Annotated in this window: 114 protein-coding genes and 1 pseudogene; 59 read left to right on the forward strand and 56 right to left on the reverse strand. The window is 68.2% G+C overall.

From position 1 onward, the window contains the following. Nucleotides 1-37 precede the first annotated feature (37 nt). Together QM772_RS10085 and QM772_RS10090 are read left to right on the forward strand one after the other, a co-directional pair. Nucleotides 38-271 (forward strand): AbrB/MazE/SpoVT family DNA-binding domain-containing protein, encoded by a 234-nt coding sequence (locus tag QM772_RS10085; RefSeq protein ID WP_415136026.1) that lies wholly within the window; start codon nucleotides 38-40, stop codon nucleotides 269-271. Next, nucleotides 252-644 carry a type II toxin-antitoxin system VapC family toxin gene (locus tag QM772_RS10090; protein WP_415136028.1) on the forward strand — a complete coding sequence of 131 codons (393 nt, stop codon included), beginning with the start codon at nucleotides 252-254 and terminating at the stop codon, nucleotides 642-644. The genes QM772_RS10085 and QM772_RS10090 overlap by 20 nt, the downstream gene beginning before the upstream one ends. Before the next feature lie 77 nt (nucleotides 645-721). Here QM772_RS10090 and QM772_RS10095 read toward each other — a convergent pair whose 3' ends face one another. Together QM772_RS10095 and QM772_RS10100 are read right to left on the reverse strand one after the other, a co-directional pair. Then, the gene (locus tag QM772_RS10095) at nucleotides 722-1,108 is read right to left on the reverse strand and encodes a type II toxin-antitoxin system VapC family toxin (protein ID WP_415136030.1); all 387 of its coding nucleotides are present in this window, start codon (nucleotides 1,106-1,108) and stop codon (nucleotides 722-724) included. Then, the gene (locus tag QM772_RS10100; RefSeq protein WP_415136032.1) at nucleotides 1,105-1,359 is read right to left on the reverse strand and encodes a type II toxin-antitoxin system Phd/YefM family antitoxin; all 255 of its coding nucleotides are present in this window, start codon (nucleotides 1,357-1,359) and stop codon (nucleotides 1,105-1,107) included. Before QM772_RS10100 ends, QM772_RS10095 begins: the two co-directional genes overlap by 4 nt. 267 nt (nucleotides 1,360-1,626) lie before the next feature. Between QM772_RS10100 and QM772_RS10105 the strand changes: the two genes are divergently transcribed. From QM772_RS10105 to QM772_RS10115, 3 genes are read left to right on the forward strand one after another with little or no spacing between them, the layout of a single operon-like run. Next, entirely contained in the window at nucleotides 1,627-1,896 is a 270-nt protein-coding gene (locus QM772_RS10105; RefSeq protein WP_415136034.1) for a type II toxin-antitoxin system prevent-host-death family antitoxin, read from the forward strand. After that, nucleotides 1,896-2,087, forward strand: coding sequence for a type II toxin-antitoxin system RelE/ParE family toxin (locus QM772_RS10110; protein ID WP_415136036.1), 192 nt, complete (start codon nucleotides 1,896-1,898; stop codon nucleotides 2,085-2,087). Before QM772_RS10105 ends, QM772_RS10110 begins: the two co-directional genes overlap by 1 nt. Beyond that, nucleotides 2,084-2,224, forward strand: coding sequence for a type II toxin-antitoxin system RelE/ParE family toxin (locus tag QM772_RS10115; RefSeq protein ID WP_415136038.1), 141 nt, complete (start codon nucleotides 2,084-2,086; stop codon nucleotides 2,222-2,224). Before QM772_RS10110 ends, QM772_RS10115 begins: the two co-directional genes overlap by 4 nt. 128 nt (nucleotides 2,225-2,352) lie before the next feature. Here QM772_RS10115 and QM772_RS10120 read toward each other — a convergent pair whose 3' ends face one another. Together QM772_RS10120 and QM772_RS10125 are read right to left on the reverse strand one after the other, a co-directional pair. After that, nucleotides 2,353-3,051 carry a hypothetical protein gene (locus QM772_RS10120; protein WP_415136040.1) on the reverse strand — a complete coding sequence of 233 codons (699 nt, stop codon included), beginning with the start codon at nucleotides 3,049-3,051 and terminating at the stop codon, nucleotides 2,353-2,355. A gap of 262 nt (nucleotides 3,052-3,313) precedes the next feature. Beyond that, nucleotides 3,314-3,748: a pilin gene (locus QM772_RS10125; RefSeq protein ID WP_415136042.1), complete on the reverse strand. Its 435-nt coding sequence runs from the start codon at nucleotides 3,746-3,748 to the stop codon at nucleotides 3,314-3,316. 534 nt (nucleotides 3,749-4,282) lie between these two features. Here QM772_RS10125 and QM772_RS10130 point away from each other — a divergent pair. Continuing rightward, nucleotides 4,283-4,759, forward strand: a complete 477-nt coding sequence (locus QM772_RS10130) for a nucleotidyltransferase family protein (RefSeq protein ID WP_415136044.1) — start codon at nucleotides 4,283-4,285, stop codon at nucleotides 4,757-4,759. Between the two features lie 51 nt (nucleotides 4,760-4,810). Here QM772_RS10130 and QM772_RS10135 read toward each other — a convergent pair whose 3' ends face one another. The 3 genes from QM772_RS10135 to QM772_RS10145 are packed head-to-tail and all read right to left on the reverse strand — an operon-like array spanning nucleotide 4,811 to nucleotide 5,276. Then, nucleotides 4,811-4,903: a hypothetical protein gene (locus QM772_RS10135; RefSeq protein WP_415136046.1), complete on the reverse strand. Its 93-nt coding sequence runs from the start codon at nucleotides 4,901-4,903 to the stop codon at nucleotides 4,811-4,813. Beyond that, nucleotides 4,861-5,085, reverse strand: a complete 225-nt coding sequence (locus QM772_RS10140) for a type II toxin-antitoxin system RelE/ParE family toxin (protein ID WP_415136048.1) — start codon at nucleotides 5,083-5,085, stop codon at nucleotides 4,861-4,863. The genes QM772_RS10135 and QM772_RS10140 overlap by 43 nt, the downstream gene beginning before the upstream one ends. Then, nucleotides 5,085-5,276 carry a stability determinant gene (locus QM772_RS10145; RefSeq protein WP_415136050.1) on the reverse strand — a complete coding sequence of 64 codons (192 nt, stop codon included), beginning with the start codon at nucleotides 5,274-5,276 and terminating at the stop codon, nucleotides 5,085-5,087. The genes QM772_RS10140 and QM772_RS10145 overlap by 1 nt, the downstream gene beginning before the upstream one ends. 93 nt (nucleotides 5,277-5,369) lie before the next feature. Here QM772_RS10145 and QM772_RS10150 point away from each other — a divergent pair, with 93 nt between their 5' ends. Together QM772_RS10150 and QM772_RS10155 are read left to right on the forward strand one after the other, a co-directional pair. Next, on the forward strand, nucleotides 5,370-5,516 hold the full coding sequence (locus QM772_RS10150; protein WP_415139665.1) for a DUF1778 domain-containing protein: 147 nt from the start codon (nucleotides 5,370-5,372) through the stop codon (nucleotides 5,514-5,516). Next, the gene (locus QM772_RS10155; protein WP_415139546.1) at nucleotides 5,498-5,662 is read left to right on the forward strand and encodes a DUF1778 domain-containing protein; all 165 of its coding nucleotides are present in this window, start codon (nucleotides 5,498-5,500) and stop codon (nucleotides 5,660-5,662) included. Before QM772_RS10150 ends, QM772_RS10155 begins: the two co-directional genes overlap by 19 nt. Before the next feature lie 374 nt (nucleotides 5,663-6,036). Here QM772_RS10155 and QM772_RS10160 read toward each other — a convergent pair whose 3' ends face one another. The 7 genes from QM772_RS10160 to sucC form a co-directional block, all read right to left on the reverse strand. Beyond that, the gene (locus tag QM772_RS10160; protein WP_415136052.1) at nucleotides 6,037-6,843 is read right to left on the reverse strand and encodes an MBL fold metallo-hydrolase; all 807 of its coding nucleotides are present in this window, start codon (nucleotides 6,841-6,843) and stop codon (nucleotides 6,037-6,039) included. 27 nt (nucleotides 6,844-6,870) lie between these two features. Continuing rightward, on the reverse strand, nucleotides 6,871-9,102 hold the full coding sequence (locus QM772_RS10165; RefSeq protein WP_415136054.1) for a CHASE2 domain-containing protein: 2,232 nt from the start codon (nucleotides 9,100-9,102) through the stop codon (nucleotides 6,871-6,873). A 27-nt stretch (nucleotides 9,103-9,129) separates the two neighbouring features. After that, complete coding sequence (locus QM772_RS10170; protein ID WP_415136056.1) at nucleotides 9,130-9,768, reverse strand: FHA domain-containing protein; 639 nt, start codon at nucleotides 9,766-9,768, stop codon at nucleotides 9,130-9,132. A gap of 92 nt (nucleotides 9,769-9,860) precedes the next feature. Next, a complete protein-coding gene (locus QM772_RS10175) occupies nucleotides 9,861-10,646 on the reverse strand; it encodes a Stp1/IreP family PP2C-type Ser/Thr phosphatase (RefSeq protein ID WP_415136058.1) in 786 nt (261 codons plus the stop codon). A gap of 69 nt (nucleotides 10,647-10,715) precedes the next feature. Next, nucleotides 10,716-11,423, reverse strand: coding sequence for a TerC family protein (locus QM772_RS10180; protein WP_415136060.1), 708 nt, complete (start codon nucleotides 11,421-11,423; stop codon nucleotides 10,716-10,718). Between the two features lie 73 nt (nucleotides 11,424-11,496). Next, the gene (sucD, locus tag QM772_RS10185; protein WP_415136062.1) at nucleotides 11,497-12,390 is read right to left on the reverse strand and encodes a succinate--CoA ligase subunit alpha; all 894 of its coding nucleotides are present in this window, start codon (nucleotides 12,388-12,390) and stop codon (nucleotides 11,497-11,499) included. A 10-nt stretch (nucleotides 12,391-12,400) separates the two neighbouring features. After that, the gene (sucC, locus tag QM772_RS10190) at nucleotides 12,401-13,561 is read right to left on the reverse strand and encodes an ADP-forming succinate--CoA ligase subunit beta (protein WP_415136064.1); all 1,161 of its coding nucleotides are present in this window, start codon (nucleotides 13,559-13,561) and stop codon (nucleotides 12,401-12,403) included. A 142-nt stretch (nucleotides 13,562-13,703) separates the two neighbouring features. Here sucC and argC point away from each other — a divergent pair, with 142 nt between their 5' ends. Beyond that, the gene (gene argC, locus QM772_RS10195) at nucleotides 13,704-14,615 is read left to right on the forward strand and encodes an N-acetyl-gamma-glutamyl-phosphate reductase (protein WP_415136066.1); all 912 of its coding nucleotides are present in this window, start codon (nucleotides 13,704-13,706) and stop codon (nucleotides 14,613-14,615) included. Between the two features lie 33 nt (nucleotides 14,616-14,648). Here the strand turns inward: argC and QM772_RS10200 are convergent, their stop codons facing one another. The 3 genes from QM772_RS10200 to recA all read right to left on the reverse strand — a co-directional run bounded on the left by QM772_RS10200 (nucleotide 14,649) and on the right by recA (nucleotide 16,992). Then, nucleotides 14,649-15,224, reverse strand: a complete 576-nt coding sequence (locus tag QM772_RS10200; RefSeq protein WP_415136068.1) for a hypothetical protein — start codon at nucleotides 15,222-15,224, stop codon at nucleotides 14,649-14,651. Nucleotides 15,225-15,396: 172 nt separating this feature from the next. After that, the gene (gene recX, locus QM772_RS10205; RefSeq protein WP_415136070.1) at nucleotides 15,397-15,870 is read right to left on the reverse strand and encodes a recombination regulator RecX; all 474 of its coding nucleotides are present in this window, start codon (nucleotides 15,868-15,870) and stop codon (nucleotides 15,397-15,399) included. 75 nt (nucleotides 15,871-15,945) lie between these two features. Next, nucleotides 15,946-16,992 (reverse strand): recombinase RecA, encoded by a 1,047-nt coding sequence (gene recA / locus QM772_RS10210; protein WP_415136072.1) that lies wholly within the window; start codon nucleotides 16,990-16,992, stop codon nucleotides 15,946-15,948. A gap of 131 nt (nucleotides 16,993-17,123) precedes the next feature. Here recA and QM772_RS10215 point away from each other — a divergent pair, with 131 nt between their 5' ends. The 3 genes from QM772_RS10215 (at nucleotide 17,124) to QM772_RS10225 (ending at nucleotide 19,835) form a co-directional block, all read left to right on the forward strand. After that, nucleotides 17,124-17,603: a MarR family winged helix-turn-helix transcriptional regulator gene (locus tag QM772_RS10215; RefSeq protein WP_415136074.1), complete on the forward strand. Its 480-nt coding sequence runs from the start codon at nucleotides 17,124-17,126 to the stop codon at nucleotides 17,601-17,603. Between the two features lie 57 nt (nucleotides 17,604-17,660). Further along, nucleotides 17,661-18,329, forward strand: coding sequence for a response regulator (locus QM772_RS10220; protein WP_415136076.1), 669 nt, complete (start codon nucleotides 17,661-17,663; stop codon nucleotides 18,327-18,329). A gap of 63 nt (nucleotides 18,330-18,392) precedes the next feature. Further along, nucleotides 18,393-19,835, forward strand: a complete 1,443-nt coding sequence (locus QM772_RS10225; protein ID WP_415136078.1) for a sensor histidine kinase N-terminal domain-containing protein — start codon at nucleotides 18,393-18,395, stop codon at nucleotides 19,833-19,835. Between the two features lie 186 nt (nucleotides 19,836-20,021). Here QM772_RS10225 and QM772_RS10230 read toward each other — a convergent pair whose 3' ends face one another. The 4 genes from QM772_RS10230 to QM772_RS10245 are packed head-to-tail and all read right to left on the reverse strand — an operon-like array spanning nucleotide 20,022 to nucleotide 22,777. Next, nucleotides 20,022-20,681, reverse strand: a complete 660-nt coding sequence (locus QM772_RS10230; protein WP_415136080.1) for a glutathione S-transferase family protein — start codon at nucleotides 20,679-20,681, stop codon at nucleotides 20,022-20,024. A 40-nt stretch (nucleotides 20,682-20,721) separates the two neighbouring features. After that, nucleotides 20,722-21,444, reverse strand: a complete 723-nt coding sequence (locus tag QM772_RS10235) for an SPOR domain-containing protein (protein ID WP_415136082.1) — start codon at nucleotides 21,442-21,444, stop codon at nucleotides 20,722-20,724. Next, nucleotides 21,441-22,235: a biotin--[acetyl-CoA-carboxylase] ligase gene (locus tag QM772_RS10240; protein WP_415136084.1), complete on the reverse strand. Its 795-nt coding sequence runs from the start codon at nucleotides 22,233-22,235 to the stop codon at nucleotides 21,441-21,443. The genes QM772_RS10235 and QM772_RS10240 overlap by 4 nt, the downstream gene beginning before the upstream one ends. Then, nucleotides 22,232-22,777, reverse strand: coding sequence for an SET domain-containing protein (locus tag QM772_RS10245; RefSeq protein ID WP_415136086.1), 546 nt, complete (start codon nucleotides 22,775-22,777; stop codon nucleotides 22,232-22,234). Before QM772_RS10245 ends, QM772_RS10240 begins: the two co-directional genes overlap by 4 nt. Before the next feature lie 81 nt (nucleotides 22,778-22,858). On the opposite strand from QM772_RS10245, the gene QM772_RS10250 reads away from it, so the two are divergent. The 10 genes from QM772_RS10250 (at nucleotide 22,859) to QM772_RS10295 (ending at nucleotide 33,331) form a co-directional block, all read left to right on the forward strand. Beyond that, the gene (locus QM772_RS10250) at nucleotides 22,859-25,807 is read left to right on the forward strand and encodes a DNA topoisomerase III (protein WP_415136088.1); all 2,949 of its coding nucleotides are present in this window, start codon (nucleotides 22,859-22,861) and stop codon (nucleotides 25,805-25,807) included. 43 nt (nucleotides 25,808-25,850) lie between these two features. Next, nucleotides 25,851-26,444, forward strand: a complete 594-nt coding sequence (locus tag QM772_RS10255) for a BglII/BstYI family type II restriction endonuclease (protein WP_415136090.1) — start codon at nucleotides 25,851-25,853, stop codon at nucleotides 26,442-26,444. Beyond that, a complete protein-coding gene (locus QM772_RS10260; RefSeq protein ID WP_415136092.1) occupies nucleotides 26,441-27,112 on the forward strand; it encodes an MT-A70 family methyltransferase in 672 nt (223 codons plus the stop codon). The genes QM772_RS10255 and QM772_RS10260 overlap by 4 nt, the downstream gene beginning before the upstream one ends. 19 nt (nucleotides 27,113-27,131) lie before the next feature. Continuing rightward, on the forward strand, nucleotides 27,132-28,112 hold the full coding sequence (rssA, locus tag QM772_RS10265; protein ID WP_415136094.1) for a patatin-like phospholipase RssA: 981 nt from the start codon (nucleotides 27,132-27,134) through the stop codon (nucleotides 28,110-28,112). Next, a complete protein-coding gene (locus QM772_RS10270) occupies nucleotides 28,109-28,576 on the forward strand; it encodes an FKBP-type peptidyl-prolyl cis-trans isomerase (RefSeq protein ID WP_415136096.1) in 468 nt (155 codons plus the stop codon). The genes rssA and QM772_RS10270 overlap by 4 nt, the downstream gene beginning before the upstream one ends. A gap of 56 nt (nucleotides 28,577-28,632) precedes the next feature. After that, complete coding sequence (locus QM772_RS10275) at nucleotides 28,633-29,874, forward strand: MFS transporter (protein ID WP_415136098.1); 1,242 nt, start codon at nucleotides 28,633-28,635, stop codon at nucleotides 29,872-29,874. Between the two features lie 155 nt (nucleotides 29,875-30,029). Next, the gene (locus QM772_RS10280) at nucleotides 30,030-30,191 is read left to right on the forward strand and encodes a hypothetical protein (protein WP_415136100.1); all 162 of its coding nucleotides are present in this window, start codon (nucleotides 30,030-30,032) and stop codon (nucleotides 30,189-30,191) included. Between the two features lie 72 nt (nucleotides 30,192-30,263). After that, nucleotides 30,264-30,569, forward strand: coding sequence for a putative signal transducing protein (locus QM772_RS10285; RefSeq protein ID WP_415136102.1), 306 nt, complete (start codon nucleotides 30,264-30,266; stop codon nucleotides 30,567-30,569). Between the two features lie 60 nt (nucleotides 30,570-30,629). Next, nucleotides 30,630-31,121: a nickel-responsive transcriptional regulator NikR gene (gene nikR / locus QM772_RS10290; RefSeq protein ID WP_415136104.1), complete on the forward strand. Its 492-nt coding sequence runs from the start codon at nucleotides 30,630-30,632 to the stop codon at nucleotides 31,119-31,121. A gap of 146 nt (nucleotides 31,122-31,267) precedes the next feature. Next, nucleotides 31,268-33,331, forward strand: coding sequence for a TonB-dependent receptor (locus tag QM772_RS10295; protein ID WP_415139548.1), 2,064 nt, complete (start codon nucleotides 31,268-31,270; stop codon nucleotides 33,329-33,331). A 13-nt stretch (nucleotides 33,332-33,344) separates the two neighbouring features. On the opposite strand, the gene QM772_RS10300 is transcribed toward QM772_RS10295, so the two are convergent. Next, on the reverse strand, nucleotides 33,345-33,905 hold the full coding sequence (locus tag QM772_RS10300) for a YaeQ family protein (protein WP_415136106.1): 561 nt from the start codon (nucleotides 33,903-33,905) through the stop codon (nucleotides 33,345-33,347). An 80-nt stretch (nucleotides 33,906-33,985) separates the two neighbouring features. After that, nucleotides 33,986-35,392 carry an adenylosuccinate lyase gene (gene purB, locus QM772_RS10305; protein ID WP_415136108.1) on the reverse strand — a complete coding sequence of 469 codons (1,407 nt, stop codon included), beginning with the start codon at nucleotides 35,390-35,392 and terminating at the stop codon, nucleotides 33,986-33,988. 113 nt (nucleotides 35,393-35,505) lie between these two features. Here purB and QM772_RS10310 point away from each other — a divergent pair, with 113 nt between their 5' ends. Further along, entirely contained in the window at nucleotides 35,506-36,126 is a 621-nt protein-coding gene (locus tag QM772_RS10310; protein WP_415139550.1) for a glutathione S-transferase family protein, read from the forward strand. Nucleotides 36,127-36,570: 444 nt separating this feature from the next. Here the strand turns inward: QM772_RS10310 and QM772_RS10315 are convergent, their stop codons facing one another. From QM772_RS10315 to QM772_RS10340, 6 genes are all read right to left on the reverse strand, one after another. Then, nucleotides 36,571-38,199, reverse strand: a complete 1,629-nt coding sequence (locus tag QM772_RS10315) for an FAD-dependent oxidoreductase (RefSeq protein ID WP_415136110.1) — start codon at nucleotides 38,197-38,199, stop codon at nucleotides 36,571-36,573. A gap of 161 nt (nucleotides 38,200-38,360) precedes the next feature. Continuing rightward, complete coding sequence (locus QM772_RS10320; RefSeq protein ID WP_415136112.1) at nucleotides 38,361-39,929, reverse strand: polyamine aminopropyltransferase; 1,569 nt, start codon at nucleotides 39,927-39,929, stop codon at nucleotides 38,361-38,363. A gap of 9 nt (nucleotides 39,930-39,938) precedes the next feature. Continuing rightward, nucleotides 39,939-40,829 (reverse strand): EamA family transporter RarD, encoded by an 891-nt coding sequence (rarD, locus tag QM772_RS10325; RefSeq protein WP_415136114.1) that lies wholly within the window; start codon nucleotides 40,827-40,829, stop codon nucleotides 39,939-39,941. Next, entirely contained in the window at nucleotides 40,826-41,047 is a 222-nt protein-coding gene (locus tag QM772_RS10330) for a DUF350 domain-containing protein (protein WP_415136116.1), read from the reverse strand. The genes rarD and QM772_RS10330 overlap by 4 nt, the downstream gene beginning before the upstream one ends. A gap of 12 nt (nucleotides 41,048-41,059) precedes the next feature. Beyond that, nucleotides 41,060-42,532 carry a DUF4178 domain-containing protein gene (locus tag QM772_RS10335; protein WP_415136118.1) on the reverse strand — a complete coding sequence of 491 codons (1,473 nt, stop codon included), beginning with the start codon at nucleotides 42,530-42,532 and terminating at the stop codon, nucleotides 41,060-41,062. A 69-nt stretch (nucleotides 42,533-42,601) separates the two neighbouring features. After that, nucleotides 42,602-43,642: an SPFH domain-containing protein gene (locus QM772_RS10340; protein WP_415136120.1), complete on the reverse strand. Its 1,041-nt coding sequence runs from the start codon at nucleotides 43,640-43,642 to the stop codon at nucleotides 42,602-42,604. A 128-nt stretch (nucleotides 43,643-43,770) separates the two neighbouring features. Between QM772_RS10340 and QM772_RS10345 the strand changes: the two genes are divergently transcribed. The 3 genes from QM772_RS10345 (at nucleotide 43,771) to QM772_RS10355 (ending at nucleotide 47,173) form a co-directional block, all read left to right on the forward strand. After that, the gene (locus QM772_RS10345) at nucleotides 43,771-46,101 is read left to right on the forward strand and encodes an NADP-dependent malic enzyme (RefSeq protein ID WP_415136122.1); all 2,331 of its coding nucleotides are present in this window, start codon (nucleotides 43,771-43,773) and stop codon (nucleotides 46,099-46,101) included. 158 nt (nucleotides 46,102-46,259) lie between these two features. Beyond that, nucleotides 46,260-46,667 carry a ribonuclease domain-containing protein gene (locus QM772_RS10350; RefSeq protein ID WP_415136124.1) on the forward strand — a complete coding sequence of 136 codons (408 nt, stop codon included), beginning with the start codon at nucleotides 46,260-46,262 and terminating at the stop codon, nucleotides 46,665-46,667. A gap of 80 nt (nucleotides 46,668-46,747) precedes the next feature. Continuing rightward, a complete protein-coding gene (locus tag QM772_RS10355; RefSeq protein WP_415136126.1) occupies nucleotides 46,748-47,173 on the forward strand; it encodes a barstar family protein in 426 nt (141 codons plus the stop codon). A gap of 247 nt (nucleotides 47,174-47,420) precedes the next feature. Here QM772_RS10355 and QM772_RS10360 read toward each other — a convergent pair whose 3' ends face one another. Next, a complete protein-coding gene (locus QM772_RS10360) occupies nucleotides 47,421-47,861 on the reverse strand; it encodes a hypothetical protein (protein ID WP_415136128.1) in 441 nt (146 codons plus the stop codon). A 149-nt stretch (nucleotides 47,862-48,010) separates the two neighbouring features. Here QM772_RS10360 and QM772_RS10365 point away from each other — a divergent pair, with 149 nt between their 5' ends. After that, nucleotides 48,011-49,522, forward strand: a complete 1,512-nt coding sequence (locus QM772_RS10365; protein WP_415136130.1) for an FAD-linked oxidase C-terminal domain-containing protein — start codon at nucleotides 48,011-48,013, stop codon at nucleotides 49,520-49,522. A 41-nt stretch (nucleotides 49,523-49,563) separates the two neighbouring features. Next, complete coding sequence (locus QM772_RS10370; RefSeq protein WP_415136132.1) at nucleotides 49,564-50,895, forward strand: NAD(P)/FAD-dependent oxidoreductase; 1,332 nt, start codon at nucleotides 49,564-49,566, stop codon at nucleotides 50,893-50,895. 94 nt (nucleotides 50,896-50,989) lie between these two features. Here QM772_RS10370 and cutA read toward each other — a convergent pair whose 3' ends face one another. Beyond that, nucleotides 50,990-51,319, reverse strand: coding sequence for a divalent-cation tolerance protein CutA (cutA, locus tag QM772_RS10375; RefSeq protein ID WP_415136134.1), 330 nt, complete (start codon nucleotides 51,317-51,319; stop codon nucleotides 50,990-50,992). Between the two features lie 40 nt (nucleotides 51,320-51,359). After that, entirely contained in the window at nucleotides 51,360-52,553 is a 1,194-nt protein-coding gene (locus tag QM772_RS10380) for an aminotransferase class V-fold PLP-dependent enzyme (protein WP_415136136.1), read from the reverse strand. Nucleotides 52,554-52,624: 71 nt separating this feature from the next. Here QM772_RS10380 and QM772_RS10385 point away from each other — a divergent pair, with 71 nt between their 5' ends. Beyond that, entirely contained in the window at nucleotides 52,625-53,317 is a 693-nt protein-coding gene (locus QM772_RS10385; RefSeq protein WP_415136138.1) for a MarC family protein, read from the forward strand. A gap of 173 nt (nucleotides 53,318-53,490) precedes the next feature. Here the strand turns inward: QM772_RS10385 and QM772_RS10390 are convergent, their stop codons facing one another. After that, nucleotides 53,491-54,558 carry a S41 family peptidase gene (locus tag QM772_RS10390; RefSeq protein ID WP_415136140.1) on the reverse strand — a complete coding sequence of 356 codons (1,068 nt, stop codon included), beginning with the start codon at nucleotides 54,556-54,558 and terminating at the stop codon, nucleotides 53,491-53,493. Nucleotides 54,559-54,885: 327 nt separating this feature from the next. Next, nucleotides 54,886-55,866 carry an IS5 family transposase gene (locus QM772_RS10395; RefSeq protein ID WP_415133009.1) on the reverse strand — a complete coding sequence of 327 codons (981 nt, stop codon included), beginning with the start codon at nucleotides 55,864-55,866 and terminating at the stop codon, nucleotides 54,886-54,888. Nucleotides 55,867-55,997: 131 nt separating this feature from the next. Here QM772_RS10395 and QM772_RS10400 point away from each other — a divergent pair, with 131 nt between their 5' ends. Further along, entirely contained in the window at nucleotides 55,998-56,585 is a 588-nt protein-coding gene (locus QM772_RS10400; protein ID WP_415136142.1) for a DUF6151 family protein, read from the forward strand. A gap of 254 nt (nucleotides 56,586-56,839) precedes the next feature. Here the strand turns inward: QM772_RS10400 and QM772_RS10405 are convergent, their stop codons facing one another. From QM772_RS10405 to metC, 11 genes are all read right to left on the reverse strand, one after another. Continuing rightward, a complete protein-coding gene (locus QM772_RS10405; protein WP_415136144.1) occupies nucleotides 56,840-57,547 on the reverse strand; it encodes an ABC transporter ATP-binding protein in 708 nt (235 codons plus the stop codon). Then, nucleotides 57,544-58,365 (reverse strand): ABC transporter ATP-binding protein, encoded by an 822-nt coding sequence (locus tag QM772_RS10410; protein WP_415136146.1) that lies wholly within the window; start codon nucleotides 58,363-58,365, stop codon nucleotides 57,544-57,546. The genes QM772_RS10405 and QM772_RS10410 overlap by 4 nt, the downstream gene beginning before the upstream one ends. Continuing rightward, nucleotides 58,362-59,342, reverse strand: a complete 981-nt coding sequence (locus QM772_RS10415) for a branched-chain amino acid ABC transporter permease (RefSeq protein ID WP_415136148.1) — start codon at nucleotides 59,340-59,342, stop codon at nucleotides 58,362-58,364. Before QM772_RS10415 ends, QM772_RS10410 begins: the two co-directional genes overlap by 4 nt. A gap of 16 nt (nucleotides 59,343-59,358) precedes the next feature. Beyond that, on the reverse strand, nucleotides 59,359-60,267 hold the full coding sequence (locus QM772_RS10420; protein WP_415136150.1) for a branched-chain amino acid ABC transporter permease: 909 nt from the start codon (nucleotides 60,265-60,267) through the stop codon (nucleotides 59,359-59,361). Between the two features lie 40 nt (nucleotides 60,268-60,307). After that, nucleotides 60,308-61,426, reverse strand: a complete 1,119-nt coding sequence (locus tag QM772_RS10425) for an ABC transporter substrate-binding protein (protein ID WP_415136152.1) — start codon at nucleotides 61,424-61,426, stop codon at nucleotides 60,308-60,310. Nucleotides 61,427-61,522: 96 nt separating this feature from the next. Next, nucleotides 61,523-62,527, reverse strand: a complete 1,005-nt coding sequence (locus tag QM772_RS10430) for a zinc-binding dehydrogenase (RefSeq protein WP_415136154.1) — start codon at nucleotides 62,525-62,527, stop codon at nucleotides 61,523-61,525. 21 nt (nucleotides 62,528-62,548) lie between these two features. After that, the gene (locus QM772_RS10435; RefSeq protein ID WP_415136156.1) at nucleotides 62,549-64,036 is read right to left on the reverse strand and encodes an AMP-binding protein; all 1,488 of its coding nucleotides are present in this window, start codon (nucleotides 64,034-64,036) and stop codon (nucleotides 62,549-62,551) included. A gap of 11 nt (nucleotides 64,037-64,047) precedes the next feature. After that, a complete protein-coding gene (locus QM772_RS10440) occupies nucleotides 64,048-64,461 on the reverse strand; it encodes a PaaI family thioesterase (RefSeq protein WP_415136158.1) in 414 nt (137 codons plus the stop codon). 56 nt (nucleotides 64,462-64,517) lie between these two features. Further along, complete coding sequence (locus tag QM772_RS10445; RefSeq protein ID WP_415136160.1) at nucleotides 64,518-65,162, reverse strand: VOC family protein; 645 nt, start codon at nucleotides 65,160-65,162, stop codon at nucleotides 64,518-64,520. A gap of 36 nt (nucleotides 65,163-65,198) precedes the next feature. Further along, complete coding sequence (locus QM772_RS10450) at nucleotides 65,199-66,311, reverse strand: M14 family metallopeptidase (RefSeq protein WP_415136162.1); 1,113 nt, start codon at nucleotides 66,309-66,311, stop codon at nucleotides 65,199-65,201. Between the two features lie 19 nt (nucleotides 66,312-66,330). Beyond that, nucleotides 66,331-67,539 carry a cystathionine beta-lyase gene (gene metC, locus QM772_RS10455; protein WP_415136164.1) on the reverse strand — a complete coding sequence of 403 codons (1,209 nt, stop codon included), beginning with the start codon at nucleotides 67,537-67,539 and terminating at the stop codon, nucleotides 66,331-66,333. A 153-nt stretch (nucleotides 67,540-67,692) separates the two neighbouring features. On the opposite strand from metC, the pseudogene QM772_RS10460 reads away from it, so the two are divergent. The 3 genes and pseudogenes from QM772_RS10460 to QM772_RS10470 form a co-directional block, all read left to right on the forward strand. Further along, nucleotides 67,693-67,866, forward strand: a pseudogene (locus QM772_RS10460) (Lrp/AsnC family transcriptional regulator); the annotation flags it as partial. A gap of 29 nt (nucleotides 67,867-67,895) precedes the next feature. Further along, nucleotides 67,896-68,694 (forward strand): IS5 family transposase gene (locus QM772_RS10465; protein ID WP_415136166.1). Its coding sequence is split into 2 segments (ribosomal slippage): nucleotides 67,896-68,159 and nucleotides 68,161-68,694, totalling 798 coding nucleotides; the frame shifts between segments, so codons are not numbered across the junction. A 51-nt stretch (nucleotides 68,695-68,745) separates the two neighbouring features. After that, nucleotides 68,746-69,018, forward strand: coding sequence for an Lrp/AsnC ligand binding domain-containing protein (locus tag QM772_RS10470; protein WP_415136168.1), 273 nt, complete (start codon nucleotides 68,746-68,748; stop codon nucleotides 69,016-69,018). Nucleotides 69,019-69,177: 159 nt separating this feature from the next. On the opposite strand, the gene putA is transcribed toward QM772_RS10470, so the two are convergent. After that, nucleotides 69,178-72,921: a trifunctional transcriptional regulator/proline dehydrogenase/L-glutamate gamma-semialdehyde dehydrogenase gene (gene putA, locus QM772_RS10475; protein ID WP_415136170.1), complete on the reverse strand. Its 3,744-nt coding sequence runs from the start codon at nucleotides 72,919-72,921 to the stop codon at nucleotides 69,178-69,180. 95 nt (nucleotides 72,922-73,016) lie between these two features. On the opposite strand from putA, the gene QM772_RS10480 reads away from it, so the two are divergent. The 4 genes from QM772_RS10480 to QM772_RS10495 all read left to right on the forward strand — a co-directional run bounded on the left by QM772_RS10480 (nucleotide 73,017) and on the right by QM772_RS10495 (nucleotide 76,276). Beyond that, a complete protein-coding gene (locus QM772_RS10480) occupies nucleotides 73,017-73,487 on the forward strand; it encodes a winged helix-turn-helix transcriptional regulator (protein WP_415136172.1) in 471 nt (156 codons plus the stop codon). A gap of 180 nt (nucleotides 73,488-73,667) precedes the next feature. Next, entirely contained in the window at nucleotides 73,668-74,102 is a 435-nt protein-coding gene (locus tag QM772_RS10485) for a helix-turn-helix domain-containing protein (protein ID WP_415136174.1), read from the forward strand. 49 nt (nucleotides 74,103-74,151) lie between these two features. Continuing rightward, nucleotides 74,152-75,345 carry an ATP-binding protein gene (locus QM772_RS10490; RefSeq protein WP_415136176.1) on the forward strand — a complete coding sequence of 398 codons (1,194 nt, stop codon included), beginning with the start codon at nucleotides 74,152-74,154 and terminating at the stop codon, nucleotides 75,343-75,345. A gap of 343 nt (nucleotides 75,346-75,688) precedes the next feature. Continuing rightward, nucleotides 75,689-76,276, forward strand: a complete 588-nt coding sequence (locus tag QM772_RS10495; protein WP_415136178.1) for an NnrU family protein — start codon at nucleotides 75,689-75,691, stop codon at nucleotides 76,274-76,276. 434 nt (nucleotides 76,277-76,710) lie between these two features. On the opposite strand, the gene QM772_RS10500 is transcribed toward QM772_RS10495, so the two are convergent. Both QM772_RS10500 and QM772_RS10505 read right to left on the reverse strand, forming a co-directional pair. Then, the gene (locus QM772_RS10500; protein WP_415139552.1) at nucleotides 76,711-79,986 is read right to left on the reverse strand and encodes a carboxyl transferase domain-containing protein; all 3,276 of its coding nucleotides are present in this window, start codon (nucleotides 79,984-79,986) and stop codon (nucleotides 76,711-76,713) included. A gap of 83 nt (nucleotides 79,987-80,069) precedes the next feature. Next, nucleotides 80,070-81,689 carry an AMP-binding protein gene (locus QM772_RS10505; protein ID WP_415136180.1) on the reverse strand — a complete coding sequence of 540 codons (1,620 nt, stop codon included), beginning with the start codon at nucleotides 81,687-81,689 and terminating at the stop codon, nucleotides 80,070-80,072. A 177-nt stretch (nucleotides 81,690-81,866) separates the two neighbouring features. Between QM772_RS10505 and QM772_RS10510 the strand changes: the two genes are divergently transcribed. Then, complete coding sequence (locus QM772_RS10510) at nucleotides 81,867-82,865, forward strand: Bug family tripartite tricarboxylate transporter substrate binding protein (protein ID WP_415139554.1); 999 nt, start codon at nucleotides 81,867-81,869, stop codon at nucleotides 82,863-82,865. After that, complete coding sequence (locus QM772_RS10515) at nucleotides 82,862-83,530, forward strand: TetR/AcrR family transcriptional regulator (RefSeq protein ID WP_415136182.1); 669 nt, start codon at nucleotides 82,862-82,864, stop codon at nucleotides 83,528-83,530. Before QM772_RS10510 ends, QM772_RS10515 begins: the two co-directional genes overlap by 4 nt. Nucleotides 83,531-83,564: 34 nt before the next feature. Here QM772_RS10515 and QM772_RS10520 read toward each other — a convergent pair whose 3' ends face one another. Further along, nucleotides 83,565-84,089, reverse strand: a complete 525-nt coding sequence (locus QM772_RS10520) for a hypothetical protein (protein ID WP_415136184.1) — start codon at nucleotides 84,087-84,089, stop codon at nucleotides 83,565-83,567. Nucleotides 84,090-84,158: 69 nt separating this feature from the next. Between QM772_RS10520 and QM772_RS10525 the strand changes: the two genes are divergently transcribed. From QM772_RS10525 to QM772_RS10535, 3 genes are all read left to right on the forward strand, one after another. Further along, nucleotides 84,159-85,409 (forward strand): M14 family metallopeptidase, encoded by a 1,251-nt coding sequence (locus tag QM772_RS10525; RefSeq protein WP_415136186.1) that lies wholly within the window; start codon nucleotides 84,159-84,161, stop codon nucleotides 85,407-85,409. Between the two features lie 110 nt (nucleotides 85,410-85,519). Then, nucleotides 85,520-85,753 carry a ferredoxin family protein gene (locus QM772_RS10530; RefSeq protein ID WP_415136188.1) on the forward strand — a complete coding sequence of 78 codons (234 nt, stop codon included), beginning with the start codon at nucleotides 85,520-85,522 and terminating at the stop codon, nucleotides 85,751-85,753. Between the two features lie 66 nt (nucleotides 85,754-85,819). Further along, a complete protein-coding gene (locus tag QM772_RS10535) occupies nucleotides 85,820-86,902 on the forward strand; it encodes a 3-deoxy-7-phosphoheptulonate synthase (RefSeq protein WP_415136190.1) in 1,083 nt (360 codons plus the stop codon). A 214-nt stretch (nucleotides 86,903-87,116) separates the two neighbouring features. Here QM772_RS10535 and infA read toward each other — a convergent pair whose 3' ends face one another. Next, nucleotides 87,117-87,383 carry a translation initiation factor IF-1 gene (gene infA / locus QM772_RS10540; RefSeq protein ID WP_415136192.1) on the reverse strand — a complete coding sequence of 89 codons (267 nt, stop codon included), beginning with the start codon at nucleotides 87,381-87,383 and terminating at the stop codon, nucleotides 87,117-87,119. Between the two features lie 466 nt (nucleotides 87,384-87,849). Here infA and QM772_RS10545 point away from each other — a divergent pair, with 466 nt between their 5' ends. After that, a complete protein-coding gene (locus tag QM772_RS10545) occupies nucleotides 87,850-88,125 on the forward strand; it encodes a hypothetical protein (RefSeq protein WP_415136194.1) in 276 nt (91 codons plus the stop codon). Between the two features lie 206 nt (nucleotides 88,126-88,331). On the opposite strand, the gene QM772_RS10550 is transcribed toward QM772_RS10545, so the two are convergent. The 3 genes from QM772_RS10550 to QM772_RS10560 all read right to left on the reverse strand — a co-directional run bounded on the left by QM772_RS10550 (nucleotide 88,332) and on the right by QM772_RS10560 (nucleotide 91,212). Next, on the reverse strand, nucleotides 88,332-89,243 hold the full coding sequence (locus QM772_RS10550) for a LysR substrate-binding domain-containing protein (RefSeq protein WP_415136196.1): 912 nt from the start codon (nucleotides 89,241-89,243) through the stop codon (nucleotides 88,332-88,334). Nucleotides 89,244-89,276: 33 nt separating this feature from the next. Continuing rightward, complete coding sequence (locus QM772_RS10555; protein ID WP_415136198.1) at nucleotides 89,277-90,047, reverse strand: SDR family oxidoreductase; 771 nt, start codon at nucleotides 90,045-90,047, stop codon at nucleotides 89,277-89,279. Between the two features lie 85 nt (nucleotides 90,048-90,132). Then, nucleotides 90,133-91,212, reverse strand: a complete 1,080-nt coding sequence (locus tag QM772_RS10560) for an MBL fold metallo-hydrolase (protein ID WP_415136200.1) — start codon at nucleotides 91,210-91,212, stop codon at nucleotides 90,133-90,135. A 113-nt stretch (nucleotides 91,213-91,325) separates the two neighbouring features. On the opposite strand from QM772_RS10560, the gene QM772_RS10565 reads away from it, so the two are divergent. The 16 genes from QM772_RS10565 (at nucleotide 91,326) to QM772_RS10640 (ending at nucleotide 106,324) form a co-directional block, all read left to right on the forward strand. Further along, on the forward strand, nucleotides 91,326-91,754 hold the full coding sequence (locus QM772_RS10565) for a MerR family transcriptional regulator (protein ID WP_415136202.1): 429 nt from the start codon (nucleotides 91,326-91,328) through the stop codon (nucleotides 91,752-91,754). Nucleotides 91,755-91,770: 16 nt separating this feature from the next. After that, nucleotides 91,771-92,214, forward strand: coding sequence for a PaaI family thioesterase (locus tag QM772_RS10570; RefSeq protein WP_415136204.1), 444 nt, complete (start codon nucleotides 91,771-91,773; stop codon nucleotides 92,212-92,214). Nucleotides 92,215-92,234: 20 nt separating this feature from the next. Beyond that, nucleotides 92,235-93,410: an isovaleryl-CoA dehydrogenase gene (locus tag QM772_RS10575; RefSeq protein WP_415136206.1), complete on the forward strand. Its 1,176-nt coding sequence runs from the start codon at nucleotides 92,235-92,237 to the stop codon at nucleotides 93,408-93,410. A 47-nt stretch (nucleotides 93,411-93,457) separates the two neighbouring features. Continuing rightward, nucleotides 93,458-94,135: a carbonate dehydratase gene (gene can / locus QM772_RS10580; RefSeq protein ID WP_415136209.1), complete on the forward strand. Its 678-nt coding sequence runs from the start codon at nucleotides 93,458-93,460 to the stop codon at nucleotides 94,133-94,135. 4 nt (nucleotides 94,136-94,139) lie between these two features. After that, nucleotides 94,140-96,029, forward strand: a complete 1,890-nt coding sequence (gene aceK, locus QM772_RS10585) for a bifunctional isocitrate dehydrogenase kinase/phosphatase (protein WP_415136211.1) — start codon at nucleotides 94,140-94,142, stop codon at nucleotides 96,027-96,029. Nucleotides 96,030-96,033: 4 nt separating this feature from the next. After that, entirely contained in the window at nucleotides 96,034-96,414 is a 381-nt protein-coding gene (locus QM772_RS10590; protein WP_415136213.1) for a nuclear transport factor 2 family protein, read from the forward strand. Between the two features lie 16 nt (nucleotides 96,415-96,430). Continuing rightward, the gene (locus QM772_RS10595; RefSeq protein WP_415136215.1) at nucleotides 96,431-97,612 is read left to right on the forward strand and encodes an acetyl-CoA C-acyltransferase; all 1,182 of its coding nucleotides are present in this window, start codon (nucleotides 96,431-96,433) and stop codon (nucleotides 97,610-97,612) included. 65 nt (nucleotides 97,613-97,677) lie between these two features. Beyond that, nucleotides 97,678-98,319: an MSMEG_1061 family FMN-dependent PPOX-type flavoprotein gene (locus QM772_RS10600; protein WP_415136217.1), complete on the forward strand. Its 642-nt coding sequence runs from the start codon at nucleotides 97,678-97,680 to the stop codon at nucleotides 98,317-98,319. Nucleotides 98,320-98,337: 18 nt separating this feature from the next. Further along, a complete protein-coding gene (locus tag QM772_RS10605; protein WP_415136219.1) occupies nucleotides 98,338-99,009 on the forward strand; it encodes an SDR family oxidoreductase in 672 nt (223 codons plus the stop codon). Nucleotides 99,010-99,148: 139 nt separating this feature from the next. Continuing rightward, complete coding sequence (locus QM772_RS10610) at nucleotides 99,149-99,658, forward strand: SRPBCC family protein (protein ID WP_415136221.1); 510 nt, start codon at nucleotides 99,149-99,151, stop codon at nucleotides 99,656-99,658. Beyond that, nucleotides 99,655-100,791: an acyl-CoA dehydrogenase family protein gene (locus QM772_RS10615; RefSeq protein WP_415136223.1), complete on the forward strand. Its 1,137-nt coding sequence runs from the start codon at nucleotides 99,655-99,657 to the stop codon at nucleotides 100,789-100,791. The genes QM772_RS10610 and QM772_RS10615 overlap by 4 nt, the downstream gene beginning before the upstream one ends. A 79-nt stretch (nucleotides 100,792-100,870) precedes the next feature. Then, nucleotides 100,871-102,259, forward strand: a complete 1,389-nt coding sequence (trkA, locus tag QM772_RS10620) for a Trk system potassium transporter TrkA (RefSeq protein WP_415136225.1) — start codon at nucleotides 100,871-100,873, stop codon at nucleotides 102,257-102,259. 816 nt (nucleotides 102,260-103,075) lie between these two features. Continuing rightward, on the forward strand, nucleotides 103,076-104,545 hold the full coding sequence (locus QM772_RS10625; protein WP_415139556.1) for a TrkH family potassium uptake protein: 1,470 nt from the start codon (nucleotides 103,076-103,078) through the stop codon (nucleotides 104,543-104,545). A gap of 180 nt (nucleotides 104,546-104,725) precedes the next feature. After that, nucleotides 104,726-105,124 carry a YchJ family protein gene (locus tag QM772_RS10630; protein WP_415136227.1) on the forward strand — a complete coding sequence of 133 codons (399 nt, stop codon included), beginning with the start codon at nucleotides 104,726-104,728 and terminating at the stop codon, nucleotides 105,122-105,124. Nucleotides 105,125-105,157: 33 nt separating this feature from the next. After that, entirely contained in the window at nucleotides 105,158-105,835 is a 678-nt protein-coding gene (locus tag QM772_RS10635) for an HAD family hydrolase (RefSeq protein ID WP_415136229.1), read from the forward strand. 78 nt (nucleotides 105,836-105,913) lie between these two features. Continuing rightward, nucleotides 105,914-106,324 carry a PaaI family thioesterase gene (locus tag QM772_RS10640; RefSeq protein WP_415136231.1) on the forward strand — a complete coding sequence of 137 codons (411 nt, stop codon included), beginning with the start codon at nucleotides 105,914-105,916 and terminating at the stop codon, nucleotides 106,322-106,324. Here the strand turns inward: QM772_RS10640 and QM772_RS10645 are convergent. Genes QM772_RS10645 through metX form a run of 3 tightly spaced genes read right to left on the reverse strand, consistent with a single transcriptional unit; the run spans nucleotide 106,321 to nucleotide 109,440 of the window. Continuing rightward, entirely contained in the window at nucleotides 106,321-107,673 is a 1,353-nt protein-coding gene (locus QM772_RS10645; protein ID WP_415136233.1) for an amidase, read from the reverse strand. The two genes, QM772_RS10640 and QM772_RS10645, sit on opposite strands and share 4 nt — an antisense overlap. A gap of 58 nt (nucleotides 107,674-107,731) precedes the next feature. Next, the gene (metW, locus tag QM772_RS10650) at nucleotides 107,732-108,295 is read right to left on the reverse strand and encodes a methionine biosynthesis protein MetW (RefSeq protein ID WP_415139558.1); all 564 of its coding nucleotides are present in this window, start codon (nucleotides 108,293-108,295) and stop codon (nucleotides 107,732-107,734) included. A 14-nt stretch (nucleotides 108,296-108,309) separates the two neighbouring features. Further along, nucleotides 108,310-109,440 (reverse strand): homoserine O-succinyltransferase MetX, encoded by a 1,131-nt coding sequence (gene metX, locus QM772_RS10655; protein WP_415136235.1) that lies wholly within the window; start codon nucleotides 109,438-109,440, stop codon nucleotides 108,310-108,312. Between the last annotated feature and the right edge of the window lie 64 nt (nucleotides 109,441-109,504).

Here is a 109,504-nt window from a genome sequence, read left to right on the forward strand (position 1 = left end):
TCAAAAAAGTCTTACATCCGCCGACGAAAGCCCCGCCATGGAAACCGTAACTCTGTCCACCAAAGGCCAACTGGTCATTCCTGCCAGCGTGCGCGATGCGCTGCGGCTGAAACCCGGAAATCGGCTGGGCATTGCGGTAGAGGGCGGAAACATCGTGCTGCGGCCCGACAATGCACCTGCATGGAAGCCCTGGAATCCGGCGGCCGTGCATTTGAGCACTGAAGAGCTCTGCGAACCTGTGGACTTGGTCCGTGAAACCCGCCGCCGTTGATACCAACGTGCTGGTGCGCCTGGCCACCGGTGACAATGCGGACGAATACCAGGCTGCGGTTGATTCGCTGGCAGCGCGCGTGTGGCGCGTGTTCCCCACCGTGATTCTGGAAACCGAATGGGTGCTGCGGTCACGGTATCAATTCACCCCCGCGCGGTTTGCCGACTTTGTGGAATGGCTCGACGCCAGCGGCCGTGTTGCGTTCATCGAGGCCGATACTGTGCGCAGAGCGGTTTCACATCACCGCGCGGGCCTGGACTTTGCCGATGCGCTGCACATGGCGCAGGCCAGCGATGATGCATTCCTGACCTTCGACAAGGCGCTGCGCCGCAAGGCCGAGAAACTGGGATTGCGTGCGAAGGCCGTCGAATAGGGAACCCATCCCCCAGCAGGAAGCGCAGGATGCGGGCAGCACAATCTTCTTCCGACCCCGATAAACACCTTCCCCCGCTACACCTCGATGATGGTGTCGCTGTAGGCGGCCAGCACGGCATCGTGCGTCAGCAGCCGCATGGGCTCCGTCAGCGCCTGCGCGACCAGCATGCGGTCGAACGGATCGTGATGGTGTGTGGGCAGCGCCTCCACTGCGGCGGCGTGCTCCGCCTCGATCGCCAGCAGCCTGTAGCCCGCCTCGCGGAAATAGCCCAGCGCCTGCGGGCCCGACACCGGCATGTTGCCGCGCCCCAGGCCATGCTTGATGGCAATCTCCCATACCGTCGCCACGCTCACCCACACTTGCGCCGCGGGCGCTTCGATCAGCTCGCGCGCCCTGGCGCTCAGCCTGGGGCTGTCAGCGATGGCCCACAGGGCCACGTGCGTGTCCAGCAGCAGGTTCAAGATGGCCGCCCGCCGAGGCCCAGAAACAGGCGCGCCACCTCGGCGTTGTCCGCATCGATGTCGTCAGGCACCTCGAAGCGCCCCCGCGCCACGCCGATGCGCCGCTGCACCGGCGCATCCTCCAACGGCACCAGCCGGGCCGCCGGCCGGCCATTGCGGGCAATGACGATCTCGCGCGTCTGCCCCTGCTCGATAGCCTCCACCAGCCGCGACAGAGACGACTTGGCTTCCAGCATGTTGACGGCTTGCATGGCGAAACTCCAGGAAATGAGAGCTAGTCTAGTCTGGCCAGACTTCAAGTTCAAGGGGCCATGAAAACTCCTGTTTTCATAGCTGCTTGCGCTGGCTGGGTGGACGCTGGAGGTCGATTTGATTCATAGCCCATACCGGCAAATCGTTATCCGACCCCGAATGCCACCGAATGCCACCCAGGCTTGTTTTCGCCCCCAAAAGAGCACAAAATAAAGCACTCTAAAAGGATCGAACACGCTGTGGAACAAGTATTGGCAACCCGCTCGGTGAGCATCACCGAACTCAAGCGCAGCCCCAGCGCAGTGCTGGAACAAGCGGGCAATGAGCCCGTGGCTGTGCTCAACCACAACCGGCCTGCGGCCTACCTGGTTTCGCCCGAAACCTATGCAGCCATGGTCAAGCACCTGAACGCCGGCCTGCGGGCCGCTGTCCAGGAGGGTATTGACAGCGGCCCTGCCATTCCCGCCGAGCAAGTGCTGGCCGAACTGCAGGCACGCTATGCCCAGCCCCGGGTGGCCGGCCAGCGCACGGCCTAATGGCGCTCACGCCATACGTCGTCGCCTTTGCCCCGGCGGCACGGCTGGATTTGCTGGACATTGGCGACCACATCGCCCAGCACAGCCCAGGCAACGCCCAGCGCTTCGTGGGCAAGCTGACGGCGCAGTGCCGGCGCAGTGCCGGCGCATTGGCCAAGCCCCGCTCGGCTACGTCAGCCGGAATGATTTGATCCCCGGCCTGCGCATGGCGGCGATGGGCCGCTACGTCATCTTCTTCCGGGTACTCGAACGCAAGGTTCGCATCGAGCGCGTGCTTCACGGTGCCCGCAACCTGCCGGCCGTGCTGGTAGGTGATGGCGGCGCTTGATGGCGACGGGGAAATCCTGGAGCGGGAGATAAATGTTCATCCGACCCCATTTCCCCGTTGATTTTTCTTCTATTTTTATAGCTGACTGCGCTTGCTGCGCGGGCGCTGGAGGCCGATTTGGCTTGCAATCAGAAGCCATCCACCGGCGCATATCCCACCAGGTTCATCTGGCCGTCCAGCAAGGCAATCCAGTCCAGCGTCTTGCTGCTGGTGAGCGGCAGGTAGCGCAGGTCGGCAGCGGGCAGGCCGCTGGCCCGTATCGCGCTCTGTAAAACCTCTGCATCGGCCGGGCGGCGCGCCAGCAGTTCGGCCACCGGCTTGGCGCGCGCCGCCATGCCTTCGGTCGCCTGTTGCCAGGGCGTCCACCAATCCGGCTGCCGAGCCAGCGAAATACCGGCGAGACCGCGGTCGACGCTATCCATAAGTTCCGTGCTGTTGGCCGCCCGGCGCGTACCCGCCTTCAATACGCCCCACCAAGGCAGACGCTGCAAATCTTCCGGTGCCTTGGCGAGGTCGGCGGGCTCGATCTCATTGGCGGTCGCCACGACCAATCGATCCACCTCGAACGCCAGCACCGCCGGCCGCGCCACCCAAACGCTATGGCAACCATACAACAAGGCCAGCACCTGAATGAACCCGATCAAGCCAAAGTCCAGCCAGCGCTCGCGCCGCGACTTCTTCGGGCTGGCGACGATCAGCGTCAGCAGTGGCCCGCAGGCCACGTCCACCGCCAGCACCATCAAAAAAATCGGCCCCACGCCCAACATGGCGCGATAAGGAGCCGGATACAACAAGCCGAATACGACGGCGGCGGAAACCAGCGCCACCGCGACGCATAGAACCAAATGACGCAAGGCATAGCACGTCGCGAAGCGTAGGCGTGCCCCGCGAAGGGGCAGTGAGTGAGCGACAGGAGTCATATACCAATAAAGCAACACATGAGGTCAAATATCCCTGCCTCCCTGTTCGACGCTTCCGGCGTAAAGCCTCAATGCCATCTGATTAAAAAGCAAGCCGCGATCTAACCTCATTCCCCGACACGAGCACAAAAAGGGGGCCCAAGCCCCCTTATATTTCTAGAATTAGAAATTAGCGGCAGTTTGCCGGCAGATATTTGGCATTGATGGCCGCCGACGAGCAGACCCACGTCAGCTGCCCGGTGGGTTGGTTATTGTTCTGAATCTCCGTAGGAGTCAGCAGAAGGTCACCAGTCGCATTGGGAACCGTAGAAGTAGCAGTCACAACACCCGTAGCATCGGTAATGGTGATGCCGCTGACATACTGGGTAGCCCCAGGGAACGTATAGCCGCTGTTAGCAGCCGTTACCGCACCCAGGCTGCCCAGCGAGGAAGCCGTTTCGGACACGGCGAGTTTCGCCGGAGAAGCCATCAGCAGAACTTCGCTGACTTTAGAACGGGTGGTGTAGTCCTGATAAGCCGGCAGCGCGACAGCAGCCAGAATACCGATGATGGCCACGACGATCATCAGTTCGATCAGGGTGAAACCTTTTTGGAGCTTTTTCATTTCAATTTCCTCAGTGATAAGTGGTTGATGCCTTGGAGACACTACGCTTGGTGCGTCGCCGCACGCCCTTACTGTTTGCACCGGGTGTGCCAGTGGCCCGAGGGGCCGCGATTCGTGCGCTAGGTCACGCTTTCGGCCGTGCCAGGGGCCGGCCGTGACAATTTGTGTCGCCTTCGCGGGCCCCAGGAGGTGACGAAACCTGTCACCCCGGGAATTTGGCGGCCACGGGGACAAGTTTTGTCAGGCGGCCGGCACGGCGGGGGGCGGCACTGGCCAGGGGCAAGACAAAACCCGCGTCACTTCAAAAAGCATAGCTGTCGGCGCTTGATGAACGGGCGCTGAAGCCATGTTTGGTGGGTCAACGGCTTTCACCGCTCCGGCGCAGACAAGGATTCAGCGCACCCTGCAAACGCTCTGGATTCCTGCCTGCGCGGGAATGGCCGGGGCCTGTGTGGCGGCTGATGCTCCTGTCGCGTTGCAGGCTGCAAAGCGTTGCCGCTATCATGAAATCGGGTCTTGTCATGGAGTGAAGGTATGAAGCCATCCCAGGTTCTGGAGGCCAACCGCGCGGCGATTCGCGTCGTGGTGGAGGCGCACCGTGGCCGCAACGCCCGGGTGTTCGGATCGGTGCTGCGTGGCGAAGACGTGGAAGACAGCGACCTCGACATCCTGATCGACCCCACGCCAGAGACGACGCTGTTCGACATTGGCGCCATTGGCTACAAGCTGGAGAAGCTGCTTGGCGTGCCGGTGGATGTGCTGACGCCTGACGGACTAACGCAGCATCACAAAGGCTCTCGCTCCGCAGCGGCCTGCCCGGCGCGCTGGGGCAGGAAGTCGTCGCTGACGGAAGGGCCGTTCAGAAAGAAGCTGTCCCAGGTCTGCCCCACGGGGAAAAGATGTGTTCGTTGCCGTTGGCGCGCACGTCCACCTGGCGCATGTCTTCGCATGGAAAGCTGGGACTTGACCAGCATTTCCTCGGCGTCAGGCAACCCCAGGTCAGCGGCATAGGCGTTGCCCATGCTTTCTTCAATCTGGATGCCGTCGATGTTCGCAGTCGGGTCAGGGGTACTCCTGGCGGACGTGCAGCACGCGCAGCACCTCAATGGAGGTCAGCTCCACACGATACACGACGATGTAATTTCTGTGGGCCACGATTTCGCGCGTGCCAGGCATCCGGCCAGGCCGGACAGATAGGGATGCGCAGGCAACGGCCAGACGCTTTCTTCGATGGTGCGGCCCAGTTGCACCGCTGCCGCCGGGTTGCGCTCGGCTACATAGCTGACGATTTCCAGCAAGTCAACGCGCGCTTCATCTGTCCAGACGATGGACAGCATCAGGCCGCAGCCTTCTTCGGAGCGTGCTGTTCGATGACGGCCCGCATTTCCGCCATCACCTGGTCGTGCGGGATGCGCGGCTTCTTGCTGTCGATGGCTTCCTGTACCTTGGCGCGAAACCAGCGGTCATAGCTGTCGGCCTGTTCTTGCGTCTCGAACTCGGAAATGCGAGGGTCTAGAGCAGTGCTCATGAAAAGGCTCCTTCAAAGTGGATGCGACGCATGAGTTGATTACATCTTTTTGGGTCTAATTGGTCAATCCAGCGGCAGGGCCGCGCTGGCGTCATGGAACGGGCTCATGGCCTCCGGCACGCGCACCTGAGAACCGAGCGCATCGACGTGCGCACCAGCGGCGCCGTCAAGCAGCTACTGCAGGAGGCCGCGCGCGCCGTGCACAAAACGTCAGCGAATTTCTGCTCGACGCTGGGGTGACGGCGGCGGCGCAAGCGCTGGCCGACCGCCGCCATTTCAGTCTGGACGAGGCGCAATGGCAAGCGTTTCAAGAAGCGCTGGACCGCCCGGTGCAGACCAAGCCGCGCCTGAAGAAGCTGCTGCGCGAGCCCGGGGTGCTGGGTTGAGCGGCGGCGCGTCGCCGGCGTATTTGCCCATTCACAAACTCGGTGCCGCGAACCAGGTCGATGCCTTCGACTGCGGCCGGCCGGCGCTGAACCAGTTTCTGCAACGCTACGCGCTGATCAACCAGAAGGCCAACAGCGCGCAGACCTATGTGTGCTGCCAGGCGACACGGTTGGTTTACTGCAAATTATCTTCGTCGAGATAATTTATTCCGAGACGGGAAAGCAAGGATAAAGTCGTGCCCGCCTGCTGGAGGATGACAGGAGCACAAATGCAGCCGGTGGGCATCCACCCCAGGGCGCTCATATTTCAATAGCTGCTGGCGCTTGCCTGATGGCCGCTGCGGGCCAATTTGGCTCTTGATCCATCTGCACGCCTACAGCTCGAACACATGGCTGGCGCTCAGCCAGCGGATGTCGTGCACGACTTCGTGGCGCGGGGGGCGCACGCGGTCGAACTGGGCGATCTCGCGCATGATGGTTTCGGTCTCGGCGGGCTTGGTGTGGGTGATGTAGATGGGGTAGCGGCGCGCGGGGTCGATGTGGTCCAGCTCTTCGGCCAGCACGTCGGGGGACAGGTGGCGGGCCAGCTTGGCGAGTTCGCGCTCGCGGTTGCTGAAGGCGGTTTCGATGACCAGCGCGGCCACGTCCATCTGGTTGACGCGGCGCCAGAAGGCGGGGTTGCGCTCGGTGTCGCCGCTGAACACCCACCACGGCGCGCCGGCCTGGTCGGCGCGGCGCGCGGCGTAGCCGACGGCGGGCACGGAATGCTCGGCGGGCAGCACCTCGATGACGCGGTGGCCGATGGGGCGCAGGTCGCCGACCTGGAGGGGGTGGAAGGTGATCAGCGGCGCGACGGCGGAGGGCAGGCGCGAGAAGTCGGGCCAGATGACGTCGTTGAAGACGTGCTGGCGCAGGGCGTGGAGGGTGGCCGGCAGCGCGTGCACGCGCAGCGGGCGCCCGGTGCGGGCGCTGGCGGTGGTGTCCACCATCAGCGGCAGGCAGGCGATGTGGTCGAGGTGGGCGTGGGTGAGGAAGACGTCGTCGATGCGCAGCATTTCGTCGCGCGTGAGGTCGCCCACGCCGGTGCCGGCGTCGATCAGGACGTCGTCGTCCACCAGGAACGAGGTGGTCCTGCTGTCCCGGGCAATGGCGCCGGAGCAGCCCAGCACGCGCACCTTCATCGCGCTTCCCCTGGCCTGTTTGGTTGGTTATTTGGCATCGAACAACGCCGTGCCGTCCCACTGCGGGCCGGGCGGATGACGAAGACATGAGGCTACCCGCTGGGCGTAAAGCCGGTAAAGGGAATAGTTGACGCTTTGATCGTGCAATTTGCTTACCTTCGATTGGAATTCGGTGAATCGGCCGGCACGCCACAGGGGCAGCGCCTGCCGCCACAGATCGAGCTCCTGGGCCAGCTCGGGCGTCAGGCCGCCGGGGCCGGCACGGACGGTGTGGATGCACACGGCCTGGGTGCGGCCCTTGACGCGCACGCGGTCGAGCTCCTGCCAGGCCAGGCCGGCCGCGGCGGCCTGGCGGACGGTGGCCTCGCTGGCGACGATGCCCACGTCGTACACGCGCGAGAGCCCTTCCAGCCGCGCGGCCAGGTTCACGGCGTCGCCGATGACGGTGTAGGCGCGGCGCACGTCGGAGCCCATGTTGCCGACGGACACCAGGCCGGTGTTCAGGCCGATGCCGGCTTCCACCCGGGGCTGGCCGGCGGCGGCGCGCTCGGCGTTGAATTGCGCCAGGGCGGCGCACATGTCGAAGGCGGCCAGGGCGGCCCGGCTGGCGTGGTCGGCCATGGGCACGGGCGCGCCCCAGAAGGCCATGACGCAGTCGCCGATGTACTTGTCGATGGTGCCGCCGTGCGCGCGGATGACGTGGGTGAGGCGGCTGAGCACGTCGTTCAGCAGGCCCTGCAGAGCCAGCGGCTCCATGGTTTCGGACAGGGTGGTGAAGCCGCGCAGGTCGCAGAACATCACCGTCAGCTCCTCGGCGCGCGCCTGCATGGTGTAGCGCTCGGGGTTGCGCACCATCTGGCGCACCAGCTCGGGCGGCACGTAGGTGGCGAACTGGCTGGCCAGCTCGCGCTTGGCCCGGCTCTCGGCGAAGTAGCCCAGCGCCATGTTCACCGCCAGCGCGGCCAGCGTGAGCACCAGCGCCGTGGCCAGCGGCAGCACCAGGCCGGCGCCGAGGAACAGCGCGGTGTTGACCGCCGCCACGGCCGCCGCCGTCGCCAGGCCCAGCGCCAGCGCGCCCGCCACCGGCAGCAGGGGCAGCCCGATGACCAGCACCGCGCCGACCAGCAGCAGCAGCAGCACGTCGTAGGTACGGGCCTCGTGGGGCCGGATGGGAATGCGGCCGTCCAGCAGGCCGGAGATGAGGTTGGCGTGCACTTCCACGCCGGGGTAGGCCTCGCCGACCGGGGTGGCGCGCAGGTCCATGAGCGCGGGGGTGGTGAAGCCGAGCAGCGCATAGCGGCCCTGCAGGCTGCCGGCGGGGAGCTGGCCGTCGAGCAGGTCGATGGCCGAGACGTAGCGGAACGAGCCGCCGCGTGGGCCGCCCTCGCCGCGGTACGGCACCAGCGCCGTGCCGCGGGCGTCGATGGCGGCGCGCACGCCGCCGCCCAGGCCGACCGCGCGCAGCGGCGCGTCGGCGCGCCCGTCCACGCGCTGCACCCACAGGGGCGGGCCGCCCAGGCCGGCGCGCAGCGTGGCCAGCGCGAGCGATTCGTACAGGCCGCCCTCGAATGCGGCCAGGAGGGGGGCGGCCCGAATCCGGCCGTCGGGGTCGGCGTGCGCGTTGAAGAAGCCGGCGCGCTGCCCCGCCGCCATCAGCGCGGGGACGTTGGCGCCGTAGCCGTCGCTGTAGATCATGCCGGGCGGCAAGGCATCCAGCGGCGCGGACGGCTGCGGCAGCTGCCCGGCGCGGCGCGCGTCGCGGTCGCTGGTGAAGTAGTAGCCCAGCACCGTGGGGCCCTGGGCCAGCGCGGCGGCCAGCGCGGCTTCGTGGTCGAAGCGCTCGCCGTGGCGCGCCAGCCATTCGGTGAAGGCGGCATCGCCGCGCAGGTCTTCGCGCGCCAGCCGTTCGAGCTGCGGCAGCGCGGAGCTGCGGTCGGGCTCGGCGAACACGGCGTCCAGCCCCAGCGCGGCGACGCGCTGGCGCTGTGTGAGCTCGGTCACCAGTTGGGCGACGCGGTCGCGCGGCCACGGCCACTGGCCCAGGTGGGCCAGGCTGCGCTCGTCGACGTCGATGATCACCACGCGCTCGTCGAGCGTGCGCGGCATGGTCAGGCGCAGGCGCAGGTCGTACAGCGCGTCGTCCAGCGCCGAGAGCGCGGGCAGCGGCCACAGGCCGCAGGCGTGCAGCAGCGCCAGCAGCACCAGCGCGAGGATGGCCAGGGTGCGCTTGCGGTGGCGCCGGAAAATCCGCCTGGGCATGGTGCCGATGCCCGCCGAGGCGGGCGGTCAGTGCTCGACGAACTCCAGCCGGATGCCGCCGAGCTCGATCTGGTCGCGGTTCTTCAGCAGGATCGGACCGCCATCGACCGAGACGCCGTTGACGGTGGCCACCGGCTCGCCTTCGACGTGCGACAGGTCGAAGCCGTGTGGCTTGCGGATGATGGAGGCCACCGAGTGCCCGGGCTTTCCGAGGGTGGTGACCACCTTGGTCAGCATCATTTCGCGGCCGGCGGCGACGCCGCTGAGCACGCGCACGCGGGGGCCTTCGGACTGCACGGGGGCCGGTTCGGTCGGCGCGCCTTCGGGCACCATGGGCGCGGCGGCGCCGTTGGCCAGCGCCATGGGCGCGGAGTTGCCGTCGCTTTCGAGGAACTTCAGCTTGTACTTGCCGACTTCGACGGTGTCGTCATGGACCAGCACCTGCTTCTTGATCGCCTTGCCGTTGACGTAGGTGCCGTTGGTGCTGCCCAGGTCCTCCAGCGTGGCCTGGCCGCCGGCCAGGTGGATCACCGCGTGTTCGCCGCTGACGGCGAGATTGTCGATGACGATGTCGTTGTAGGGGCGCCGCCCAATGGTCGAGCGGTCCCTTGTGAGCTGGACTTCCTTGACGACGACTCCGTCGATCGAAACGATCAACCTGGGCATGAACGAACTCCCGATTAGCGCTTTCTGTGGTGTGGCCGTGACTGGCGGGCAGAAGCTCGCACAAGATAACGTGGCGTCATTTCGGCCGGCGCTTATTTTCTCAGCAATTTCGAAAGAACCCCGGACTTTTTCGGCGTTTCGGCGGCCCGTATCAACACGACGGACACATTGTCCCGGCCGCCGGCCTCGTTGGCCGCATCGACCAGGCGGCGGGCCAGGTTGTCCAACGGCGCGTGGCTTTCCAGCACGGCGGCAATCCCATCGTCGGTCACCATGTCGTTCAAGCCGTCGGAGCACAGCAGGTACACGTCGCCCGGCTCCATGGGAACTTCCTGCGCGTCCAGCAGAACCGTGTCCTCGACGCCCAGCGCCCGCGTGACCAGGTTGCGGTTGGCGGAGGCGGCAGCCTCCTCGGGCGTGATCAGGCCGATGTCGATCTGCTCCTGCAACAGCGAGTGGTCGCGCGTGAGCTGCACCAGCGCGCCGGCGCGCCAGCGGTAGGCGCGCGAATCGCCCACGTGCCCGACCACCAGCGTGGCACCGTGCGCCACCGCCATGACCAGGGTGGTGCCCATGCCGGAGCAGGCCTCGTTGGTGTTGGCGGTGTCGAAGATCTCGCGGTTGGCGTTGTCGACGCAGATTTCCATGGCGCGCCGCACGTCTCGCGCGCTGGCCAGGTGTGCCGCCTGGTCCAGCCAGCGCGCCAGTTCGCTGGAGATCAGGTTCACCGCCAGGGCACTGGCCACTTCGCCGGCGTTGTAGCCCCCCATGCCGTCGGCCAGCACCACCAGGCCGTGGTCCGGCATCACCACGACGGCGTCCTCGTTGTTGGCGCGCAGCCGGCCAACGTCGGTCAGGGCGCTGAACTCAAGCTCCATCCTGACCTGCCGCCTGGTGCCGTGGTGCCGACTTGCCGAGGGTTCGCACTTGCGCGCCGGGCGGGCGCGTCAAGCGTCGGCCGCCGGCGCGCCGCGCCGGCCCTGCACCCATTTGCCGATGGCCAGCACCAGCAGCGCACCCGCCACGCCCATGGCGTAGTGAACGGTCTTGTCCTGCGGGATGTAGGCCACCAGCGCCGGGTCGGAGTGCGCCATGGTGCCGGCGATCCAGCCCAGCAGCATGCCGCCCAGGGTGATGATGAGGGGGAAGCGGTCCATCAGCTTGAGCACCAGTTGGCTGCCCCACACGATGATGGGAATGCTGACCAGCAGGCCGAAGATCACCAGCGCCAGCTGGTGCTGCTCGCCAGCACCCTGCGCCGCGCCGGCGATGGCGATGACGTTGTCCACGCTCATCACCAGGTCGGCGATGATCACGGTCTTGACGGCGCCCCAGAGCCTGTCGCTGCCCTGAATGTTGCCGTGATCGCCCTCGTCGTCCGGCGCGATCAGCTTGACGCCGATCCAGACCAGCAGCAGCGCCCCGACCAGCTTGAGGAACGGGATCTGCAACAGGGCCAGCGCGAAGGCGATCAGGATGACCCGCAGGACGATCGCCCCCACCGTGCCCCAGATGATGCCCTTGGTGCGCTGATCCGGCGGCAGGCGGCGGCACGCGAGGGCGATCACCACGGCGTTGTCGCCGCCCAGGAGAATGTCGATCAGGATGATCTGGCCGACGGCGACCCAGAAATGGGCGGTGAGGAATTCTTCCATGGCATTTGTCTCTTCGTGGTCTTCTAAATAACGGCAGCCGCTGCGCCAGGCATTTTTCGGCCGCCGATCGGGACTACAGGAGTGCCTTGAGCAGCTTGCCCATCTCCGACGGGTTGCGCGTGACCTTGAAGCCGCACTCTTCCATGATGGCGAGCTTGGCATCGGCCGTGTCGGCGCCGCCGGAGATCAGCGCGCCGGCGTGGCCCATGCGCTTGCCGGGCGGCGCGGTGACGCCGGCGATGAAGCCGACGATGGGCTTCTTCATGTGATCCTTGCACCAGCGGGCGGCGTCGGCCTCGTCCGGGCCGCCGATCTCGCCGATCATGATGACGGCATCGGTGTCCGGGTCGTCGTTGAATGCCTTCATCACGTCGATGTGCTTGAGACCGTTGATCGGGTCGCCGCCGATGCCCACCGCGGTGGACTGGCCGATGCCCAGCTCGGTCAGCTGCGCCACCGCTTCATAGGTCAGCGTGCCGGAGCGGCTGACCACGCCCACGCGGCCCTTCTTGTGGATGTGGCCGGGCATGATCCCGATCTTGATCTCGTCGGGCGTGATGAGGCCGGGGCAGTTGGGGCCGAGCAGCAGCGTGCGCTTGCCGCCGGCGGCCTCCTTGGCCTTCATCCTGTTGCGCACCTCCAGCATGTCCTTGACCGGAATGCCCTCGGTGATGCAGATCACGAAGTCCAGGTCGGCCTCCACGGCCTCCCATATGGCGGCGGCGGCGCCGGGCGGCGGCACGTAGATCACGCTCACGGTGGCGCCGGTTTCCTTGGCGGCGTCCTTGACGGTGGCGAAGATCGGCACGTCGAAGATTTTCTCGCCCGCCTTCTTGGGGTTCACCCCCGCCACGAAGCAGTGCTTGCCATTGGCGTACTCGATGCACTTCTCGGTGTGGAACTGGCCGGTCTTGCCGGTGATGCCCTGCGTGATGACGCGGGAGTTCTTGTTGATGTAAATGCTCATCTCGATCCCCTCACTTCACTGCGGCGACGACCTTCTGCGCCGCCTCGGCCATGGTGTCGGCGCTGATGATGGGCAGGCCGCTGTCGGCCAGCATCTTCTTGCCCAACTCCTCGTTGGTGCCCTTCATGCGCACCACCAGCGGCACCTTCAGGTCGACCGCGCGGCTGGCGGTGATGACGCCGGTGGCGATGGTGTCGCACTTCATGATGCCGCCGAAGATGTTGACCAGGATGGCCTTGACCTTGGGGTTCTTGAGCATGATCTTGAACGCCTCGGTCACCTTCTCGGGGGTGGCGCCGCCGCCCACGTCGAGGAAGTTGGCCGGCTCGGCGCCGAACAGCTTGATGGTGTCCATGGTCGCCATCGCCAGGCCGGCGCCGTTCACCAGGCAGCCGATGTCGCCGTCGAGGCTGATGTAGGCCAGGTCGAACTTGCTGGCCTCGATCTCGGCCGGGTCTTCCTCGTCCAGGTCGCGCAGGGCCACGATCTCGGGGTGGCGGTACAGCGCGTTGCTGTCGAAGTTGAACTTGGAATCCAGGGCGATGATGTTGCCCTTGCCGTCGCGGTTGAGCGGGTTGATCTCCACCAGGCTGGCGTCGGTGTCCATGTAGCACTTGTAGAGCTTCTTGAACACGTCCACGGCCTGCGCGGTGCTGCCGGCCGGGATGCCGATGCCGTCGGCCAGTTCCTTGGCCTGCGCGTCGGTGAGGCCGGCCAGCGGGTCGACGAACACCTTGATGATCTTCTCGGGCTGGCTGTGCGCCACTTCCTCGATGTCCATGCCGCCCTCGCTGGAGGCGATGAAGGCCACCTTCTGCGTGGCCCGGTCGGTGACGACCGAGACGTAGTACTCCTTCTGGATGTCGGCGCCGTCCTCGATATACAGGCGCCGCACCTTCTGGCCCTCGGGTCCGGTCTGGTGGGTCTTGAGCTGCATGCCCAGGATCTGGCCCGCCAGCTCCTTGACCTGGTCGAGCGACTTGGCCACCTTCACGCCGCCGCCCTTGCCGCGGCCGCCGGCATGGATCTGCGCCTTGACGACCCACACGGGGCCGCCCAGCTTCTGCGCCGCCTCGACGGCCTCCTGAACGGTGAATGCGGGAATCCCGCGCGGAACGGGCACGCCGAACTGACGCAGGATCTCCTTGCCCTGGTATTCGTGGATCTTCATGAAGCCCCTCTGGAGTGGTGTGTGATCGGCCGGCCGACAGTCCAGACGGCGCGCGGCGGCGCGGCATCGGCGTGTGCGCGAGCCGCTGGGCGGGAATGTATCATGGGCAAAGCCCTGAGAATCTTCACGAGGACCCCTGCGGATGGCCAAGGTATTCATCGACGGCGAGGCCGGCACCACCGGCCTGCAAATTCGCGACCGCTTGCAGGGCCTGGCCGGCGTGACGCTGGTCAGCATCGACCCGGCGCGCCGCAAGGATCCCGATGCCAAGCGCGAGATCGTGGCCGGCGTGGACCTGGTGGTCCTGTGCCTGCACGACGACGCGGCGCGCGAGACCGTGGCGATGATCGACGGCCTGCCGAGCCGCCGCCCGCGCATCATCGACGCCAGCACCGCGCACCGCGTGGCCGAGGGCTGGGCCTTCGGCTTTCCCGAGCTGTCGGCGCAGCAGCGCGCGCTGGTGCAGGCGGCCGAGCGGGTGGCCAACCCCGGCTGCTACGCCAGCGGCGCCATCGCGCTGCTGCGGCCGCTGGTCGATGCGGGCGCGCTGCCGCCGGACTACCCCGTCACCCTGCCGTCCGTCAGCGGCTACACCGGCGGCGGCCGCCAGATGATCGAAGCCTACGAGGCCGGCCGCGCGCCGCCCTACGAGCTGTACGCGCTGAGCCTGACGCACAAGCACCTGCCGGAGATCATGAAGTACGGGCGCCTGACGCGCCGGCCCATCTTCATCCCCGCCGTGGGCAATTTCGACCAGGGCATGCTGGTCGAGCTGCCGCTGCACCTGGACCTGCTGCCCGGCCGGCCCACGCTGGCCGGGTTGCGCGACATCTATCAGCGGCACTACGCCGGCAGCGAGTGGGTCACGGTGGAGGACGCCCCTGAGTCGGGCAAGCTGGACGCGGTGGCGCTGAAGGACACCAACCGGCTGGAAATCCGCGTGTTCGGCAACGAGGCGGCGCACCAGGCCGTCTGCGTGGCGCGGCTGGACAACCTGGGCAAGGGCGCCAGCGGCGCGGCGGTGCAGAACCTGCGGCTGATGCTGGGGCTGTGAAGCCTCGCGGCGCTTGACCCCGAAGACGGTTGCTCAGCCCAGGGTGGCGTCGCGATCGTGCGGATTCAGGATGAAGGCGGCCGTGTCGGCGAACTCGGCGCCCGCGTCCGCGCCGGCCCGCGCGGTGATGGCGTCGATCAGCGGGTTCAGGTGCGGCAGCAAATCACCGACTTGCGTGGCGCGCTCGATCTGCCGGCGGTAGAGGTAGCCGCCTTCGCCCAGCCGGCGCCGGATCGACTGCACCATGAAGGCGGAGAGGATGCGGCACACCTCTTCGTTGCTGCGCGGGCGCGGCGGCATGGCCGGGCGCGAGGGCATCGAAGACATCGAGGGCATTGAAGGCATGGCATCGCGTTCGCTGGCCACGCCGCCATGGGCGCAGGCGGGCGCCGCCGGGGCCTCGATGGCCGTGAGGTAACCGGAAGCCCTCAGCCAGCGCAGACCGCCGGCGGTCACGGCGGATTTGCCCCGCGCGGCGGCCAGCAGGTCGGTAACGGTGCGCTGGCCATCGACCAGGCGCAGCAGATCGCGCAACTCTGCCGGCAGCGTGGGCTGCCCGGCGCTTCTTTCCCGCTGGCCCTTGGCGCTCAGCGCATAGACCTTTTGCATCATCATTCGCTCCCTGACTTCGGTGGCCTCCGCGATCTGACGGGCTGTCGCGTTAGAAACCAGGGGCGAATTGAAGATCAAGGCCGCGGGGCTGTCAACCTGCGGATGCCTGCCCGGCAGTGCAAAGTTGGCGGTTGGCGCGGCGAAAGGCCGCGAGTCCGCTGTCAAGCACTCACAGGCCGGCGGCGTCGTCCACACCCGCACCCGCACGCGCCAGCACGCGGCGGATCACCTCGCCGGCAAAGCCGCGCTGAGCCAGGAAGCGCATCTGCCGGGCGCGCTCGGCCGCGTCCCGCGGCGGCTGGCCGAAGCGCGACTGCCAGACCTGGCGCGCGCGCGCCAGTTCGGTGGCACGCAGGCGCTCGGCGGCGTCGGCCAGCACCTCGTCGGGCAGGCCCTTGGCGCGCAGCTCGTGCAGCACGCGCGCGCCGCCCAGGCGGCCGGCGCGGCGGTGCAGCACCGATTCGGCCACCCGCGCCGCGCTGATGAAGCCCTGGGCCTCCAGCTCGCCCAGCACGCGCGCCAGCTCGGCCGCGCCGCCGTCCTCCGGCAGGTGGGGCGCCAGCTTGCGCTCCAGCTCGGCACGCGAGTGCTCGCGCGCGGCCAGGTAGCGCAGCGCGCGGCCCTTGAGCGAGAGCGTGGGCATGGCTTCAAGCTACTATTTCAATAGCTGCCGGCGCTTGCCAGATAAGCGCTGGAGCCAATTTTTTCATATGAGGCCTCAAGCGCCGCCCTGCTTCGCCTCTTGCGTCGGCAGCAGCGGAATCCCGAGGGATTCCCGCACCTTGTTCTCGATCTCCACCGCCAGGTCGGCGTTCTCGCGCAGGAACTCGCGGGCGTTGTCGCGGCCCTGGCCGATCTTCTCGCCGTTGTAGGCGTACCAGGCGCCGGACTTGTCGAGGATCTTGGCGGTCACGCCCATGTCGATGATCTCGCCCTCGCGCGAGATGCCCTCGCCGAACAGGATGTCGAACTCGGCCGTCTTGAAGGGCGGGCTGACCTTGTTCTTGACCACCTTCACCTTGGTCTCGTTGCCGATGGCCACGTCGCCCTTCTTGATGGTGCCGGTGCGGCGGATGTCCAGGCGCACGCTGGCGTAGAACTTCAGCGCGTTGCCGCCGGTGGTGGTCTCGGGGCTGCCGAACATCACGCCGATCTTCATGCGGATCTGGTTGATGAAGATCACCGTGCAGTTGGTCTTCTTGATGGTGGCCGTCAGCTTGCGCAGCGCCTGGCTCATCAGGCGCGCCTGCAGGCCGGGCAGGCTGTCGCCCATCTCGCCCTCGATCTCGGCCTTGGGCACCAGGGCGGCGACGGAGTCGATCACCACCAGGTCGACGGCGCCCGAGCGCACCAGGCTGTCAACGATCTCCAGCGCCTGCTCGCCGGTGTCGGGCTGGCTGATCAGCATGTCCTGCAGGTTCACGCCCAGCTTCTCGGCGTAGGAGGTGTCCAGCGCGTGCTCGGCGTCGATGAAGGCGCAGGTGCCGCCCTGCTTCTGCATCTCGGCGATGACTTGCAGGGTGAGCGTGGTCTTGCCGGAGCTTTCGGGGCCGTAGATCTCGATCACCCGGCCGCGCGGCAGGCCGCCCACGCCCAGGGCGATGTCCAGCCCCAGCGAACCGGTGGAGACGACCTGGATGTCGTCCATCTGCTCGCCTTCGCCCAGCCGCATGATGGTGCCCTTGCCGAACTGCTTTTCGATCTGGGCCAGCGCGGCCTGCAGGGCCTTGGCCTTCTCGGTTTTGTCGGCGACCGCCATGTCCATGATTTTCTCCTTGTGAATCAGTAAGTTGCCGCATCCAGGGTAGATTGATCTGGATGCATGAACAGGACTGTATAGGAATACATTGAATAGCGTAAAGCGATTTTTAAGTCAGTTTACCTTACCATTTGCCGATGCCCGAAACGCCCTACGACGACCGCTGGCGCCAGACCCACCTGGGCCGCCTGCTGGGCCACGCCATGCGCCGCTTCGACGAACGCGTGCTGCAACTGATGGCCGCCAGCGAGCAGGCGCCGCTGGCGCTGGCGCACCTGGCGGCGCGCGACAAGGTGGGCGCCGCGCACGTGCACATCACGCGCCACCTGCCGCTGGCCGGCGCGCGCCTGACCGAGCTGGCGCAGTGGGCCGGCATGAGCAAACAGGCCATGGGCGACCTGGTGGACCAGTGCGCCGCCTGGGGCCTGGTCACGCGCGAGGCCGACCCGCTGGATGCCCGCGCGCGCCGCATCGTGTTCACGCCCGCCGGGCTGGACTGGCTGGCCGCCTTCCGCACCGCCGTGGCGCAAGCCGAGGCCGAGTTCCGCTCCGCCGTGGGCGCGGAAGTGGCCACCGTGGTGGCGCTGGGGCTGGAGGCGTACGCGGGCGGCGCCTAGAATTTGCGCAGAACCACGCGGCCGCTCACGACAGGCCGCGACACCAGGAGACAAGCCATGCGCATCCTCATCGCTGAAGACGACCAGGTCCTGGCCGACGGTCTGATGCGCAGCCTGCGCCACTCGGGCGCCGCGGTGGACCACGTGGCCAGCGGCACCGAGGCCGACGCCGCGCTGATGACCAACACCGAGTTCGACCTGCTGATCCTCGACCTCGGCCTGCCCAGGCTGCACGGGCTGGAGGTGCTGCGCCGGCTGCGCGCGCGCGGCCAGAAGCTGCCGGTGCTGATCCTCACCGCCGCCGACGGCGTGGAGGAGCGCGTCAAGGGGCTGGACCTGGGCGCCGACGACTACATGGCCAAGCCCTTCGCCCTGTCCGAGCTGGAGGCGCGCGTGCGCGCGCTGACGCGCCGCGGCATGGGCGCGGCCAGCGCCACCATCCGGCACGGCCCGCTCGAATACGACCAGACCGGCCGCGTGGCCCGCATCGACGGCAGGATGGTCGAGCTGTCGGCGCGCGAGCTCGGCCTGCTGGAGGTGCTGCTCCAGCGCTCGGGCCGGCTGGTGAGCAAGGAGCAGCTGGTCGAGCGCCTGTGCGAGTGGGGCGAGGAGGTCAGCAACAACGCCATCGAGGTGTACATCCACCGCCTGCGCAAGAAGATCGAGAGGGGCCCGATCCGCATCGCCACCGTGCGGGGCCTGGGCTACTGCCTGGAAAAGATTTAAGCCAAATCAGGCTCCAGCGCCCGTCCAGCAAGCGCCAGTAGCTATTAAAATAGTAGTAACACGGTGAAAATCTTCCAGCGCACCCAGCGCTCGCTGTTCGGCGAGATCCTGGACTGGATGCTCACGCCGCTGCTGCTGCTGTGGCCGGTGAGCCTGGCGCTGACCTGGCTGGTGGCGCAGAACCTGGCCAACAAGCCGTTCGACCGCGCGCTGATCTACAGCGTGCAGGCGCTGGCGCAGTTCATCCAGGTGGGGCCGGGCCAGCAGGTGCGCTTCTCGCTGCCGCAGCCGGCCGGCGAGCTGCTGCGCGCCGACGACTCCGACAACGTCTACTACCAGGTGCGCGGCACCGGCGGCGAGGTGCTGTCGGGCGAGCGCGAGCTGCCCGCGCCGCCGCGCGATGGCGGCGACGCGCCGCCGGGCGACGAGCCGCACCTGCGCGACGCCGAGTTCCGCGGCCTGCCGGTGCGGGTGGCCAGCCTGTGGGTGCCGATCCCGGGCGCGCCCGGCCCGGCCCTGGTGCAGGTGGCCGAGACGCGCGAGAAGCGCAGCGTGCTGGCGGCCGAGATCATCAAGGGCGTGATGCTGCCGCAGTTCGCCATCCTGCCGCTGGCGGTGCTGCTGGTGTGGCTGGCGCTGGTGCGCGGCATCAAGCCGCTGTCGGAGCTGGAGGGGCGCATCCGCGCGCGCCGGCCGGATGACCTCTCGCCGCTGGACGAGCACGCCGTGCCGCAGGAGGTGGGCCCGCTGGTGGCCTCGGTCAACGACCTGCTGACGCGGCTGAAGGACTCCATCGCCACGCAAAAGCGCTTCCTGGCGGACGCCGCGCACCAGCTCAAGACGCCGCTGGCGGGGCTGCGCATGCAGGCCGACCTGGCGCAGCGCCAGGGCTCCAGCGCCGCCGACCTGAAGCAGTCGCTGCAACAGATCGGCCACGCCAGCGTGCGCGCCACGCACACCGTCAACCAGCTTTTGGCGCTGGCGCGCGCCGAGGGCGGCGGCGCGGTGCTGGCGCACCAGCCGTGCGACCTGGCGCGGCTCACCATCGAGGTGGTGCGGGAGGCCGTGCCGCGCGCGCTGGAGCGGCGCATCGACCTGGGCTACGACGGCCCCGAGCCCGGCGCGCCCGGCTTCACGCGCCCAGGCCACCCGACGCTGCTGAAAGAGATGATCCGCAACCTGGTGGACAACGCCCTGTTCTACACCCCCAGCACGCCCGGGCACCCCGGCGTGGTGACGGTGCGCGTGCGCGCCGACCCGTTCCGCCGCGCGCTGGCGGTGCAGGTGGAGGACAACGGCCCCGGCATCGCGCCGGCCGACCGCGACCGCATCTTCGAGCCGTTCTACCGCGCGCTGGGCACCAACGTGGACGGCTCCGGCCTGGGCCTGCCGATCGTGCGCGAGATCGCGCAGCAGCACGGCGCGCAGGTGGACGTGGACGACGCCCATCCCGGCCAGCAACCGCCGGGGGCGCTGTTCACGGTGCGCTTCGCCGCGGGCGCCTGATACGGATACGGATGCGCATTCATCGATAAGCCGTTCGGGCTGAGCTTGTCGAAGCCTTGCGCGGCGCTTCGACAAGCTCAGCCTGAACGGACTTGGATTCTTGAACGCACCTTGGCAAAAGCTATTGTTTATATAGCTGCCAGCGCTTTCAGGACGGGCGCTGAAGCCCTATCTGGCTTGAAAAACTCAGGCCGGCTTGTACAGGTTGAGTTGCAGCCTCTCGCGCTCGATGGCGCGCGCCACCGCCGGCACCTGCGCGGTGCGCTGCACGTGCGCCCACAGCTCGGGGAAGCCCTCCGGGTCGATGCCGGCGATGCTGCCCCAGCGCAGCAGGGTCAGCGCATAGGCGTCCAGCGGGCCGCAGTGCACGCCGCCCAGCCAGTCCTGGCCGGCGGCGCGGGCCTTCGCCAGCAGGCCCTGCAATTCGGCCATCAGCGCGCGGTACTGGCCGGCGGCGAAGCGCTTCATGGCCGCCTGCGCCGCCTCGTCGTCGCTGAACTTGTTCGGCATGAAGAAGTGCGTGAAGGTCGGGTGCACGGTGTTGTTCATCCACGCCAGCGTCTCGACGAAGCGGGCGCGCGCCAGCGGCGCCTTGGGGATGAAGGCGCTCTCGGGGAACTTGGCGTCGATGTAGGCGATGATGGCCACGATCTGCGTGACGACCTCGCCGCCGTCGGACAGCACCGGCACCTGGCCGCGCGGGTTGAGCGCGAGGTACTCGGGGCTCTTGTGCTCGCCCTTGTGCAGCTTGACGGCCACCGGCTCGAAGGTGGCGCCGGCCTGCTCCAGCATGGCGTGGGGCACGAACGAGCAGGCGCCGGGGGCGTAGTAGAGCTTGAGGGTCATGGCGGGTCTCCTGGGGTGGTGGTGGATTGGGCTTTGGCGCTCATTCGCAGGGGCGCAGCTCCTTGCCGGCCAGGGCGCCGCGCAGGCCGGCGGCCTGCTGGCGCAGCGCGGCGTCGGCGGCGGGCAGGCGCAGCAGGTAGGCGGGGGTGTCGCGCCGCTCCTGTACCACGCGCGCCGAGCGCACGCCCTTGCGGGCGAGGTCGGCCAGCGCACGGTCGGCCGATTCCTCGTTGGCGAAGCGGCCCAGCGACAGGCCGGGCTCCAGCGCCGCGCCGGGGCGGTCGGTGTCCACGCCCAGCTCGCGCAGCTCGGCCCGCTTGGCGCGCACGGCCTCGGCGTCGGCCAGCTTGCCCACGTAGACCATCCAGCGGCCCGGCAGCGACACCTGGTCGATGCGCCAGCTGCCGGCCGGCAGCTCGGCGGCGGCGCGGCGCACGGGCTCGATCTGCTTGTCGTCGAACACGCCGGCTTGCAGGCAGGTGCCGGCGGCCGACGCTGCCGGCGCCGGCGCCTCGGGCGCGCTGGACGTTGGCTCGGGCGCGCGGCGCGGCGCGGCGGGCTCGGCGCGCGCCACCGGCGCGGGCGCGGCGCCCGCGTCCGGCAACGGCTGGATGCGCAGCGATTCGGGGCGCACCTGGCGCTCCAGCCGCTCCGGCTCGGCCTGCTGCGCCGGCCCCAGGCCCACGGACCGCAGCCAGCCCTGCGACCAGGCCGCCCACACCAGGTTGGCGGCCAGCAGCAGCACGACCAGGCGGCCGATCATCCGGCGCCTCCCACTGGCAGCAGCGGACGCACGCTGACCTCGGCGCTGGTGATCTCGCGCAGGCCCACGGGCGTGCGCACGCGCAGCGCGCCGCCTAAGCCCACGCCCTGGGCCACGCCTTCGGAGCCGTCGGACAGCCGCACCGGCCGGCCGGCCAGCACGTCGCGGGCGTTGAAGCGCTCGGCCAGCGGCGCGAAGCCCTCGCGCTCGAAGGCGCGCACCGCCTGCGCCAGCGGGCCGGCCACGCGCGCCAGCGCGCCGGGCGCGTCGATGCCCGGCAGCAGCGCCTGCAGCCAGGCCGGCGGGGTGGAGAAGCCCTCGCCGCCCAGCGGCGCCAGGTTCAGGCCGAAGCCGATCACCGCGTAGCGCGCGGCCTGCGCGCCGCCGGTGCCGGCGGTCTCGACCAGCACGCCGGCCAGCTTGCGGTCCTGCCACCACAGGTCGTTGGGCCACTTGAGGCCGACCTCGGGGTGCAGCGCCTCGGCCAGCGCCAGCCCCACGGCCAGCGACAGGCCCGACCAGTCGCGCGGCGCCAGCGGCAGGCCCAGCGAGCACGACAGCGCGCCGCCCGCCTCGCCGCCCTGCCAGCCGCGCCCCAGGCGGCCGCGCGCGGCGGTCTGCGCCTCGGCCACCAGCAGCACGGGGGCGGCGCGGCCGGCGCGCGCGCGGCGCATCAGCGCGCTGTTGGTGGAGTCGATCTCGGCCACCACCTCCACCGCGCAGCCGGGCAGGTGCGGCGCCAGCGCCTCGGCCAGCGCGGCCACGGGCCAGTGGAGGGCGGGTTTGCTCATTTCGCGCGCTTCTTGTTTTTCTTCTTTTTCTTCTTCTTGGATTTCTTCTTGCCCTCGGCCGTCTCCAGGTCGGACGACAGCAGCGTGCCGCGGCAGTTCGCGCTGCCGCACCAGCAGGGGTAGTCGGCCTTCAGCGCGGGCGTCAGCGGCTCGTCGATGACCAGGCCGTAGTCGTAGTTCAGCTCCTCGCCGGCCTTGATCGGGCGCAGCGACTTGATGAAGATGCGCCCGCCGTCCTCGTCGGCCTCGCAGTTGGGGCCGCAGCTGTGGTTGATCCAGCGCGAGGCGTTGCCGCCGTACAGCGCGTCGATCACGTGGTCTTCATCGACGTGGAAGTAGAAGGTGTGGTTGGGGTCGTTCGGGTCGTGCGGGTGGCGGCGCTGCGCCTCGTCCCAGCCGATGACTTCGCCCACGTATTCGATGATGCGCTCGCCCTGGGGAATATCGACCAGGGCGAACACGCCCTTGCCGTGCACGCCCGAGCGGCGCACCTGGATGCGGCGGCCCGGAGCCGACGGTTTGACGGAGGATTTGCTGGCCACGGGAAAAGTTTGTTATGTTGGTTTCGTACGTAGGCGTGCGCGAGCGCGCGCGCGTGAAGGACACGGATTCTAAAGAGCCCCATGAAGACACTGGTCATCGCTGAAAAACCCTCGGTCGCGCAAGACATCGTGCGCGCCCTCACGCCCGTCGCCGGCAAGTTCGACAAGCACGACGAGCATTTCGAGAACGAGCGCTACGTCGTCACCAGCGCCGTCGGCCACCTGGTGGAGATCCAGGCGCCGGAGCAGTACGACGTGAAGCGCGGCAAATGGAGCTTCGCGCACCTGCCCGTCATCCCGCCGCGCTTCGACCTGAAGCCGGTGGACAAGACCAAGACGCGCCTGAACGCGGTCGTCAAGCAGGCCAGGCGCAAGGACGTGACGGCCCTCATCAACGCCTGCGACGCCGGGCGCGAGGGCGAGCTGATCTTCCGCCTGATCGAGCAGTACGCCGGCCAGGACAAGGATGGTGTTTTCAAGGGCCTGGGCAAGCCGGTGCAGCGCCTGTGGCTGCAAAGCATGACGCCGCAGGCCATCCGCGAGGGCTTCGAGCGCCTGCGCAGCGACCGGCAGATGCAGGGCCTGGCCGACGCCGCGCGCAGCCGCAGCGAGGCCGACTGGCTGGTGGGCATCAACGGCACGCGGGCCATGACGGCCTTCAACTCGCAAGGCGGCGGCTTCTTCCTGACCACCGTGGGCCGCGTGCAGACGCCCACGCTGGCCGTGGTGGTGGAGCGCGAGGAGCAGATCCGCCGGCACGTGGCGCGCGACTACTGGGAGGTGCACGCCACTTTCCTGGCCGAGGCCGGCGCCTATCCCGGCAAGTGGTTCGACCCGGCCTGGAAGAAAGACCCCGAGGACGCCGAGAAACGCGCCGACCGCGTGTGGACGCAGGCTGAGGCGCAGTCAATAGCCGCCGCCGTGCGCGGCCTGGCCTGCACCGTCAAGGAAGAGAGCAAGCCCAGCACCCAGGCCAGCCCGATGCTGTTCGACCTGACCAGTTTGCAGCGCGAGGCCAACGGCAAGTTCGGCTACTCGGCCAAGACCACGCTGGCGCTGGCGCAGAGCCTGTACGAGCGCCACAAGGCGCTGACCTACCCGCGCACCGACTCGCGCCACCTGCCCGAGGACTACCTGGCGGTGGCCAAGCAGACCTTCGAGATGCTGGCCGGCGGCCACCAGGCCCACCTGGCGCCGCACGCGCGCAAGGCGCTGCAAGACGGCTACGTGCGGCCCAGCAAGCGCATCTTCGACAACGCCAAGGTGTCGGACCACTTCGCCATCATCCCCACGCTGCAAGAGCCCGGCGCGCTGTCGGACGCCGAGCGCCGGCTCTACGACCTGGTGGTGCGCCGCTTCATGGCGGTGTTCTTCCCCAGCGCCGAATACCAGGTCACCACGCGCATCACCACCGCCACGCACGAAGGCAACAGCTACAACTTCCAGAGCAACGGCAAGGTGCTGACCAGGCCCGGCTGGCTGGCGATCTACGGCAAGGAAATCGAGGCCGAAGGCGACGAGAAAGACGGCAAGTCCCTCGTGCCCGTGCGCCCCGGCGAGATGGTGCGCAACGAGTCGGCCGAGGTGAAGGCGCTGCACACCCGCCCGCCCGCGCGCTACTCCGAGGCCACGCTGCTCGGCGCGATGGAAGGCGCCGGCAAGGCCATCGACGACGACGAGCTGCGCGAGGCCATGCAGGAGAAGGGCCTGGGCACGCCCGCCACGCGCGCGGCCATCATCGAAGGGCTGATCAACGAGAAGTACATGCTGCGCGAGGGCCGCGAGCTGATCCCCACCGCCAAGGCGTTCCAGCTGATGACGCTGCTGCGCGGGCTGGAGGTGGACGAGCTCAGCAAGCCCGAGCTGACCGGCGAATGGGAATACAAGCTGGCGCAGATGGAGCACGGCAAGCTCAGCCGCGACGCCTTCATGCAGGAAATCGCCGCCATGACCGAGCGCATCGTGCGCAAGGCCAAGGAGTTCGACCGCGACACCGTGCCTGGCGACTACGCCACGCTGCAAACGCCCTGCCCGCACTGCGGCGGCGTGGTGAAGGAGAACTACCGGCGCTATGCGTGCACCGGCGCGAACGGCGCGGGCGAGGGCTGCGGCTTCTCCTTCACCAAGACGCCCGGCGGGCGCACCTTCTCCGCCGAGGAGGCCGGGACCTTCCTGCGCGAGCGCCGCATCGGCCCGCTGGAGGGCTTCCGCAGCAAGGCCGGCTGGCCCTTCGTCGCCGAGCTGGCGCTGGTGCCCGATACCGAGGGCGCGGGCCATTTCAAGCTGGAGTTCGACTTCGGCGACGACGCCAAGGCCGAGCAGACGGGCGAGATCGTGGACCTCTCGGCCGAGGAGAACCTGGGCCCCTGCCCCAAGTGCGGCGCCGCCGTGAAGGCCTTCGGCAAGAGCTACGTGTGCGAGAAGTCCGTGCCCACCGCCGCGCAGCCGCTGCCGTCCTGCGACTTCAAGAGCGGCCAGATCATCTTGCAGCAGCCGGTGGAGCCCGCGCAGATGCGCAAGCTGCTGACGGACGGCAAGACCGACGTGCTCGACAAGTTCGTCAGCATGCGCACGCGCCGCCCCTTCAAGGCGCGGCTGGCCTGGAGCGCCGACGAGGGCAAGGTGATCTTCGAGTTCGAGCCGCGCGAGGGCGGCCGCAAGTTCCCGCCGCGCAAGACCGCTGCCGCCGCTGCGAAATCAGGAGCTGCCAGCGCAGGCGGGACGGGCGCTGTGGCCCAAAAAGCCGCCAAAAAAGCGCCCGCCAGGAAAACCGCCGCGCCCAAGGCCGAGAAGACCCCGCGCGCCGGCACCCTGAAGCCCAGCCCGCAGCTGGCCGCCGTCATCGGCCCCGGCCCGTTCGGGCGCGGCGAGGTGATGAAGCTGCTGTGGGACTACATCAAGGCGCACGGCCTGCAAGACCCGCAGGACAAGCGCACCATCCTGGCTGACGACAAGCTGCGCCCCATCCTCGGCGCCGACAGCGTGGGCATGTTCAAGCTGGCGGGGGTCGTGGGCGGGCATTTGTCCTGATGCTCGGTTAAGATCGCAAGACTGGATCTTTGGACAGTATCCGATGGGCGTTGATCTGCTGCCTGACTTCATTCGCACGCATTACGAGGTGCACGAGTGGAAGCACGCCTGCGCCATCCTGCGCCACGATTTCCCCGCTGAATGGCGCGATCTGTGCGAGCTGCTGACGCAGTTCAGATTGAAGAAAAGCTGGATCACCGTGGGTGGTGGCAACAAGGGCAAGGTCGCCGACCACATCGACGGTTTTCTCTACCAGCGCGGCTGGGAAGAAAAGCAGTTCGTCACCCAGATCAAGGTCGATGCCGCCACGCGCGACGCACCCACGCACAAGGTCGATTGCTTCAAGAACCGCGTCGCGGTCGAGATCGAATGGAACAACAAGGATCCGTTCTTCGACCGCGACCTGAACAACTTCCGCCTGCTGTTCGAGCTGCGCGCCATCAGCGTGGGCGTCATCATCACCCGTACCGACGCGCTGCAAGGCATCTTCCACGGGCTGGGCCGCGGCAGCAGTTTCGGCGCGTCCACCACCCACATGGCCAAGCTGCTGCCGCGCATCGAAGGCGGCGGCGGTGGCGGCTGCCCGATCCTGGCTTTCGGCATCAGCACCCAGCTCTACGAAGAGGATCAACCATGAGTCATGGCGCCGCACAAGACTTTCTCGCCCGCGTGGATGGCCGCAAGTTCGCCACCCTGCTGGCCGACCCGCCCTGGCAGTTCCAGAACCGCACCGGCAAGGTAGCGCCCGAACACCGCCGGCTGTCGCGCTACGCGACGATGACGCTGGACGACATCAAGGCGCTGCCCGTGGCCGACGCGGCGCAGGACACCGCCCACCTGTACCTGTGGGTGCCCAACGCGCTGCTGCCCGAGGGGCTGGCCGTGATGCAAGCCTGGGGTTTCCAGTACAAGTCCAACCTGGTCTGGCACAAGATCCGCAAAGACGGCGGCCCCGACGGGCGCGGCGTGGGCTTCTACTTCCGCAACACCACCGAGCTGGTGCTGTTCGGCACGCGCGGCAAGAACGCACGCACCCTGGCGCCGGGGCGCCGGCAGGTCAACATCCTCAAGACGCAGAAGCGCGAGCACTCGCGCAAGCCCGACGAGTTCTACGACATTGTCGAAGCATGCAGCCCGGGGCCGTTCTTGGAAATGTTCGCGCGCGGCTCGCGCCCGGGCTGGGCCACCTGGGGCGACCAGGCGGACGAATACGCCCCCGACTGGGCCACCTACAAGAACCACTCGGCGGCCGGCCGGGTCGAGCGCATCGACCACCAGGTTCCGCTGGAGCTCGCGCAGGGCTGAGAGGCTGCGGGCCTCGTCCATGCCCACCACCGCCCGCCGCCCCGTCATCGGCCTGGCCCTGGGCAGCGGCTCGGCGCGCGGCTGGGCGCACATCGGGGTGCTGCGGGCGCTGACGGCCGCCGGCATCCGGCCCGACGTGGTGTGCGGCGCCTCGGTGGGCGCCATCGTCGGCGCGGCCTACGCCGCCGGCGAGCTGGACCGCTTCGAGCAGTGGGTGCTGGGCATGGACCGGCGCGCCGTGATGTCGTACATGGACTTCAGCCTGGGCAGCGGCGTGCTCAAGGGCGAGCGGCTGGTCAGCTTCATGCGCGCGCACTTCGGCGACCGGCCGATCGAGGCGCTGCCGATGCGCTTCGCCGCCGTGGCGACGGCGCTGCACTCCGGCGACGAGGTGTGGCTGCGCGAGGGCTCGGTGGCCGACGCGGTGCGCGCCTCGTTCGCGCTGCCCGGCCTGTTCACCCCGGTGTGGCGCGAGGGGCGCCTGCTGGTGGACGGCGGGCTGGTGAACCCGGTGCCGGTGTCGCTGGCGCGCGCGCTGGGCGCCGAGGTGGTGATCGCCGTCGACCTGAACAGCGACAAGCTGGGCAGGTATTTCCACGCCGCGCCGTCCGCCACCGACGCCCCGGCCGCGCCCGGTGCGCCGCGCGGCGCCTGGGTGCAGTCGCTCCAGCACGGCCTGGGCGCGCTGTGGCCGCGCGGCGCGCCGGCGCACGCGGCCGAGGAGCCGCCGCCCCTGCCCTCGCTGATGGAAGTGCTGGCCAGCAGCATCCAGGTGATGCAGGTGCGCATCACGCGCAGCCGCATGGCGGGCGACCCGCCCGAGGCCGCCATCGCCCCGCGCCTGGCGCAGCTGGGCCTGCTGGACTTCCACCGCGCGCGCGAGGCCATCGACGCCGGCCGCGCCGCCGCCGAGGCGGTGCTGCCGCTGCTGCGCCTGCGCGGGCTGTCACACTCCGCACCCGACACGCCGACCGAGACCCCCACCGAGAGCCCCTCATGACCATCGCCAAGGACACCGCCGTCACCCTCGCCTTCCGCATCACCAGCTTGCAGGGCAAGCCGCTGGACGCCGGCACCACGGCCTACCTGCACGGGCACGGCAACCTGTTCCCCAAGGCCGAGGCGGCGCTGGAGGGCCAGGGCGTGGGCGCGCAGGTGGCGCTGGAGCTGTCCGCCGCCGACGCCTTCGGCGAGCGCGACGAGGCGCTGGCGCGCACCATCCCCCGGGCCGAGTTCCCGCCCGGCGTGAAGGTCGGCGGCCAGTTGCAGGGGCCGGGGCCGCAGGGCCAGCCGGTGCTCTACAACGTGGTCAAGATCAAGGGCCCCGAGGTGCACCTGGACGCCAACCACCCGCTGGCCGGCCAGGCGATCCGCTTCAGCGCCACGGTGAAGGCGCTGCGCCCGGCCACGGCGGAGGAACTGGCGCACGGCCACGTGCACGGCGCGCACGGGCATCAACACTGATACGGTTTTGATAGCTGCCGGCGCTTGCCTGGCAAGCGCTGCGGCCGGTTTTGACCATGAATCCCTCTCCCGCCCCCCCGCTCGGCGAGCGCGCCGCCTGGACGATGCTGCTGGCGCTGGTCGGCGGCTTCGCGCTGAGCCAGGCGTTCCGCACGCTGGCGGCCATCATGGGGCCGCCGCTGGCCGCGCAGCTGCACCTGTCGCCGCAGCAGCTCGGCCTGTGGTCGGCGGCCTACCACTTCGCCTTCGGCACCATGCAGCTGGCGATGGGCGTCTCGCTCGACCTGTTCGGCGTGCGCCGCACCATCCTGCTGGCGTTCCCGATGACCGTCGCCGGTTCGCTGCTGTCCGCGCAGGCCGACTCCTACGCCGCGCTGATGCTGGGCCAGATGCTGATCGGCACCGGCTGCGCGCCGGCCTTCCTGGTCTGCACGGTGTTCATCGCGCGGCATTTCAGCGCCCAGCGCTTCACCGCCGTCTCGGGCCTGGTGATGAGCCTCAGCAGCATCGGCGTGCTGGCCACGGCCACGCCGCTGGCCTGGCTGATCGAGGCCACGTCCTGGCGCTGGGGCTTCGGCGTGCTGGCCGGCTGCGCGGTGCTGGCCTGGGGGGCGATGTGGCGGCTGGTGCGCGAGCCGGCCGCCCCCGCCGCCGCCGGGGGCGGCCCGCGCCCCTCGCCGCTGGCCGCGCTGCGCGAGCTGCCGGGCCTGTTCGCGCTGCCGCACACCCTGGGGCTGGTGGCCTACGCGGCGGTGGGCTACGCCAGCTTCATCTCCCTGCGCGGGCTGTGGCTGGGGCCGCTGCTGGTGCAGCGGCACGGCTTCTCGCTGGTGGACAGCGGCCACGTGGCGCTGGTGATGACGCTGGCCAGCATGGCCAGCCCGGCGCTGTTCGGCAGGCTGGACCCGGGCGGCGCGCGCCGCATCCGCTGGCTGCTGGGGCTCGCCGTGGCCGCCGCGCTGCTGCTGGGCACGCTGGGGCTGGTGCGCATGGCCTGGGTGGACGTGCTGCTGGCCATCGCCTTCGGCATGCTGTCGGGCTACGGCGTGCTGCAATACGGCTACGTGCGCGACGCCTACCCCGCCGCGGTGCGCGGGCGCGCGCTGTCGCTGTTCACGATGGCGATGTTCCTGGGCATCTCGCTCATGCAGTGGGCCAGCGGCCTGGCCGCCAGCCTGGCGCCGAGCCTGGGCGTGGAGCCGTTCAGCGCCGCGCTGCTGACCATGGCGGCGATGCTGCTGGCCGGCGCGGCGGCGTTCTGGAAACTGCCGCAGGCGAGAACTGCAACACCCCCCTGAGTCGCCTTCGGCGCTGGCATGGCCTGCTCCGCGGCCTTTTGGCCCATGCCCGGAGTCGTGTACCACCGACGAGGGGCGCGCTCTGTAGTTCTCGGCGTGGAACTGCCCAAGTCGCGGCATACTGGGGCGGTTGCCACACTACGGAGTCGATCCCCATGCGAATCACCCGCCTGATCCTGGCCGGCGCCGCGCTGCTGGCCGCCCTGGGCCTCGCCGCGTGCGCGGGCACCCCGACCAGCTCGGACGCGGCCAGCGCCAAGCCCGGCGTCACCGTCTACGGCACGGTGGACGCCGGCGTCGGCCGCACGTCGCGCTGACCTCGATACTATTGTTTACATAGCTGCCAGCGCTTGCCCAGCAAGCGCTGGAGGCCGATTTGCCTTGCAACCATGCGCCGGCTGACCCGGGCCCCGAACGCCGCCATCGCCCAGCTGTGGGCCGACCTGCTGTGCGAGGCCGGCTACCCGGCCACGGTGGAGCGGCGCTTCCTCTCCAGCGTGGCGGGCGAGCTGCCGCCCGACCAGTGCCTGCCGGAGATCTGGCTGCGCCACGACGAGCACGTGGCCGAGGCGCGCCGCCTGCTGGATGACCTGGCCCGCGTGCCGCAGCGCCGCTGGACCTGCGCGGCCTGCGGCGAACTGGTGGAAGGCGGCTTCGAGCAGTGCTGGGCCTGCGGGGCGGCGATGCCCGCGTGACGCGGGCCGCCCGATAAACTGCCCGGGTCACATCGGTACCGACGCCCGCCGCACCGCCCCATGCAACGCTTCACCATCTCGCTCGACGACGCCCTGGCCGCGCAGTTCGACGAACTGATCGCCACCATGGGCTACGAGAACCGCTCCGAAGCGGTGCGCGACCTGATCCGCGCGCGGCTGAGCAGCGCCGTGCTGCCCGCCGCGACCAACGCGGCGGCGCGGAGCGGCACGGCGCTCTGGTGCGTGGCGACGGTGAATTTCGTCTACGACCACCACGACCGCACGCTGGCCGCGCGCGTGCTGGCGCTGCAGCACGACCACCACGACCTGGTCGTCAGCAGCCTGCACACCCAGCTGGGGCACGAGGACGGCCTGGAAGCCGTGGTCCTGCGCGGCCCGCTCGACGAAGTGCATGCCTGCGCGCAGAAGCTGCTGGCGTTGCGCGGCGTGCGCCACGGCCATGCGCACGTGGTGCCGCTGGCGCACGATGCCGCCGCCCACCACCACCCGGGCGCCCACGCGGCGCATGGCCACCACAAGCCGCTGAACTGACCCGCGACGGTCCGGCGCGAGGGTCGCGCACCGTTGCAGGCCCGATTCTTGCATTGGTATGAATTAATCAAATTACTTCATACACCCCAGGAGCCGACGCCATGTTCAGAACCTCTGCCAAACCGGGGCCCGCGCTGGCCTTGGGCATGCTGGCCGCGCTGGCCGCGCTGGGCGCGCAGGCGCAGTCGCCGCTGCCGGACGCGCCGCACCTGCCCGAGGTCGAGGTGCGCGGCCCGGTGGATGCGGCCATCGGCGGCGCCGACAGCGCCAGCGAAGGGGCGGCCGAGCGGGCCTCGTTCCAGTCGCGGCCCAAGCTGCGGCCGGGCGACATCGTCGAGGCCGTGCCGGGCGTGGTGGCCACCCAGCATTCGGGCGACGGCAAGGCCAACCAGTACTTCCTGCGCGGCTTCAACCTCGACCACGGCACCGACTTCGCCGTCAGCGTGGACGGCATGCCGGTCAACCTGCCCACGCACGGCCACGGCCAGGGGTATGCCGACCTGAACTTCCTGATCCCGGAGCTGGTGTCGGGCGTGCGCTACCGCAAAGGGCCGTACTTCGCCGACGGCGGCGACTTCTCGCTGGCCGGCAGCGCCAGCATGGACTACGTCAGCGCCTTGGAACGACCGTACCTCGAAGCCACCGCGGGCGGGCACGGTTTTCAGCGCCTGCTGGCCGCCGGCTCGCGCACCGAGGACGACCACACCTGGCTCGGCGCGCTGGAGCTGGAAAAGAACAACGGCCCCTGGGTAGTGCCCGAGCGCCTGCGCAAACTCAACGGCGTGCTGCGCTTTTCGCAGGGCACGCCGCAGCGCGGCTGGCGCGTGACGGGCATGGCCTACAGCAGCCACTGGACTTCGACCGACCAGATCCCCCAGCGCCTGGTGGACGACGGCGCGCTCTCGCGCTTCGGCAGCCTCAACCCCACCGACGGCGGCCGCACGCGCCGCCTGTCGCTGTCGGGCCAGTGGTTCGACAAAGGCCCGCAGGGCGAAACGCGCCTGTCGGCCTACGCCATCGACTACCGGTTCGACCTGTTCTCCGACTTCACCTACTTCCTCGCCCACCCGGACCGGGGCGACCAGTTCGAGCAGAGCGACCGGCGGCGCGTCTACGGCCTGGCCGGCTCGCACCAAAAGAATACGCGCTGGGGCGATCTGGACGGCGTGCTCAGTTTTGGTGCGCAATGGCGCGGCGACCGCATCGCGGGCGTGGGCCTGTACGCCACCGAGGCGCGCGAGCGCTGGCAGACGGTGCGCGACGACCAGGTATCGCAGGACCTGCTGTCGCTCTACGGCCAGCAGCTGCTCAACTTCACGCCCACGCTGCGCGGCTACGTCGGCCTGCGCGGCGACTGGCTGCGCTACCGCGTGGACGGGCGCGAGCCCGTCTACGGCCCGGCCAACAGCGGCCGCGGGCACGACAGCCTGCTCAGCCCCAAGGCGGGCCTGGCCTGGACGGTGGCGCCCACGCACGAGCTGTACCTCAACTGGGGCCGGGGCTTCCACAGCAACGACGTGCGCGGCGCCACCATCACCGTCGATCCGCAGACCGGCGAGCCGGCCGAGCGCGTGCCGGCCCTGGTCAAGGGGCAGGGGGCCGAGCTGGGCTGGCGCTTTCAGCCGCGCGACGGCCTGACGCTGACGGCCGCGCTGTGGCAGCTCGACCTCGACTCGGAACTGGTCTACGTGGGCGACGCCGGCGCCACCGAGCCCGGCCGCGCCAGCCGCCGCCGCGGCCTGGAGGCCACGCTGCGCTGGCAGATCGACCCGCGCTGGCGCGTGGAGGCCGACGCCGCCTGGTCGCGCGCGCGCTTTCGCGGCGCCGCGCCCGAGGGCGAAGGCAACCACGTGGACAACGCCGTGGAGCGCGTGCTGGCCGCCGGCGTGGTGTGGGAAAGCGGCCCGTGGATGGCCACGCTGCGCCTGCGCCACATGGGCGCGCGCGCGCTCGACACCACCAACAGCGTGCGCTCGCGCCCCGTCACCCTGCTCAACCTGGGCGGGCGCTACGCCGTCAACCGCCACCTGAGCATCGGCCTGCAGGTGTTCAACCTGACCAACCGCAAGGGCAACGACATCGAGTACGACTACGCCTCGTGCACCGCCGGCGAAGTGGCCAGCGGCGCCTGCGGCGGCGGCATCGAGGGGCGGCACGTCCACCCGATGGAGCCGCGCAGCGTGCGGGTATCGGCGCGCTGGACGTTCTGAACGCCCGTTGCCGCTACCGCCAGCGCAGCGGCTCCACCGCCACGCTGCCCAGCCCGCTGGACAGCGTCAGCACCCCCTCCTGCACCGTGGCCTGCAATTGCATGCTGCGCTCGGCGAGCAGCGCCAGGGCCTGCGCCTCGGCGGCGGGGATGCGCCAGACGGCGAGCTTGTCCAGGCGCGCCAGCTTGCCCTCGATGCCGCGCCACCACACCTCGGCCGCCGGGCCGTAGGTGTAGAGGATGACCTGGTCGGCCTTGCTGCACGCCTTGGCCAGCGGCTTGTCGTCGGGCTGGCCGACCTCGATCCACAGGCGCGTGCGGCCGGTGAAGTCGGTCAGCTGCACGTCGGGCTCGTCGGGGCTGGACAGGCCGGCGCCGAAGCCGATGCGCGCGTCGCCGCCGCACAGGTCCTGCACCTGGTGGGCGTTCAGCGCCAGCGCGGCCAGGCGCACCAGCATGCGCTCGTCGGTCTCGCTGGGGTGGCGCGCCAGGGTGAGCTGCAAGTCGGTGTAGCAGCCGTGGTCGATGTCGGCCAGCTGCACGTCGGCCTTGAAGACGGTGGATTTGAGGGCCATGGAATGATGTCGTTTGCTACTGTTTCAGTAGCTGCTGGCGCTTGATGGGCGGGCGCTGGAGGCCGATTTGGCTTGTAGACTCAACCGCGGCGCGCCAGCGCGGCCGCCTTGCCGACGTAGCTGGCGGGCGTGAGGGCCAGCAGGCGGTCCTTCTCGGCCGGCGGGATGTCCAGCGCGCGGATCAGCCCGTGCAGCGCCTCGCGCGTGACGGCCTGGCCGCGCGTGGCTTCCTTGAGCTTTTCATACGCGCCGGGCACGCCAAAGCGGCGCATCACGGTCTGGATGGGCTCGGCCAGCACTTCCCAGGCCGCATCCAGGTCGGCCGACAGGGCGGCTTCGTTCAGCTCCAGCTTGTTCAGGCCGGTCAGCAGCGACTGGTGCGCCAGCGTGGCGTAGCCCAGCGCCACGCCCATGTTGCGCAGCACGGTGGAGTCGGTCAGGTCGCGCTGCCAGCGGCTGATGGGCAGCTTCTCGCTCAGGTGGCGCAGCAGCGCGTTGGCCAGGCCATAGTTGCCCTCGGCGTTCTCGAAGTCGATCGGGTTGACCTTGTGCGGCATGGTGCTGGAGCCGATCTCGCCGGCCTTGGTCTTCTGCTTGAAGTAGCCCAGGCTGATGTAGCCCCAGATGTCGCGCGCCAGATCGATGCAGATGGTGTTGGCGCGCGCCACGGCGTCGAACAGCTCGGCCATGTAGTCGTGCGGTTCGATCTGGGTGCTGTAGATCTGGAAGGTCAGGCCCAGGCCCGGCTGGCCCGCCACCGCGCCCGGCTCGCCGGCGGCGGGCGATTGCACCACGCGGCGGCTGAAGGCCTCCCAGTCGAAGTCGGGCCAGGCCGACAGGTGGGCGTTGTAGTTGCCCACCGCGCCGTTCATCTTGGCCAGCAGCTGCACACCGGCGATCTGCGCGTGCGCCTTGTCCAGGCGGGCCACGACGTTGGCCAGCTCCTTGCCCACGGTGGTGGGGCTGGCGGTCTGGCCGTGGGTGCGGCTGAGCATGGGCACGTGGGCATGGTGGTGGGCCAGCAGGCGCAGGGTGTCGATCACGCGACTCAGCAGCGGCAGCAGCACATCGTCGCGCGCGGCCTTCAGTTGCAGGGCGTGGCTGGTGTTGTTGATGTCCTCGCTGGTGCAGGCGAAGTGCACGAACTCGCTGGCGGCCAGCAGCTCGGGGCGGCCGTCGAACTGGGCCTTGATCCAGTATTCGACCGCCTTGACGTCGTGGTTGGTGGTCTTCTCGATGTCCTTGATGGCCTGGCCGTCGGCCTCGGAGAAATCGCGCACCAGGCTTTCGAGGTAAGCGCGCGCTTCTATGGAAAGCGGCTTGAATTCGGAGAACCCCGCGTCGGAAAGCGCCACGAACCAGGTCAGCTCCACCTGCACGCGGCGCTGCATGTAGCCCAGCTCGCTCATGATCGGGCGCAGCGGGGCCAGTTTGCCGGCGTAGCGGCCGTCGAGGGGGGAAACAGCGGTGAGCGGGATGAGTTGCATGGCCGAAATTGTAGAAGCCGGGCCTTCCGCCTGTTGGCGGATGCGGGCACCGGCGGGCTTGGCCTAGAATGGCCGGCGCCATTCTCCACTCCTCACGAACGTCTTCAATGTCCATGCGTTTGATCGGTGCCCCGACCAGCCCCTACGTGCGCAAGGTGCGGGTGGTGATGGCGGAAAAGAAGCTCGACTACCAGTTCATCACCGAGAACGTCTGGGCCGACGACACCCGCATCGGCGAATCCAACCCGCTGGGCAAGGTGCCCTGCCTGGTGATGGACGGGCAGGACGCGGTGTTCGACTCGCGCGTGATCGTCGAGTACCTCGAAACGCTCTCGCCCGTGGGCAGGCTGATCCCGCCCTCGGGCCGCCAGCGCGTGGAGGTCAAGACCTGGGAGGCGCTGGCCGACGGCCTGCTGGACGCCGCCCTGCTGGCGCGGCTGGAGCGCACCTGGCCCGGCCGCGCCGACAGCGAGCGCAGCGCCGCCTGGATCGCGCGCCAGATGGGCAAGGTGGACGCCGCGCTGGCCGCCATGAGCAGCGGCCTGGGCGAGAAGACCTGGTGCTCGCCCGGCGTGCACCTGTCGCTGGCCGACATCGCCGTCGGCTGCGCCCTGGGCTACCTGGACTTCCGCTTCCCCGAGCTGGACTGGCGCGCGCGCCACGCCAACCTGGCGCGGCTGCTGGACGAGCGCCTGATGCAGCGCCCGAGCTTCGCGGACACCCTCCCGGCCTGAATTGACCACCCCCGTGTCTCCACGCGCTTCGCGCTGTTGCGCCTCCCCCCTCTAGGAGGGCACCGCCAGCGGCCGGGGCAAGCCCGTCCGCGGCGGTTGCTGGCATGGCCTGCTCCGCGGCCATCGGGCTCTTGGGGTTTCATGCGCTGCAGGTGAAGCGCAGCGCGCCGAACAACTAAAAAGCAAGCGCCGCCGGGGCACGGAGCCCGGGCGGCGCTGCGGAATAAAAATGCTGCCGAAGCGGCCTGAAGCGAAAGAGGAGGAGGGAGGGAGGAGGAAGTGCGCTTCAGGTTTTCAGATGGCTCGGCAGCTTCAAGAAGTCATAGCGTGTCATTCAACCACTTGCCTTACGTATGGTCAGAGCACCGGATGGCAAGCGGAGTTCCCGCCAGGTGCGCGCGGGAGCGTAAAGAAACGTGTGAACCTTGTGAGCTTTTGCACGCCTCAGGCCAGCGCGCTGCCGGCCGCGTGGCCCAGGGTGAAGGCTTCCTCGAACACCGAGTAGCCCGACCAGTCGGCGTGCGCGAACGCCAGGCGCGGCGCGTCGGCGAAGCGCCAGGCCGGCGGATGCTCTTTTTTTAATAGCTGCCGGCGCTTGCTGGGCGGGCGCAAACGGTCGATTTGGCTCAAAGTCCCGGGCACGGGCACGGCCATGGCGTGGCCGTAGCGGGTGATCTCCATGCGCAGCAGCTTGGGCGCCAGGTCGGGGTGCGGCACGGCCAGCTCGGCCAGCAGGGCGTCGCGCCAGTGCGTCCACGGGCGCGCCAGCAGTTCGGCCCGGCCGCCGGGCTCGTCGCCCAGCGCGCGGTAGTACGTCAGCACCGTGGGGCCGGGCACGGCTTGCAGGCTCTGGTGCATGGCGTCCACGTAGCCCAGGCCGGCGCTGCCGTAGAGCACGTTGTCCCAGCTCGGCGCGGCGCCGGGGCGGTCGGCCAGCGGCGCGCGCAGGCGCAGGTTGGCGACCAGCCAGGGGGCGGTGCGCAGGCCGGCGGCGCGCGCGCGCACGGCGGCGGGCAGCGGGTCGAGCACGCGCGCGGCCACGCCCACGGGCAGCGCGACCACGGCCTGGCGCGCCTGCCAGCGCTCCAGCCGGCCGGTGGCGGCATCCAGCGCATCCACCTCCACCCCGTGCTTGCCGGATGCGATGCGGCCGACCACGCGGCCGGCGTGCAGCCGCTCGCCCAGCGGCGCGGCCAGTTGCGCGGCCAGCCAGCCGTTGCCCTGCGGCCAGGTGAGCACGCCGCCTTCGTCGCCTGCCTCGCCCCCACCCTCGGCCCCCGGCGCGTGGAAGCCGTGCCGGCTGGCGAAGTAGTGCAGCCCCGCCCAGGCCGAGACGGCGCCGATGCCAGCGCCGAAGTCGTCGCGGCAGCAGTAGTCCAGATACCACAGCAGGTGCGCGTCGGCCAGGCCCTGCCGGGCCAGCCACGCTTTGAAATCTATAGCGTCCAGCGCAAGCTGGGCGGGCGCGAAGGCCGATCTTTGCACTGGGATGGCGTAGTGCGCAGCGCGCTGCGCGTCGGCCACCAGGGCGGCGAAACGCCGGTACGCCGCCTGCGTGGCGGCGCCCACGCCGTGCACAGGCAGCAGGCCGTCCTGCCACTCGCCATTGAAGAAAAGGCGCTCCTGCGGGCTGTGGCACAGGGCGCGCTCGTCGTACTGCCAGCGGCCAGCCACGCGGCGGCGCAGGCCCAGTTCTTCCAGCAGGTCCCGCACCTCGTGCGCGTCGTCGCCCGGCAGTGGCAGGTAGTGCGCGCCCAGCGGGCAGGCGATGCCCATCAGCGCGCCGCCGCGGCTGTTGCCGCCGGGAGCGTCTTCCAGCTCCAGCAGGGCGAAGTCCTCGTGCCCCGCCCGCCGCAGCGCGCGCGCCGCCGCCAGCCCGGCGATGCCGCCGCCGGCGATCACGGTGTGCGCGGTGCGCACCACGTCGGGCGCGCGGGTCGGCCAGGGCTGGCGCAGCAGGTGGCCGCGTTCATGCGCGATGCCGGCGAAGCCGCCTTCGATGGCCTCCCGCTCGCGCGGCGAGCAGCCGGCCGCAGCCAGCGCAACCGTCAGAAGCAGGGATCTGCGTTGCATCGGTCAGCTGCGCGAACCCGCACATCGCCGCAAGGCGTCCGGTGGCCGCGGAGCAGGCCACGCCAGCGAACGCCGTGGACGGACCTGCGCCGGCCACTGGCGTTGTCCCCCCTCCCGCAGAGAGAGGGGGGAAGGCGCCGAAGGCGACTCAGGGGGGTGCCTCATTTCATCACCCGGCCCCATTCGGTTTCGTAGGTGTGCACCAACACCTGGTTCGACAGCCGGTTGACCTCGGCCGGCACGCGCGCCATGTCGGCCGGGAAGTCGAACAGCAGCCCCAGCGTGGCCGGCGTGAGGTAGCGCAGGCCGGCCGGCAGCTCGGCGGGCAGGCGCCAGGGCCGGCGGCTGGCGATGACGAAGCCCCATTCGCCGAAGCTGGGCACGTGGGCGTGGTAGGGCGTGGCGCGCAGGCCCGCGGCCTCGACGGTCTGCACCACGGTCCAGAAGCTGCGCCGCGCCACCAGCGGCGAGGTGGTCTGGATCACCGCGTAGCCGCTGGCCGCGAGGCGCTTCTCCAGCAGGGCGTAGAAGCTCAGCGTGTAGAGCTTGCCGATGCTGAAGTTGGTGGGGTCGGGGAAGTCCACCACGATGACGTCGAAAACCTCTTCGCCCGATTCCAGCCACTTGAAGGCGTCGGTGTTGACGATCTTCACCTTGGGCGAAGCCAGCGCATGGCCGTTCAGCGCGGCCAGCGCCGGGTTGTGCGTGAACAACTCGGTCATCGCCGGGTCCAGCTCGACCAGGGTGACCTGCTCCACGCCCGGGTACTTCAGCACTTCGCGCACCGCCATGCCGTCGCCGCCGCCCAGCACCGCCACCCTGCGCGGCGCGCCGTGCGCGGCCAGGGCGGGGTGCACCAGGGCCTCGTGGTAGCGGTACTCGTCGCGCTCGGCGAACTGCAGGTTGCCGTTGAGGAACAGCCGGTAGCCCGGCCGCCCCTCGCCCGGCGCGTGGGTGACGACGATGCGCTGGTACGGCGTGCTCTGGGCAAACACCACGCGGTCGGCGTACAGCCTGTCCTCGGCCAGCGTGGTGACCTGGCCGGCGAAGGCCCAGCCGGCGGCCAGCACGGCCAGCGTCAGCGCGCAGGCCGCCGCGTGCGCGGCGAACGCGCGCAGCTCATGCCGGAACAGCCACAGCGCCCACACGCCCACCAGCGCATTCAGCAACCCGAACAGCAGCCCGGTGCGGATCAGCCCGAGCTGCGGCACCAGCAGCAGCGGAAAGGCCAGCGACACCGCCAGCGCGCCCAGGTAGTCGAAGGTCAGCACCTGCGACACCAGCTCGCGCAGCCGCACGTTGCGCCGCAGGATGCGCATGACCAGCGGTATCTCCAGCCCCACCAGCGTGCCCACCAGCAGCACCAGCCCATACAGCACGACGCGGAACGCGCCGGGCGCCCAGGCGTTGGCCAGGAACAGCGCCACCGGCAGCAGCCCGCCGGCCAGCGCCACCAGCAGCTCGATGCGCAGGAAGTGCGCCGGCAGCTGCCGCTCGAAGAAGCGCGACAGGTACGAGCCCACGCCCATGGCGAACAGGTAGCTGCCGATGATGGTGGAGAACTGAAGCACCGAGTCGCCCAGCACGTAGCTGGCGATGGCGCCGGCCGCCAGCTCGTACAACAGCCCACAGGCAGCGACGACGAACACGCTGGCCAGCAGCGCGACCTCCAGCGGGTGCGGGCCGGGGCGCGGGCCACCCGGGTGCGATTCAGTGGAAGCGTCGGCCATCGCGCGCACTCAGGTCATCACGGCCGGCCTGCGGCGTCCCCAGGCCACGGCGAAGGTGTACACCGCCAGCCCGGCCCACACCGCCACGAAGCCGGCCAGGCGGCGCGCGTCCAGCGGCTCGTGCAGCGCGAACACGCCCAGCAGGAATTGCAGCGTGGGCGAGATGTACTGGAGCATGCCCAGCGTCGCCAGGCTCAGGCGCTGCGCCGCGTAGGCGAAGGCCACCAGCGGCACGGTAGTCACGAGGCCGGTGCTGGCCAACAGCCCGTCGGTGGCGCGGCCGTGGTGGCCGAACACCAGCGCGTCGCTGGCGGACAGGCCCAGCAGCAGGGCCAGCGCCGGCAGGGCGATCAGCCCGGTTTCCACCGCCATGCCTTCCGTGGGCGGCAGCACGATCCGCTTCTTGACCAGGCCGTAGATGCCGAACGAGAACGCCAGCACCAGGGCCACCCAGGGAAAACTGGGCGAGGCCCAGCCGAGCCAGGCCACGCCGAGCGCGGCCAGCCCCACGCCCGCCCACTCGCCGCGCGCCAGCCGCTCGCCCAGGGCCAGCACGCCGAGCGCGACGCTGAGCAGCGGCAGCAGGAAGTAGCCCAGACTGGCGTCGAGCGTATGGCCGTGGGTCACGGCCCAGACGTAGGTGAGCCAGTTGGTGCTGACCAGGACGGCCGCCAGGGCCATGCGCGCGAGCAGCGCGGCATCCAGCCGCCGCCACAGCGCCACCAGCCCGCGGCGCGCCGCCAGCACGCCCGCCAGCAGCACGAACGACCAGACGACGCGGTGCGCGACCACCTCGATGGCCGAGGCCGGCGCCAGCAGCCGGAAGTACAGCGGCATCAGCCCCCACAGGCCGTAGGCCGCCAGCGCGGCGGCCACCCCGCCGCCCGGCGCGGCGCTCATCCGTGGATGGCGGCGGCCACGATGATGCTGATGCCCAGGCACATGGCGGCCACCACCAGTGCCAGGGCGCGGTTGTGCTTCTCGACGATCTCGGCCCACAGGTCGTAGGGCGTGATCTTGTCGATGATGATGAAGCACAGCCAGAAGACGACCACGCCGAGCAGGGCGTAGACGATGGAGCCGACGAACGCGGCGGGCTTGAACCATTCGATGTCCATGGAACCTCCTGTTTACTTGTGTCCGCCCCCCGAGCTGTAGCCCCCGAACGAGCCGCCCGACGAGCGCCCATAGCTGCCGCCGCCGTCGGAGCAGCGCGAGAAGAGAGACAGCACGATGACGATGAGCACCAGCACGACGATGATGGTGACGATGTTGACCGAGGGCGCGGCGCTGAAGGGTCGGGCGTCGGCGCGCGCCAGCGCGTCGCCCAGCTTGAAGGCGTCGGCCACCTGGCGCGCGGCGATCTTGCGCCCGGCCGACCAGATGATCTCGCCGCCGCCCTGCTCGGACGACAGCAGCTGGTCGCCGCTGGCGTAGTCGCTGTTCTGGGTGACCTGGCCGCGCCGCACCTGCCAATAGAACTCGCCCAGCACGTAGCTGGTCTCGGCGCGGTACTGCCATTGGCGGGTGTAGACCACGCCACCGTGGCTGGCGCGGCTGCCGCCGGGCGTGACCTCGGGCGCGCCGCTGAGCGGGCGCACCAGGCTCCAGCCGTCTTCCGCATCGACCAGAAAGCAGAAGCCGCGCTGCGCGTTGTAGAGCAGGTATTCCTGCCAGCCGAAGTGCTCGTCGTCGTCGGGCGCCTGGCCGAGCCGGTGCTGGAAGCCCACCACCTGCCAGCTGGCGCCGTCGAGCTGGCCGGTGCTGCCCAGCGGGATCAGCGGGCGCACGCGCTCGGCCTGCTCGGCGGCGCGCAGCTCGCCGCCGACGCCCTGCGACAGGTCGATCAGCGCGCTGCACTGCGGGCAGGTGATGCTCTTGCTCTGCGCCAGCTGGGGCGCGACGGGCGCGCCGCAGTTCGGGCAGGCGAACTGGCGGCCCTGGTCCTCGCGCGCCGAGGCGTCGCGCAGTCCGGTCAGCGCCAGATCGGCCAGCAGGACGGCGCGGCCGCGCGACAGCGTGGGCGGCTGGTTGCCGTAGTCGATGCTCAGGACTTCGCCGGCGCCGTTGCGCAGCTCGACGATGGGAAAGCTCGCCCCCGGCGCCGGCAGATGCGCCAGCTCGCCCTGCGCCGACACCAGCCGCACGCTCTGATAGGAGGCGACCGACCAGCGCTCGCCCAGCAGGGTGGCGGCGGCGCCGGGCTTGAAGCTCTTGGGCCGGGGCAGCTCGCCCTCGGCCGGCTGCGGCAGCGCGAAGACGTAGGCGCCGTTGTCCTCGGCCAGCCAGCCGGCGCTGCCGTCGTCGAACTGCGCGCACCACTCGGTCCAGCGGCCCTCGGCGTACTGGTATTGCAGCCTGCCGACCAGGGTGAACGCGCGGCCCTGCCAGCGGCCGGCGGCCATGAGCTGCAGCGGGCTGAAGTCGTCGAACAGCTCGGCCATGCGGCCGATGCGCTTGAGCGCGTCGCCCTCGCGCACCACGGCGCTGCGGCAATAGGCGCAGACGGCATGGGTGGACTGCGCGCTGCGGAACTCCACCGGCGCCCCGCACGACGGACAGGGCGCGCGGTAGGCGCGCTGGGGGCCGGCCGGGTCGGTCACTGAGTTTCCAAGCAAAATCGGGCTCCAGCGCTTGCTGGGCGCACGCTGGCAGCTATTATCTTTATAGTATCAGACCAGCTTCTTGAGCAGCTCGGCCTTCTTGGCGTTGAACTCGTCGTCGGTCAGGATGCCCTTGGCCTTGAGTTCGCCCAGCTTCTCCAGCGTGGCCATCACGTCCTCGGGCTTGACGCCGGCCGGCGCGGCGGCCGGCGTGGGCGCGCCGCCTTGCAAAGCCGACTGCATGTTCTGCGCCAGGATCTGCCCCATCGCCACGCCGGCGCCCATGCCCAGCCCGGCGCCGGCCAGGCCGCCCGCATCGCCGCCGGCGCCCACGCCCTCGGCCATCTTGGGGATGGCCTGCGCGGTCTGGTACTGCATGAACCTGCCCATGTCGTTGCCGACCATGCCCATGCCGATCTTCTGGTCGAGGATCTTCTGCAGCTCCTCGGGCAGCGAGATGCTCTGCACCGTCATCGCCTCCAGCTTCAGGCCGTAGCCCTCCATGGCCGGGCTGAGCGCGGCGGCCAGCGCCTGCGCGAAGGCATGCTGGTTGGCCGCCAGGTCGAGGAACGGGATCTGGCTCTGCGCGATGCCGACGGCGATGTTCTGCATGATCAGGCCGCGCAGCTGGCCGTCGAGCTCGGCCACGGTGGTGGTGTCGCGCGTGCCGGAGATCTCGGTGTGGAACTTCCTCGGGTCGGCCACGCGCCAAGCGTAGTTGCCGAAGGCGCGCAGGCGCACGGCGCCGAACTCCTTGTCGCGCACGGTGATGGGCTGGGGCGTGCCCCACTTCTGGTCGATCTGCTGGCGCGTGCTGAAGAAGTACACGTCGCTCTTGAAGGGCGACTGGAACAGCTTGTCCCAGTTCTTCAGGTTGGTCAGCAGCGGCAGCGTCTGCGTCGTCAGCTTGTGCGTGCCGGGGCCGAACACGTCGGCCACCTGGCCTTCGTTGACAAACATCGCCAGCTGCGACTCGCGCACCACCAGCACGGCGCCGTTCTGGATCTCCATGTCCGCCATCGGAAAGCGCCAGGCCAGCACGCCGTCGGCGTCCTCCGTCCACTGGATGACGTCGATAAACTGCTTCTTGATGAAATCCATCAGCGCCATGGCCTTGCCCTTTCATTTGGGAAACGTCGGCGGATGATACGCGGCCGCTTCCCTACAATGCCTTGCGCATCCAGCGCCACCCTTGAAAGCCACCAGCGCGGCCAGCGCCCCACGAGGAGATCTGCCCCATGACCACGCCCACACCCGTCTCCAACGACGACAAGCGCGCCGAGCTGCGCCGCGCCGCGCTCGAATACCACGAGTTTCCGGTGCCCGGCAAGATCGCCATCGCGGCCACCAAGCAGATGGTGAACCAGCGCGACCTGTCGCTGGCCTATTCGCCCGGCGTGGCCGCGCCCTGCGAGGAGATCGTCAAGGACCCGGTCAACGCCTTCAAGTACACCGCGCGCGGCAACCTGGTGGCCGTCATCACCAACGGCACGGCGGTGCTGGGCCTGGGCGACATCGGCCCGCTGGCGGCCAAGCCGGTGATGGAAGGCAAGGGCGTGCTGTTCAAGAAGTTCGCCGGCGTGGACGTGTTCGACATCGAGATCGACGAGAAGGACCCGAAGAAGCTGGTGGAGGTGATCGCCGCGCTGGAGCCCACCTTCGGCGCCGTCAACCTGGAGGACATCAAGGCGCCGGACTGCTTCTACGTCGAGCGCGAGCTGCGCAAGCGCATGAAGATCCCGGTCTTCCACGACGACCAGCACGGCACCGCCATCACCGTGGCGGCGGCCCTGGTCAACGGGCTGAAGGTGGCGGGCAAGGACATCGCCAAGGTCAAGCTGGTGACCTCCGGCGCCGGCGCGGCCGCCCTGGCCTGCCTGAACCTGCTGCTGAAGGTGGGCGTGCGGCGCGAGAACGTCTTCGTCACCGACCTGGCCGGCGTGGTCTACGAGGGCCGCACCGAGCTGATGGACGACGACAAGCGCCAGTACATGCAGAAGACCGACGCCCGCACGCTGGCCGAGGTGATCGAGGGCGCCGACGTGTTCCTCGGCCTGTCGGCCGGCGGCGTGCTCAAGCCCGAGATGGTGGCGAAGATGGCGCCGCGCCCGGTGATCTTCGCGCTGGCCAACCCCAACCCCGAGATCACGCCGGAAGACGCGCACGCGGTGCGCGGCGACGTGATCATGGCCACCGGCCGCACCGACTACCCGAACCAGGTCAACAACGTCCTGTGCTTCCCCTACATCTTCCGCGGCGCGCTGGACTCGGGCGCCACCACCATCACCGACGAGATGGAGCTGGCCGCCGTCCACGCCATCGCCGATCTGGCGCAGGCCGAGCAGAGCGAGAAGGTGGCCGCCGCCTACGTGGGCGAGAAGCTCAGCTTCGGCCCCGAGTACCTGATCCCCAAGCCGTTCGATCCGCGGCTGATGACCAAGATCGCGCCCGCCGTGGCCCAGGCCGCCGCCGACAGCGGCGTGGCGCTGCGCCCGATCCAGGACATGGACGACTACCGCGAGAAGCTGCAAAGCTTCGTCTATGCCTCCGGCACCACCATGAAGCCGATCTACGACGCCGCCAAGCGCGCCACGCGCAAGCGCGTGGCCTACGCCGAGGGCGAGGAGGAGCGCGTGCTGCGCGCCGCCCAGATCGTGGTGGACGAGGGCCTGGCGCGGCCAACGCTGATCGGCCGGCCGACCGTCATCGCTCAGCGCATCGAGCATTTCGGCCTGCGCCTGCAGGAAGGGCGCGACTACGACGTGGTCAACACCGACTTCGACCACCGCTACCGCGACTTCTGGCAGACCTACCACCGCATGACCGAACGCAAGGGCATCACCGCGCAGGTCGCCAAGATCGAGATGCGCCGCCGGCTGACGCTGATCGGCTGCATGATGCTGCACAAGGACGAGGTGGACGGCCTGATCTGTGGCACCTGGGGCACGACGCTGCAGCACCTCAGCCACATCGACCAAGTCATCGGCAAGCGCCCCGGCGGCGCCGCCAGCACCGCGCAGGACGTGCCGGTGTACGCCTGCATGAACGGGCTGCTGCTGCCGGGCCGGCAGGTGTTCCTGGTGGACACCCACGTCAACTACGACCCCACGCCCGAGGAGCTGTGCGAGATCACGGCCCTGGCGGCCGAGGAAATGGTGCGCTTCGGCATCCAGCCCAAGGTGGCGCTGCTGTCGCACTCCAACTTCGGCACCAGCAGCCAGCCTTCGGCGGTCAAGATGCGCCGCACGCTGGAACTGCTGCGCGAGCAGACGCCCTGGCTGGAAGTGGATGGCGAGATGCACGGCGACGTGGCCCTGGACGGCCAGCAACGCGCCGCCGTGATGCCGCGCAGCCCGCTGCAGGGCGACGCCAACCTGCTGGTGTTCCCTGATATCGATGCCGCCAACATCGCCTACAACCTGCTCAAGACTGCGGCCGGGGGCAACATCGCCATCGGCCCGGTACTGCTGGGCGCCGCCAAACCCGTGCACATCGTCACGGCCAGCGCCACCGTGCGCCGCATCGTCAACCTGACCGCCTTGACCGTGGCCGACGCAAACGCCACCTGATAAGCCCAATACAAAAAGCAAGCGCACACTAACTATAGGATTCACCCTTTTGGGCATGCCCGTTTTTTGGGCAGTCGCTTGCTTTTTCGTTGCCCTTGCGTCACACTAGCGGCTTGGAATTTTCGGGTTAACCCGGGGGTTTCCTGAAGGTGTTTTTCATGTTGCGAACAGCGGCATCGCATGCTGCCCGGTCGCTCCTGGTGGTGTCGTTGCTGGTGTCGGCCGGGGCCACGATGGGCCTGGCCCATGCGCGAGGGCCGGCCTGGGGCGAAGCCGAAGCCACCGTCGTGGTGACGGAGTTGCCTCCTCAGGGCCAGCGCACTTACGCGCTGATTCTGCGCGGCGGCCCGTTTCCCTACGACAAGGACGGCGCGGTGTTCGGCAACCGCGAACGCCTGCTGCCGCGCGAGCGGCGCGGCTACTACCGTGAATACACCGTGGATACCCCTGGCGCGCGCAGCCGCGGCGCACGGCGCATCGTCTGCGGCGGCTGGCGGCCCAGGGCCCCCGAAGGCTGTTGGTACACGGGCGATCACTATGCGAGCTTCAAGAGGATCGTGCAATGAAGGCACTTGAACAGTTTCAACCGGCCAGCCCGATGGCGGGGCAGCCGAACCGGTTTACGACCACCGAGAAAGCAGCGGAGATGGATCAGCCACTTCGTCAACCCCAGGAAACGCCACTCAAGGGCGTGCGCAGCAACATCGTGCAGTCGATCCGCGCCTTCCAGGTGCACGACCTGCAGGCGGCGGCGGCGCAGCTCGGCCAGCACTTCCTCTACGCCAACCTGGCACAGGCGCAGGCCAAGCAGGACGTGCTGGACATGATCGCCCAGCAGTTCACCTTCCCGGCGCACTTCGGCAAGAACTTCGACGCGCTGTACGACTGCATGACCGACCCGCTGCACAAGAGCGGGCCGCAGCCGGGCTTCATCGTGGTGCTGGAGCAGATCCCGGCCACAGCCAAGTTCGACAAGGAAGCGCGCGAGCAACTGCTCGACATCTTCCGCGACGCGGCCGACTACTGGGCCGACCGGAAGATACCGTTCAGGTGCTTCTATTCTTTTCTGTAGCCCGTTCTGCACAAGCTGGCCAAGCAGAACGGGCGACACCGGCCGAGGGCGACAACGCCCTCGTGGACACGAGCGCCGAGGCAGGCGAGAAGATGCCGACTGACAAGCTGGTCGATATTTCTCCGCTGGCGCTGCGCATGAGCAGTCCCTTCAACGCGGGCTACTGGTTGAGCGCGGCCTGAGCAGCGCTTCGCCCACGCCCTGAGAAGCCCGCCGAATGGCGGGCTTTTTCTTGGGCGCGCGGCGCTCAGTTTTCGCCGGCGGCCGGCAAGCTCCGCGCGGCGGGCGCAGGGGCAGGCGCGCCGCTGGCTTCGGGCACTACCGGGCGCGGCGCGGGCGGCGGCGCCTTGGGCAGCTCGCCCGAAGGCAAGGCCAGCGCCTGCCGCAGGCAGTCGCGCTGGGCCTGGTGGCGCGCGGCACCGCCGGCCACGCCGGCGGCCTGCCGGCGGCAGTTGCGCTCGGCGATGCGCTCGCCCTCCAGCCGCCGCGCCAGGCAGGCGCGCAGCAGGAGCTGGCGTTCGCCGGCCTGGCCAGCGATCTCGCGCTGGCAAAGGACGAAGCGCGTGGGCAGCGGCTCGTCGGCATACACCAGCGGCGCACTGACGGGCTGCTGCGACCAGGCGGCGCCGCCAACCCAGAGCAGGCTGGGCACGAGCACGCGGCGGATGTTCAGATAACGGTAATGCATGTTGTTGTGGCGGCCGGCGCGGCGCCGGCCCGCGCTCCCTCTCGCGGTAGCCGAGATTGTCGCCACACCGCCCTGCGCCTGCGTGACGGCGCGCGGCCCCAAGCACCCTGGCCTATAGTGAGCGCCTGCCCCCACGAAAGCCCGCCGCCATGCAGGACCTCGCCGAACCGCCGGTTGCCGAACAAGCCGATTCGCTATCGAATAGAGAGCTGCAAGCGCACGTCGTACAAGCGCTGCAGGCCGTTTTGCCTCCAGAATCCCTGCTGTGGACGGCGGAGCAGACCACGCCCTACGAATGCGACGGCCTGACCGCCTACCGCCAACGCCCGCTGGCCGTGGCGCTGCCGTCCAGTTACGAGCAGATTCAATCGGTGTTGCAAACCTGCCACCACCTGGGCGTGCCGGTGGTGGCGCGCGGGGCGGGCACGGGCCTGTCGGGCGGCGCCATGCCGCACGCGCGCGGGGTGACGCTGTCGCTGGCCAGGTTCAACCGCATCCTCGGCATCGACCCGCTGGCGCGCACGGCGGTAGTGCAGTGCGGCGTGCGCAACCTGGCGATCAGCGAGGCGGCGGCCGCGCACGGCTTGTACTACGCGCCCGACCCCAGCAGCCAGATCGCCTGCACCATCGGCGGCAACGTGGCCGAGAACTCGGGCGGCGTGCACTGCCTGAAGTACGGATTGACCGTGCACAACGTGCTGGCCGTCAAGGGCTTCACGGCGGCGGGCGAGCCGGTGGAGTTCGGCGGCGCCGCGCTGGACGCGCCGGGCTACGACCTGCTGGCCCTGGTCACCGGCAGCGAGGGCATGCTGGCGGTGACGACCGAGGTGACCGTCAAACTTTTACCGAAGCCCCGGCTGGCGCGCTGCATCATGGCCAGCTTCGTCGACGTGCGGCAGGCGGGCGAGGCGGTGGCGGCGGTGGTCGCCGCCGGCATCATCCCCGCCGGCATGGAGATGATGGACAAGCCCATGACCGCCGCCGTGGAGGACTTCGTGCACGCCGGCTACGACCTGGCCGCCGCCGCCATCCTGCTGGTCGAGTCCGACGGCACGCCGGAGGAAGTGGAGGAGGAGATCGGCCGCATGACGCAGGTGCTGACCGCCTCGGGCGCCACCCAGATCGCCGTCAGCCAGTCGGAGGCCGAGCGCCTGCGCTTCTGGAGCGGGCGCAAGAACGCCTTCCCGGCCAGCGGGCGCATCAGCCCCGACTACATGTGCATGGACTCCACCATCCCGCGCAAGCGGCTGGCCGACATCCTGCTGGCGATCCAGCAGATGGAGAAGAAGTACGGCCTGCGCTGCTGCAACGTGTTCCACGCCGGCGATGGCAACCTGCACCCGCTGATCCTGTTCGACGCCAACGACCCCGACGAACTGCGCCGCTGCGAGCTGTTCGGCGCCGACATCCTGGAGACCAGCGTGGCGATGGGCGGCACGGTGACCGGCGAGCACGGCGTGGGCGTGGAGAAGCTCAACAGCATGTGCGTGCAGTTCAGCGCCGCCGAGAACGCGCAGATGTTCGGCATCAAGCGCGCGTTCGACCCCGAGGGCCTGCTCAACCCCGGCAAGGTGATTCCCACGCCGCGGCGCTGCGCCGAATACGGGAAGATGCTGGTGCGCGGCGGGCGGCTGCCGCACCCGGAGCTGGAGCGCTTCTGAACGCAAAATAGCGCCATGCAGCTATCGACGAAGGAGTGAACGTGCGCGTGGACGAACCGCAGGCATGCGATGTACTGGTGATTGGCGGCGGGCCGGCCGGCTCGGCCATCTCCACGCTGCTGGCACGCAAGGGCCGGCACGTGGTGATGCTGGAGAAGGACCACCACCCCCGCTTTCACATCGGCGAATCCCTGCTGCCCGGCAGCGTGGCGCAGTTCGAGCTGCTGGGCGTGCGCGAGGAGCTGGACCGCATCGGCATGCCCAAGTTCGGCATCGAGTTCGTGCCGCCCACGGGGCCGCAGCGCAGCTACGTCGAGTTCGCCGAGGGCTGGAACCCGCGGAAAGGCTCGGCCTGGCAGGTGCGCCGATCGGAGATGGATGAAATCCTGTTCCGCCACGCCGGCAAGGAAGGCGCCGTCACCCTGGAAGGTGCCCGCGTGCGCCAGGTGGACTTCGACGACGGCGGCGCCGACGTCACCGCGCAGATGGAAGACGGCAGCCAGCGCCGCTGGCGCGCGCGCTTCGTCGTCGACGCCAGCGGCCGCGACACCGTGCTGGCCAACAAGTTCAAGACCAAGGAAAGGAACACCAGGCACAACAGCACCGCGCTGTTCGGCCATTTCCGCGGCGCGCGGCGGCTGCCGGGCCGGCGCGAGGGCAACATCAGCATCTGCTGGTTCCAGCACGGCTGGTTCTGGTTCATCCCCCTGGCCGACGGCACCACCAGCGTGGGCGCGGTGTGCTGGGCCTACTACCTGAAGGCGCGCGACAAGCCCCTGAAGGACTACTTCTACGACACGCTGAAGATGTGCCCCGAGCTCTACGACCGCGTGAAGGACGCCGAGCTGGTGGACGACGCGGTGCACGCCACCGGCAACTTCTCGTACTTCAGCACGCGGGCCACGGGCGAGCGCCACCTGATGATCGGCGATGCGTACACCTTCATCGACCCGATGTTCTCCTCCGGCGTGTTCCTGGCGCTGCAGAACGCCATCGAGGGCGCCGACCTGGTGGACAAGGCGCTGGATCAGTCGGCCGAATACGACGCGGCCCGCGCGGCGCGGGAGCAGCGCATGCGCGAGATGCCCGGCGACTACTCCTGGTTCATCTACCGCGCCACCAACCCCACCATCCGCGACATGTTCATGCACCCCAAGAACGTGTTCAAGGCCAAGCAGGGCCTGCTGACGCTGCTGGCGGCGGACCTGGACCACGGGCCCGACTTCCGGCGCTCGCTGTTCATGTTCAAGGTGGTCTACTACTTCATCGCGGTCATGCACCCGCGCCGCACCTGGCGCGGCTGGCGCCGGCACCGGAACGCGATCCGCGACCACGGCAAGCTGCGCGGCGAGACGATTCAGACCGAGGGCTGATCCGGATCGCATTCGTCGAAAAGCCGTTCGGGCTGAGCTTGTCGAAGCCCTGCGCGGCGCTTCGACAAGCTCAGCGTGAACGGACTTAGATTCTTCAACGCATCTTGGTATGACCGGCGTCCTCAGCCGGCGCGCACTCCGCATGTACCCACGCCGCGAACGCAGGCAGCGCCTCGCTGCATGGCAAGGCGACGATGGCAGGCAGTTCGTAGGGGTGCCCGGCGCGCAGCGCGCGCTCCAGCGCCGGCCAGCGGGCGGCGGTGGTCTTGAACAGGATGCGGAACTCGCCCTCGGCCTGCACGGCGCCCTGCCAGCGGTAGACGCTGTCGATGGCGCTCACCTGCGCGCAGGCGGCCAGGCGCTGCTCGACCATGCGGCGCGCCAGGCAGTCGGCGTCGGCGCGCGTGGCAACGGTGGTGAGCACCAGCCGAATATTGGTCAAATCGGGCTCCAGCGCCCGTCCATCAAGCGGTAGCAGCTACTTTTTCAGGAGCAAAGATACCCAGCCGGTCCAGCGCGGCGGCGAGCTGGCCGACGCTGCGGTCCACGTCGGCCCACTTGTCCAGGCCGAACAGGCCCAGGCGGAAGCTGCGGAAGTCGGCCGGCTCGTCGCACATCAGCGGCACGCCGCTGGCGCTCTGCACGCCCTGCTCGATGAACTTCTTGGCGCTCTGGATCTCCGGGTCGGTGGTGTAGCTGACCACCACGCCCGGCGCCTTGAAGCCCTCGGCCGCCACGCTGGGCAGGCCGCGCGACTCCAGCAGCGCGCGCACCTTGGCGCCCAGCTCGACTTGCTGCGAGCGCACCTGGGCGAAGCCGCGCGCGCGCGTCTCGGCCATGGTGTCGCGCAGTTTCAGCAGCGCCATGGTCGGCATGGTGGCGTGGTAGGCGTGGCTGCCGGTCTCATACGCCTGCATGATCTGGTGCCACTTCTTCAGGTCGGCGGCGAAGCTGGTGCTGGTGGTGCCCTCCATCACCTTCAGCGCGCGCGCCGAGAGGCACACCATGGCGCAGCAGGGCGAGCTGCTCCAGCCCTTCTGCGGCGCGCTGACCAGCACGTCCACGCCGGTGGCCTTCATGTCCACCCACATGGCGCCGGAGGCGATGCAGTCCAGCACGAACAGGCCGCCGGCGGCGTGCACGGCGTCGGCCAGCTGCTTCATGTAGTCGTCGGGCAGGATCAGGCCGCTGGCCGTCTCCACGTGCGGGGCGAACACCACGGCGGGCTTTTCGCGCGCGATGGCGGCCACCGCCTCGCCGATGGGCACCGGCGCCCACGGCGCCTGCGGGCCGTCTGATCCTTGCTTCGCCTGCGCGCCGTCGCCTCTGCGGCGGGCCTTGAGCACGGTGATGTTGCCGGGCGCGGTGATGCGGCCCACTTCCAGGATCTGGCTCCAGCGGAAGCTGAAGAACCCGTTGCGGATGACCAGCACCTTCTGGTCGCCCGCGAACTGGCGCGCCACCGCCTCCATGCCGAAAGTGCCGCTGCCGGGCACCAGGGCCGTGGCGTCGGCGTGGTAGACCTCCTTGAGCATGGCCGAGATGTCGCGCATCACGCCCTGGAACTTCTTGGACATGTGGTTGAGCGCGCGGTCGGTGTAGACGACCGAGAATTCGAGCAGGCCGTCGGGATCGACGTGGGGCAGCAGTCCGGGCATGGCGGTCTCCAATATCGTGCAGAGCGAACGGGCCAGTTTAGCGCGCGGCCCCGCCGTTACCATGCATGCCCATGGAAGCCCTCCCTTTGGCCCTGGCGTTCGGCAAGAGCCTGCTGCTGGCGCTGGCCGCCGTGCTGCCCATCCTGAACCCGCCCGCGTCGGCACCGATCTTCGTCAGCTTCACCGGCGCGCTGCCGCCGGCCACGCGGCGCGCACTGGCGCGCACCATCGGCCGCAACGTGGTGCTGATGCTGGCCGGCGCCATGCTGGTGGGCACCTACGTGCTGGACTTCTTCGGCGTCTCGATCCCCATCGTGCGCGTGGCCGGCGGGCTGATCGTGGGCTTCACCGCCTGGAACATCCTCTACGCGCCCGAGCCCGCGCCCGACCAGGCCGACCAGGCCCGCATGGCACGCGCGCTGGCCGACGACGACCGCGTGAGCGTGCAGGCCTTCTACCCCATGACTTTCCCGCTGACCTGCGGCCCCGGCTCCATCGCCGCCGCCATCACCATCGGCGCCGCGCTGCACAGCCCCCGCTGGCCCACCACGGCCGCCAACTTCGCCGGTGGCCTCACGGCGATGCTGCTGATCGGCCTGCTGGTGGCGCTGACCTACGGCTACGCCGGCCGCCTGCTGCGCCCGCTGGGCGCGGTGGGGCTGGTGGTGTTCCTGCGCCTGTCGGCCTTCATCCTGCTGTGCGTGGGGGTGCAGATTTTCTGGGATGGGGCGAGTGAGTTGCTGCGGGGGTTGGGGAAGGGGTAGCGGAAACACCAGGATGTCTGCGAGAACAGATTATTTCTGGGCATTATCTGGACTGGTAGCCTGGAATCGATACACTAGGGATTCTCAGCCTGCAGAATGGATGTTCTACGCACATGTGGGTGTTTAATCGTGATGTTTATGCACGCTTGTCGCTCCGCAATCTTACCCAAGGCTTATCTAAGACCCGGCTTCAGAGCCGCCAGTGCTGCCCGTATTATGTCTGGCGCCGATGGATCTTCGACCAGTCGGTCAGGCACCACACCAACTCCCTGGATCTTGCGCCCATTGGGCGGGAAGAAGTACGCGCTCGTGAATTTGATAGCGCCGATCGGCAACGGACGCACGGTCTGGATGCTGGCTCGCCCGAACGTGGGGCGCCCGACGATCACCGCCCTCTTGTGGTCTTGCAGTGCGGCCGCCACTATCTCGCCACCCGCCATGGTGGCGCTGTCAACCAGCACCGCCATGGGCATGACTTGAAGCTCAAGGGGCAGGCCTGCTAGCGAATCGGTACCACCGTTTCGCTGATAGAACGCGGGCGCTGCCAGGTATGTGGAGTTCGATGCGGAACCAGCGCCAGCAATCCGCACCACCATGGCGTCCTTGGGCAAAAACATCGCCGCAATGCCTACCGTGGATTCAAGAAGACCTCCCGGACACCCTCGCAAGTCAAGGATCAATGCTTGAAAAGGCTCTGCATGCCAAGCGTCTCTCAGCGCCTCAGCTGCCTTCCGCAAGGCCAAAGCATCGAAGCGCGACACCCGTAGTTGCCCTACGCCCTGCGATGGGCGAGAGAAAGAGGGCACCGCCGCCGTGTATGTCTTGCGCTCGACCTGGATCGTATGCACTGACAAGGTCGATTCGCGAAAAACGGTGAGAGCTACCTTGGTTCCAGGCGGTCCAGCCAGTTTTTTTTCTAGCAAGGATGCATCAAGTCCTTTCACGCGCACGCCGTCCACTGCATAGAGTTGGTCTGCGAACACAACGCCAGCCTGAGCCGCAGGACTGTCCTGAAACGGCGTCAGGATGTACTGACCGTCTCGAAATTTGATCTCGATACCAATGGATTCCTGATTTGGCCGCTTCGACTGGCGATACGCCTCGAACTCCTCGGCGGTGAAGTACTCGCCGGAGTCTGGATCTGCCCCGTGAAGCATGCCTTTGATGGCTGCGACGATCAGTGCCCGATCGTCTGGTTTCTGCACCAGCGATCGCTGAACTTCGCTAAACGCAGCAGCCAAAACTCGCAATTCCTCCTAGGGTAATGGCCCAGTAGGCTGTGCCACAGAACTCGAAATCGCAAATGTCGATAGCATAATCCCGCATGCCATATGATGCAGTGTGATGTTCAAATTAATTTCTCCTCTTTAACTGATGCGTTAAATTTCTACTCAATTATATACATGCCCTGCGGGATGTTAGGGATGCTCTTCACCAATCCCATGCGAGCGTGCTGATGTGCTGAGGCGGTGGGAAATTTCATCGCTTGCGCGCCGCTGAGCCGAATGAATGCGCTGGCAGCCTGTTTTGAGCGCTTGCACACGCTCCTGGCAGGCACTTTGGGCCCTTCATCCCTGCTGCGGGCGCACCTGTCCCATCAGCACGTGGCGCACCATCCACAGATTGCTCAGCGCAAACAGCGTCTTGAGTTGAGCCGTGTTCTTGGCCAGCCCCCGATAGCGCACCTTCACATGGCCGAACTGGCGCTTGATCACCCGAAACGGGTGCTCCACCTTGGCCCGAACGCTGGCCTTGAGCTTCTCGATCCTGTGCGTGAGCGCGTCGATGGGGTTGTTGTCCACATCCAGCGCCCGGCGCTTGCCCGGGCCCAGCGCCACATGCCAGGTCACTTTCGCGTTCGCATCGGGGCGCTTGGCCACCCCCTGGTAGCCCGCATCCCCGAAGGCCACCTCTTCCTGGCCATGCAGCAGGCTGTTGCCCTCGAGCACGTCGCTGACGTTGCCGGCCGTGCCGCGCACGGTGTGCACCAGCCCCGACTCGGCATCCACCCCGATGTGTCCCTTCATGCCGAAGTAGTACTGGTTGCCCTTCTTGCTCTGGTGCATCTCGGGGTCTCGGGCGCCGTTCTTGTTCTTGGTCGAACTGGGTGCGGCAATGAGCGTGGCATCCACCACGGTGCCGGCCTTCAGGAGCAGGCCCCGGCCGCTGAGCAGGTCGTTGACGGTGGCCAGGATCTGATCGGCCAACTTGTGTTGCTCCAGAAGGCGACGAAAGCGCAGGATGCTCGAATCGCTGGGCAGTGCGTCGCCCCAGTTGCTCAGGAGCGCGAAATCGCGAAACACGGGCACGTCGTGCAGTGCTTCTTCCATGGCCGGGTCCGACAGGTTGAACCACTGCTGCAGGAAGTGGATGCGCAGCAGCACTTCGACGCCAAAGGGCTGCTGGCCGCGCCGGCCGGCTTCGGGGGCGTAGGGCTCGATCAGGCAAACCAACTCGACCCACGGGATGACGCGATTCATCTGATCCAGGAACTCGCGCTTGCGTGTGCGGCGGGTGCTGGTGCCAAGGCCAAGGCTGTCTTGCTGCATGAGGCGCATGTTCGCTCACCGGGCAGATTCAACCAAGCACGCGAGTGACTGATTCGTGAAGAGCATCCTTAGCGCGAAATGGGATCAAAATAAGAATCGGCTAATCTGCGACCCCAAGGAGAACCTCCGATATGGAAATCCAGTGCGAATGCGGGCAATTCCGCGCCAGGCTCAAGGCCTTTCCCCGCAACACGCCAGGGCGCTTGGTCTGCTATTGCGACGACTGCCAGTCCTACCTGAATCACCTCGGGCGCGGCGATCTGCTGGACGCCAACGGCGGCACGGAGGTGGTCCCCGTCTACCCAGCCGACGTCGAGATCCTCAGCGGGCGGGAACATCTGAAATGCACGCGGCTGTCGCCCAACGGCGTATTCCGCTTTTCGACGACGTGCTGCAATACGCCGATCGTCAATCTGCGGCCGAAATTGCCGTGGGCCGGCTTCATGCGCGGCGTCTATACGGCCAGGGGTGCCGATCCACTCGACGGAGCGCTGGGGCCGGTGCGCAGCCGCGTCATGGGGCGCTACGCCAAAGGGACGCCGCCCGCGGGCACGCCCGACAAGTTCAACCTGAAGGCGTTCGCGACCGTAATGCCGTTCATGCTGAAAGGCAAGCTGTTCAAGAAGTACGAGCCCTCGCCTTTCTTCGCCGAGGATGGGGTGACCCCCATCGTGACGCCCTATGTGCTGAGCAAGGCGGAGCGGCGGGCGAAGCCGTAGTTCCGAGCTCTGCCCTCGTCATCCCCGCGCAGGCGGGGATCCAGGGGCTTCGCTCGGGACACGACTGGATCCCCGCCTGCGCGGGGATGACGGGGAAATTGGCTTCAAGCCTTTTCGGCCTTCAGCGCCCGCCAGGCAAGCGCCAGCAGCTATTGAATCAATAGCCCACCCCATCGTCAATCAGACTCGCATTCCCTCCCGCCGCCGCCGTGTTGACGCTGACCGAACGCTCGTTCGTTCTCCTGCAGGTAGCCTCAACCACCCAAATACGCTGACACCACGCGCTCGTCCGCGCTCAGGGTTCTTGCCTCCCCTTCAAGCACGACCTTGCCTTGGTCCAGCACATAGGCGTAGTCAGCGGTCTTTAGCGCCATTCGAGCGTTCTGCTCAACAAGGAGAACGGCGACGCCGTCCGCTCTGATGGAGCCAATAAGCTCAAAAATCTGGGCAACAATCATCGGCGCCAGACCGAGCGACGGCTCGTCCATAAGCAAAACACGTGGTGAACACATCAACGCGCGCGCAATGCACACCATTTGCTGTTCACCGCCGGACAACGAGCCAGCGAGTTGCTTTCCGCGCTTGGAGATGATGGGGAAAAGCTGCGTGACGTACTCGAGGCGGCTTGAGAACTCCTGGCTCGACAAGCCGAGCGCGCCAGCTCGAAGGTTCTCCAGCACGGGCATGTCGCCAAACAATTGGCGTCCTTCGGGGGATTGAGCAATTCCCCTGCGCACAACAACATGGGGCTCCAGGCCGCCAATGTCCTGGCCGCTGAGCACTACTCGGCCACTGGCCGGACGATAAAGCCCCGACAGCGTTCGAAGCAGCGTTGTTTTGCCAACCCCGTTTCGCCCCAAAATGGAAACCAGTCCACCCTCAGGAACCGCGATGGAAACGTCTTTGAGAATGGAGCGACCACCCAGATGAACGTTGAGCCCGTCGACCTTCAAGAGCGTCATTGATCTTCTCCCAGGTAGGCGGCGCGCACGGCTTTGTCGTTGCGAATCGAGGCGGGGTCTCCATTGGCAATGAGTTTTCCCGTTTCGAGAACGACAATGCGCTCGCAAACGCGCATCACCATGGGCATGTCGTGCTCGACGAGCATGATAGTCAAGCCCGAATCGCGGAGCGCCATCACCCGTTCGGCCAGTTGTGCAGTCTCCGTGTCGTTAAGCCCGGCCGCAGGCTCATCAAGCATCAGAAGCTTGGGCTTGAGAGACATTGCCCGAGCCATCTCAAGGTTCTTCTTCTGGCCGTAGGAGAGGTTCCCGGCCGGCTGGTCCGCGAACTCGATCAAGTCAAACGTTCGCAGCGCCTCAAGCGTCGCTTCGGCAATCTGCTCTTCCTTGTGCTTGCTGAGTCCCGGAGCGAGTGCACTCCAAAGGGAAGTGCCGATTCGTCCGATAGCGCCAGTGGAGACGTTGTCGAAGACCGTCATGTCCGAAAACACGCGCAGGTTTTGATAGGTTCGGGCCAGACCGCGGCGGGCAATCCGGCTGGATTCAAGGCCCGCTATCTCCTGGCCATCGAACTTGATACTTCCAGCGGTCGGCGCAAATGCGCCCGCAACGCAGTTGAAGAGGGTGGTCTTGCCTGCGCCATTGGGTCCGATCAGGCCAACGATTTCTCCCTTCTCGACACTGAAGCTCACTTCGCTGACCGCCTTGAGGCCCGCAAAGTGTTTGCTCAGCCCCGAGACCTGAAGGAGCTGGTCGCCGGCGCGATGGGCGGTCGTAGGGTTCATCGTTCTGATGGGCGAGGACTGAGCTACGCTCATGAACGTCCCTCCCGTCGCGCCCATGGGCTCCCCTTCATCGTGCGGCGGAAAACTGCCAACGCTCGAACCTCGCTGAACAGGCCGCGTGGAAGGAACAGGATGGAGAAGAAGAGAACCAGGCCAAACACGAGCGCCCTGAGGTTCCCGATCTCGCGGAGGAACTCCGGGACAAGGACCATGATGAGCGCACCAATCACGATCCCCGGCCAACTACCCAGCCCACCGACGACAATGCCAATCAGGATTAGGGCGGACTCCAGAAGCACGAAGTTATCAGGGCCGATGAACTGGTTGGTGTGTGCGTAGAGGGCCCCGGCAGCCGCCATCAGCATCGCGTGGATAACGTACACCTCGGTTTTTAGCCTGCGGCTCGAAAGGCCCAGCGCTCGCGCGCTCTCCTCGTCCTCCCGGGCCGCTCGCACGGCATTGCCGTAGAACGAGTGCATCAATCGATGAGCGATGAAGAGAGCGATGAAACACATGACCGCTGCCGCTAGGTAGGACTGGAACCATCCGTGCAGTTCATAGCCGAAAAGACGGACCGGCGGTATTCCGCGATAACCCATGGGGCCCCGGGTAAGCTCCCCCCAATTCAATACCGTAGTGTGAAAACAGATGGTAAGCCCCATGGTTGCTACCGCGAAGAAGATGCTGGACAACCTCACAAGCGCGTACCCGACGATGGCGCTAAGCACACCGGCCAAGGTGACCGCGACCGCGACGTCGACCAGAAAGCCCGAGCCATGATTGACGGAGAGGATGGCTGCGGTGTAGGCCCCGAGGCCATAGTAGACGACGGCATCGATCGCCAGAAGCCCGGCCGTGCCGGTGAGCAGGTTCAATGCACTGGCAAGGATCGCCGTGATGAGTACAAGTTGCGCGAGACGGCCTATGTAGGGGCTGTCCACCCAGAGCAGCAACAGCGGAATGACGATGAACAGCAGGACGACGGTGCCGCCAATGATGGGATTTCGCATGATGCTTGGCCTCTTGTTATCGGGCTCGACGACCGAACAAGCCGTTCGGCAAGAACAGCAAGGTCAGGATGAGCATGATGTAGGCAATCATTTCCGTCCAAGCGCTGGGCAGGAACATGCCAGCAATCGCTTCGACCAAGCCAATCAGGATGCCCGCCAGAACGGCTCCGGGGATGCTGGTAGAGCCGCCGATGACCATGGCCACAAAGGCCTTCACCACGATGGTCAGCCCCATGAATGACTGCACATTGCCGTAGGCAAGCGAGACCATCATGCCGGCGGAGGCGCCGAGAACCGAGCCCACCATGAACACGGCCACGACCACTCGGTTGATGTTGATGCCGGAAATCTGCGCTCCGATGAGGTTCGAAGAAACCGCGCGAATCGCGATGCCGATGCGTGTGCGGTGAAGCAGCAGTTGAAGCGAAACCAGCATAAATACCGACAGCGCGGCAATGACGATTTCCGCCATCGACAGGTGGAGGTTGCCGATGCTGACGGGCTGGTTGAGCAAATAGGACTCAGGGATTGCCATCCACTCGCCGTGATAGATCTGGTCAAGGGCTTCTCGGGTGATAAGGCCGAAAGCGAATGAAGACAAAAGGGTGGCTTCCCTCACGGCTCTGGACTTCAATGACGCGTCGTCGGTGAACTTGCGGAACGGCCGAAAGGCCGCCCGTTCCACCACCCATCCGAAGGCCGCGCCAACCAGAGCCACCGCTGGAATCGTCATCCAGAGCGGAAGCTCGAAGGTCGATGCCGCGATGAGGGTCGCGAAGGCGCCCAAGGTGTACACCTCGCCATGGGCGAAGTTCACCGCGAGAAGCACCCTGTAGATGAGGGTCAGACCGATGGCGACAATGGCATAGGTCATCCCCACGCTAAAGCCGATGACCAACTGACCGACTAGGAACGAGTCAAACATGGATGATTAGCCGTACGCTCTTGCCTAATGACCGGAAGGCTCAGTCGAGCATCTTGGTCACCCCCTGCTCGATGCGCCCATGGCGTAGCCTGTACTGCCACTCCCGCGTCTTAGGGTCGTACTTCAGATTGCCGAAAACACTCTTGAAATCGCGAATCTCGTCGAGCCCCGTCTTGATGGATTCCCTGGTGACGTTGGGGTACTGCTTGGCTGCAATTTCCATCATCATCATGGTGGTGGTATACGAGTTGCCGGCGAAGGTGTCGGGTGCGCGACCAAACTTGGCGCTGTAGCGCTGGAAGAAGTCGCTCATTTCCGGGCCCATGGCGGGGTTGAATGCCACAGTGAGATGAACGCCGTTGGTTGCCTCGTTTCCGCCAAGACGCAAAAGGTCGGGCGTGTCGTTGTTCGCGGGCAAGTAGACTGGGGTCTTCACGCCCATTTGGCGAAGCTGCTTGAGCATCAGCGCCGTCTGAGGAACGAATGTGCCGAGATAAAGCCAATCGGGTTTCGCACGGACAGCCTTCTGAAGCGTCTGACGGAAGTCTTGCGCGTCCTGGCGAACGAACTCCTCGAAAACGATTTCTCCACCGTTCTTCTCGATGCCGGCACGGGCGTACATCAGATTGGCTTTGCCGTAGTCATTGGGAACACCGATGAGCGCCACCCGCTTCGCGCCGAGGGATGCAAGGTTTCGGCTGGTGGTTTCACCCTCGAGATCCTGGGTAAGGCTCTGGCGGAAGACGTATGGCCCGGACTTGGTGACGTCCGGGTGCGAGGAGATGGGGGTGATGTTGACAAGCTTGGCTGCGTTGTACAGCGGCGCGGCTGCAAGGGTCACTGTGGAGGACCAGCTGCCAATGACCGCCAATACCGACCTGTCGTCGCCAAGCTTGCGCGCAATGTTGATGCCGTCGTCGGCCCGGCCTTGGTCATCATCGCAAGCGATGCGAAACGTGATTCCCTTGGCCTCGGGGCGCTTGGAGAAATCCTCGATCGCCATGTCAATGCCAGTCTGCATGCTCTTGCCGAAGATGGCCAGTTGCCCGGTCATCGGTGCATAGCATCCAAACTTCACTTCCTTGGCTTGGGCCATAACTGGCGTGGCTGCCGACAAGGCGAGTGCGGAAACCATCATGGGGAGAAGGAACTTTTTCATCGATGTCCTCGCATTTCTTCCGTAGGAAAAGTGGGTTGGTGAACAGAAGCAGGTCATCCCGCCGGCGCATCCACGACGGTGGGACTTCAACGGGGTTTACGGGGTAATGACAACCTTGCCGAAGACCTTGCGGTCTTCGAGTGCATTGAATGCTTCGCGCGTCTTTTGCAGCGAATAGCGATGCCCCACCGCTGGTTTCAGCTTGCCCCGGCGAGTCAAGTCGAGCAGCGAATGGAGGTCTTCAGGAAGCCAGCCATTGGAGCCAACGATGTTGAGTTCGAAGGTCCAGATGTAGCGCAGGTCTTCCTTAGGGTCGTAGCCGGCGGTAGCACCACAGGTGAGGATTCGACCGCCGTTTCGGGCGCAACGCAAGGACGGAACCCATGTGTCCCCGCCAGTGAAGTTCACCACGACATCGACACCACCGTTGCCGAAGAAGCGAGGCTTGCCGAATCGGCGATGCATCTCTTCCATGAAGTTGGTTGACTGGTAGTTGACGCCTTCGTCGGCGCCAATTGCCCTCAACTGCTCAAGCTTCTCTTCACTGGAGGCAGCCACGATGACGTGGGCGCCGGCCAGTTTCGCTAATTGAACGCAGCAGGTGCCAACGCCGCCAGAGGCGCCCAGGATGAAGACTTTCTCGCCCGCGGCAATCTTGCCATGCGTGACCATCATCCGATAGGCAGTCCCGTAAGCCACAGGCAACGCTGCCGCCGCCTCGAAGGAGACGTCGTTCGGCAGGGGAATCAGTTGGGTGACGTCGACCTTCACTTTCTCGGCAAGGCCGCCGTCCGCGCCCTCGCCGGTCAGCTTGAAAGTCTTGCGGTTGATCGGATCGATCATCACTCGGTCGCCCGCTTTCCAGCCCGTGACCTCCGGGCCGAAGGACTCCACTTCACCCGCCAAGTCGATGCCCATGATGAGGGGCATGTTCAGCTTGATGCCCGGCATGCCTTTCAGGGTGAAAAGGTCGTGGTAATTCAGCGTGCACGCCTTGACCTTCAGGACGACCTCGGTCGGACCAGGCTGCGGGTCTGGCCAGTTCTCTTCGTAGGTGATGTCTTCAGTGGCTCCGTGGCCACGGATGACTTGTGCTTTCATGTGTCTTGGCTCCTCGTCGAACTAGCGGTTGAAAATCGCGTTTGCGGTTTGAATCAGGTGCTTGCGGTCGACCTTGTTCGGCCCGGCAAGCGGTATCTCCTGGAGGAACGCGACGAACCGTGGGTGCTGGTACGCGGGGGCTTTCGACAGCGCGTACTGCTTAACCTCTTCCACATCAAGTGATGAGCCGGGCTTCAGGACAATGAATGCGGCGGGAAGCCGACCCTTGATTTCGTCGGCCACTGGAACCACGACGGCTTGACCTACGGCAGGGTGGGACTCCAAGAGCTTCTCCACCTCGCCCGGGTAGATGTTCTCGCCTCCGCAAACGAACATGTCGTCGCTGCGGCCGACGAAGTAGAAGAAGCCGTCGTTGTCGTGCTGCAAAACGTCTCCGGTGTCGTACCAGCCATCCCTCAGGCGCCGCTCGGTCTCGCCCGGCAGATTCAGGTAGCCGGGCATGACCGCTTTGCAGCGCATTTGGAAAACGCCCTGGCGTGGGAGCTGGCCATCAGCCAGCCGCCATTCGACGCCTGGCGCCGGGTAGCCCAATGAGAGGCGAGGACGCGGCAGACCTTTGGGATGCGGGCCGAAGACGACGGGCCCACCTTCGGTGGTCCCGTAGCCGTTCAGCACGCGCGCATTCGGGAACATTGCCCCGACCCGCTCGAACAGCGCCTCCGTGGAGGGCGAAGAGCCTGTGAATATCGAGTCCACATGGCTCAGATCCACCTGCTTGAGCACTTCGGTCTCGCGCGCCGCCAATGCCAACATTGTCGGCACCGAGGTGAGCAACTGGCATCGGAGGCCGGCCGCCGCCTTCAGATAGTCCGCCGCGTTGAATCGCTTCATGAGTACCGTGGTTCCGCCCGCATGGCCGGTCAGCAGGCAGATGACCAGTGCGTTCATATGGAACAGGGGCGCCGCGACCAGGACGCGCCGGTCCTTTACCGGCGGCCCGCTGATACCCAGTGTGGAAATGGCCCAAACATAGCCAGCGTGCGTCAAGGGAACCCCCTTGGGCTTGCCCGCTGACCCGGAGGTGAACAGGATGGTCGCGTGTTCATCCGGCTCCATGTCCACGCTGCGGAACTCACCGAACTTGAGCAGGCTTTCCCACCCTAGGTCGGTGTCGATGCGAACGAAGCGCTTGCCCTCGAGCTTTGGCGCCCCCTCTTCGTCAGCAAAAATGAGCTGCACCGCGTTGTCATCGCAAATCTCGGCAACCGTTTGAGCGGTGAACTTGGGGCTGATGAGCAACGCGGTGTAGCCCGCCCTCATGATTCCCAGGTAAGCCACCAAGTAGCGCCAACTGTTGGCCGCGACGATAGCAACTCGAGTGCCTCTGGCCATCCCGCGGGTGCTGAGGTTGAGAGCAACGGCATCGGCTTGCCGGTGCATCTCTTCACGAGAGACGAAAATGGTCGCCCCGCCTTCACCTACCTCGATAAGCCAGCTCGGATCGCCTGCGACATCGCGAGGGATGACCTCACCCAGATTGCGGATCATGAGCGTGCCCCTCAGCCCGGTTGAGTGCCGTAGCAACCTCGGCCTACGGCGGTGAGCCGTTTCTCGTCGTCGTAAACATCGATGTCGACGACGCCCACCGTCTTGCCTGCACGACGTACCGTGGCGACGGCAAGCAGGTGGCTTCCGGTCGACGGGCGCAGGTAGTCGACCCGAAAGTTGATGGTGGGCACGCCGCCCTTCACGAGCAGTGCCACGGCAAAGTCTCCGACCGTGTCAATCAAGGCGGCAATCGGGCCTCCGTGAAACTGACCCGAACCACCCCCGCGTTCGAATTCTGAGCGCATGGGCATCTTCATGGAGATGGCACCTGTCTTCGCATCCGCTTCCAGCAGCTCAAGATTCATGAACTCGATGAAGGGCGAACTATTGGCGATCGCCATTAAGTTTTCGGTTGTGAGTTCCATCTGCCTTGAAATGAAGTTGACGTGATTCAATAGTGAAGAAAGGGCGACGAGATCTTCTATGCATTGATTCGCTGGCCGTTGCCATGCAGTGTGATGACACCTTTAGGTGATGCCAGGGTCACCTCAAAGTCAGGGGTATCAGCCGAAAGAACCTCGATCGGGCAGTCGAGCTTTGCAAGCAATTCCGTCAGTCGGGGGGCATTGGGATGGTGAATGCGCATTTGAATTAAGGCACAACCTTTGGGCGCAGATGTCGAGGGGTGAGGGGTGTCCATCCAGTCAATGAAGACCGGCAGAAATGACGCGAACTGGCTGTCTTTTGGAATCAGGAGCCGCCAAGTCAGCGTATCGCCTGTCATTGTCGTGCGAGAGAGGGTGACCAAGTCAGATTCAATTCCTTCCTCTGCCAGGCACTCTTTGAGTTTTTCAAGGTCAGAGGCTTTGAACATGTATGCGAAGATCTGGGGGGACGTAAATTTCGCGAGTTGGCCGCCCATGTTCTTACTGGTTTGTCCATGAGAATCCGCAGCAAGAAGCTCAAAATAAACATCGTCAGAAAGCGAAGCTAGGGCGTTATGCGTGCCCAGAGTCGGATGCCTTCCTGCAAGAACAGCTTCCACGCCGGTCATGGACATGAAATCGGCCATCAAGACATTCAGGTCGCTTCCAGCCCACACGATGTGGTCAATTTTTCTCGTCATGTCTTCTCGCAATTTTTGGTGGGTTTCAGGGGAATGTCAGGTCCAAGCCTTCAAGCCTTCCAGCGCTGCGAGCTGAATTTGTTGGGCGTGGGCAATGACCTGGCTGCGCCAAGCAGGGTCTGCGGAAGTGAAGGCTTCGTGCACCTGGCGTCGGAGCTGCGCAAGCTGCACCGCGTCGCCGGAAACATCCCCGAAGCGAAGCCAGCGATCTATGCGCAACTGGTCGAAAGTCTCCTTCAATGGGAGCACGCCGAACTCGACGACAGCCCCTGTCACCGCGGCTTGGGGCATCGCATCCCTCACTCCATAGAACACCAGGCCGTTGTAGGGAGGACGGTCGGAGCCGTCGTATCCGTCATCGTTCTCGATGGCCTGCACGCTCCACCATTCGCAGGCACGCAGCCACTCGGGGCTGCCTCGCTCGCTAAAGCACAGGAAGAACGGCTCGCCTGGTTGGCCGAGCCCGGTGTGCCAGTCGATGAACCCGAGCTTCTTCACCGCCGGTAGGTGTTTGGCAAGGATTTCCCGTAGGGAGTCGCTGGACCATTGAGCGGCTTGACCACCGTATTGCAGGCCGCTCGGCACTTCGTATTGCCCCTTCATGATGCATTCGGTCCAGGCCTCGCGGCCATTGGCCTCTATCCAGCGCTCAATCGCCTCATCCGCCTCGGCCTTGGTTTGCGGATTCCACTGTTCTGGGCACAAAAAGGGATGCAATTCTAGGTATGCACGGTTTTCTGGAAGCGGTTTACTGAAATCAATGAAGTTGCGATTGATGTCAACATTGTTTTCATTCGTTCGCGTCGAATGTGCAAATCCGTAGGGATTCAACCCGTGGACCAGCACTACGCTGACGTCTTCAGGTAGATTAGCGAGGACTCCTGATTGCATCAATGCGATTTGGGCAGCTGAGCCTGTGTAGCCTTCCGCGCCATGGGTACCAGAAATAATCAGCAATGCATTGCTGGCTTTCAATACCCCCCAAGTAGCCACATGGATGAATAGGGGCTCGCCATCAGGGTCCACGGCCTCGGGATGGCGATAGGAATAGAGCGTGCCTTGAGCAGTTTCGCAGGCTTCTGAGAACTTGCGTTTCGCCGCGGCATAGGTTTCCGAGAAACTATCAAGACCTTTGATTGTTTCACTCATGGTTTAGTATTCGTTTTTGTCAGGCGTAAGAATTCAATGTGCAAGCGGCGTCGAGCGCCTGATGCATATCGGAAATAAGATCGTCTGCGCCTTCCAGGCCCGCATGAATGCGCAGAAGCGAGCCAGCGAGGCACGCAGGCTTGGCACTGCGCGTTGGTGGTGGGTCGACGAGAAGCACAAGGCTTTCGTAACCTCCCCATGACAGGCCAATCCCAAACAGTTCCAGGCGCTTGAAGAGTTCTGACAGCTGCTTTCGGCTCATGGGCTTGAGCAGAACGCCGAACAGTCCACTCGCACCCTTGAAGTCGCGCTTCCAGATTTGATGACCAGGGTCTTCGGGTAACGCCGGATGCATGACCTTCAGGACTGCGGGGTGTTCTCGCAGACTGGCCGCCAATCTCAAGCCAGTCTCCCAGTGCCGTTGAAGCCGCACGGCCATGGTGCGAAGTCCGCGCAGGGCCAGAAAGACATCGTCTGGGCCAGCCGTCTCTCCGAAGTGATGCGCACTCTGTTGCAGCAGCGGCCACGCCCGCTCGTTTGCCGTCGCCACGCCCAATAGGGCGTCCGAGTGTCCAACGATGTACTTGGTGGCCGCGTGGATGGAGATGTCCACGCCATGCGCAAAGGGCTTGAAGTACAGAGGCGTTGCCCACGTGTTGTCGAGCACCACGAAAGCGCCGATTGAGCGAGCGAGGCCCGCAATCGCCGGGATGTCCTGCACCTCGAACGTCATGGAGCCTGGCGACTCCACATAAATCACCCGCGTAGATGCCTTCAGTTTCTGCCGAAGATCGTCCAGATTGGTAGGATGAAAATAATCTACCTCAATCTGCATCCGTTTCAGCACCTGCTCGGCGAAATTCCGAGTCGGCCCATATACGCTGTCACTCATTAATAGATGGTCGCCTGATTGGAGCAACCCCATCAGTGTATGAGTGCATGCCGAAAGGCCGGACGGGAACAAGATGGATTGATGCCCGCCTTCGAGAGAGGCGACCGCGCACTCAAGCGAGCGGGTGAGGGGTGACCCGAATCTGCCATAACTGGCCATAGGGTTGTCAACGCTCTTTCGAGATTCCCATTCTTCCAGCGAATCCGCGAGAATCGTTGAGCCCCTGTATACGGGGACATTAACCATGCCGGAGTGTTCAGTTGGCGCGCGTCCGACGCGTGACAACTGAGTATGAAGATCGTACAGAGACGAATTGGAAGATGCTAGCAGGCTCATGCAGAAAGGGGGAAAGCAGAAAATTACGTTTGTATATAGCTGCTGGAATTCTATCTCTCAAGCATTGGCATTAAATTGCAATTTTTGCCTCTAGCGAGCGTCATTGAAGAAATCTATACCAAAACTTGTCGATCTACAGGTATAATTTGCTTCATGAAGGTCGAGTCTGAAAAATTAGACAACTACGATCGGCGGATACTTGAGGCGCTTCAAGAGAACGCGGACATCGCCGTAGCAGAACTGGCTGAGCGGGTAGGCTTGACGACGTCCCCGTGCTGGCGACGTGTTCAGCGGCTTGAGGAACGAGGCGTCATCCGTAAGAGCGTGTTTACGATCTCATCCCCGACAATCCTTGGGTGAAGAGAAAGCCGTACCCAAGCGACATAAGTCGAGAGAAGTTTGCCGAGATAGAGCCGCTGCTGCGCAGCGTTCGGCGCAGCACCAAACCGATCAAGCTCGATCTGTACGAGGTGTTCTGTGCAGTGCTGTACCTGCTGCGCACGGGTTGCCAGTGGCGCTATCTGCCACCGCAGTTCCCCAAGTGGCACAACGTCTATGCGTACTGGCGCAAGTGGAGCGAGCCTGACCAGCACGGAGTGAGCGTGCTGGAGCAGGCTTTAAAAAAATCAGGTTGGCGCGGCCCGAGAGAAACTGGGGCGCAACGCCTGCAGCGCGTTCTTGATCGTGGACGCGCAGAGCGTCAAGAACGCTGACACAGCGGGCTTCAAAGGCTACGACGCAGGCAAGAAAGTCTCGGGTATCAAGCGACACATCGCGGTGGACACCCAGGGCCTGCCCCATGCCGTGGCGGTAACCACAGCCGAAGTGACGGATCGCAAAGGAGCGCTTGCGGCATTCAAGCGCTGCAAGCAGTCGCTGGGGCGGGTGCAAAGTGTGCTGACGGACAGCGGCTACACAGGAGCTCCCTTCGCCCAAGGCGTCAAGGACATCCTGGGTGAGCATGTGACGGTGCAGATTGCCAAGCGAAGCGAGCTGCACACTTTCAAGGTCATGCCCCAGCGCTGGGTGGTTGAGCGCAGCTTTGCGTGGTTGGAGAAAAACCGCAGGCTATGGAAGAACTGTGAGCGATGGCTCAATACCAGCTTGCAGTTCGTCCACTTGGCGTTTCTGGCTCTGCTACTCAGGAGATCGTAAACACGCTCTAAGCGCGTGGCCTTGTTGGACGCGCGCCGACTGGACCTGGACGTGACGGTGTTCATCTTGGTAAGGACCAGTCAGCACCGCATTGACTGGTTCGAGTCTTTTCACGCGCTTGTGAAGTCGTTGCCTGACGTGGTGGAGTTTTACCGGGTCACCGGCAGCACTGACTACCTGCTCAAGGTGGTGGTATCAAGCATTCAGGGCTATGACCGCGTATACAAGACGTTGATTGAAGGGGCAGAACTCGCAGATGTCACCTCGATGTTCGCCATGGAGCAAATCAAGTACACGACAGCATTGCCAGTGCAGCGAGCCTAGTTGCGAAGTATCAGGGCGCTGCAACCATAGCAGCTGAAGCGCTACACCGAGGCGGTGGGGTGCGAGCTTCAGGTCAGGCTGGCGCCGCAGCGGTGATTCAGGGTCAAATCGGGCTCCAGCGCCCGCCAGTCAAGCGCCAGCAGCTATTGAATCAATAGCTCACCCCATCGTCATTAGACTCGCATTCCCCCCCGCCGCTGCGGTGTTGACGCTGACGGCGCGCTCGTTCAGCAGGCGCTCCAGCGGGACGGCAGCGTCACCGGGCGCCAGGGCGGCCAGGGTGACGATGGGGCCGGGGCGGGCGGCCAGGGCCTGGCCGACGGCCTGAGTCGTCTGCGGGTCGCCGTGCAGGAGCACGGCCTCGAAGTCCACCTGCGGCGATCGCCAGTCGCTGGCCAGGGCCACCTGCGTCTGCACGTCGAGCGGCAGGCGCGCCCAGTCGGCTTCCGCTTCGGCGGGCCAGACGGCCTGGGCGCCGACGGTGAGCACGGCCGCCAGTTGCACCAGCCGGTCGGCCGGGTCGGCGGCCAGGCACAGCACGCGGGCGCGCGGGTGCAGGGCGTAGGTGTTGCGCTCGCCGGTGGGGCCGGTGAGCAGGCGCGCGCGCTGACCCGGCAGCGTGGCGGCCAGTTGCGCCAGGCGCTGGTCGGCATCGGCGAGGCCGGCCGATTGCAATGCTTTTGATAGCTGCTGGCGCATGTCCGTCGCGCGCTGCGGGCCGATTTGATTCAAATCGGCCGAAACGGGTCCACCCAGCGCATCGACGGCGCGCCGCGCCGCATCGGCCGGCTTGCGCGCCAGCAGGCGCAGCAGGTACAGCGGGCCGCCGGCCTTGGGGCCGGTGCCGGACAGGCCCTCGCCGCCGAAGGGCTGCACGCCGACCACGGCGCCGACCAGGTTGCGGTTGACGTAGAGGTTGCCGGCCTGCACGCGCGCCGTCACGTGGGCGATGGTCTCGTCGATGCGGGTGTGCACGCCGGCCGTCAGGCCGTAGCCGGTGGCGTTGATCTGGGCGATCAGCTCATCCAGCTCGGTGCGGCGGTAGCGCAGCACGTGCAGCACGGGGCCGAAGACTTCGCGCTCCAGCTGGTCCAGGCGGTCGATCTCGATCAGCGTGGGCGGGATGAAGGTGCCCTGCGCCTGGCTGGCGGCCAGGCCGCGGGCGCTCTGGTGCACGGCGTGGCCGCGCTGGCGCATGGCGTCGGTGTGGCGCTGGATGCCGGCCTGCGCCTCGGCGTCGATCACGGGGCCGACGTCGGTGGCCAGGGCCACGGGGTTGCCGATGGCGGCCTCGTCCATGGCGCCCTTGAGCATGGCGAGCACGCGCGCGGCCACGTCGTCCTGCACGCACAGCACGCGCAGGGCCGAGCAGCGCTGGCCGGCGGAGTCGAAGGCGGACTGCATCACGTCCACCACCACCTGCTCGGTGAGGGCGGAGGAATCGACGATGAGGGCGTTCTGCCCGCCGGTCTCGGCGATCAGGGGCACGGGCTGGCCGCCGGGGTTCAGGCGGCCGGCCAATTGGCGCTGCAACAGGCGCGCCACCTCGGTGGAGCCGGTGAACATGACGCCCCGCACGCGCGCGTCGCCCACCAGCGCGGCGCCGACGGTGGCGCCGTCGCCGGGCAGCAGTTGCAGCGCGCCGGCGGGCACGCCGGCGGCGTGCAGCAGGCGCACGGCGGCGTGGGCGACCAGCGGGGTCTGCTCGGCGGGCTTGGCCAGCACCGCGTTGCCGGCGGCCAGCGCGGCGGCCACCTGGCCGGTGAAGATGGCCAGCGGGAAGTTCCACGGGCTGATGCACACCACGGGGCCGAGCGGCACGTGGGTGGCGTTGTCGAACTGCTCGCGCACCTGCGCGGCGTAGAAGCGCAGGAAGTCGGCCGCCTCGCGCACCTCGGCGATGGCGTTGGACCAGGTCTTGCCGGCCTCGCGCACCAGCAGGCCCATGAGGGCATCGCGCTGCTGCTCGAAGGCGTCGGCGGCGCGCGCCAGCGCGGCGGCGCGCTCGGCGGGGGCGGTGGCGGCCCAGGCGGGGGCGCTGGCGGCGGCATCGGCCAGCGCGAGTTGCACGTCGGCGGCGCTGGCGTTTTGCACCTGGCCGACCACGTCGGCGTGGTCGGCGGGGTTGCGCACCGGCTGGGGGGCTTCGGGCTGCGCGGCGTTCAGCATCAAAGGGGCCGCCAGCCCGCGTGGATCAAGCGCTGACAGCAATGATTTCGATAGCGATTCCAGCGTGTGCTCGTCAGCCAGGTCGATGCCGCGCGAGTTGCGGCGGGCATCACCGTACAGCTCCACCGGCAGCGGGATGCGCGGGTGCTTCAGGCCGGGCGCGCCCTCGGCGGCGGCGGTCTGCTCGACCTGCGCCACGGGGTCGGCGATGAGCGATTCGATCGGCACCTCGGCGTCGGCGATGCGGTTGACGAAGGAGGTGTTGGCGCCGTTCTCCAGCAGGCGGCGCACCAGGTAGGCCAGCAGCGTCTCGTGCGTGCCCACCGGCGCGTAGATGCGGCAGGGGCGGCCCAAACGCCCCTCGCCCTGGCCCACCACCTGCTCGTACAGCGGCTCGCCCATGCCGTGCAGGCACTGGAACTCGTACTGCCCCGCGTAGTAGTTGGGCCCGGCCATCTGCACGATGGCGGCCAGCGACTGGGCGTTGTGGGTGGCGAACTGCGGGTACACCGCCTCGGGCGCGGCCAGCAGCTTGCGCGCGCAGGCGAGGTAGCTCACGTCGGTGTGCGTCTTGCGGGTGTAGACGGGGTAGTCGGCCTGGCCGTCCACCTGGGCGCGCTTGATCTCGCTGTCCCAGTAGGCGCCTTTCACCAGGCGGATCATCAGCCGGCGCCCGGTGCGGCGCGCCAGGTCGATGACGAAGTCGATCACGAACGGGCAGCGCTTCTGGTACGCCTGGATGACGAAGCCGATGCCGTTCCAGCCCGCCAGCTCGGGCGCCTGGCACAGGCGCTCCAGCAGGTCGAGCGACAGCTCCAGCCGGTCGGCCTCCTCGGCGTCGATGTTGATGCCCACGTCGTATTTGCGCGCCAGTTGCACCAGGCCCAGCACGCGGGGATAGAGCTCGGCCAGCACGCGCGCGCGCTGCGCGCGGCTGTAGCGCGGGTGCAGGGCCGAGAGCTTGATCGACAGGCCCGGCCCCTCGTAGATGCCGCGCCCGGCGCTGGCCTTGCCGATGGCGTGGATGGCGTCCTCGTAGCTGCGCAGGTAGCGCGCCGCGTCGTCGGCCGTCAGCGCCGCCTCGCCCAGCATGTCGTAGCTGTAGCGGAAGCCCTGCGCCTCCAGCGCGCGGGCGTTCCCCAGCGCCTCGGCGATGGTTTCGCCGGTGACGAACTGCTCGCCCATCATGCGCATCGCCATGTCCACGCCCTTGCGGATCAGCGGCTCGCCGCCCTTGGCCGTCAGCCGGGCCAGCGCGCCGCCCAGCGACGCCTCGCTGTGGGTGCCCACCAGCTTGCCCGTGATCAGCAGGCCCCAGGCCGCCGCGTTGACGAACAGCGAGGGGCTCTGCCCCAGGTGCGCCTGCCACTGGCCGCGCGCCACCTTGTCGCGAATCAGCGCGTCGCGCGTGGCTGCGTCGGGGATGCGCAGCAGCGCCTCGGCCAGGCACATCAGCGCCACGCCCTCCTGCGAGGACAGCGCGAACTCTTGCAGCAGCCCCTGCACGATGCCGGCGCGCCCGCTCTGGCGCTTGCGGCGGCGCAGCGTGTCGGCCAGCTTGTAGGCCAGGTCGTGCGCGGCCTCGGCCTGCGGCGCCGGCAGGCGCGCCAGCGGCAGCAGGGCCTGCACGGCCTCGGGCTCGGGCCGGCGCGTGGCGGCGGTGATGGCGTCGCGCAGCGGGCCTTGGGGGGCCAGTTCGGCTTGCAGGGGGGCGAAGGGGGATGGGGTGGTCATGACGGCTGGGTTGCTGAGTGATCCGCCATTGTTTCCGTTATCCGGCCGAATGTTTTGCTGATTTTCGGCGTTGAAATAGTGGAAACTTCGGCACCATGCCCCCCGCCGAACTCGACCGCATCGACCTGCGCATCCTCCGGCTGTTGCAGCAGGACGGCCGCATCAGCAACCAGAAGCTGGCCGACAGCGTGGGGCTGTCGCCCACCGCCGTGCTGGCGCGCGTGCAGCGGCTGACGCGCGACGGCGTCATCCTGGGCTACCGGGCCGAGCTGAACCCGGACAAGCTGGGGCGCGGGCTGGTGGTCTTCGTCGAGGTGCTGCTGGACCGCACCACGCCCGGCGTGTTCGACGCCTTCAAGGCCGCCGCGCAGGTGCGCGAGGAAATCCTGGAATGCCACATGGTGGCCGGCGGCTTCGACTACCTGCTGAAGACCCGCATGGCCGACATGGCCGCCTACCGCGCCTTCGCCGGCCAGGTGCTGTGGCAGCTGCCGGGCGTGCGCGAGACGCGCACCTACGCGGTGATGGAGGAGGTCAAGAGCGGCGGGGCGCTGCCGCTGGGGTGAGCGGCTTGCGCTGCCCCCCGGAGACCATCACGTCCCAGAAAAAGCGAACCGCATAATGAACTCGGCTTTGGGATATCGAAGGCAAGGGCACGCTCACCCGAGCGCCTCCAACCTACCCAAGCAGGAGGTCAAGCAGGCCATCGCCGCTGTTGATGACTTCTTGCATCTGGCAGCGAAGAAATGAATCAACCTGACCTCACCCAGCTACTGCACAGCCTGATCGCCACATGGGAAAACGAGGTGGTGGAGTTCAAGCAGGCGGGCAGCGACTACAGCACCGACGACATCGGAAAGTACTTCTCTGCACTGGCGAATGAGGCCAACCTGCGTGGCGCTGACTGCGGCTGGCTGGTATTCGGCGTCAACAACAAGACCCGCCGTGTGGTCGGCACGGACTACCGCCCACAAGCGGAGCGCCTGCATTCGCTCAAGATGCAGATTGCCGAAAATGCCGAACCTCGCATCACCTTCCGTGACATCCACGAATGGGCCCATGCCGATGGCCGCGTGCTGCTGTTCGAGGTACCCGCGGCGCCACGGGGTATCCCCATTGCATGGAAATGGTCACTACTATGCTCGCGCTGGCGAGAGCCTAATTTCGCTGGGGCTGGATAAGCTGGATGAGATCCGTCGCCAGACACTGGCACAGGATTGGACGGCGCAGGTGATTCCCGGCACAACGCTGGATGCTCTGGACGAGGCGGCTGTGCGCAAGGCGCGTGAGTCTTTCGCGCAGAAGTACGCCAACCGCTTTCAGCCTGGTGAGGTCGAAAGCTGGCCATTGGCCACCTTCCTCGACCGCGCCCGCGTGACACAGGACGGCCAGATCACCCGTGCCGCGCTGTTGCTGTTGGGCAAGGCTGAATCGACCTGGCGCCTGTCTCCCTATCCGGCACAACTGACCTGGAAGCTGGAAGGCCCAGAGCGGGCCTACGAGCATTTCGGCCCGCCATTCCTGTTGAGTACGACACGCTTGTACCAGCGCATCCGCAACATCCAGCTTCGACTGCTGCCGCAAGACGAGTTGTTGCCGATTGAAATCTCCAAGTACGACCAGAAGATCGTGCTGGAGGCCCTGCACAACTGCATTGCCCATCAGGACTACACCCGCAATGGACGCGTGGTGGTGACTGAGTTGCCGGACAGGTTGGTGTTCGAGAATGAAGGCAGCTTCTTCGAAGGTCAGCCAGACGAATACATTCAGGGCGACAAAACCCCGCGCCGCTACCGCAATCCGGCGCTGGCCCAGGCGATGGTCGAGCTGAACATGATCGACACCATGGGCTACGGCATCCACTCGATCTATGCTGGGCAGGCCAGGCGCTACTTCCCTCTTCCTGACTACGATTTGAGTGAGCCGGATGCCGTCAAGCTGACGGTCTACGGTGGTGTGGTGGACCCCGCCTACAGCCGGTTGCTAATTCAGAAAACCGACCTGCCACTGGCGGATGTGCTGGCGCTGGACCGTGTACAGAAAAAGCTCCCCATTCCCGACGAAGCGGCCACCCGCCTACGGCGCAGCAAGCTGATCGAAGGGCGCAAGCCCAACTTCCACGTATCGGCCGCCGTGGCCGAGGCGACGGCGAACAAGGCCGACTACATCCGCACCCGGGCGCAGGACGACGCCTTCTACGCCAAGTTGCTGACCGACTATCTGGAGAAGTTCGGTCAGGCCAACCGTGCCGAGATCAACCAGTTGCTGATGGACAAGCTGAGCGATGCGCTGAATGACAAGCAGAAGTACAACAAGATCAGCAGCTTGCTGACCAGGCTGCGCCGCCATGGGGTGATCGTCAACACCGGCTCGGACACGGCTTCTTGCTGGCGGCTGACAGAGAGAATTGCAAAGAGAAATTAGAGAGCTGCGAAGAGGGATAGATAAAACATCATAAAAATCAATGGGTTAGGAAAAAATTTGCACTCCGGCATTTAGGTTTCTGCAGAGAGGAATGGGTGGTTTTGATATCCAGGCCGGAGCTGCCGCTTTCGCCAAGCATTTCCCTTATCACGTGTCGATAAACCGGCGCCACGCGCGCCGAAGCCAGGCCGCGGCCCTTGCGCAGCACTCCAGCGAAAACGGCCACGCCCAACACTACGCCGGGCGACGTTGACGCCGCAGCCTGCGGTTGCTGGGGTGACAATTAGGGCCGGAGCGCACCCACCGCGCCCGGCTTTGAACCCACCAAAGTGAGCTGTAAAAAATGACTGTCCTCATCCTGGGCCTCGTGCTGTTCCTGGGGGCGCACTCGGTGCGCATCTTCGCCGACGGCTGGCGCACGCGCACCATCGCGCGCATCGGCGAGAAAGCCTGGAAGGGCCTGTATTCGCTGGTGTCGCTGGCCGGCTTCGCGCTGATCGTGTGGGGCTTTTCGCTGGCGCGGCAGCAGCCGGTGCTGCTGTGGTCACCGCCGATGGGGCTGAAGCACCTCAATGCGCTGTTCACGCTGCTGGCCTTCGTCTTCCTGGCCGCCGCCTACGTGCCGCGCAACCAGATCAAGGCGCGGCTGCACCACCCGATGGTGCTGGGCGTGAAGCTGTGGGCCTTCGGGCACCTGCTGTCCACCGGCACGCTGGCGGGCGTGGTGCTGTTCGGCGCCTTCCTGCTGTGGGCCGTGCTGGACTTCCGCGCCGCCCGCCAGCGCGACCGCGCACTGGGCACCGTCTACCCATCGGGCACGCTGGCCGGCACCCTGGGCGCGGTGGTGGTGGGCGTGGTGGCCTGGGCGGCGTTCGCCTTCTGGCTGCACGCGGCGTGGATCGGCATCGCGCCGCTGGGGCGCACGCTTTGAAGCGTCTTTAGCTATCTTATCGATAGCTTCTGGCGCTTGCTGCAAGCGGGCTGATGGCCCTCCAATACGAAGGCGCGCTCAAGAGTCCAATCCGTTCACGCTGAGCTTGTCGAAGCGCCGCGCAGGGCTTCGACAAGCTCAGCCCGAACGGTTATCGATCGGCGCCGCGCTCAGCGCGTGACGGCCCAGTAGGCGGCCCCGAGCAGGGCCAGCGCCACCAGTTGGATCGCCAGGAATTCGGCCATGAGTGCCATCGCAGTCTCCATGCCGGCGCGGGATTGCGCCGCCCTTCGTTTGTCGCCGGGCGGCGTCAAGCGGCGCTGTCGCGGCGGCAAAGAAGCTGCGCCGGCATGTAAAGAAACCGCACTTTCGCTATATTATCAATAGCTGCTTTCGCTTATCCAGCAAGCTCTGGAGGCACTTTTTGCTCATGACTACCAGGTGTCCACGAACCGGTGCCCCGCCGCCGCCACGCGCGCCGAGGCCAGGCCGCGCGACAGCCAGGCGCGCGTCTCGGCCGGGTCGATGACGGCGTCGATCTCCAGCGTGGTGGCCATGTTCAGCGCTTCGCCGTGGGTGTATTGCTGCGCCACCAGCCTGGCGAACAGCGCGTCGCGCTCGGGGCCGGCGGGCAGGGCCTCCAGCTCCTTGCGGTAGCCCAGGCGCACCGCGCCCTCCAGGCCCATGCCGCCGAACTCGCCGGTGGGCCAGGAGACGGTGAACACCGGCGCGTGGAAGCCGCCCGCCACCATGCCCATCGCCCCCAGGCCGTAGCCCTTGCGCAGCACCACGCCGAAGACGGGCACGCGCAGGCTGGCGGCGGTGACGAACAGGCGGCACACGTGGCGCACCTGCGCCGTCGTTTCCACCTCGGGGCCGACCATGAAGCCGGGCGTGTCCACCAGGCTGACGATCGGCAGCCCGTGCGCGTTGCACAGCTGCATGAAGCGCGCGCCCTTGTCGGCGGCGGCGGCGTCGATGGCGCCGCCCAGGTGCAGCGGGTTGTTGGCGATCAGGCCGACGGGCCGGCCCTCGATGCGCGCCAGCGCGGTGTGCATGCCGGCGCCGAAGCCGGTGCGCAGCGGCAGCAGGCTGCCTTCGTCCACCAGGCCCTGCATGGCGGCGCGCGTGTCGTAGACGCGCAGGCGGTTCTCGGGCACGACGGCGCGCAGCGGGCGCTGGTCGGGCGTGATCCAGTCGCGCGTGCGGCCCTGGAAGTAGCCCAGGTACTGCCGCGCGGCGGCGACGGCCTGGGCCTCGTCGTCGACCAGCACGTCGATCACGCCGTTGCCGTGCTGCACGCCGCTGGGGCCGACCTCTTCGGGCTTGAACACGCCCAGGCCGCCGCCCTCGATCATGGCCGGCCCGCCCATGCCGAGGTTGCTGGCGCGGGTGGCGATGATGACGTCGCTGCACCCCACCAGCGCGGCGTTGCCGGCGAAGCAGCGGCCGTGCACCACGCCGACCACGGGCACCTGGCCCGAGAGCGCGGCGTAGCGCGCGAAGGTGTGGATGTGCAGGCCGGCGGTGACGGCGGTGTCGGTGTCGCCGGGGCGCCCGCCGCCGCCTTCGGCGAACAGCACCACGGGCAGCTGCTGCGCCAGCGCGATGTCGAGCATGCGGTCGGTCTTGGCGTGGTTGCGCATGCCCTGGGTGCCGGCGAGCACGGTGGCGTCGTAGGCCATGACGACGGTGCGCGCCTTCTCCTCGCCGAAGACCGGGCCGTTGACGCCGCCGATGCCGGTGACCATGCCGTCGGCGGGCGTGTTGGCGATCAGGTCCTCCAGGCTGCGGCGGCGCGTCTGCGCGGCGATGGCGAGCTGGCCGTATTCGATGAAGCTGCCTTCGTCGCACAGGTCGGCGATGTTCTCGCGCGCGGTGCGGCCGCGCTGGCGGCGCTTGGCGATGGCCTCGGGGCGCGCGGCGTCCAGCGTGAGGGCGTGGCGGTCCAGCACGCGCTGGAGGTCGGCGCGGATGTGGCCGGGGTCGTGCGCGGCGGCGGCGTCTTCGCGCGCGTGGGCCTCGCCCTCGATGCGCTCCAGCACCAGCAGCGCCTGCCCCTGCGCCAGGTAGCCGCCGGGCACGGCCAGCACCTGGCGCACGCGGCCGGCGTGCGGGGCGGCGAGCACGTGCTCCATCTTCATGGCCTCCAGCACGGCGAGTTCGGCGCCGGCGGGCACCTCGTCGCCCTCGGCCACGCTGAGCTGCACCAGGCGCGAGGGCATGGGCGCGGTGACGGCGCCTTCGGGGGCGGCGGCGGGCGGCGGCGCGGCTTCTTGGTCAAAAAGGTCGCCAGCGCCCGCCAGCAATGCGCCGGCAGCTATCGATTCTGAAGCGTCGAGCAGTTCGGGCAGCGCCGCTTCGAGCCAGCGCGTGTGCACCTGCTGGGTCGCCATCTCGGGCCGCTCGGCCAGGGCGCGCAGCAGCGGCAGGTTGGTGGCGACGCCGCGGATGCCGAACTCGGCCAGCGCGCGGCGCGAGCGGCGCAGCGCATCGGCGAAGCCGCCGCGCGCGTGCACGATGAGCTTGGCGAGCAGCGTGTCGTAGTGCGGCGAGGGCGTGGCGCCGGCGGCGCCGTGCGTGTCCACGCGCACGCCGGGGCCGGCGGGCAGGTCGAAGCGTGCCAGCGTGCCGCTGCCGGGCGTGGCCTGGCCTTGCGCGTCCAATGTCTCGGCGTTGATGCGCCACTGGATGGCGAAGCCCTGCGGGCGCGGCGGCGCGGCCGCATCCAGCCCGACCTGCGCCAGCGTGCGCCCGGCGGCCAGCGCGATCTGCGCCCGCACCAGATCGACGCCGGTGACTTCCTCGGTGATGGTGTGCTCGACTTGCAGGCGCGGGTTGGCCTCGATGAAGACGAAGGGCAGGTCGCTGCTGGCGAGGTCCACCAGGAACTCGAAGGTGCCCAGCCCTTCGTAGCGCACCTCGCGCGCCATGCGCAGCGCCGCTTCGGTCAGGCGCGCGCGCAACGCATCGGTGAGCGAGGGGCTGGGGGCGATCTCCACCAGCTTCTGGAAGCGCCGCTGCAGCGTGCATTCGCGCTCGCCGAGCGACAGCGCGTCGCGGCCGTCGCCGAGGATCTGCAACTCGACGTGGCGGGCGCCGTCCATCAGCCGCTCCACGTACACGCCATCGACGCCGAAGGCCGCGCGCGCCTCGCTGCGGCAGCGCTCGTAGGCGGCGGCCAGCTCGTCGGCACTGCGCACCGCGCGCATGCCGCGCCCGCCGCCGCCGCCGATGGCCTTGAGCATCACGCCCGCGCCTTTCTGCGCGGCGAGGAAGGCCTGCGCTTCCTCCAGCGTCACGGCGGCCTGGCTGCCGGGCATCAGCGGCACGCCTTGCTGCTTAGCCAACGCGCGCGCCTGCGCCTTGTCACCGAACAGTTCGAGCTGCTCGGGCGTGGGGCCGATGAAGCGGATGCCCGCGGCGGCGCAGGCGCGCGCGAAGTCGGCGCGCTCGCTCAGAAAGCCGTAGCCGGGGTGCACCGCGTCGCAGCCGTGCTCGCGCGCGAGGGCGATCAGGCGCGCGCCGCCCAAGTAGGCCGCCGGGCCGGTGGCGCCCAGGGCCACGGCCTGGTCGGCCGCGCGCACGTGCGGCGCCTGCGCGTCGTCGTCGGCGTACACGGCCAGGCTGTGGATGCCGAGCTCTTGCAGCGCGCGCACGACGCGCAGCGCGATCTCGCCCCGGTTGGCGACGAGGACTTTGTGGAACAGGGGTTGGGTCATGAATTAGCTACTGATAACATAGCTGCCAGCGCTTGCTGGGCGCTCGCTGGAGGCCGATTTGGCTTAGAAGATCAGTCCTTGTCTTTGAGCAGCCGCCGCAGCATCTTGCCGGCGCCGGTCACCGGCAGCTCGTCGATGAAGCGCACGTGCCTGGGCGCCTTGTAGGTCGCCATGTTCTGGCGCGACCAGGCGACGATCTCCTCGGCCGTCACGGCGGCGCCCGGCTGAAGGACGAGAAACGCCTTGACCACCTCGCCCTTGTCGGGGTCGGGCTGGCCGATGACGGCGGCCTGCTTCACCGCCGGGTGCTTGATGAGGATGGTCTCCACCTCCTCCGGGAACACGCTGTAGCCCGAGACCTTGATCATCTCCTTGTTGCGGCCGATGAAGGTGAGGTAGCCCTCGGTGTCCATGCGGCCCATGTCGCCGGTCCAGACCCAGCCGTCCTTCAGCGTGGCGGCGGTGGCCTCGGGCTTGTTCCAGTAGCCCTTGAAGTTGCCGGGCGACAGCAGGGCGATCTCGCCCATCTCGCCCACCGGCACCTCGGCGCCGGTGTCGGGATCGACGATGCGCACGGTGACGCCCGGCATCGGCTTGCCGTGCGTGCCCCAGCGGATGGCGTCGAAGGGCATGCCGGTGTCCATGGTGTGCGTCTCGCTCAGGCCGTAGGCGGCCTCGCAGGCCACGCAGGGGCCGCGCGTGAAGGTCTGCCACTGCCGGGCCAGCGGCTCGGTGAAGCTGATGCCGAAGCTGGTGACCGGGTTGCGCCGCAGGCTGCTCAAGTCGAAATCGGCCGCGCCGGGCACCTGCATGCAGGCCACGTTCATCGGCGCGATCGAGTACCAGTAGGTGACCTGGTAGCGGTCGATGGCCTGCAACACCGCCAGCGGGTCGAAGCGGAACAGCAGCACCTGCGCGCAGCCCACCAGCACCGGCGTGTTGACGCCCATCAGCATGCCGGCGATGTGGTAGAGCGGCGCGATGGACAGGCACACGTCCTGGGGCCCCACGCCGGCCGACTGCGCGGTGACCGTGGTCTTGAACAGCGCGTTGCCGTAGCTCAGCATCGCGCCCTTGGGCAGGCCGGTGGTGCCGCTGGTGTAGGTCATCAGCGCCACGTCGTCCATCGACACGGCCACCGGCGCAGGGCGCGCGTCGGCGCGCATCGCGGCCAGGAAGTCCTCGCAGCCGGGCGGCACCGTGCGCCCGGCCTGGCGCGCCGCCTGCAATTCGGCGGGCAGGTCAATCGCGGGCTCGGGCGGCAGCAGGTCGGCGTAGTGCACCGCGAACACGTGTTCCAGCGTGCTGGCCTCGCGCACCTTCAGCGCCACCGGCAGCAGGTCGGCCGCGGCGACGATCACCCGCGCCTTCAGGTCGTTCACCTGGTAGCCCAGCTCGTGCTCCTTGTTCAGCGGCCCGCTGGGGCAGACGACGGCGCCGATCTTCTGGATGCCGTAGTGCGCGACGACGTACTGCGGGCAGTTGTTGAGGAACATCACCACCGGGTCGCCCTTCTTCACGCCCAGCGCCTGCAGGCGCGCGGCGAAGGCGTCGCTGGCGCGGTCCAGCTCGGCCCAGGTCAGGGTGGCGCCGTACCAGACGATGGCCGTGCCGCCGGGCTTCGCGCGGGCATGGCTGCGCAGGTGTTCGTGCAGCGGCTGGTCGGGTTGTGCGGGGGCGGTTGTCTCCATGGCGTCACCTTCTAGGGGTTATCGATAGCCGGCCATCATGCGCCGGCGCTTGTGAGCGGGCAATGCTGCATCAACAATCCTACCAACGGGTAGAACCTGCGCGACACCGCGCAATCCCGTGCATGGCGCGCCATTCCCCCAAGGCGCCAGCCCCAACCCCAGGAGACACACCACATGATGCTGAAGAAACGCACCGCTCTCGGACTGATGGCGGCCGGCGCCGGCGCCCTGGCCGGCCTGCCGCTGCGCTCGGCGCTGGCCCAAGCCGCCGCGCCCTACCCCTCGAAGGCGCTGCGCTGGCTGGTGCCCTACCCGGCCGGCGGCGGCTCCGACTTTCTCGCGCGGGTGGCGGGGCTGGCGATGGCGGCCGACCTCAAGCAGCCGGTGGTGGTGGACAACAAGCCCGGCGGCAACGGCGCCATCGCCGTGGCCGACGTGAAGCGCTCGCCGGCCGACGGCTACACCCTGATCAACATCGACAACGGCATCATGGTCTTCAACTCGGTGCTGTACCAGAACCTGGGCTATTCGCCTGAAAAAGACCTGCAACTCGTCACCCTGCTGGCCAAGGGGCCGATGTTCCTGGCCGTGGGCCCGGCCAGCACGGCCCGGGACGCGCGCGAGTTCATCGCCCAGGTGCGCGCGCAGCCGGGCAAGCTCAGCTTCGCCTCGGCCGGCGCGGGCACGCCCCAGCACCTGGCGATGGAGTTGCTGATGAAACGCGCCGGGCTGTCCATGGTCCACATTCCCTACAAGGGCTCGTCGCCCGCGCTGGCCGACCTGGTGGGCGGCCAGGTGCCCGTGGCCATCACCGACTACGCCGCGGCGCGCGGCTTCTTCCAGGCCGGCAAGCTGCGCCCGCTGGCCATCACCGACGCCCAGCGCCACCCGTCGCTGCCCGACGTGCCGACCTTCAAGGAAGTCGGCATCGAGGGCATGGAGTTCGCCACCATGGTGGGCGTGGCCGTGCGCGCCGGCACGCCGATGGAGCACGTCCGGGCCTTGCAGCAGGCCGTGCGCCGGGCCATCCACTCGCCCGAGGTGCGCACCAAGTACGGCGAGTTCGGCATCGTGCCCGACGGCAACACGCCGGAGGAATTCCAGGCGCTGATCGGCGGCGAGATCAAGCGCTGGCACCCGCTGGTCAAGGAGTTGGGCATCCGTCTGGACGGATGAGCAGAACCCTGGCGCCAGCCCGCCAGCCGGCCGCCGGCGGGCACCCGCCGCACTCCGGGCGCCAGCGCGCGCGCACCCAGCGCGGCGGCGAGCAGCGCGCGCGCATCCTGGCCGTGGCGGCGCGCCTGTTCGCCGAGCAGGGCTACGCCGGCACCACCCTGGCGCAGATCGCGCAGGCGCTGGGCGTGAGCAAGCCCTTCGTCTATTACTACTTCCGCGACAAGCAGGAGGTGCTCGAAACCCTGTCGTGGCCGCCGGCGGTGGAATGCTTCACCGCGCTGGACTTCGCCGCCGACGACCCGCGCCGCGCCAGCCAGAAGGTGCTGGACGGCCTGGGCCGCCTGATCCGCGCCACCATCGACCACCACCCGGCGGCTTTCTTCCCCTACCTGGAGCCGCAGGCCTACCGCCCCGAATACCGGGCGGCGCAGAAGAAGCTGGCGCGCCACTTCTACGCCCGGCTCTACCCGCTGCTGGAGCAGGCGCGCGCCGACGGCGACCTGGACTTCCGCGACACCCAGCTGACGGCGCTGGCCGCGTGCAGCCTGCCCGGCTTCCTCTACTACTGGTACCGGCCCGACGGCCGCCTGCCGCCCGAGGCCGTGGCCGCCGAACTCACCGCGCTGGCGGCGCGCGTGCTCGGCCTGCGCGGCGCGGCGTGCTGAGCGCCTGGCGCCGGTGAAGAAGTGAGCCCCGCGCTCAGCGCGCCGTCACGCGGGCGCGCAGCGCCGGATCGTCGGCTCGCACGGCCGCCACCCGGCCCTGGGCGTCGAAGACCACGTCGAACCGCTCGCTGCGGCTGCGCCAGTATGTCCAGATGCGGCTGTCCAGGTTGGGCGTTTCGTCGGCGATGTATTGCGCCTTGGCGGCGTCTTCCAGGGGCGCGTCGTCGAAGTTCTTGAGCTTCTGTTCCGCCGACACCCGCGCAAAGACGTTGAACCCGCGCAGCGCCGGGTCTTGCTTGACCACCCGCCACCACGCGTACTCGGCCTTGAGGATGACCGCGTGCTCCCGCGTCTCCCGGGCGTGGAGGTTGCGGAGCATCTCGTCCTCCAGCGCCGGCTGGCGCCGCGCGCATTCGGCGAGCATCGTGCGGCTCACGACCAGCAAGGCGTGTACCGTCCCGGCGGCCTGACTCGGGTTGTCGGCGTCCTGGTAGGCGAACGGCTGGGCCAGGGCGGCCGTGCCGCACAGGAGCAGGGGGAGCAGCAGGCGCGCGCGCATGGCCGGCATTGTGGCCCGATCGGCCGTACAAGCCCTATAGTGCCGACCAAGGGATACAAGGAGAAACACATGCTGCGATGGGTAGGGCGCGCCGCGCTGGCGCTGGTCGTGCTGGGGCTGCTGGCCGCGGGCGTGGCGAGCTGGCGCTTTGCCCGCTACGCCCCGCCCGACCCGGCGGTGGCGCCCGATCCCCGCGCGCTGGCCTATTTCATCGACGACTACGCGCCGGCGCGCCAGGCGTTCCTGGCGGCCGGCGACGCGCTGGCGCCGCGCTTCGCGCGCGTGGAGCGCTTCGCCATCCCGGTGGACGGCGCGCCGAACCTGGCCGTGGACGGCCTCTACGTGCCGGCGCAGCGCGCGCCGCGCCGCCTGCTGGTGCTGAGTTCCGGCGTGCACGGCGTGGAGGGGCCGGCCGGCGGCGCGGTGATGCGCCTGTTCATGGACGAGTTCATGACCGACGCGCTGATGGCCGACACCGGCGTGCTGCTGCTGCACGCGCTCAACCCCTGGGGCTTCGCGCACCAGCGCCGCGTGACCGCGCACAACGTGGACCTGAACCGCAACGCCTCCATGCACCCCGCGCTGTACCAGACGCAGAACGCGGGCTACCCCCTGGTCGACCCGCTGATCAATCCGCGCGAGCAGGCCGACCCGAACGCCTGGGGCCATCGGCTGTTCCTGCTGCGCTCGGTGGCCATGATCGCCCGCCACGGCATGCCGGTGCTGCGCCAGGCCGTGCTGCAGGGCCAATACGCCGAGCCGCGCGGCATCTACTACGGCGGCCATGCGCCCGAGCCGCAGCTGACCGCGCTGGCGCCGCGCCTGACCGCCGTGCTGGAGCAGTACCCGCTGTCGATGGGCATCGACCTGCACACCGGCTATGGCGCGCGTGGCCGCCTGCACGTGTTCCTGAACCCGCCCGAGAACCGGCGCGTGCGCGAGGGCCTGGAGGCGGTGTTCAGCGGCCAGGCCATCGACTGGGGCGGCGGAAGGGACTTCTACACCGTCACCGGCGACGTCGCCGGCTGGATCGGCGCGCTGCGCACCAGCGGCGCGCACCTGCCCGCCGTGTTCGAATACGGCACCATGGACAGCCAGACCACGCTGGGCGCGGTGAAGTCGCTGCACGTCGGCGTGCTGGAGAACCAGGGCGCGCAGCACGGCTACGCCAGCCCCGAGGCCGAGGCGCGCATCCGGCGCGACTACCGCGAGATGTTCAACCCCTCCTCGCCCGCCTGGCGCACCCAGGTGATCCAGGACAGCCGCGCCATGCTGGGCCACGTGCTGGCGCGGCTGCCCGAGGTCAGCGTCCGGCCCTGACGAGACATGACAGACGGCGAATGACCTCGCTGCGCTTCAATGACGGAGTCATCATCTGCCATGCCGGCGCCGGCCGGCGTCATTCGTCATCGGTTTGAAGGCAAAGCGGCATGAACGGCATCTCCGCGCGCCGCCCGGCCCTGCCCGCCATCGACCCCGCGCGCTGCACCGGCTGCGGCTGGTGCGTGGCGGCCTGCCCGCCGCACGTGCTGTCGCTGCGGGCCGAGCGCGGGCGCAAGTCGGCCACGCTGCACGACGCCGCCGCGTGCACCGGCTGCGCGCTGTGCGCCGTGCGCTGCCCGTTCGGCGCCATCCGCATGGCACGCACCGCGCCCGCGCCTTGATGTTATGATTTTGATAGCTGCCGGCGCTCGACCAGCAAGCGCTGGAGCCCCAAAAGACTTCAAATCATGTCCGAAGACGAAAACCCCGGCACCCACGACGCCACCCGCATCGACGACACGCGCATCCGCGCCGTGCGCCCGCTCGTCACCCCCGCGCTGCTGCAGGAGTGGCTGCCCGCGCCCGCCGCCGCCGAGGACCTGGTGGAAGCCAGCCGCGCCGCCCTCTCGCGCGTGCTGCACGGGCGGGACGACCGGCTGGTGGTGCTGGTCGGCCCCTGCTCCATCCACGACCACGGCCAGGCGCTCGACTACGCCCGCCGCCTGAAGGCCGAGGCCGACGCCCTGGCCGGCGAGCTGCTGGTGGTCATGCGCGTGTACTTCGAGAAGCCCCGCACCACGGTCGGCTGGAAGGGCTACATCAACGACCCGCACATGGACGGCAGCTACGCCATCAACGACGGGCTGGAAATGGCGCGCCGCCTGCTGCTCGACGTGCTGGCGCTCGGCCTGCCGGTGGGCACCGAGTTCCTCGACCTGCTCAGCCCGCAGTACATCAGCGACCTGGTGAGCTGGGCCGCCATCGGCGCGCGCACCACCGAGAGCCAGAGCCACCGGCAGCTCGCCAGCGGCCTCTCCTGCCCGGTCGGCTTCAAGAACGGCACCGACGGCGGCGTGAAGGTGGCGGCCGACGCCCTCGTCGCCGCGCAGGCGTCGCACGCTTTTTTGGGGCTGACCAAGATGGGCCAGGGCGCCGTGTTCGAGACGCGCGGCAACGACGACTGCCACGTCATCCTGCGCGGCGGCAAGACGCCCAACTACGCCCAGGCCGACGTCGATGCCGCCTGCGCGCTGCTCAAGGCCGCCGGCCAGCGCGAGCAGGTGATGATCGACGTCTCGCACGCCAACAGCAGCAAGCAGCACGCGCGCCAGATCGTGGTGGCCGAGGACGTGGCGCGGCAGGTGGCGGCGGGCGACGCGCGCATCATGGGCGTGATGATCGAGAGCCACCTGGAGGAAGGCCGCCAGGACATCGTGCCCGGCCAGCCCCTCGCGCCCGGCGTCTCGGTGACCGACGCCTGCATCAGCTTCGCGCAGACCGTGCCGGTGCTGCGCGCGCTGGCCGACGCGGTGCGCGCGCGGCGTGGGTGATGCTATTGATTGAGTAGCTGCTGGCGCTTGTCCAGCAAGCGCTGGAGGCCGATTTAGGTCATAGCCAGTAGCGTATCTAACCCAAAGAGCCCGAAGGCCGCGGAGCAGGCCATGCCAGCGACCGCCGCGGAAGGGCTTTGCCCGCCCGCTGGCGGTGCCCCCTGGAGGGGGGTGGCGCAACAGCGCGCAGCGCGTGGAGCCTGGGGGTGGGCTTTTACCTGCGGCGTTGATGGGGTCCCGGCGGCGGCATGTCGCTGCGGCGCTCCAGGTGGCGGAAGCTGATGCGGCCCTTGCTCAGGTCGTAGGGCGACAGCTCCAGCGACACGCGGTCGCCCGCCAGGATGCGGATGCGGTTCTTCTTCATCTTGCCGGCCGAATAGGCGACCAGCTCGTGGCCGTTGTCCAGCGTGACGCGGAAACGCGTGTCGGGCAGCACCTCGTTGACGATGCCCTGCATCTCGATCAGTTCTTCCTTGGCCATGCGAATGCTCCTTGCGCGTCCCTGCGATTGATGAACCAGACTGCCACCGCGCGCGCCGGGACGAAGCGGCGCGCGGCCTTGTTGGCTGGACGACGGCCGGCGCCGCGGTTTCGGCACCGTCCCGCGGCCTGCTGGCGGGGCGGAGGCGGCCGGCGCAACCGGCTCGGCAGGCGCGGGGGCGTGGCCACCGGCGAACGTCCAAGGAACGCGGCCCGGCGCGGGGCGCCATGCGTTCAGGCAACCGGCGATTTTGTCGAACCCGGCATTCTACCGCGTGCACGGTTTTCGTGCCGCGGCGCAGCACGCCGGGGCGGGGCGCAACGCCCGGCGGGCTGTTCCGGCACGTCCCGATTTGCAAAGTCAGTATGCATTCACATCCTTACAAACCCAACGATTCCGGTGCCCATGTAACGAGGAAGGCCGGCACACTGACCAGCCTGTCCAACCAACCGAAAGGGTTTCGCACATGACCAAGCGACTTCTGCGCACCGTTCCCGCCGCCATCCTGATGACGACGGCCCTGGCCTGGAACCTGCCCGCGGGCGCCCAGAGCACCACGGGCGGCGCGGTGCCGCCCCAGCCCGGCACCACCAGCACGATGCCGGCGCCGGCGGCTGGCGGCTCCACCACGGGCGGCGTGGTGCCGGCCATGCCGGCGAGCGGACCCGCGTCCGCCGCGCGCCCCGCCAGCGGCCTCGGGCCGAACACCAGCGGTACCGCCGCACCGGTGAAGAAGCCCTGAGCGGCCACCCAGGAAGCCCCGGCCCGCCGGGGCTTTTTCATCTTGGGGGCGGCCCGGCGATGAAAAGCCCCCCAGGGGGCAGCGGACCACGCGCGGCGGGGAAGTGTGGGGGACATTTCCCGCCGCATCCGCCTCGGCACGCATCGGCACGCATCGGCAGGGCGCTGCATTCTGGAACCTGCGCCCCCCGCCCCGAAAAGAAACCCCTACGCGTTGATGGCCTGCCGCAGCCAGTCCACGAAGCTGGCGCACTCCCAGCGTGCCAGTGTGCCGGGCTTCCAGCAAAGGAAGTAGTCGTGCGGCGAGCGCACGCTGCGCGGCGACAGGCGCACCAGGCGACCGCTGTCGAGCCAGCTCTGGCCCAGCTTGAGCCGCATCAGCGCCACGCCGAAGCCGGCCACGGCGGCGTCGTGCACCAGGCCCAGGTCGTTGAACTGATTGCCCGAGGCCGGCTCGGGCAGGCCGATGCCGCAGGCGCGGAACCAGGTGCGCCAAGGCTCCAGCGGCGAGCGGATGAGGTGCGCGCGGCCCACCGCCGCCTCGGTGTCGAAGCCGTCGCCGAAGGGGCCGGCCTCGTGCAGGTAGCCGGGGCTGCACACCGGGCTGACCTCGTCCGACAACAGGTGCACCGACTCGCGGCCGGGAAAGGGGCCGCTGCCGAAGCGCAGCTCGATATCGGCCTCTTCGGCGGTGACGTTGTGCACCGGGATGGCCACTTGCAGCATCAGCTCGATGTCGGGGTAGGCGTGGCGGAACAGCGCCAGCCGCGGCAGCAGCAGTTGGCGCGAGAAGGTGGGCGTGACGGCAACGCGCAGCCGCGCCGCGCCGGGACCAGGTGTCGCGGCTGCCGCGCCGGGCAGCGGCTGCTCCTGCAGCGCGGCCAGCGCCTCGCGCACGCGCGCCAGGTAGGCGGCGCCGTCGGCGCTGGGCAGGAACTCGCTGCGGCTGGCGAACAGCTTGATCCCGAGCCGGCTTTCCAGCTGGCGGATGCGGTGGCTGACCGCGCTGGGCGTGACGTTGAGCTCCTCGGCCGCCAGCGTCACGCTGCGCAGCCGGGCGACGGCCTCGAAGGCAAGCAGCGCCTGGATGGGCGGGATGCGGGCGGCGGTGGAAGCCATGCCGCATTGTGGCGCGGCGAAACGGCGGCGCCTTCAGCGCCCCCAGACCACGCCGCCGTCGACGACGAGCGTGCTGCCCACCACGTAGTCGCCCGCGCGCGAGGCCAGGTAGATGGCGGCGCCGGCCATGTCCTCGGGCGTGCCGATGCGGCCGGCGGGGGTGCGCTCGGCCACCTCGTCGGCGTGGTCGCGCGCGGTCTTGTTCATCTCCGACGCGAACGGGCCGGGCGCGATGGCGCTGACGATGATGCGCTCGGGCGCCAGGCGCAGCGCCATGCGCTTGGTGAGGTGGATCAGGCCGGCCTTGCTGGCGGCGTAGGAATAGGTCTCCCACGGGTTGACGGTGATGCCGTCGATGGAGGCGATGTGGATCACCTTGGCCAGGTGGTCGGTGGCGGCCTTCTTGAGCAGCGGCGTGAGCGCCTGGGTCAGGAAGAAAGGAGTCTTCATGTTCAGGTCCACCACCTTGTCCCAGCCGCTCTCGGGAAACTCGTCGTAGGGCGCGCCCCAGGCGGCGCCGGCGTTGTTGACCAGGATGTCCAGGCTGGGCTCGTGCTGCTGGTAGGCCGCCACCAGCTTCTGCACGCCCTCCAGCGTGGACACGTCGGCCGGCAGCGAGACGCAATGGCCGAGCGCCGACAGTTCCCTGGCCGTGGCATCACACGCCTCGGCCTTGCGCGCCGAGATGTACACGCGCGCGCCGGCGCGCAGGTAGCCCTCGGCGATCATGCGGCCGATGCCGCGCGAGCCGCCGGTGACGAGGGCGCTGCGGCCCTTGAGGGAAAAAAGCTGTTCGATGTTCATGGCGCAGTGGCTCCTCTTTGATATTAATTTGATAGCTTACAGCGCTTGTCTGGTGGGCGCTGGAGGCCGATTTGGCTTGTAAGACTCAGTTGACCGAGAAGCGCCAGATGCCTTGCCCGTCGCGCGCGCGGCGCAGGCGGCCACCATGCCACAGCCGGTGCAGATGCGCCACCGCCTCGCCCAGCGCGAAGGTGGTCTGGTGCAGATCGAGCGGGCGCTTGAACAGCACGGGCAGGATGTCGTAGGCGCACACGGGCTTCTCGCGCGCCGCTTCCATCACCTCGTCCAGCCGGTCGCGGTGGTGGTCGTGCAGCTGGCCGATGCGCGTGTGCAGACCGGTAAAGGGCTTGCCGTGCGAGGGCAGCACCAGCGTGTCGGCCGGCAGCGGCAGGTAGCGGTCGAGCGAGTCGAGGAACAGCGTCAGCGCGTCGGCCTCGGGCTCCATCTCGTACACGCTGACGTTGGTGGAGATGCGCGGCAGCACCATGTCGCCGCTGATCAGCACGCCCCGCTGCTCGCAGTACAGCGCGATGTGCTCGGGCGAATGGCCGTAGCCGGCGATGCAGCGCCAGGCCTGACCGCCGATGGTGACGCTGGCGCCGTCCATCAGCCGCGCGTAGCTGGGCGGCAGCGCGGGCACCAGGCTGCGGTAATAGCTCTTGCGGTCGCGGATCTGCGTCAGGTCGCCCTCATCCGCCATGCCGTGGCTGCGGAAGTAGTCGGCCAGCCGCTCGCCGCCGAAGCTGTTGACCACCTGGCAGGCATGGCGCGCGGCCTGGTAGTCGGTGCCGCTCATCCACAGGCGGCATTCGTGTTCGGGCGTGCTCCAGCGCGCGCACAGCCAGTGCGCCAGGCCCACATGGTCGGGGTGCATGTGGGTCACCAGCACGCGCAGCACGGGCAAGCCGTCAAGCGCCTGTTGGAACACCTGCTCCCAGGCGGCGCGCGATTCGGCGTGGTCGATGCAGGTGTCCACCACCGTCCAGCCCTCGCGGCCGTCGATGCGGTCGCGCAGCAGCCAGAGGTTGATGTGGTCGAGCGCGAACGGCAGCTGCATGCGCACCCACTTCACGCCCGGCGCCAGCTCGATGGCGCCGCCGCGCGGCGGCAGCTGGTCGGCCAGCGGGTAGTGCAGGGCGCGTTCGAGTTCGGCGGAAAGGGACATGGAAAGATCTCGCGGCGGTTGCGCTAGGATGGCGGGATGGTTGACGTGCACGTCAACCTCGAAAGCTCATTCTATGGAGGAACGGCGCCGCGTGCAGAGCGGGCGCGACAGCCATGCCCACCACCTACTCCATCACCGACCTGGCGCGCGAGTTCGACCTGACGCCGCGCGCCATGCGCTTCTACGAGGACATGGGCCTGCTGCGGCCCGCGCGCGGCGGTGCCGGCGGGCGACAGCGCGTCTACAGCGCGGGCGACCGCACGCGCCTGAAGCTGACGCTGCGCGCCAAGCGCCTGGGCCTGTCGCTGGCCGAGGCCAAGGGCATCATCGACATGTACGACAGCCCGCGCGACACCGGGCCGCAGCTGCGCCGCTTCCTGCAGGTGCTGGCCGACCACCGCGCGCAGCTGGAGACGCAGCTGGCCGAGCTGCAGGCCACGCTGCGCGAGGTGGCCGAGCACGAGAAAGAGGCGCGCACCCTGCTCGCCCGGCAGGAGCGCGCCCCGGCGCGCAAGTCCCGCGGCGGCGCCAGTTCACGTTGACGTCACTCACGTTCCCATGCCGATCGACCCCCGCGCCTTCACCCTGCACGCCCGCATCGCGGCCAGCTTCTCCCGCCAGGGCATGATGCGCCACCTGGGCGCAGAGCTGCGGCGCGTGGAGCCCGGCGTGGTCGAGATCTGGCTGCCCTATTCCGACAAGGTGACGCAGCAGCAGGAGGGCTTTCACGGCGGCGCCATCGGCGCGGTGGCCGACATCGCCGGCGGCTACGCGGGGCTCACCGTGGCGCCCGAGGGCATGGAGGTGGTCACGGCCGAATACAAGATCAACTTCCTGGGCAGCTGCCGCGGCGGCGCGCTGCGCGCCATTGGCCGCGTGGTCAAGCCCGGCAAGCGCCTGATCGTCACCACCGCCGAGGTGGCGCACGTGGACGAGACCGGTCAGGAAGGCCCCTGCGCGCTGATGCAGCAGACCCTGGTGCCGGTGCCCCAGACCTATTGACATTGCAAGGAGACCCATCCGTGAACAACCTGCCTGGCCTCAACTTCCAGCTCGGCGAAGACATCGACGCCCTGCGCGACGCCGTGCACGACTTCGCGCAGGCCGAGATCGCCCCGCGCGCGGCGCAGATCGACCGCGACAACCAGTTCCCGCCCGACCTGTGGCCCAAGCTGGGTGCCTTGGGCCTGCACGGCATGACGGTGAAGGAGGAATACGGCGGCACCGAGATGGGCTACCTGGCCCACATCGTGGCGATGGAAGAAGTCTCGCGCGCCTCGGCGTCGGTGGGCCTGTCGTACGGCGCGCACTCCAACCTCTGCGTCAACCAGATCCACCGCAACGGCAGCGCCGCGCAAAAGAAGAAGTACCTGCCCAGGCTGGTGAGCGGCGAGCACGTCGGCGCGCTGGCCATGAGCGAGCCGAACGCCGGCAGCGACGTGGTCAGCATGAAGCTGCGCGCCGAGAAGAAGGACGGCTGCTACGTGCTGAACGGCGGCAAGATGTGGATCACCAACGGCGGCGACGCCGACACGCTGGTGATCTACGCCAAGACCGAGCCCGAGATGGGCGCGCGCGGCATGACGGCCTTCATCGTCGAGAAGGGCTTCAAGGGTTTTTCCGCCGGCGCCAAGCTCGACAAGCTGGGCATGCGCGGCAGCAACACCTACCCGCTGTTCTTCGACAACTGCGAGGTGCCCGAGGAGAACGTGCTGGGCGGCGAAGGCAACGGCGCCAAGGTGCTGATGAGCGGCCTCGACTACGAGCGCGCCGTGCTCTCCGGCGGCCCGCTGGGCATCATGGCCGCGTGCATGGACGCCGTGGTGCCCTACGTGCACGAGCGCCAGCAGTTCGGCCAGCCGATCGGCGAATTCCAGCTGATGCAGGGCAAGGTGGCCGACCTGTACAGCACCTGGCAGGCCACGCGCGCCTACGTCTACGCCGTGGGCAAGGCCTGCGACAGCGCCGACCACGCGCGCAGCTTCCGCAAGGACGCGGCCGGCGCCATCCTCTACTCGGCCGAGAAGGCCACCTGGATGGCCGGCGAGGCGATCCAGGCGCTGGGCGGCGTGGGCTACACCAAGGACTTTCCGGTCGAGCGCCTGTGGCGCGACGCCAAGCTGTACGAGATCGGCGCCGGCACCAGCGAGATCCGCCGCATGCTGATCGGCCGCGAGCTGTTCGCCGAGACCATGTAACCGCTCTCGCGGGGCGAGGGTGCGCGCCAGCCCCTAAGATCGCCGCCATGTCTTCCCCACTCCAGCACCTGATCGACGCCAACCGCGCCTGGGCCGAGCGCGTCGAGCGCGAGAACCCGGGCTTCTTCAAGGCCCTGGCCGCGCAGCAGACGCCCGAATATCTGTGGATCGGCTGCTCCGACAGCCGCGTGCCCGCCAACCAGGTCATCGGCCTGGCGCCGGGCGAGGTGTTCGTGCACCGCAACGTGGCCAACGTGGTGACGCACTCCGACCTGAACGCGCTCTCGGTCATCCAGTTCGCGGTGGACGAGCTCAAGGTCAAGCACATCATGGTGGTCGGCCACTACGGTTGCGGCGGCGTGCTGGCCGTGCTGCGCGAGCAGCGCGTCGGCCTGGCCGACAACTGGCTGCGCCACGTGCACGACGTCAAGATGCGCCACCGCGGCCGCCTGATGCACCTGTGCCGGCACGACCAGGAAGACGCGCTGTGCGAGATGAACGTCATCGAGCAGGTGGGCAACGTGGCGCAGTCCAACGTGGTGCAGGATGCCTGGGCGCGCGGCCAGCCGCTGTCGGTGCACGGCTGGTGCTACGGCCTGAAGGACGGCAAGGTGAAGGACCTGGGCGTCACCATGTCCAGCGCCGGCGAAGTGGTGGACGTGTACCGCGCCGCCATCAAGCGCTACCCCCGCGCGCCGGCGGCGGACGCCGGCGACGACGCCTGAGCCCATGGGGCCGCGCGCGCTCGACTCGCCCCTGGCGCGCGACATCGCCCAGGCGATGATCGACGGCTTCGACCGCCACTACCGCCTGTTCCGCACCGAGTCCGCGCGCGCCAGGCACCGCTTCGAGACCTGCGACTGGCACGCCCAGCAGCGCGCCCAGCGCGAGCGCATCGAGTTCTACGACCTGCGCGTGCGCGAATGCCAGCGCCGGCTGGAGCGCGAGTTCAAGGCCGGCGCGCAGCCCATGGAGGTGTGGCAGCAGGCCAAGCTGCACTACATCGGCCTGCTGGTGGCGCACAGGCAGCCCGAGCTGGCCGAGACCTTCTTCAACTCGGTCACCACCAAGATCCTGCACCGCAGCTACTTCCACAACGACTTCATCTTCGTGCGGCCGGCCATCAGCACGGAATACCTGGAGACGGAAGAGCCCCAGGGCCAGCCCACCTTCCGCGCCTTCTATCCCCAACTCGACGACCTGGCGCGCACGGTGCGCGCCGTGCTGGAATCGTTCGGCCTGCGCTGCCGCTTCGAGGACATCGGGCGCGACGCCGCCCGCGTGGCCGCCGCCATGCGCCGCGAGCTGGGCGATGCGCGCCCGCGGCCCAACTTCCAGATCCAGGTGCTCGCCAGCCCGTTCTACCGCAACAAGGGCGCCTACCTGGTGGGCAAGCTCATCAACGGCTTCCGTGAGGTGCCCTTCGCCCTGCCCCTGCTGCACCGCACGCCCGGCAGCCTCCACGTGGATGCGGCGCTGTTCGGCGAGGAGGATCTGCTGATCCTGTTCAGCTTCTCGCGCGCCTACTTCATGGTGGACATGGAGATCCCTTCGGCCTACGTGCAGTTCCTGCGCAGCCTGATGCCGCGCAAGCCGCGCGCCGAGATCTACAACGCCCTGGGCCTGGCCAAGCAGGGCAAGAATCTGTTCTACCGCGACCTGCTCTGGCACCTGCGCCACAGCAGCGACCAGTTCCGCACCGCGCCCGGCATCAAGGGCATGGTGATGCTGGTGTTCGACCTGCCGAGCTTCCCCTACGTCTTCAAGATCATCAAGGACCGCTTCGCGCCGCCCAAGGAGACCACGCGCGAGCAGGTGCGCGCCAAGTACCTGCTGGTCAAGCGGCACGACCGCGTGGGCCGCATGGCCGACACCATGGAGTTCTCCATGCTGGCCTTCCCGCGCGAGCGCTTCGACGACGCGCTGATCGCCGAGATCGCGCAGCACGCGCCCAGCCAGTTGGAGATTTCCGACCGCGACGGCGACGGCCAGACCGAGGTCATCATCGCCCACGCCTACATCGAGCGGCGCATGATCCCGCTCAACCTGTATTTGCAGGAAGCCATCGACGCCGGCGCCGAGGCGCAGCTGGAGCACGCCGTCATCGAATACGGCAACGCCATCAAGGATCTGGTGGCCGCCAACATCTTCCCCGGCGACATGCTGTGGAAGAACTTCGGCGTCACCCGCCACGGCAAGGTGGTGTTCTACGACTACGACGAGATCGAGTACGTCACCGACTGCAACTTCCGCGCCGTGCCGCCGCCGCGCAACGAGGACGACGAGCTGTCCGGCGAGGTCTGGTACAGCGTGGCGAAGAACGACGTGTTCCCCGAGACCTTCGGCCCCTTCCTGCTCGGCCACCCGCGCGTGCGCGCCGCCTTCATGCGCCACCACGCCGACCTGCTGGAGCCCGGCTTCTGGCAGCAGGCGCAGGCGCGCATCCGGCGCGGCGAGGTGATCGACTTCTTTCCCTACGGCGTGCACCGCCGCTTCGACGCGGGCGGCGGCGTGCCCGGCGCGGGCGAGCTGGCCGACCCCGCGGCCGCGCATGCCGAGACGCCGGCGGATCAGCAGGACACGTCGGCACCCGTGACCACCGTGGAACCTTCGGAGTGAACCCATGAGCGTCGAGCGCCTGATTGACCGCTACTGCACAGCCTGGAGCCTGCCCGACCCCGCCGCGCGCGCCGCCGCGCTGCGCGAAGTGTGGGCCGACGGCGCCACCTACACCGACCCCACCGCGCACACCACCGGCGCCGACGCGCTGCTCGCCCACATCACACAGGTGCAGGCCGCCTACCCCGGCGCCCGCATCGAGCGCACCAGCGCCATCGACGCGCACCACGGCATGGCGCGCTTCGCGTGGGAGATGACGCTGGCCGACGGCAGCCGCCTGCCTGAAGGGCTGGACATCGCGCGGCTGTCGGCCGACGGCACACGCATCGCATCCATCACCGGTTTCTTCGGCCCGCTGAAGCCACGCACAACATTCACTTCATGACCTCAAGGAGAGCCCCATGACCGACCCCATCGTCATCGTTTCCGCCGCCCGCACGCCCATGGGCAGCTTCCAGGGCGACTTCTCGCCGCTCGCCGCGCACGACCTGGGCGGCGCGGCGATCAAGGCCGCCGTCGAGCGCGCCGGCATCGCGCCCGAGCTGGTCACCGAGGTGCTGTTCGGCAACTGCCTGCTGGCCGGCCAGGGCCAGGCGCCGGCGCGGCAGGCCGCCTTCAAGGGCGGGCTGCCGCAGAGCGCGGGGGCCGTCACGCTCAGCAAGATGTGCGGCTCGGGCATGCGCGCGGCGATGTTCGCGCACGACATGCTGGTGGCTGGCAGCCACGACGTGCTGGTGGCGGGCGGCATGGAGAGCATGACCAACGCGCCCTACCTGCTGCTGAAAGGCCGCGGCGGCTACCGCATGGGCCACGACCGCGTGTTCGACCACATGATGCTCGACGGCCTGGAAGACGCCTACGAACCCGGCCGCAGCATGGGCACCTTCGGCGAGGACTGCGCGGCCAAGTACAAGTTCACCCGCGAGCAGCAGGACAACTTCGCCGTAGCCAGCGTCCAGCGTGCGCAGGCAGCTATCAAAAACGGTGCATTCAAGGCCGAGATCACGCCTGTCACCCTCAAGGACCGCAAGGGCGAGCGCGTGGTGGAGATCGACGAAGGCCCGGGCAAGATCAACGTGGACAAGATTCCTGGCCTGCGGCCCGCCTTCAAGAAGGACGGCACGGTGACCGCCGCCAGCAGCTCCAGCATCAACGACGGCGCCGCCGCGATGGTGCTGATGCGCGCATCGACGGCCCAGCAGCTCGGCTGCACGCCGCTGGCGCGCATCGCCAGCCACGCCACGCACGCGCAGGCGCCCGAGTGGTTCAGCACCGCGCCCATCGGCGCCACCGAGAAGGCGCTGCAAAAAGCCGGCTGGCAGGTGGACGAGGTGGATCTGTGGGAAATCAACGAAGCCTTCGCCGTGGTGCCGATGGCGCTGATGCACGACCTGAAGGTGCCGCACGAGAAGGTCAACGTCAACGGCGGCGCCTGCGCGCTGGGCCACCCCATCGGTGCCAGCGGCGCGCGCATCATGGTCACACTGCTGCACGCGCTGAAGGCGCGCGGGCTGAAGAAGGGGCTGGCCACGCTGTGCATCGGCGGCGGCGAGGCGACCGCCCTGGCACTGGAGATGCTTTGAAATTGATAGCTTCTGGCGCTTGCTACACAAGCGCTGGAGGCCTATTTCATTCATGAGTTGACACCATGATCGATTCACTCGACGCCCTGCGCGCGCTCTACCCCCAGGCCTCGGCTCGTTCACGCGCCAAGCAGTTCGACCGGCTGGACGAAACCATGCGCCGCTTCATCGCGCATGCGCCGCTGTGCGTGCTGGCCAGCGCCGGCGTGGACGGCGCGCTGCCGGATGCGTCGCCGCGCGGCGGCCCGGCCGGCTTCGTGCAGGTGCCGGACGACGGCACGCTGCTAGTCCCCGACGCCAGCGGCAACAACCGCCTCGACACGCTGGAGAACCTGCTGGCCGACCCGCGCATCGGCATCCTGTTCCTGGTGCCCGGCGTCGATGAAGTGCTGCGCGTGAACGGCACCGCGCGCCTGCGCGACGAACCCGCCTTTACGCAGCGTTTCGCCAGCCCCGGCGCCACGCGCACGCCGCCGGTGGTGATCGAGGTCGCCGTGCGCGAGGCCTACCTGCACTGCCCCAAGGCGCTGATGCGCGCGCGGGCCTGGTCGCCCGCCGCGCGCGTGGCAGACGGCACCTTCCCGACCATGAACGCCATGCTCAAGGCTCAACTAGGCAGCGCCGTCGTCACCGAGACGGACGAGCAGGCGCGCGAGCGCTACCGCAGCCAATTGGAAGCCGAAGGGCTGGCCGACCGCGTGCCCTGAACCCGAAAGGACATTGCCATGCCCACCACCCTCGTCATCGGCGCCTCGCGCGGCATCGGCCTGGAGCTGGCGCGCCAGGCCGTCGCGGCCGGCGAGCGCGTGATCGCCACCGCGCGCGACGACGTAGGCCTGGAGCGCCTGCGTGCGCTGGGCGCGCAGGCCCTGCGCGTGGACGTGGCCGAGCCAGCCAGCGTCAGCGGCCTGGCCTGGCAGCTCGATGGCGAGAAGATCGACACCGCCTGGCACGTGGCCGGCGTGATGTGCAGCCGCGCCGACGCGCGCCAGCCGCCCACGCAGGCCGACTTCGACCGCGTGATGCACGCCAACGTGCTGGGCGCCATGCAGGTCATCCCGCAGGTGGCGCCGCTGGTGGAAGCGGCGCGCGGGCGCATGGCCTTCGTCTCCAGCGCGATGGGGCTGATCGGCGAGGTGGCGGGCGCCAACGCCTGGCTGTACCGCGTCAGCAAGGCGGCCCTGAACATGGCGGTGGCGTCGGCGCAGCACGCCTATCCGCACGCCATCCTCGTGGCCCTGCACCCCGGCTGGGTGCAGACCGACATGGGTGGCGCCGGCGCGCCCGTCACGCCGCCCGACAGCGCGGCCGGCATGCGCCGCGTGGTGGCCACGCTGGGCGAGGCCGACCGCGGCCGCTTCTTCCACCATGACGGCACGCAGCCCGCAGGTTGGTAGCACCGGATGACCATCGAACATGCCTGGGCTGGAACTCCACGCCCTCTTCAGCCGCCCACGGCACGGAGCCAAGCCTTGAACGCCCTTCAACACCTTCCCTGGTGTGCGAAAGCGTAAGCCCATGCCTGTGCATCGGCGCATGGTGTTCGACATGCCTGCCCCTGAAGCGGTTGTGTTCGATGCCTTTCACTACCATCGCTGGCGGCCCCACTGGGATTCGCTGGTGCGCCGCACGGTGGTGGCAGGCGGTGCGGAATGCCCCGAAGTAGGCGCTGTGAGCGACAACGGCGGCGCCGGTTGGCTCCGCCTGCTGTCCATGCGTACGCGCTTCGTGACCTATGACCGCCCCCGCTTGGCCGCAGCGACGATGCTGGGGCAATCGTTTCCGTTCCGGCGCTGGGCAGCATCGATGCGCCACGAACCGACCGGCCCTGGCGGTTCGCGCCTGATCTACACCTATACCCTGCAGGCCCGCTGGCCCTGGTTGGAGCCCCTGGTGGCGCGCGTGTTCGAGCACTCCACGCGCCGCCGCTTCGCGCGCCTACAGGCTTTCCTGAGTGCCCACGCCGACGAAGTACGGCAATGGCAGGACGAGCATGGCTTGCCGCACACTCCGACTTCACCCGTTCTTCAGAGGATGGACACATGATTCTGAGCCCCGACCACCACGCCATTCGCGACGCCGTGCGCGCCTTCGCGCAGGAACAACTGTGGCCGCACGCCGCCGAGTGGGACAAGAAGCACCAGTTCCCCGCCGAGGCGCACAAGGGCCTGGCCGCGCTGGGCGCCTACGGCATCTGCGTGCCGGAAGAACACGGCGGCGCGGGGCTCGACTACCTGTCGCTCGCGCTGGTGCTGGAAGAAATCGCCGCCGGCGACGGCGGCACCAGCACGCCGATCAGCGTCACCAACTGCCCCTACAACGCCATCCTGATGCGCTACGGCACCAAGGCGCAAAAAGCAACGTGGCTGGCCCCGGCCGCGCGCGGCGAGATGCTGGGCGCTTTCGCGCTGACCGAGCCGCACGTGGGCAGCGACGCCTCGGCGCTGCGCACCACCGCCGTGCGGCAGGGCGGCGAGTACGTGCTGAACGGCGTCAAGCAGTTCATCACCAGCGGGCAGAACGGGCACGTGGCCATCGTCATCGCCGTCACCGACAAGGCGGCGGGCAAGCGCGGCATGAGCGCCTTCATCGTGCCCACGCACCGCCTGGGCAACGCCGGCTGGAAAGTGGCGCGGCTGGAGGACAAGCTGGGCCAGCACAGCAGCGACACGGCGCAGATCAACCTCGACGACTGCCGTGTGCCGGCCGCCAATCTGATCGGCGAAGAAGGCGAGGGCTACCGCATCGCGCTCTCGGCGCTGGAGGGCGGGCGCATCGGCATCGCGGCGCAGAGCGTGGGCATGGCGCGCAGCGCGCTCGACGTGGCGATTGCCTACGCCAAGGAGCGCGAGGCTTTCGGCACCGCCATCTTCAACCACCAGGCGGTGAGCCACCGCCTGGCCGACTGCGCCGCCCGGCTGGAGGCCGCGCGCCAACTCACCTGGCATGCCGCCAGCCTGCGCGATGCCGGCCTGCCCTGCCTGAAGGAGGCCGCCATGGCCAAGCTGCTGGCCAGCGAGACCGCCGAGGCGGTGTGCTCGGCCGCCCTCCAGACGCTGGGCGGCTACGGCGTCGTCAGCGACTTCCCGCTGGAGCGCATCTACCGCGACGTGCGCGTGTGCCAGATCTACGAGGGCACCAGCGACGTGCAGAGAATCATCATCGCGCGCGCCCTGTGAAATAAGAGCAAAATAGCCCCTCAGCGCCCGCCCACCAAGCGCCGGCAGCTATTCAAAACGTAGCAAACGGATAAAACCCATGCGAATCATCATCCTCGGCGCCGGCCGCGTGGGCGAGAGCGTGGCCGAAAGCCTGGCGCTGGAGCAGAACGACATCACCATCATCGACGCCGACCCCGACCACGTGCACGCGCTGGAGGAGCGGCTGGAGCTGCGCGGCGTGGTGGGCAACGGCACCCACCCCTCGGTGATGCGGCAGGCCGGCGCGGCCGACGCCGACATGTTCATCGCCTGCTCGCCGCTGGACGAGACCAACCTGGTGGCCTGCAAGGTGGCGAGTGCCGTGTTCGGCATCCCGACCACGGTGGCGCGGCTGCGCTCGTCCGAGTTGAGCGAGCCGGGGCCGCTGCTGGAGAAGGAGGGCTTCGCGGTGGACCGCGTGATCTGCCCCGAGGAATCGGTCACGCACTACATCCACCAGCTCATCGAGCACCCCGAGGCCCTGCAGGTGCTGACCTTCTCGCAGGGCCGCGCCCACCTGATAGCGGTGCGCGTGTCCGAGCAGAGCGACCTGGCCAGCGCCACCATCGGCGCCTTCGCCGCGCGCCACCCCGAGGTGGAGATGCGCATCGTCGCCGTCTACCGCGGCGACGACGAGCTGCCCATCGACCCGCGCACCACGGTGCGCGCCGGCGACGAGGTGTTCGTGATCGTGGACCACGCCAACCTGCGCCACACGCTGCGCGTCATCGCCGGGCAGGAACGCCCGGTGCGCCGCGTGATGATCGCCGGCGGCGGCCGCGTGGGCCTGCGGCTGGCGCGCAGCCTGATCGGCCAGTGCCGGGTGAAGATCATCGACCGCGACCGCAAGCGCTGCGAATACCTGGCCACCGAGCTGCCCGCCGAGGTGCTGACGCTGCACGGCGACGTGGCCGACGAGGAGCTGCTGCTGGACGAGAACGTGGGCGACATGGACCTGTTCCTGGCGCTGACCAACGACGACGAGGACAACATCATGTCCACCATGCTGGCCAAGCGCCTGGGCGCGCGCCGCGTGCTGGCGCTGATCAACCGCCGCGCCTACGCCGACATGATGCAGGGCAGCGCGATCGACATCGCCGTCTCGCCCGCGCACGCGGTGATCGGCGAGCTGCTGGCGCACGTGCGGCGCGGCGCGGTGGCGGCGGTGCACAGCCTGCGGCGCGGCACCGCCGAGGCGCTGGAGGGCGTGGCGCACGGCGACGCCCGCTCCAGCAAGCTGGTGGGCCGCCGCGTCGAGCAGGTCAGGATGCCCCACGGCGCCCGCCTGGGCGCCATCGTGCGCGGAGAGGGCGATGCCTGCGAGGTGCTGATGCCGCACCACGACACGGTGATCGAGACGGGGGACCACGTGATCATCTTCATGGCGCACAAGAGGATGCTGAGGGATGTGGAGAAGTTGTTTCAGGTGAGTGCGACTTTTCTATGACGCGTCCGGTAGCAGCCGTGGTTTGCTTGACCAAGCGTCGGAGGCCGGGATGTGCGCCCGGCGGCGCAGTCCCTTTCTTTGCTTCGCCAAAGAAAGGAACCAAAGAAAGGCGACCCCAAGTCTGCGACCCCTTCGCTGCGCTGCGGGGCAGACCTGCGTCGCGGGGCTTGCGGGGTGCGCCGCAGAACTCACTTCGCGCTGCGCGCTCCGTTCAGACAACCGCGGCGAGTCAGTCTACGAAGCGCGTGCATGCTGCGCTGCACGCGCCACCCCGCAAGCCCCGCGCCGCAGGCGCAGCCACAGGGGGTTTGAAGTCCACACGGGCCATCGCTGCGCTCGGCCCCCAAGGCGCGGGCGCTTCGCGCCGCGTGTGCGGGGCCGAGCGCAGCGATGGCCCGTTGGGGTTCCACTTCCCCTCTGGACGTGCCGAGAAGCGCAGTGGTCGGGGTGCGCGCGTGCAGCGCAGCATGCACGCGCTTCGTGAACTGACTCGCCGCGGTTGTCTGAACGGAGCGCCGCAGGCGCGCAGTGAGTTCTGCGGCGGCACCCCGGCCACGAGCATCGCAGGTTGCCCGCAGCGCAGCGGAGGGACACGGCCAGTGGGGTCGCCTTTTCTTTGCCTACTTTCTTTTGGCGACGCAAAAGAAAGTAGGTGCGCCGCCGGGCGCACATCCCGGCCAGCAGCGCCTCCGGCACAAACAGAAAATACAAGCCAAATCAGCCTCCAGCGCCCGCCCATCAAGCGCCAGCAGCTATCAATTAAAGAGCATTGAAGCCGCCGTGCCCCACCCCCACCGCCCCCCTCTCGCCCGCATCCTGCGCAGCCAGTTCCGGCGCTACGCCCACGTCCTGCTGGTCCTGTCGTGGCTGATCACCGGCTTCTCGCTCGCCTTCACGGTGCCGCTGGTCTGGAGCCTGGCGGACGACCTGCGGCAGACCGACGTATGGGTGCACGGCTTCGCGCTGACCTTCGGGGCCGGCATGCTGCTGTGGCTGGCCTGCCGCCGGCACCGCGCCGAGCTGTCGGTGAAGGACGGCTTCCTGCTGGTCAACCTGGTGTGGACCGTGCTGCCCGCCTTCGCCGCCGTGCCGCTGCTGGAGGCCATCCCCGGCATCCGCTGGACCGACGCCTACTTCGAGGCCGTCAGCGCCCTCACCGCCACCGGCGCCACCGTGATCGCCGGGCTAGACAACCTCGACCCGGCGGCCAACCTGTGGCGCTGCTTCCTGCAGCTGATCGGCGGCCTGGGCATCATGCTGCTGGCGGTGGCGGTGCTGCCCTTCCTGGGCCTGGGCGGCACACAGCTGTTCAAGGCCGAGATGCCCGGCCCCATGAAGGACACGCGCCTGACCCCGCGCATCGCCGAGACCGCGCGCGGCCTGTGGAGCATGTACTTCCTGCTCTCGGGCGCCTGCCTGCTGGCCTACCGCTGGGGCGGCATGAGCTGGATGGACGCCTTCATGCACATGTGCACCACGGTCGGCCTGGGCGGCTTCTCGTCGCACGACCGCAGCTTCGCCTACTGGCAGTCGCCGCAGCTCGAATGGACGGCGGTGGTCTTCATGGCGCTGGCCGGCATCAGCTTCGCGCGCTACTTCATGGTGTGGCGGCTGCGCTCGCTGCGCCCGCTGACGCAGGACGCCGAGGTGCGCGCCTACCTGCTGGTGCTGGTGCTGGCGGTGCTGGCCGTGTGGCTGCTGCTGGCGCTGCAGGGCAGGGAGGGCGACCTGGGCGACCGCCTGCGCATGGCGGCGTTCCAGGTGGTGTCGGTGGCCACCACCACCGGCTACTACACCAGCGACTATCTCCTGTGGCCGGCGCTGGGGCCGGCGCTGCTGCTGTTCCTGGGCACCTTCGTCTCGTGCGCGGGCTCCACCGGCGGCGGCATCAAGATGGTGCGCATGCTGGTGCTGGTGCGGCTGGCCCGGCACGAGCTGGTGCGCGCCATGCACCCGCGCGTGGTCAACCCGCTGACGCTGGGCCGCGCCATCGTGCCGCAGAGCGTGGTGTGGGTCATCATGGCCTTCATGCTGATCTACGGCGGCTGCATGGTGGGCCTCACGCTGCTGCTGCTGGCCTCGGGGCTGGACATGGTGACGGCCTTCAGCGCCGTCATCGCCTGCCTGAACAACATCGGCCCCGGCCTGGGCCAGGTCGGCCCGGCCGGCAACTACGCGGTGATGACCGACTTCCAGACCTGGATACTGACCTTCGCCATGCTGCTGGGGCGGCTGGAATTGATTTCAGTATTGGTGCTGTTCACGCCCCAGTTCTGGCGCCGATGAAATGAACTACCCCCAGGCTCCACTCGCTGCGCGATGTTCCGCCACCCCCCTGGAAGGGGGCACCGCCAGCGGCCGGTGCAAGCCCGTCCGCGGCGGTCGCTGGCATGGCCTGCTCCGCGGCCTTTGGGCTCTTTGGGTTTCATGCACTGCTTTTGCCGCGCGGCGCCGTAGAAAACCGACATGAAACCTCCGCGTGCCGACCAAGCCTGCCCCTGCGGGCTGCCCGCTCGCTACGAGGCTTGCTGCGGCCGCTTCATCGACCACTGGCCGGCGCAGCCGGCGCCCGACCCGGAGCGGCTGATGCGCTCGCGCTACACCGCCTTCGCGCGCGGCCAGGCCGACTACCTGCGCGCCACCTGGCACCCCGACCACCGCCCCGCCGCCATCGACTTCGAGCCGCAGGCGCGCTGGCTGGGGCTGGAGGTGCGGCGCGCCCGCCTCATCGACGCCACGCACGGCGAGGTGGAATTCGTCGCCCGCTACCGCGTGGCCGGCTGCGCCGTGCGGCTGCACGAGCTGAGCCGCTTCGTCCTGCAAGACGGCCATTGGCTCTACACCGATGGCGACCTACAAAATTGACCGCTGGTGCCCGTCCAGCAATCGCTGACAGCTATGAAATTTGAAGCCATCCTGTTCGACTGCGACGGCGTGCTGGTGGACAGCGAGCCGCTCACCCTGGGTGTGCTGCGCGACATGCTGGCCGAGCGCGGCTGGGATCTGCCGCCGGACGAATGCGAGCGCCTGTTCCTCGGCCGCCAGGTGCGCAGCCAGCGCGCGCTGATCGAGGCGCGCACCGGCCAGCCGCTGACCGACGCCTGGATGGACGCCTTCTATGCCCGCCGCAACGAAGCCCTGCGCACCCGCCTGCGGGCCATGCCCGGCGCGCTGCGGGCGGCGCAGGCCGCGCACCGGTTGTGCGGCGGCCGCATCGCCTGCGCCTCGGGCGCCGACCGCGCCAAGGTGGAGCTGCAACTGGCCAAGGTCGATCTGCTGGCGCTGTTCGACGGCCGCATCTTCAGCGGCCACGAGATGCCCGCCACCAAGCCCGCGCCCGACGTGTACCTGGCCGCCGCACGGCATTTGCAGCGCGCGCCCGAACGCTGCCTGGTGATCGAGGACACCACCGTCGGCGTCACCGCCGGCAAGGCGGCCGGCGCCACCGTGTGGGCGCTGTGCCCCGAGGGCGCCGAGCAGACCGAAGCGCTGCGCGACCACGGCGCCGACCGGCTGTTCGCCTCCATGGCCGAGTTGCCGGCGCTGCTGGCCCGAGCCGGCTGCGGCGCCCCATGAGCGACGACCGTTCCACCGCCCGCTGCGCGGCGGCCCGCATCCGCCGTCGGGGCAACGAGGAAAGCTACCATCGCCGCCATGACCGACACCGCCACCCTCCAGGCCGCGCTGGCCGACTACTTCGCTCCCTGGGTGCAGGCGCTCGGCCTGCGCGTGGAGCCCGAGCAGCCCGAAGGTGCCGTGCTGCTGCGCCTGCCGCACGGCGACCAGCTGTCACGCGCCGGCGGCATGCTGTGCGGGCAGGCCATGATGGCCGCCGCCGACACGGCGATGGTGCTGGCGCTGATCGCGCACTTCGGCGCCTTCCGGCCCTGCACCACGGTGCAACTCAATACCAGCTTCCTCAAGCCGCTGTCGGGCCAGGACGCGCTGGTCGAGGCGCGCGTGCTGCGCGCCGGCAAGACGATGGCCTTCGGCGAGATCGACCTGCGCGGCGCGGCCGATGGCAAGAGCGTGTGCCGCGCCAGCACCACGTACGCGCTGCTTTAGCCTTTCAGCGCCGCCTCCACCGCCTCGCCCAGCGCCAGGATGCGCGCGTCGCTCAGGGCGCAGCCGGCCAGCATCAGGCCCACCGGCGCCTCGCCCTCGGCGTGGCACGGCAGGCTCAAAGCACAGCCGTCGAGGAAGTTGATCAGCGTGGGGTTGCGCAGGATCAGCCCGTTGGCGGCGAAGTAGGCGTCGTCGCTGGCCTGCAATTCGGCGATGGGCGGGGCGACGACCGGCACGGTGGGCATGACGAGGGCATCGAAGCCGGCGATGCGCGCCTCGACCTGCGCGATCCAGCGCCGGCGCGCGGCCAGCAGCTCGATGTAGTCGGCCGCGCCCATGCCCTGCGCGCCAAGGATGCGGGCGCCGACGCGCGGGTCGTATTCGGCCTCGCGCGTGGACAGCAGCGCGCGGTGCCAGGCCCAGGCTTCGGCGCCGGCCAGGGTGCCGCGCGCGTGCAGGCGGGCCAGTTCGGCGAACTCGGGCACGGCGATGCGCGTGATGCGCGCGCCGGCGGCGGACAGGCGCGCCAGCGCGCGCTCGAAGGTGGCGGCCACGGTGGCGTCCATGCCGTCCAGCACCGTGGTCTCGGGCAGCGCCAGGCGGGCGCCGGACAACGCGCGCGCGGGCGGCGGCACGGGCGGCTGGCCGGCCAGCACGGCGTCGGCGAGGGCGCAGCAGCGCACGCTGGCGCCCAGCGGGCCGATGGAGTCGAGCGTGGTGGAGAGCGGCAGCGCGCCTTCGGTCGGCACGCGGCGCTGCGTGGGCTTGAAGCCCGTCAGGCCGCACAGCGCCGAGGGGATGCGCACCGAGCCGCCGGTGTCGCTGCCGATGGCCACCGCCGCCATGCCGTCGGCCACCGACACCGCCGCGCCACTGCTGGAGCCGCCGGGGATGCGCCGCGCGGCGCGGTCCCACGGGTTGGCGGGCGTGCCGTGGTGCGGGTTGAGGCCCAGGCCGGAGAAAGCGAATTCCGTCATGTTGGTGCGCCCGACGATCACCGCGCCGGCGGCGATCAGGCGGTCGATGACGGGCGCGCTGCGCGCGGCGGGCGCGGCGCCCTTCAGCACCACGGAGCCGGCGGTGGTGACCTGGCCGGCGACGTCGAACAGGTCCTTGACCGAGACCGGGATGCCCTCCAGCGGCGAGCGCACGATGCCGGCGGCGCGCAAGGTGTCGGAGGCATGCGCGGCGGCCAGCGCGCGCGCCTCGTCGAGGCGGGTGAACACGCGCGCGCCTTCGCCGGCCGGCTCGCGCGCGCGGGCCAGCGCCGCCTCGGCCAGCTGCACGGCTGTCGCGCGGCCGGCCGCCAGCGCGGCGCCCAGGTGGTCGAGGGTGGGCAGATTACTCATATTTTAATAGCTGCTGGCGCTTGATGGACGGGCGCTGGAGGCCGATTTGGCTTGAAACTCAGCGCTGGAGCTTGAACACCGCGGTGCTGGCGCGCAGATTCGGCAACGCGCGCACTTCGCGGCCGTTCTCCAGACCGAAGGCGTCCTGCACCCTCAGGCCGTTCTTGCGCGCCAGCGCCTCGAAGTCCTTGTAGGTGCCGACGCGGATGTTGGGCGTGTCGTACCACTGGTAGGGCAGCCGGCGCGTGACGGGCATGCGCCCGCGCAGCACCGAGAGGCGGTTGGGCCAGTGCGCGAAGTTGGGAAAGGCGACGATGCCCACGCGCCCCACGCGCGCGGTCTCGCGCAGCATGACCTCGGCGTTGCGCAGGTGCTGTAGCGTGTCGATCTGCAACACCACGTCGAAGCTCTGGTCCTGGAACGCCCGCAGCCCCTGGTGCAGGTTGAGCTGCAATACGCTGATGCCGCGCCGCACGCAGGCCAGCACGTTGGCGTCGTCGATCTCGATGCCGTAGCCGGTGCAGCGCCGCTCGCGCCGCAGCAGCTCCAGCAGCGCGCCGTCGCCGCAGCCCAGGTCGAGCACGTGCGCGCCCTCGGGCACCAGGCGGGCGATGCTTTGCATGACGGCCTGGTCGCTCACTGGCCTACCCTCCTGCCCATGCCGTCGAAATACGCGCGCACGACACCCAGGTAGCGCGGGTCGTCCAGCAGGAAGGCGTCGTGCCCGTGGGGCGCGTCGATCTCGGCGTAGCTCACGTCGCGGCGGTTCTCCAGCAGCGCCTTGACGATCTCGCGCGAGCGCGCGGGCGGAAAGCGCCAGTCGGTGCTGAAGCTGACCAGCAGGAACCGCGCCTGCGTGCCGGCCAGCGCGCCGGTCAGGTCGCCCCCGCGCGCGCGCGCCGGGTCGAAGTAGTCGAGCGCGCGGGTGATCAGCAGGTAGGTGTTGGCGTCGAAGTAGTCGCTGAACTTGTCGCCCTGGTGGCGCAGGTAGCTTTCAATTTGAAACTCGATGTCCTGCGTGCTGTATTTCAGGTCGATGCCTTCCCTGAGTTGCCGACCGAACTTCTCGTTCATCACGTCGTCGGAGAGGTACGTGATGTGGCCGATCATGCGCGCGATGCGCAGGCCGCGCTTGGGGATAACGCCGTGGCGGTAGAAGTGGCCGCCGTGGAAGTCGGGGTCGGTGACGATGGCGCGGCGCGCCACCTCGTTGAAGGCGATGTTCTCGGCCGACAGGTTGGGCGCGCTCGCCACCACCACGGCGTGGCGCACGCGCGTGGGGTATTGCAGGGTCCAGCTCAGCGCCTGCATGCCGCCCAGGCTGCCGCCCATCACCGCCGCCAATTGGTCGATGCCCAGGGCGTCCAGCAGCCGCGCCTGGGCATCCACCCAGTCCTCCACCGTGACGACCGGGAAGTCGGCGCCATAGACCTCGCCCGTGGCCGGGTTGCGGTGCATCGGCCCGGTGGAGCCGAAGCAGGAGCCGAGGTTGTTGACGCCGATGACGAAGAAACGCTCGGTGTCCACCGGCTTGCCAGGGCCGATCATGTTGTCCCACCAGCCCTCGCTGCGCGCCTGGCCCGCGTACACGCCGGCCACGTGGTGCGAGGCGTTGAGCGCGTGGCAGATCAGCACGGCGTTGCTTCCGTCGGCGTTGAGCCGGCCGTAGGTCTCGTACGTGAGGTCGTAGCCCGCGATCGACGCCCCGCTGCGCAGCGGCAGCGGCGCCTCGAAATGCATGGACTGCGGGGTGACGACGAGCGGCATGGCGACAAAAAAACCCGGTTCGCCAAATCGCGGAACCGGGTTGCCTGGGTGTCTCGGATTTAGC

This window comes from Ottowia sp., from assembly GCF_047601385.1.
Lineage (GTDB): Bacteria > Pseudomonadota > Gammaproteobacteria > Burkholderiales > Burkholderiaceae_C > Ottowia.

Bases quoted from the DNA above. Each gene is read 5' to 3' on its own strand.
- QM772_RS10495 (WP_415136178.1), top strand. From the start codon at position 75,689: ATGACTGTCCTCATCCTGGGCCTCGTGCTGTTCCTGGGGGCGCACTCG.
- sucC (WP_415136064.1), bottom strand. From the start codon at position 13,561: ATGAAGATCCACGAATACCAGGGCAAGGAGATCCTGCGTCAGTTCGGC.
- QM772_RS10425 (WP_415136152.1), bottom strand. From the start codon at position 61,426: ATGAAAAAGTTCCTTCTCCCCATGATGGTTTCCGCACTCGCCTTGTCG.
- QM772_RS10535 (WP_415136190.1), top strand. From the start codon at position 85,820: ATGTCCGAAGACGAAAACCCCGGCACCCACGACGCCACCCGCATCGAC.
- QM772_RS10295 (WP_415139548.1), top strand. From the start codon at position 31,268: ATGCTGGCCGCGCTGGCCGCGCTGGGCGCGCAGGCGCAGTCGCCGCTG.
- metC (WP_415136164.1), bottom strand. From the start codon at position 67,539: ATGAGCCTGCTAGCATCTTCCAATTCGTCTCTGTACGATCTTCATACT.
- QM772_RS10145 (WP_415136050.1), bottom strand. From the start codon at position 5,276: ATGAGCACTGCTCTAGACCCTCGCATTTCCGAGTTCGAGACGCAAGAA.
- QM772_RS10590 (WP_415136213.1), top strand. From the start codon at position 96,034: ATGAGCGTCGAGCGCCTGATTGACCGCTACTGCACAGCCTGGAGCCTG.
- QM772_RS10395 (WP_415133009.1), bottom strand. From the start codon at position 55,866: ATGCAGCAAGACAGCCTTGGCCTTGGCACCAGCACCCGCCGCACACGC.
- QM772_RS10165 (WP_415136054.1), bottom strand. From the start codon at position 9,102: ATGCCCAGGCGGATTTTCCGGCGCCACCGCAAGCGCACCCTGGCCATC.
- QM772_RS10430 (WP_415136154.1), bottom strand. From the start codon at position 62,527: ATGAAAGCACAAGTCATCCGTGGCCACGGAGCCACTGAAGACATCACC.
- metX (WP_415136235.1), bottom strand. From the start codon at position 109,440: ATGCCGCTCGTCGTCACCCCGCAGTCCATGCATTTCGAGGCGCCGCTG.
- sucD (WP_415136062.1), bottom strand. From the start codon at position 12,390: ATGAGCATTTACATCAACAAGAACTCCCGCGTCATCACGCAGGGCATC.
- QM772_RS10170 (WP_415136056.1), bottom strand. From the start codon at position 9,768: ATGCCCAGGTTGATCGTTTCGATCGACGGAGTCGTCGTCAAGGAAGTC.
- QM772_RS10520 (WP_415136184.1), bottom strand. From the start codon at position 84,089: ATGCGCGCGCGCCTGCTGCTCCCCCTGCTCCTGTGCGGCACGGCCGCC.
- aceK (WP_415136211.1), top strand. From the start codon at position 94,140: ATGGGGCCGCGCGCGCTCGACTCGCCCCTGGCGCGCGACATCGCCCAG.
- QM772_RS10405 (WP_415136144.1), bottom strand. From the start codon at position 57,547: ATGACGCTCTTGAAGGTCGACGGGCTCAACGTTCATCTGGGTGGTCGC.
- QM772_RS10110 (WP_415136036.1), top strand. From the start codon at position 1,896: ATGGCGCTCACGCCATACGTCGTCGCCTTTGCCCCGGCGGCACGGCTG.
- QM772_RS10570 (WP_415136204.1), top strand. From the start codon at position 91,771: ATGCCGATCGACCCCCGCGCCTTCACCCTGCACGCCCGCATCGCGGCC.
- QM772_RS10505 (WP_415136180.1), bottom strand. From the start codon at position 81,689: ATGGAGACAACCGCCCCCGCACAACCCGACCAGCCGCTGCACGAACAC.
- QM772_RS10330 (WP_415136116.1), bottom strand. From the start codon at position 41,047: ATGGACATCGAATGGTTCAAGCCCGCCGCGTTCGTCGGCTCCATCGTC.
- QM772_RS10410 (WP_415136146.1), bottom strand. From the start codon at position 58,365: ATGAGCGTAGCTCAGTCCTCGCCCATCAGAACGATGAACCCTACGACC.
- QM772_RS10510 (WP_415139554.1), top strand. From the start codon at position 81,867: ATGCTGAAGAAACGCACCGCTCTCGGACTGATGGCGGCCGGCGCCGGC.
- QM772_RS10345 (WP_415136122.1), top strand. From the start codon at position 43,771: ATGACCACGCCCACACCCGTCTCCAACGACGACAAGCGCGCCGAGCTG.
- trkA (WP_415136225.1), top strand. From the start codon at position 100,871: ATGCGAATCATCATCCTCGGCGCCGGCCGCGTGGGCGAGAGCGTGGCC.
- can (WP_415136209.1), top strand. From the start codon at position 93,458: ATGTCTTCCCCACTCCAGCACCTGATCGACGCCAACCGCGCCTGGGCC.
- QM772_RS10175 (WP_415136058.1), bottom strand. From the start codon at position 10,646: ATGGAGCTTGAGTTCAGCGCCCTGACCGACGTTGGCCGGCTGCGCGCC.
- recA (WP_415136072.1), bottom strand. From the start codon at position 16,992: ATGGACATGGCGGTCGCCGACAAAACCGAGAAGGCCAAGGCCCTGCAG.
- QM772_RS10555 (WP_415136198.1), bottom strand. From the start codon at position 90,047: ATGAACATCGAACAGCTTTTTTCCCTCAAGGGCCGCAGCGCCCTCGTC.
- QM772_RS10485 (WP_415136174.1), top strand. From the start codon at position 73,668: ATGAATCAACCTGACCTCACCCAGCTACTGCACAGCCTGATCGCCACA.
- QM772_RS10420 (WP_415136150.1), bottom strand. From the start codon at position 60,267: ATGTTTGACTCGTTCCTAGTCGGTCAGTTGGTCATCGGCTTTAGCGTG.
- QM772_RS10545 (WP_415136194.1), top strand. From the start codon at position 87,850: ATGACCAAGCGACTTCTGCGCACCGTTCCCGCCGCCATCCTGATGACG.
- putA (WP_415136170.1), bottom strand. From the start codon at position 72,921: ATGACCACCCCATCCCCCTTCGCCCCCCTGCAAGCCGAACTGGCCCCC.
- QM772_RS10280 (WP_415136100.1), top strand. From the start codon at position 30,030: ATGCGAATCACCCGCCTGATCCTGGCCGGCGCCGCGCTGCTGGCCGCC.
- purB (WP_415136108.1), bottom strand. From the start codon at position 35,392: ATGCAACTCATCCCGCTCACCGCTGTTTCCCCCCTCGACGGCCGCTAC.
- QM772_RS10130 (WP_415136044.1), top strand. From the start codon at position 4,283: ATGAAGCCATCCCAGGTTCTGGAGGCCAACCGCGCGGCGATTCGCGTC.
- QM772_RS10435 (WP_415136156.1), bottom strand. From the start codon at position 64,036: ATGATCCGCAATCTGGGTGAGGTCATCCCTCGCGATGTCGCAGGCGAT.
- QM772_RS10525 (WP_415136186.1), top strand. From the start codon at position 84,159: ATGCTGCGATGGGTAGGGCGCGCCGCGCTGGCGCTGGTCGTGCTGGGG.
- QM772_RS10360 (WP_415136128.1), bottom strand. From the start codon at position 47,861: ATGCATTACCGTTATCTGAACATCCGCCGCGTGCTCGTGCCCAGCCTG.
- QM772_RS10415 (WP_415136148.1), bottom strand. From the start codon at position 59,342: ATGCGAAATCCCATCATTGGCGGCACCGTCGTCCTGCTGTTCATCGTC.
- QM772_RS10215 (WP_415136074.1), top strand. From the start codon at position 17,124: ATGCCCGAAACGCCCTACGACGACCGCTGGCGCCAGACCCACCTGGGC.
- QM772_RS10235 (WP_415136082.1), bottom strand. From the start codon at position 21,444: ATGATCGGCCGCCTGGTCGTGCTGCTGCTGGCCGCCAACCTGGTGTGG.
- QM772_RS10615 (WP_415136223.1), top strand. From the start codon at position 99,655: ATGATTCTGAGCCCCGACCACCACGCCATTCGCGACGCCGTGCGCGCC.
- QM772_RS10595 (WP_415136215.1), top strand. From the start codon at position 96,431: ATGACCGACCCCATCGTCATCGTTTCCGCCGCCCGCACGCCCATGGGC.
- QM772_RS10440 (WP_415136158.1), bottom strand. From the start codon at position 64,461: ATGGAACTCACAACCGAAAACTTAATGGCGATCGCCAATAGTTCGCCC.
- QM772_RS10550 (WP_415136196.1), bottom strand. From the start codon at position 89,243: ATGGCTTCCACCGCCGCCCGCATCCCGCCCATCCAGGCGCTGCTTGCC.
- QM772_RS10100 (WP_415136032.1), bottom strand. From the start codon at position 1,359: ATGCAAGCCGTCAACATGCTGGAAGCCAAGTCGTCTCTGTCGCGGCTG.
- QM772_RS10200 (WP_415136068.1), bottom strand. From the start codon at position 15,224: ATGCAAAAGGTCTATGCGCTGAGCGCCAAGGGCCAGCGGGAAAGAAGC.
- argC (WP_415136066.1), top strand. From the start codon at position 13,704: ATGGCCAAGGTATTCATCGACGGCGAGGCCGGCACCACCGGCCTGCAA.
- rarD (WP_415136114.1), bottom strand. From the start codon at position 40,829: ATGAGCGCCGCGCCGGGCGGCGGGGTGGCCGCCGCGCTGGCGGCCTAC.
- QM772_RS10530 (WP_415136188.1), top strand. From the start codon at position 85,520: ATGAACGGCATCTCCGCGCGCCGCCCGGCCCTGCCCGCCATCGACCCC.
- recX (WP_415136070.1), bottom strand. From the start codon at position 15,870: ATGCCCACGCTCTCGCTCAAGGGCCGCGCGCTGCGCTACCTGGCCGCG.
- QM772_RS10565 (WP_415136202.1), top strand. From the start codon at position 91,326: ATGCCCACCACCTACTCCATCACCGACCTGGCGCGCGAGTTCGACCTG.
- QM772_RS10560 (WP_415136200.1), bottom strand. From the start codon at position 91,212: ATGTCCCTTTCCGCCGAACTCGAACGCGCCCTGCACTACCCGCTGGCC.
- nikR (WP_415136104.1), top strand. From the start codon at position 30,630: ATGCAACGCTTCACCATCTCGCTCGACGACGCCCTGGCCGCGCAGTTC.
- QM772_RS10180 (WP_415136060.1), bottom strand. From the start codon at position 11,423: ATGGAAGAATTCCTCACCGCCCATTTCTGGGTCGCCGTCGGCCAGATC.
- QM772_RS10380 (WP_415136136.1), bottom strand. From the start codon at position 52,553: ATGCCCGGACTGCTGCCCCACGTCGATCCCGACGGCCTGCTCGAATTC.
- QM772_RS10260 (WP_415136092.1), top strand. From the start codon at position 26,441: ATGAGTCATGGCGCCGCACAAGACTTTCTCGCCCGCGTGGATGGCCGC.
- rssA (WP_415136094.1), top strand. From the start codon at position 27,132: ATGCCCACCACCGCCCGCCGCCCCGTCATCGGCCTGGCCCTGGGCAGC.
- metW (WP_415139558.1), bottom strand. From the start codon at position 108,295: ATGCAAAGCATCGCCCGCCTGGTGCCCGAGGGCGCGCACGTGCTCGAC.
- QM772_RS10400 (WP_415136142.1), top strand. From the start codon at position 55,998: ATGGAAATCCAGTGCGAATGCGGGCAATTCCGCGCCAGGCTCAAGGCC.
- QM772_RS10300 (WP_415136106.1), bottom strand. From the start codon at position 33,905: ATGGCCCTCAAATCCACCGTCTTCAAGGCCGACGTGCAGCTGGCCGAC.
- QM772_RS10285 (WP_415136102.1), top strand. From the start codon at position 30,264: ATGCGCCGGCTGACCCGGGCCCCGAACGCCGCCATCGCCCAGCTGTGG.
- QM772_RS10600 (WP_415136217.1), top strand. From the start codon at position 97,678: ATGATCGATTCACTCGACGCCCTGCGCGCGCTCTACCCCCAGGCCTCG.
- QM772_RS10160 (WP_415136052.1), bottom strand. From the start codon at position 6,843: ATGAAGGTGCGCGTGCTGGGCTGCTCCGGCGCCATTGCCCGGGACAGC.
- QM772_RS10230 (WP_415136080.1), bottom strand. From the start codon at position 20,681: ATGACCCTCAAGCTCTACTACGCCCCCGGCGCCTGCTCGTTCGTGCCC.
- QM772_RS10635 (WP_415136229.1), top strand. From the start codon at position 105,158: ATGAAATTTGAAGCCATCCTGTTCGACTGCGACGGCGTGCTGGTGGAC.
- QM772_RS10480 (WP_415136172.1), top strand. From the start codon at position 73,017: ATGCCCCCCGCCGAACTCGACCGCATCGACCTGCGCATCCTCCGGCTG.
- QM772_RS10515 (WP_415136182.1), top strand. From the start codon at position 82,862: ATGAGCAGAACCCTGGCGCCAGCCCGCCAGCCGGCCGCCGGCGGGCAC.
- QM772_RS10140 (WP_415136048.1), bottom strand. From the start codon at position 5,085: ATGCTGTCCATCGTCTGGACAGATGAAGCGCGCGTTGACTTGCTGGAA.
- QM772_RS10310 (WP_415139550.1), top strand. From the start codon at position 35,506: ATGCGTTTGATCGGTGCCCCGACCAGCCCCTACGTGCGCAAGGTGCGG.
- QM772_RS10270 (WP_415136096.1), top strand. From the start codon at position 28,109: ATGACCATCGCCAAGGACACCGCCGTCACCCTCGCCTTCCGCATCACC.
- QM772_RS10445 (WP_415136160.1), bottom strand. From the start codon at position 65,162: ATGACGAGAAAAATTGACCACATCGTGTGGGCTGGAAGCGACCTGAAT.
- QM772_RS10385 (WP_415136138.1), top strand. From the start codon at position 52,625: ATGGAAGCCCTCCCTTTGGCCCTGGCGTTCGGCAAGAGCCTGCTGCTG.
- infA (WP_415136192.1), bottom strand. From the start codon at position 87,383: ATGGCCAAGGAAGAACTGATCGAGATGCAGGGCATCGTCAACGAGGTG.
- QM772_RS10365 (WP_415136130.1), top strand. From the start codon at position 48,011: ATGCAGGACCTCGCCGAACCGCCGGTTGCCGAACAAGCCGATTCGCTA.
- QM772_RS10350 (WP_415136124.1), top strand. From the start codon at position 46,260: ATGTTGCGAACAGCGGCATCGCATGCTGCCCGGTCGCTCCTGGTGGTG.
- QM772_RS10150 (WP_415139665.1), top strand. From the start codon at position 5,370: ATGGAACGGGCTCATGGCCTCCGGCACGCGCACCTGAGAACCGAGCGC.
- QM772_RS10255 (WP_415136090.1), top strand. From the start codon at position 25,851: ATGGGCGTTGATCTGCTGCCTGACTTCATTCGCACGCATTACGAGGTG.
- QM772_RS10355 (WP_415136126.1), top strand. From the start codon at position 46,748: ATGGATCAGCCACTTCGTCAACCCCAGGAAACGCCACTCAAGGGCGTG.
- QM772_RS10275 (WP_415136098.1), top strand. From the start codon at position 28,633: ATGAATCCCTCTCCCGCCCCCCCGCTCGGCGAGCGCGCCGCCTGGACG.
- QM772_RS10450 (WP_415136162.1), bottom strand. From the start codon at position 66,311: ATGAGTGAAACAATCAAAGGTCTTGATAGTTTCTCGGAAACCTATGCC.
- QM772_RS10605 (WP_415136219.1), top strand. From the start codon at position 98,338: ATGCCCACCACCCTCGTCATCGGCGCCTCGCGCGGCATCGGCCTGGAG.
- QM772_RS10315 (WP_415136110.1), bottom strand. From the start codon at position 38,199: ATGCAACGCAGATCCCTGCTTCTGACGGTTGCGCTGGCTGCGGCCGGC.
- QM772_RS10125 (WP_415136042.1), bottom strand. From the start codon at position 3,748: ATGAAAAAGCTCCAAAAAGGTTTCACCCTGATCGAACTGATGATCGTC.
- QM772_RS10610 (WP_415136221.1), top strand. From the start codon at position 99,149: ATGGTGTTCGACATGCCTGCCCCTGAAGCGGTTGTGTTCGATGCCTTT.
- QM772_RS10220 (WP_415136076.1), top strand. From the start codon at position 17,661: ATGCGCATCCTCATCGCTGAAGACGACCAGGTCCTGGCCGACGGTCTG.
- QM772_RS10240 (WP_415136084.1), bottom strand. From the start codon at position 22,235: ATGAGCAAACCCGCCCTCCACTGGCCCGTGGCCGCGCTGGCCGAGGCG.
- QM772_RS10340 (WP_415136120.1), bottom strand. From the start codon at position 43,642: ATGGCGCTGATGGATTTCATCAAGAAGCAGTTTATCGACGTCATCCAG.
- QM772_RS10630 (WP_415136227.1), top strand. From the start codon at position 104,726: ATGAAACCTCCGCGTGCCGACCAAGCCTGCCCCTGCGGGCTGCCCGCT.
- QM772_RS10085 (WP_415136026.1), top strand. From the start codon at position 38: ATGGAAACCGTAACTCTGTCCACCAAAGGCCAACTGGTCATTCCTGCC.
- QM772_RS10320 (WP_415136112.1), bottom strand. From the start codon at position 39,929: ATGGCCGACGCTTCCACTGAATCGCACCCGGGTGGCCCGCGCCCCGGC.
- QM772_RS10250 (WP_415136088.1), top strand. From the start codon at position 22,859: ATGAAGACACTGGTCATCGCTGAAAAACCCTCGGTCGCGCAAGACATC.
- QM772_RS10645 (WP_415136233.1), bottom strand. From the start codon at position 107,673: ATGAGTAATCTGCCCACCCTCGACCACCTGGGCGCCGCGCTGGCGGCC.
- QM772_RS10640 (WP_415136231.1), top strand. From the start codon at position 105,914: ATGACCGACACCGCCACCCTCCAGGCCGCGCTGGCCGACTACTTCGCT.